Raw genomic sequence first — 115,343 nt, 5'->3', positions numbered from 1 at the left:
GGCCAGACGACCCGCTTGACCGCCTTGCCCTGCTCGTCCTTCTGCCACTGGATGTACACCATCTCGTGGCCGATCTGGCGGCCGTGCCGCTTCGCGCTGGTGTCGTATTTCGTGTGGCCGAAGAAGGTCAGCATGTCCGTGCCGTCGAGCGCCGCCTTGACCTTCGCCGTGTCCAGCGACCCGGCCCGCGCTATCGCCTCCTCCAGGATCAGCCCGGCGGCATAGCCCCCCGCGCCGTGGTAGGAAGGCGTCTCCCCGTAGCGCTCCCGGTAGCGAGCGACGAAATCGCTCACCGAGGGGCCGTGCCAGGGGAGGCCCGCCGCGCTGGCGGCCTCGGCGCTGTATTTGACGGTGGACTCCCATTGACTCGGGCCGATGACGCCGAGCGCCGCCGCGCCGAGCTCCCCGAACCGCGGCTCCGGCGGCGCGACGAGCAGCGCGATGAACTTGGCCTGGATGCCCTTCTCCGAGAGCTGCCTGGCGAAGGTGCTCGTGTCGGCGAAGTGGCCGCCGCCCATGATGACCTCCACGTCGGCTGGCATCCTGTTGATGAACGGCGCGAAGTCCGTGGTGCCGGTGGCATAGCCCTCGAAGAGGACGATCTCGTAGCCCTTGCCCTCGCCGTGGCTCTTGGCCGCCGTGGCCACGTCGGTGGAGAACTTGTCCCGCTCGTGGACGATCGCCACCCGCTTCACGGAGGGATCGAGGTGGGCCAGGAGATCGAAGGCGCCGGCCAGGTAGCGGCTCGCGGGCGTGTACGTCATGAAAGCGAGCGAGTAGCCCTTGTCGTGCGTCGAGTCGGACGACGCGCCCGCCGTGACCATGACGCGGCCATACTGCTCGGCGATGACGGCGGCCGCGTCCGTCAGGCCGCTGCTGTACGGGCTGATCAGGAAATCGGCCCTGTCCTCGTTGATCAGCCGGGTATAGAGCTGCTGGACGCGATCCTTGTTGCTCTCGTCATCATAGAACCTGATGTCGAGGGTGACGGCGCTGCCGTCGGCGAGGCGGATGCCGCCCGCCTTGTTGACGTCGTCCACCCACATCTTGATGCCGTTGGTCTGCCGGGTCGATTCGACGTTGACGTTGCCCGTCAGCGACGCCGTGAACCCGACGATGGCGGTCCGCGACGGGGGCGCCGCCGTCCCCTGCGGGCCGGGCGCGCCGGACTGCGCGCTTGCGGGGGAGGGCGCGCACCACGCGATCGCCACCAGCGTCAGGATGAACAGGGCCAGCTTTCGCATCGCGGCATCCTACACCCCGATGCCCGCCCGCGTCAGAACGCCGGCACGACCGCGCCGCCATAGGTGGACTCGATGAAGCGCCGCACCTCCTCGGACTGCAGCGCCTTGATCAGCGCCTGCACCTCGGGCCGCGCCTCGTCGCCCTTCCGCACCGCCAGCACGTTGGCGTACGGGTTCCCCTTCGCGGGCTCGCGGGCGAGCACCTTCGCGTCCAGCTTCAGGTTCTTCTGCGCCTCGAGGAAGTAGTTGCCGTTGATGACGGCGGCGTCCACGTCCGCCAGGGTGCGCGGCTGCTGCTCGGCGTCGATCTCCCGCAGCGCGAGCTTGCGCGGGTTGTCGACGACGTCCTTCGCGGTCGCGGCGACGCCGACCCCCTCGCGCAGGCGCAGGAGCCCGTGCTGGGCCAGGAGCTGGAGCGCCCGGCTGCCGTTGGTCGGGTCGGCCGGGATCGTCACCTGCGCGGCCTCGGGCAGGTCCTCCAGGCGAGCATGCTTGGTGGAATAAAGGGCCAGCGGCTCGAGGTGCACCGCCGCCGCGCTGCTCAGCGAGAGGTGGCGGTCGGCGCTGAAGCGCTCCAGATAAGGCACGTGCTGGAAGTAGTTCGCGCCGAGCTGCCCGTCGGAAAGCGCGATGTTCGGCTGGACGTAGTCGGTGAACTCGACGACCTCGATCTTCACGCCCTCCCGCTCCGCCAGCGGCGCGGCCGCCCGGAGGATCTCCGCGTGCGGGACGGGGGTGGCGCCGACCTTCAAGGTGCGGCCGCCGCCGGCGGCCTCGTCGGGCTTCTTGCAGCCGGCGAGGGCGAGCAGCGCCACCAGGGAGAGCAGGAGCGCAGAGAGCACGGTCGCATGGGTTCGCTTCATGGTCAGTCCTCCGGAGGGGTCGCGCGGCCCGACGGCGCGGGCCGCGCGCGTGGAACAGGGTCAATCGCGGGCGTCGGCGCCCCGGGAGCTCGCGCGGTCGAAGCGGGCGGCGAGCCTGTCCCCGAGCAGCTGGACGGCTTGCACCAGGACGAGCAGCACCACGAGACAGCCCAGCATCACGTCGGTGCGAAAGCGCATGTAACCGTACTTCACGGCCAGGTCGCCGAGGCCGCCGCCGCCCACGGCGCCCGCCATGGCGCTGTATCCGAGCAGGCTGATCACCATGAGCGCCGTGCCGCGCACGAGGGACGGCAGCGCCTCGGGCAGGAGCACCCGGAGGATCACCTGCCGGTGCGTGGAGCCCATCGCCACCGCCGCCTCGACGAGCCCGGGATCCACCTCGCGCAGGCCCTGCTCCACGACGCGCCCCATGAAGGGGATCGCCGCCACGACCAGCGGCACGATGGCGGCCGTGGTGCCGATGGTGGTGCCCACGATCAGCCGGGTGAGCGGCACGATGGCCACCATGAGGATGATGAACGGCACGGAGCGCCCCACGTTCACGAGCGTGCCCAGCGACCGGTTCAGCAGCGGCCGCTCCCAGAGCCCGCCCTTGTCGGTGATCACCAGCAGCACCCCGAGCGGGAGCCCCGCGAGCAGGACCAGGATCGCGGAGACCGACGCCATGTAGAGCGTCTCCACGGTGGCCACCCAGAGCGACCCCAGGAGCTCGCTAGGCATGCGCGACGAGCTCCGGCGAGTAGCCCTGCTCGCGCAGGTGGCCCAGCGCCTGCTCCAGCGCCTCGGGGGCGCCGGTGAGCTCGACCAGCAGACGTCCCACCGGGACGCCGCCCACCCGCTCCAGCGTGCCCTCGACGAGGGTCGCGTCCACGCCGAAGCGGCGCGCCAGCAGCGCGAGCACCGGCTGAGCGGCGCTGTCGCCGGCGAGCGACAGGCCCACGAGGCGGCCCCCGGGGCGGACGGGCCAGCCGGCCGCGGCGAACGGCGCGTAGCAAAGCGCGTTCAGGCGGGCGCCGGGGCGCGCGAGAAGGTCGATGACCTTGCCCTGCTCCACCACGCGGCCCCGCTCCAGCACGGCCGCCGAATGGCAGATCTCCTTGAGCACCTCCATCTGGTGCGTGATGAGCAGGATGGTGAGCCCCAGCTGCCGGTTGATGTCCCGCAGCAGCCCGAGCACCGAGCGCGTCGTCTCCGGGTCGAGGGCGGAGGTCGCCTCGTCGGACAGCAGCACGCGCGGCCGCGGCGCGAGCGCCCGGGCGATGCCCACGCGCTGCTTCTGGCCGCCGGAGAGCTGAGCCGGATACGCCTGCGCCTTGTCCGAGAGGCCGACCAGCGCGAGGAGCTCCTCCACCCGCTCGCGGACGCGGCCCGGGGGCCAGCCCGCGATCGCCAGCGGATAGGCGATGTTCCCCGCCACGGTCTGCGAGGAGAACAGGTTGAAGTGCTGGAAGATCATCCCGATGCCCTGGCGGGCGTGCCGGAGCTCCCGCGGGCCGAGCGCCAGCATGTCCCGGCCCTCCACCCGCACCTCGCCCGCGGTGGGCCGCTCGAGCAGGTTGACGCAGCGGATGAGCGTGGATTTGCCCGCGCCGCTATGGCCCAGCACCCCGAGCACCTCGCCCGGGGCCACGCGCAGGGAGACGCCGTCCAGCGCCCGCACCTCGCGCTTGCCCTGCCGGTACACCTTGCTGATGTCACGCAGCTCGATCACGGCCGACGACCACCTCCGCACCCGCCTCGCGGCGGGCTCCGGGGCTGGCCCGGCAGCGGAGCGCAGCGCCCGTGCCGCTCGCGCGGAAGCTGCGGGCGAGCTTATAGCGGCCAGGCCTCGCGGGAGCAACACGAGGGCACCCGATTGCTGCCCACGCAGCAGCGCGGTCACCGCGCCCCGCGGGATCCAGGTCGCGCGGCGCGGGCTGGTCGAGGCCTGCGCCCACCCGTCCTCGCGCCTGCGGCTCATTCTGGAACGATCATTCTGGAACGATCAGTCCAGAATGAGCCGAAGGCGCGAGGGCACGTGAGTCCGGCAGGGTGCCCCGCGCCGCGTACCGCTCGACCGCGCTCGACCCGCGCAGGCCGGTGCCGATCGGCGCCTGTGTGGGCGTTGCCATGACCTACCAGCGCTCCCCTCGTCGTTTTTCATCACGGAACCAGCGCGCTCCGGAAACACTCACGGACATGGAGCGCTCATCGTTTCTCGTGCAGGTTGCTCTCGTCCTCCTCGCGTGCGCCTGCGGTGACGGCGGCGACCTCGGAGGAGGGGGCGGCGGGGGAGGCCAGGCGAGCGGAGGTGGTCCATCCACGGTCACGACGGGCGCCGGCGAAGGCCCGTCCAGCAGCGCGACGGGCGCGGGCGGAGGCCCGTCCAGCAGCGCGACGGGCGCCGGCGGAGGCCCGTCCAGCAGCACGACGGGCGCCGGCGGAGGGCTCGGCCCCCACGTCCCCGAGCCGAGCACCCCGACGCGCGGCGGGACGATGACGTTCACGAACATCGGCGCGCCCGGCTGGTGGCCCCGCCGCATCGACCGCGAGCCCGGGGATCCGGCGTGCGACTACAAGGACGGCGACGACACCTGGGGCGGGCACTGCTGCATGACGGAGCATCACACGACGAGCGACAAGCTCGCTCCGTTCGACGAGGAGATGACCCTCATCATGAAGGCCATCCGTGTGAAGCAGCTCGCCGTCTACCAGCCCGGCGGCGACCCGGCCGCCTGGCAGATGGTCTCGTCGTGGGACGAGAGGCGCGGCGTGGGCTCGAACCTGCTCGTCACCGAAGGGCAGAATACGTCCGCCGACTTCACGGGCGACCTCACGAAGAAGGACTGCGTCACGTATTTCATGCAGGACAGGCCCTTCCAGTGCGGCGACGGCAAGGACTACTTCTGCCCCGACGATCCGGGCATCATGCACCTCGGCTGGGCGGGGTCGAAGCTCGTCGTCTTCCTCGCCTCGATGACGTTCGACGACGCGGACGTCGAGAGATGCGACGGCGGCGGGCAGGGCCACCCCGGCCCGTGGGTCGCGTTCGTCGCGTCCGAGCTGATTCGCGACGGCGGCCGCAAGTGGAACGGGCTCTGCAACTGCTACTCGAAGACGGGCACGGTCGGCGACGGCTGCGGCGAGATCAACGTGTTCGAGGTCGTGATGGACAACAACGAGCACAGCAACCGCGAATTCATGAGCACCGGTGTCCGCTCGTACCAGGAAGGGCACGTCGGCGGCAGCGTCTGCGGAGCCGGCTGTAATCGCGACGCGTTCGCCGAGGACGTGGAGGTCGTGGACGCGTGCGCTCAGAAGGCCTATGAGGTGGGGCCCGTCATCGAGGCTGGCGGACGCTCGGACGGCTGCCCGACGTGGCGTCGGCCGCGCGGCGATCGCTACTTCATGATCCTGCTCGACGAGGCGCAGCGCGCGATCCAGGTCGCGGTCATCCACCCCGAGAGGATCCCCGCCGCCGCCGCCGAGATGCTCCCCGATCTGCCCGGCAGGCTCTCGCGCGCCTCGATCGACGCCATGGTCTCGATGCGCCTGCCCGAGTGAGCCCCTGAGACCAGACAACGCCAGCGGCGTCTACATGAGCCCTGTCGACCCGCCGCGCGGCAGCAGCCACTGGGCCGCGCACTCCCGTGGAGATGACAAGTTCATCGACTGGGGAGCCACCTTCGGCGCGGCCGACCTGACACAGCTGTGGGGCATCGGTTTCAGCTTCGGAGAGGGGGAACCATTCGACGTCTGGATCGACGACGTCTCGTTCTTGAAATGACCGCTTCGCGTCTCCTGCCGCCCCGCTCGCGAGGGCCCGCCGCCTGCCCGCTCGGCGCGGAAGGCGAGCCTCGGGGCCGCCGCGCGCTCGCGCTCCGTCTCAGGGCGAGACCTCGAACAGACACCGCGTGATCGGGATGCCGACGTCTGCCCACACGTAAAGGTAGTATTTCGTGCCCGGGACGAGCTCCTCGGGGCTCCCGTCGGCAGGATAGCCCTGCTTCGTGTTCGGCGGGACCTCGCCGTAGGTGATCCCGCTCTGCACCGGCTCGGCGGTCCAGGGCACGTCGAGCCGCCAGATCGTCCCCTCGGGCAGGTCGAGGTTGGGCGGAGCGCCCGGGTTGCTGGCGTCCGCCGACAACACGTAGACGTAGCGGGCGTCGCCGCCGCTCCAGGTGACCTTGCCTGCGGCGTCCACGCCTTCTCCCGCCGCGCAATCGCTCGGCTCATAGAGGCTCTGCTGGTGGAGGGGCCCGCCGAACGGCTCCTGATCTGCGAAGTCCTCCCTCGTGAACCCGCGGCGCTCGAGCTCGCCCTCGAAGAACGCGACCATGCGCGCCGGGTCCGTGGTGGGCAGGCCGGCGACGTCGCGGGAGAAGCCGTTGTTCTGGTCCGGCGGATAGGCGCCGAGCGCCGCCGAGGAGACCCAGCCGGCGGCCAGCGCCAGGCCCGTCGGATAGAAGCTGTCGGTCCAGACCGGCCCGGCCTCGATGTACCAGTTCGAGGTGCCCGCGGCCGGCGCGGCCTTCTCCGAGTGACAGCACACGCACCCGCACGCCTCGGTCTGCTCCGTGACCCAGGCGAGCTCGCCGAGCCACTCCGGGTCGGAGAGGCGCGGATCGTCGCTCGGGGTCTTGAAGTCGGAGGGCGGCGCCGGCCAGTACGGGCGCTGCGTGAGGACCGGCTCGCACGACGCATAATCGGTGAACAGGCGGCCGGGCTCGGTGCAGGCCGAGATCGTGCCGAACGTGCAGACCTTGCCGTCGCTCTGCCCCGCCGGCTCGCCGGCCTTCGGGTCGACGCAGGTCTGCGTGGGCCACTGAAAGACGGCGCCGCCCGTGCCCACGCCGCCGCCGGGCTCCTCGTCCGCGCCCTCGCAGGCGTCGGGCTCGAACTTGCCGCCGCCGAACATCTCGCAGCCGCGCTGGGTCGAGGCGCACTGGCTCGCGTCGCCGCCGGGCAGGACGATGCTGTATTCGTCCTCGGTCCCGCCGTCGAGCACGCAGCGGCCGAGCGTCTCCGGATAGGCGCAGCGCTCGGCCCCGGTGAAGGTGGAGCCCTGGAGCGCCTTGCAGTCGGCCTCCGCAGCCTCCGCGGTCCAGCCTGTGCCGGTGTAGTCACGGCACTCCTCCGCCTGGGTGATGGGGCTCGTGTAGACGCAACGACCCGGCGCCACGAACGCCTCCGGGGCAGCCTCGTCCTCGCCCCCTTCACAGGCGCCCAGCCCTCCGAGGGCCGAAACGACGAGCGCAGCGCCCAGCGTCGCATGCGGTGAACCGAGGAGCTTTTGCATGACGGTCGAACCTCCTGAACCTGACCTTCGAACGGCGGTCGAATGTTGCTTGGCTCACTGTTTCGTCCAGCGAGCGTCCTCTTTAATATCGTTTGTTCATGGTTGTGCAACCTTCGTTTATTCTTTGCGCGTACATTGTGAGTAAAGGTGCGACCATGATCGTGACGCAGTGTGCGAGAGCCTGCCGGTGGCGTGGGAAGAGGGGTCGTCGGGGCGGGGCGATCGACCTCGGCCAGACGGTCGAGCACGCCGAGGTCCTCGCGCTCGGGAGAGCCGATCAGCGCGAGCGAACACTGCCAGACAGCAGCGGACAGGGCGTGCACGCGAACTCCAGCTCACGCCAGGGCTGGTGTCCCCCCGAGATCCCGGATCGGTCTGCCCATGACCGCTTCCAGCAGAGGAAGATGTTTGTCGTTGCACGCTTGCGGCAGGTTTGATAGCCATCCTCTGACGCCGCGAAACCGTCCCGTCCTCGACGGTCGTCCTCCCGGCCGCCGGTCGCGATCCATGGAAGGAGCATGAGCAGATGCCTCAACTGAACGGCAACACCTGTGAAATCGATGAGCTTCCGGACGGTGTGACCGTGACCATCAAGGTGACGACCAACTCAAGGCACACTCAGAAGGTGACCGTGACTCGCAATGATGAGGTGTTGAGCGTCTTCGCGGGCTCCGGTGAGCGCAACGCGATGACGGGCCAGTCGACCATCGTTGCCAGCTCGAGGGCGAAGCTGCAGGCGAAGTTCGAGTACCAGACGGACATCAACGCGGAATGGCGCAAGTCCACCGACCTGAAGTCCGGCGGTCCTTACGCGGTGGGCAACTACAATCTCCTGGTGGTCGTAGCCGAAAACGGAGACGACAGCGACTACAACGACAGCATCGTTGAATTCAGCTGGATCACGCCCAAGTAGCATCGTCACCGCAGCTTCGTCCCTGGGGGGACGCGGCGCTACGGCCCCGGCCGCGGCTCCTTGCAGCAGCGAAACCCGATCTCGTAGAACCGGAACATCGGTCCATGCGAGTCGTTGGTCCCGCGGCACCCGGCCCACGGCTTGGACCAGTAGCCGCCCTTCAGCGATGAAGGGTGCGGCCACTCGGGTCGCGAGGTCGACACCCACTCTTCCACGTTGCCGACGAGATCGACGACGCCGTACGGGCTGACGCACGCGGGGTACGAGCCCGACGGCTCGCCCTGCCAGAGCCGCTGCGTCTCGGCGGCCCGCACCGCCGGGTCGTCGGACGCGAGCCGCCGCTCGCTGATGCCCCGGTACGGCTTGCTCACGTTGCAGGCGGCCGGATCCTGCGCGTGGCCGTAAGGGAAGGGGAGCGCCGAGGGCCCCTCGCACGCGAGCTCCCACTCGAACTCGGTGCAGAGGCGCTTGCCGACGGCGGCGCACTCCCGCTCGGCCTCGACGTAGCGGAGCATCACGACCGGCAGCGCGCCGGCGCGGTTCGGCCACTCGTGGCGATCCATGCAGGTGCGCACCGGCGTGGAGCGCGGCTCGGCCGCGAACAGCCCGGGGAAGAAGCTGAAGCAGTGGCCGCCGCGGTAGCTCGTGCAGATCCGCTGCACGTTCTCGTGGTGCGTGCCCTCGACGAGCACCATGTCGGGCGGGCAGGCCGCCGCGGCCCCCGGCCGGGGCGGCGCGTCGGCCTGGGCGAGCAGCGGAGCGAGAAGGAGGTCGAGGAGCACGCGGCGGCTCTGTATCGCAAAGCCGCGCGGCGCACGAGGGGCTGCGCGGCCGCCCGCGCCAGCGTCGCGCCGGAGCGCACACCTGCGGTGGTCCCGGGCCCATGGATCCAGCGGGATGTTGCGGCGCCCCAGGGCGTTCGTGCTGCGCGCTCGCGCCGGAGCGAGCACCTGCGGTAGTCTGGCGGCATGGGAATGATGCGGCTCAGGACGCGAATCGCTGCGCTCGGCGCCCTGGCCTGGGGGAGCGCCTGCGGCGGCAACGTCGTCGTCGACGGGATGCCCGACGGATCAGGGGGTGCCGGCGCGACGAGCGCCAGCGCGAACAGCGCCAGCGCGAACAGCTCCGGCGTGACCAGCAGCAGCACGAGCTGGACGACCACCTCGGCGGTGACGAGCTCGTCCACCGGGGTGGGTGGCGGCGAGCCGAGGTCGCGGTGCGAGGCGTTTTGCGAGCTCTTCTCGGAGACGTGCGGGCCGGTGCCGCAGGGCTGTAGCAGCGCCTGCGATGATCAGCTGGGCATGGCGCCCCAGTGCAACGACCTGCTCGTGCCGTTCTTCGATTGCGCGATCGGCGACGTGGGGCAGTGCGACGTCGTCTCCGCCAGGTGCGAGCCGCTCCTGGACCAGTACGACAAGTGCGCGTCCGGCGACGCGTGCGGGACGCTCGAGTGCTCCCGCGGCGGCGACCGGACCTGCCACTGCAAGGGCTCGTGCCAGGGCATCGACTTCGCTGCCGAATGCCGCCCCGGGATGGAGGGGATTCTCTGCTCGTGCCTCGTCAACGGCATGGAGGTGGCCGGCTGCGAGGACCGCGGTCCGGCGTGCGACGTCGCCCTTGGCTGTTGCGGGCCGATCTTCGAAGAGTTCCGCTGAGGGGCACGAGCGGCGTTCGCCATGGAGGACGAGCAGGGGAGCGGGCGCGTTCATGACGCGCTCGCGGCGGAGCGCGCACCTGGGGTAGTCTCGCGTCCCATGGAGAACTCGCGGCGCGGGACACGCCTTGCTGCGCTCGCCGCCCTGGCCTGGGGGAGCGCCTGCGGTGGTAACGTCGTCGTCGACGGGATGCCCGACGGATCTGGAGGCGCCGGCGCGACGGGCACCAGCGGCGTCGGCGTCGGCGTGACCAGCACCAGCGCGAGCTGGACGACCACCTCGGCGGTCACGAGCTCGTCCACCGAGGTGGGCGGCGGCGAGGCCTGGTCCCTGTGCATGAGCTATTGCGAGCTCGTCCAGGAGAGCTGCCGGCCGGAGTCGCCAGTTGACTGCAGCGGCCATTGCGACTGGCAGCTCGCCAAGGCGCCCGAATGCATCAGCCTGCTCGTCCCCTTCTACGAGTGCGCGATGTCCGGCGCCGGCCGGTGCGAACCCTTCCCGGTCATGTGTGATTCGGACGTGGATCGGTATACGATGTGCGCGTACGGACCGGGCTCCGGCTCCGACTGCGGCTCCTTCACGTGCTCCGACATCGGCGACAGGACCTGCCACTGCAAGGGCTCTTGCTCGGGCGTGGACTTCGCTGCCGAGTGCCGCTCCATCGGGCCCAGCAGGGTCATCTGCTCCTGCTCCGTCGACGGCACGGAGGTGAGCGTCTGCGAGGACGTCGGCTCGGCGTGCGACCGCGCAGGCGGCTGCTGCGGGCCGATCTTCGAAGAGCTGCGCTGAAAGGGCACGGGCGGCGTTCGCCATGGACGACGAGCAGGGGGACGCGGGGCAGCGCGGGGCGCTCGCCGAGGCGCTCGCGGGCTGGGTGGGCGCGCGGATCGACGCGGCGCACGCGAACCGCGCGACGGGGCTCGTCGCGCTCGCGGTGTACGCCGGGGGGCGGCGCGTGCTCGGCGCCGGCATCGGGCCGCGCGTTGCCGGGGCAGGGGTCCTGCCGCGGGTGCCGCGGCTCCGCGCCGGCGCCGAGCACCCGCTGGTCGCCGCGATGCGGGCGCACCTCGTCGGCCGCAGCGTGCTGGCCATCGAGGTGCGGCGCGACGGGATCGCGGTGGTCGCGGGCGAACCGCTGCCGGGGAAAAAAGGTGGTGAGGATGAAATCGAGGCCGAGGCTGCGCACGGGCCGGGGCACGCGCCGGGGCCTCGGCCGGAGCTCGCGCCGGGGGCGCGCCTGGAGCTCGCGCCAGGGCGCCGGGGCGAGGCGCGGCTGCTCGACGCCGCCGGCGGCCTGATCCTCCGATGGCCCCCGCAGGGGAGCGACCCGCCGGCGGAGATCGCCTACCCGGCGGATCCGTTCGCCGCCGGCGCGGCGCTGGTCGAGGCGAGCGACGCCGCGGCCGCCGCGCAGGAGAAGGCGGCGCTCGCGCGCGCCGTGAGGGCGCGGCGCGCGGCGCTCGAGCGCAGGGCCGAGGCGGTGCGCGGCGATCTCGGGCGGCTCGGGAGCGTCGCGCGCCTGCAGAAGACGGGGCAGCTCCTGCTCGCGCAGGGCGGGCGGGTGCCGCGGGGCGCCGCGAAGGCGGTCCTCGACGACTGGGAGACGGGCGGCACCATCGAGGTCGCGCTCGACCCGGCGCGCCCCGCGAAGGCGCAGGCCGAGGCGTTCTTCGCGAAGGCGCGGCGCTACCAGCGCGGCGAGGCGGTGATGCGCGCGCGCCTCGCCGAGACCGAGCGCGCCCTCGCGGCGGTCGTCGCGCTCGAGGCGGACGTCGCGGCGGCCGAGGCGCGGCCGGAGGCGCTCGAGCCGCTGGCGCAGCGCGCGCGCTCCCTCGGCGTGTCGCGCGCGGAGCTCGCGGGGGTGGGCGCCGCTGGGGGCGGCGAGGCGGGAGCGGCGGCCAGCGCGGCGGGGGCCCGCGGCGCGCGGGCGGGGCGGGCCGCCTCGCGGCTGCCGTTTCACGCGTTCCGGAGCGCGTCCGGGGCCGCGATCCTCGTCGGCCGGGGCGCCGCGGACAACGACGCGCTGACGACGAAGCACGCGCGGCCGCACGACCTCTGGCTGCACGCGAAGGGCGTCTCGGGGTCGCACGTGGTGGTGCCGCTCCCGAAGGGCGCGAGCTGCCCCGCCGACGTGCTCGTGGACGCGGCGACCCTGGCGGCGCACTTCAGCGACGCGCGGGGCGAGGTGGTGTGCGAGGTGAGCTACGTCCAGCGCCGCCACGTGCGCAAGCCGCGCGGCGCGGCCCCGGGCGCGGTGACGTACGACCGGGAGAAGGTCATCGCCGTCCGCGTCGAGGCAGAGCGCCTGTCGCGGCTGCTCGCGACCAAGGAAGAGGGCTGACGCGCGCCGGGGCGGCGGCGCGGCGGCTGACCGCGCTCAGACGGCGAACGCCGCCCGCACCTGGTCGTTCAGGTGAGCGAGCCGGCGCGCGGGGAGGTCTGCCGCGCGGGCGAGCGACTCGATGACCGCGCGCTCCGCGTCGGAGACCCCCTCGCTCGCGTGGGCCACGGCCAGGGCGACGATGATGCCCTCCTCCACCGCGTCGCAGTCCATGAGGATCTCCGCGAGCAGGCGCACCCGGGGCTCGACGCCCGCCGCGGCGATCACCTTCAGGCTCGCCTCGATGAGGTACCGGACGAGCTCGGCGTTGAGCTGGGTGCCGAGCATCGGCTCGATGAGCTGCCGCAGGGCGTCGATCTCGTCGGCGTCCACCGTGCCGTCGGCGTTCGCCACGAGCGCGCCGAGGTCGACGATCGGGGTCGGGTTGTACTCGTTCAGGTCGAAGCGAGCGCGGAGCAAGCCGGCCGCTTGCTCGACCAGCGCGGGAGCCTTCATATCGTCTCCGGTCCGGCGATTCGCCTCATGACTGGCCACCTCTCGGCGCGCGGCGCCGCACCGTCTCGGCCTCGCTGAGGCCGAGGCAGAGCTGCGCCCGGAGCGCGCGCAGCCCCTCGAGCACCTCGGTCGAGGCCGACTGGGCCTCGGCCCGCTCGATGGCCGCGTCGAGCGTCGCGAGCCTCCCTGTCTGGAGCGCCTTGAGCGAGTAGGTCATCTGCACGAACGTGTCGAACAGGTCGCCGAGCTCATCGCCCTTGCGCAGCCCTTCCCCGATGGTGAGCCGCGTCGTCCCTACCTGGCGGCACAGGCGCTTCAGCTGGTGGACCGGCCCCACGATGCGCTGGGTGATGTAGATCCCGAGCACGCTGAGGACGACGAGGAGGAACGCGCCGCCCCCGAGGAGGATGTTGAGCAGCCGCTGGCGCAGCGCCTCGACCTCGGAGCGCCGCTTCGCGACCTCCGCCAGGTTGCGCTCGTGCTCGCGGTTCGTCTTCGCGAGCTCCTCGTCGAGCGTGCTGTCGAGGTCGGAGCCCTCGCCGCCCAGGGCGGCGGTGCTCATCTTGAGGATCTTGGCGCTGTTCGCCGCCTCTTTGAGCGCGAGCTCCGCCTGGGTGGCCGCGTACTGCGCCTGCTCGTTCGCGACGCTCGCGGTCTGCCAGATCACGAGTCCGAGCGCCACCATGACCCCGAGCACCACCGCGACCAGGAGCCCCGTGTACTTCAGCTGGAACCGCGGGTTCAGGAGCAGCTTGCGGCGTGCGGCCGGGCGGGCTGTGGCGCGATCCTGGGCGGGAGAGGTCATGAGGTCTCGTCAGCGGGCGGACGGCAGCACCGCCTGCACAGGACAGGGCACGAGCGGGGCGGGCCGCGCCGGTGCGACCCCCTGACAACGCACTGCGGTCTCACTGGTAACCCATTCCCTGCGCGGGTCGCAAGGGCCATTCAGAGGTCGAACAGCGTCCCCTGCCGGCTCGGCCGCCGGAAGGTCGAGCGCTCTTCTGCCTCGTCTGCCGCGTCGCCAGCGCGCGCGGCGTTCAGGCCGAGCCGCTGGCAGTGGACCTCGAAGAGCCGCTGGATCGCCGCCCAGCGCGGGCCTGCGCCCTGGAAGCGCGCGCCGAACGCGGCCTCGTTCATCTTGCCGCCGCGCATCTCCTGGATGCCGCGGCGCACCTTGCCGGCGCGGTCCGGGAAGGCCTCCTCGAGGCGCTCGTCGAAGACCGGGAGCACCTCGCGCGGCAGGCGCAGCGGCATCATGAAGGCGGTCTTCGCGCCGGCGTCCCGCGCGCGCTCGAGCAGCTCCGGGACGTCGCTGTCGTTCAGGCCGGGGATCATCGGCGACAGGGAGATCCCGGTCGGCACGCCCGCGTCCGAGAGGGCGCGCATCGCCTCGAAGCGCAGCGACGAGCGGCTCGCGTACGGCTCCATCTTGCGCGCCACCGCGTCGTCGGCGAACGGGATGCTGAAGTGGACGCGGGCGCGGGCGCGGCGCGCGAGCTCGCCGAGCAGGGCGGCGTCGCGCCGCACGAGCGCGCCCTTCGTGATGAGCCCGACGGGGTTGCGGAAGGCGAGGCAGACCTCGAGGCAGCGGCGCGTGAGCTCGTAGCTCGCCTCGAGCGGCTGGTAGCAGTCGACATTGCCGGAGAACACGATCGTGTCGCCCTGCCAGCCCGGGCGGGAGAGCTCCTTCTCGAGCAGCTCGGGCGCGTTCGCCTTGACCACGATCTTGCGATCGAAGTCCGTCCCGGCGCCCCAGCCGAGGTACTGGTGCGAGGGGCGCGCGTAGCAGTAGGCGCACGCGTGGATGCAGCCCCGGTACGGGTTGACGCTGAACCGGAAGGGCAGGTCGGGGCTGTCGTTCGCGGTGACGATGGAGCGGGCCTGCTCCTCGAAGATCTGCAGCGTCGCCGGGGGCGCCTCTTCGAGGTACTCGACCTGCGTCGACGACCACGGGTTCGGAGGGTTGTTCACGGGGCGCGGCATGGTGCGGGCGGCGCCGGGCGAGGGGACGCGGCGCCGAGCGCGGAGTGTAGCGCGTCCTGGCCGGGATGGGAGCGTTTGTTCAGTGGAGCCCGGTGAGCGCTGGCGCCCTCAGGCGTCGCGGGCTGGGCGGCGGCGCCGGTAGCGGCCGCGTCTCGGGGCGATGGTGGGCGCGCCGGGAGAGCGGATTGACAGGGCAGGGAGGTCCTGCTCGCATGAGCGCACTCAGCAGCATCAGCGCGCTCAGCAGCTCAGCGGCGTAATGAGGCACAAGATGGCCAATTCGAGACAGCCCGGGTTCGATCTCCGCAGCACTTACCTGCACCTCGCGGACGGCGGCGATGCGCTGCCCATCGAGGTGAGGCCGACGTTCTGGCAAGAGCTCATGTCCGGCGACTCGAAGGCCGAGGACATCCGGCGAGTCGAGCACGTGGGGGGCTGGCTGGTGACGACGTTCCACATGGACAAGGACATGCAGCAATGGGAGATGCACCCGGCCGGTGACGAGATCCTGTACCTCCTGTCGGGCGCGGGCGACGTCGTGCTGCAAGAGCAGGGCAGCGAGCGGGTCGTCGAGCTGCGCCCCGGGACCGCGTGCAAGGTGCCGCAAGGCGCGTGGCACCGGCTGATCGTCCGGGAGCCGGTGGAGATCCTGGCGATCACGTACGGGAAAGGGACGCAGCACCGGCCGCTGTAGCTGCGCTGCGGACGAGCCTTCGTCCGGCGCTCATGCCTGGCACCCGACCCGCCGTACCGGCCCGCCTGCAAACCTCGATGGCATGGGGGATGGCGGCACAGAAGGAATAGCCTGCGTGTGTCTGCGATTCAGAAGAAAATTTGAACCACAGAGGCACAGAGGCACAGAGGCGAGAGAAAAATGGACTATATATCGTTGATGACGCGCTTGATGCCGAGGCGTAGCGCGGGGACGTTGAACGTGACGAGCAGGCCATGCCGGATCTTCGTGGCCTTCAGGTAGGAGAGGAGCTGCGCCATGTGGATGGGGGCGAGGTGCTCCACAGCCTTGAGCTCGACGAGCAGGAGGTCGGCGACGAGCAGGTCCACTCTTCCCTCGCCAACGACTCGTCCCTTGTAGTCCACCTGTATTGCCACCTGCCGCCTGAACGAAACTCGTCGGAGCGAAAGCTCCACGCCGAGCGCTTCCTCATAGATCGATTCGAGGAACCCGGGGCCGAGCACGCGGTGCACCTCTATCGCGGCTCCGATCACCTGACGGGTAAGCCCTCTCAGCTCGACATCCCGCTCACTCTCCTCTCCCTCTGTGCCCTCTGTGCCTTGTATGTTCCGCGAGCGTACTCGATCCACGTCGTCGTCGTACCGAGGGGGGGCCCGGGGGGGAGACCGGCAACCTGTGGGTTTGTGGACAAGTTCGCGGGGAGCGGCCAAAAAGCTACGCGCGGTAGACCGTTTGTGTCTTGGTCTGGAGACCGTCACAGAGCATGGGTCGCCGCGCCGTAGGTCCTGGATGAGCCCGTACGGCTGCCTGAGGGAAAGCTCGCATATTTCGCAAGGATGGGCGACCGGGGCCGGGTTGTAACAGAGGGGAGAAAGGAAGGGACGGACGTGGGCGGGTTCGTAGGGATCGATGTCTCCAAGGAGCATCTGGACTGGGCCGTGCACGGAGAGGCCACGGACGCGCGCCTCGCGCATGACGAGGACGGCCTGCAAGAGCTGGTTCGCCGTCTGAACGAGCTGCGGCCAGCGCTGGTGGTGCTGGAGGCGACGGGGGGCCTGGAGATGGCCGTGTTGGCCGCGCTCAGCGTTGCCGGCCTGCCCGTGGCCGTGGTTAACCCGCTCCAGATCCGCAACTTTGCGCGCGCCACCGGCCGGCAGGCCAAGACGGATCGGCTCGACGCCCGATGCATCGCGCACTTCGCAGCCGCCGTGCAGCCGCCGCTGACGCCCATGCCCGAGGCAACGACCATCGAGCTGGAGCTGATGCTGGCGCGCCGGCGCCAGCTGACCGGCATGCTCGTGGCGGAGAAGAACCGCCTCTCTGGCCTCATCGGTCCGCGTAAGGTGGCGCGTGTCGTCGCCAGCATCGAGCGCGTGATCAAGACGATCGAGAAGGAGCTGGAGAAGCTCGACGACGAGCTGAAGACCAAGATCGAACAGAGCCCGGTATGGCGGGCGAAGGACGAGCTGCTCCGCTCGGTGCCCGGTGTCGGGCCTGGCACCTCGCGCACGCTGCTGCTCGACCTGCCTGAGCTGGGAACGCTCAGCCGCCAGCAGATCGCGGCGCTCGTTGGCGTCGCGCCGTTCAACCGCGACAGCGGCAAGGCCAAGGGACGGCGAGCGATTTGGGGTGGCCGCGCTTCGGTGCGCTCGATGCTCTACATGGCCAGCGTCACCGCCGTGCGATGCAACCCCGTCATTCGTGCCTTCTACGACCGGCTGCGAGCCGCGGGGAAGCCCTACAAGGTCGCCATGACGGCTTGCATGCACAAGCTGCTCACCATCCTCAACGCGATGGCGAAGGCAGCACGGCCTTGGCAGGCCGCTGCTTGACAAAGAACACGGCTGCTCTGTGGTTCATCACCATCTCATCGACGACGCCGGAAGCTCAGTTGCGTCGCTAGCACCGGGCTCTCAAGCCAACGTTGTCGACGTTCCAGCGCTCTTCAGGCCAGGAGCCAGCGCGCAGCGCGGTGCCCGGGTGGGGGCTCAGCCCCGCCCGGCGTAGCGGCGGTGGTCGACCATCAGGCAGCGGTCCTGCACGACCAGGATGCCGGCCTCGACCAGCCGCTCGGCCACCTGGTCGTTCCGGATGCCGCTCTGCAGCCAGACCGCGCGTGGCCGGGCGGCGAGCAGATCGTCGAGGTGCGCGGCGACGTCCTGGCTGCGCCGGAAGACGTCGACGATGTCGATGGGCCCCGGGACGTCCGCCACGCGGCGGTAGACCTGCTGGCCGAGGATCGTCTTCACGTCGGGGTAGTAGACAGGGACCGGGATCACCTCCACGCCCGCGCTCTTCAGGTAGCTCGGGACGTAGAAGGCGGGCTGATCCGGCTGCGCCTCGGTCTTGATGCCGAGCACGGCGATGCGCCGCGCCGCGCGGACCAGCTCCGCCAGCCGGGCCTCGTCGTTGCTGATGTCGCGAATGTCGTTCATGCGGTGGAGTGTACGCCCGCGGGGCCGATGCAGCACCCCGGGGGTCTCTGCCCGCGGTCTCCCCGGATCCATCACGATCGACGCGGCAGGGCGATCATGCGAGGGCCCCCGGCGCTGTTCGGCGTGAGCCCCCCGCCCGCCGCCTGTGGCAGACTCGGCCCCGTGAACCTCGACCGGCTCTCCGCGCTCTGGGCGGACCTCGTCCGCTCCCCCGCCTCGCTGCCCGTCGCGCTGGGCATGTCGCTGGCCGTCTTCGCGCTCGGGTTCGTCGCCTACCGCCTTTTCTTCGCCCTGCTCGCGCGCGTCGCGCGCGCCACGCAGACGTCGCTCGACGACCTCTTGATCCGCCGCATGCGGCTGCCGGCGCGCCTGCTCGTCGCGCTGCTCTCGCTGCACACGTACATCGCCCTGCGCGGGGGCGAGCTGCCCACGCTCCACAAGGGCGTGCTCCTCATGGAGCTCGCGCTCGCTTCGTACCTCGCCATCGAGATCGCCGAGACCATGGTGATCGACTACTGGCTCGCCGAGCGCCAGAAGGTGCAGATCCCGGCGCTGGTCCGGCACCTCCTGCTCGCGATCCTCTACCTGGTCGCCGGCCTCTCGATCGTCGGCGCGGTCACCGGGGTCGACCTCGTGCCGCTGCTCGCGACGTCGACCGTCATCACGGTGGTCCTCGGCCTCGCGCTGCAGGACACCCTGGGCAACCTCTTCGCCGGGCTCGCCCTGCACTCGGAGCGGTCGTTCGGCGTGGGCGACTGGATCCTCGTCGACGGCATCGAGGGGCAGGTGGTCTACGTCGGGTGGCGCTCGACGCGCCTCAGGACGTTCTCCGGGGACATCGTGATCCTGCCGAACTCGGTCATCGCCAAGGCGCGCGTGCAGAACTTCTGCGCGCCGGACCGGACGTGCGCGCGAAACATCGAGATGCTCGTCTCGCTCGGCGCCGCCCCCGAGGCCGTGGAGCGCGCCGCCCAGCGCGCCTGCGCAGAGGTGCCGGACATCCTCCGCGAGCCCCCGCCGCGGCTCTGGCTCGCGGCCGTCACGCCGCTCTTCCTGCGCTACGTCATCAAGTTCTGGATCGCCGACTTCGAGCGCCACGATCTGCTGGAGTCCGAGCTCATGAAGGCGTTCTTCCGCGCGTGCCGCGAGGAGGGCGTCGCGCTCAGCCCCGTCGCGGCGCAGCCGGGCGTCGCCATCGAGCTGCGCCCCGCCGCGCCCGGCGAGCCCGCCGCGGGCCCCGTGGCGCCGCCGGCGCTCGCCGCGGCGCCAGCCGTCGCGCTCGCCGCGGTGCCGGCCGTCGCGCCCGTCGCGGCGCCGGCCGCCGGGCCCGCCGCGGCGCCGGCCGCCGCGCCCGCCCCGGCGCCAGCCGCCGCGCTTGCCCCAGCAGCCCCGGCCCCAGCCGCCCCGGCGCCGGCCGTCGCGAGCCGCGAGGTCGACGCGTGAGCGCCGCCGCCAGGGGCGCTGCCCATGCCTCTCTCCGGGCGCTGAGCCCGCTTTGCTGGCGCGCGGCGGGCGCCAGTCCACCGGTCGAGTCCGCGCGCCCCGCCGCGGCCTGATTTGGCTTGGTCCGGTCGCGCCGCTGCGGTACCCGGAGCGCATGCCTGATCCCCAGTCCGTATCTCCCAGCAAGGTCGCGGTCGTGGGCGCTGGCAGCGTCGGCGCGACGATCGCCTATGCGTGCCTGCTCCGCGGCGTGGCGAAGCAGGTCGCGCTGTTCGACGTGAACCGGGCCAAGGTCGACGCCGAGGCGCTCGACCTGAACCACGGTTTGCAGTTCGTCCCGGCGGCCACGCTCGAGGGCAGCGATGACGCCGAGGTCTGCCGCGGGGCGCACGTGGTCGTCATCACCGCCGGCGCGAAGCAGAAGCCCGGGCAGAGCCGGATGGATCTCGCCACGGCGAACGTCGCGATATGCCGCGAGCTGTTGCCGCGGCTCCAGGCCGTCGCGCCCGACGCGCTCTATCTGCTCGTCACGAACCCGGTCGACGTGATCACGTATGTCACGCTCAAGCTGACCGGCCTCCCGCCGGCCAGGGTGATCGGCAGCGGCACGGTGCTCGACAGCAGCCGGTTCCGGTTCCTGATCGCCAGGCGGCTCAACGTGGCTGTGCAGAACGTCCACGCGTACATCGCCGGCGAGCACGGGGACAGCGAGGTGCCGCTGTGGAGCAGCGCGAGCGTCGCGAACATCCCGCTGGACGCGTGGTCCGTGCCCGGCCACGGCGAGCTCGGCGCCGGCGACAGAGAGGAGATCTTCCACGGCGTGAAGAACGCCGCTGCCCAGGTGATCTCCGGCAAGGGCGCGACCAACTATGCCATCGGCCTCGCGACCGCCAAGATCCTGGAGGCCCTGCTCCGCGACGAGAACCGCGTGCTGCCGGTCAGCACCCTGCTGAGCGGCTATCGCGGGATCGACGATGTTTGCCTGAGCGTGCCGTGCATCGTGAACCGGTCTGGCCTCGAGTCGCAGCTGCCGATCCCGATGAGCCCGGAGGAGGAGGCCGGCCTCCGGGCCAGCGCCGACACGATCCGCAAGGCGATCAGGTCGCTCGGGTTCTGACGCGACCTGGCGCGGCCTGCGTGGCGGAGCTCAGGGGATCCTGCAATAGGTCGGGAAGCTCGACGGGATACCCGACGCGTAGGGCCGCGGCGCGACCTTGTACGGGTGGTCCTTCAGGAACTGCCAGCTGGAGGGGGCGATGCCGGACGGGATGCGGTGTCCGCCGCCGCTGTCGCAGTCGATGGCGAAGCCGCCTTTCGCCTTGATGTCGCTCTCGAACGCCGCGCTGGCGCGCGCGAAGTCGATGCCGACGACGTCGGAGCCCTCCGCGCCGTGGACCCCCATGACGGCCGGCGCGTTGGTGGCGTCCTGGAGCGGCGGCGTGCCGAAGCCCGTCGTGCCGCCCGAGTAGGTGACGACGCTCGCGACGTAGCCGGAGCGCGCATAGGCCATGTACGCGGCCTGGAGGCCGCCCGCGCTGAACCCGAGCGAGTGGATGCGGCGCGTGTCGATGTTGCGCTGCTGGATGGCGCACGCGAGCGCTTCATCGCTCGTGTTGAAGTCGCCCACGTACCACACGTTGTTGCCCGTGGTCCGCGTGCCGTCCTCGCCGCCGTGGCCATCGTACGCGTTGGGCGCGAACACGACACCTCCGCGGCCCGTGATCTCATCGATGGCGGCCTGTCCGAGGCCGGTCACCGCCTCTTGCGGGCGGGAGCCCGTGGCGTGCCAGTAGATGACCACCGGAGCCGGCGTGGCGGACCGCGCGCCGGCCCACACGCGCACCTCGCGGCCGAGGAAGGTCATCGTCCCGGTGGCGATCGTCGGACACGCCTCCCGGGCCGCGGGCAGGGCGCTCGGCGCGCTGGCGCCCCCCGAGCCGCCGCTGCCGCCGGCGCCGCCGCTGCCACCGGCGCCGCCGCTGCCACCGGCGCCGCCGCTGCCGCCGGCGCCGCCACCGGAGCCGCCGGCGCCGCCAGCGCCCCCCGAGCCGCCGGTTCCCCCCGTACCACCGCTCCCGCCAGCGCCGCCAGCGGCGCCAGCGCCACCGGAGCCGCCGGTGCCGCCAGCGCCACCCGAGCCGCCGGTGCCGGTCGACGTCTCGCCTCCGGTCACGGACGAGATCGTCGGGCGCGTGGTGCCCGTCGCGCAGAAGTTGAATGTGACCGAGGCGCCGGGCGCGATGCGCGCGTTGCTCGCGGTCGGCGTGGCTGTCAGGAGCGTGCCGCTGCTCGAGAAAACGGCGCCCCAGGACCTTGTCACCGTCGCGCCCTTCACGTCGGTGACGACCCTCCACGACGTTGTCGCGCTCGCGCCGTCGTTGGACACGGTGACCGCGGCGCAGTAGCGGCCGCCCCAGAGCGGCTGGTAGCTCAGCTCGGCCGAGAGGCCGCTCTCGGCGGCCATCAGCGACTCGTCGCCGAGCTCGGCGTCGTCGGGCTCTCCGGCGACGCACGCGCCCAGCGCCGCGAGCAGCCCGGCCAGCGCGAGCCGCGCGGCGGGATGCGCGCCTGCGAGGCCGCCCTGGACCGGGCGCGGACCCGATGAGCTCACGAGCCGCTCGTCGTCCCTTTCCCGACGCTGCTCGTCGCTCCCGCTCCGGGACTGCCGACCTCGCTGCGACGAGAGCTTCTGCCAGGGTGCAAGATTCATAAGAATATCCTCCGTCCTTGTGAGGCTGAGAGCACGCGGCTGCGCCAGGCGTGGAGCGGCCCGCGCGCGTTCGACCGCGCGCGGCGCGAGCATGCCCTGGGTCAGCCGCGAGCTTCCTGAGAGATAAGCTGGCTCGACGGCCGCGATGAGCTCATCGTAACAGATATAGAATCATTCGTGAGAAGAACGTGTGTTTGCTGCGTCAGAATTGTCCGCAGCTTTATCAGAAGTTTCCGCGGCTCGTGCAAAGGGTTCGCACGGTGTGAGATGCGGACTCCAGCGGCAGCGTCGTTGTGCGCGCGGTGCTCTGTCGTCGTATGTCCCTCTGTCGTGCGAGCTGGCCCTGTGTCCTCGCCTTCATCTGGCGTGCTGCGCTTGCGCGTGGTGCTTGCGTCGACGTGCGTGGCTGTGGAAGTGTTCTTGCCGTCGCTTCGCTGTTCGGGAGTCTTACCATGCGAGTTTCTGTGCGTTTGCTGGTGACCATGGGGTTGGTTTGTCTCACCGCTTGTGGAGCGGGCGAGGCAGTCGACGGGAGCAGCCAGCAGTCGCCGCCGGCGGGCGACGGCGGCGGCCCTGCTGTCGTACCCCCTGCCGATGAGGCTGGGGCCGGAGGCGGTGCCGGGGCTGAGGCCGGAGGAGATGGTCTCGTCCGGGGCGAGGCTCCGAGCGAGGCGTCTGCGAGCGTGGGGGGGCCCTACGACGTGGCGAGCTACACGGACGGGTTTCGCGACGGCCCTGATTACGCGGATGCGACCATCTGGTACCCGACCAACGCGGCTCCGCCGTTCGCGGGGGTCGCGGTGGTGCCGGGGTTCGTGTCGCCCCAGTCGTCCATCGCGCCGTGGGGGCCTTTTCTGGCGTCGCACGGCATCGTGACCATCACCATCGGCACCAACTCTGGCCTCGACCAGCCGTCCGCGCGCTCGGAGGCGCTCCTGGATGCGCTCGAGACGCTCAAGTCCGAGGGCGATCGTGCCGGCGGCCCGCTCTCCGGGCGCATCGCCAGCGACCGCCTGGCGGTGATGGGATGGTCGATGGGCGGCGGCGGCACGCTGATCACGGCCAACGCCCATCCCGAGCTCAGGGCCGCGATCTCCCTCTGCGGCTGGAGCCCCGACGTCGAGCTCTCGACGAACAAGGTACCTTCGCTCCTGTTCGCGGCCACGAACGATCCGCTGGCGGGCACGCAGTCGCAAGGCTTTTACGAGAGCATCCCGGGTTCGACGCCGAAGATGCTGCTCGAGGTGGAGGGCGGCAGTCACGACATCGCCAACGACCCCGCGAGCATGAGCGGGCAAATCGGGCGTTATGGGCTGTCGTGGATGAAGGTCTTCCTCGAGGGGGACGAGCGCTATCGCCAGTTCCTCGAGGAGGTGCCTGCGGGGGTCGCCGACTTCGAGACCAACCTCTAGAGCACCGATCAGCTTGAAACGCCCGGGAATGAAGAGATTTGAACCACAGAGGCACAGAGGACACAGAGGAACAACAGAAAAACTCTGTGCCCTCTGTGCCCTCTGTGCCTCTGTGCCTCTGTGGTTTATTTTCTCGGGGTTTCCTGTTCACCCCTTCAGTAAACCCGCTGCGGCTCGCACCCCTTTTGGCAAGGCGGTAGGCCCGAGGAGAGGGGGCTCGTCGGGCCGGTCAGCTCGGCACGACCCTGGAGCCGCAGCTCACCCGCTGGCCGGCCCCGTCCCCTGGTCCGACTCCCCCCATGCCACCATGACCGAGCTCGTGTTGTGGAACCCCTCGACGCTCCCCCCGAACTTCGCGATCTGCCCGTAACAGGCCATCCCGAACATCGGGTGCGACCCCCCGTGAGGCGACAGGAACGCGCGCACCTCCTCGCGGTACCGCTCGCCCAGCAGCCGGTACCGCGACGCACAGTCGAACACCAGCGAGCCCGACACCGCCGGCAGCGGCCCGAGCACCTTCGTCGACAGGCTCTTTGCCGCCTGCAGCAGCGCGTCGGTCCCCGCGTTCACCACCCGGACGACCTGCCCCCGCGCCAGCCCCCCGGTCAGCACCACCGCCCCGTCCCCCCGGACCGCGATCGGCGACCTGATCTTCAGCGCCTCGCCAAAGGGCGTCTTCGCGCCGAGCGCGTGCTTCGCCATCGTCTGGAGCAGCCCCTCGCCGCTCGACCTGAACCCGAGCCGCGAGAGCTCCTCCTCATACACCCGCGCCGCCGGCTGCCCGTCGAGCGTCTTCAGCACGTTCCGCTCGATGTCGGTGATCGTGAAATCCCGCCCACCCTCGGCCGCGCGGAACCCGTGCACCACGTCGATGTTCATCCGGTGCCGGTGCGTCAGCCGCACGAGGATCGCCGCGTCCGTCAGCGCCTTGCGGCCCACGAACACCCGCGCCCCCTCGAACGTCCACCCGTCGCCCGCCGTCCCGCCGAAGACGCGCGTGTGCGGTGGCACACCCTGGCGGAGCGCCGCGACGAGCTCGTCGCCGTCGCACGCGAACGCGTCCGCCAGCACCAGGATCGAGCTCGGCGACCCGCTGCGCGGCCCGCTGCTCGAGACCGCCTCGTCCATGTCGCTCAGCGCCGCCCGGATGCTCTTCACGTGATCCGCGCGCAGCTCGCGCGCCGCCGCGCACGCCACCTCGACGTTCGCGCCGCCGAGGAACGCGCACGTCACCCCGCTCTTGCTGAAGCCGCGCTCCGTGAACGACGCCCCGCCGGTGGTGGCCCCGATCACCGGGATGCCCGTCGCGTCCTCGATCGCGGCGAGGTACTCCTCGTGCTTCATCCCGCTGGGCATGGCCACGATCGCGAGCCGCGCCGGCTCCTTCCACTCGGCGACCGTTCGCTCCACCTTCCGCCCGAGCAGCCACGCGTTCCCATCAAAGGGTCCGAGGGTCATCATCTTCATGCGCCGAAGCTCCTGCATACCCGGCGCCGGAGCGCGGGCTTCGAGTCCTGGCCATCGCTGACGATACGCGTCGCGGCACGGTGATAACACGCGCGAGGGACGTGCCTCCACTGCTCATGCAGGCAACTGTCCCGTGCGTCTGCCCGTCTGTGCGGAACGGGCGGCGCGCTGGCGGCTGAGCTCGGGCGCTGTGATCGCGTGGAGCACCTCCGCCTCTACGTGCGTCACGGACCCAGCAAGCGATCACACGCGAGCGCGGACAGGCTATCGCACGCGAGCGCCGGCAGCCGTGCGGTTGTGAACGTTGCCATCCTGGCGCACGCGCGCCATCACCCGGCCGCGCGCCTCACGCGCGGAGCAGCATCGGCTCACGCTGACGTACGAACCCCTCCACGAGCTCGCGCTGCTCGCCCGAGAGCCGCACGAAGCGCGCCCCGAACCCAGCCGGACCCTCGTCCTGCGCGTCGCGCGTCCATTCGACCACCGCCACCGCGTCGATCTCGCCGCCCTCCGCGAACGGGAGCTTGAGCGCGACCGTCGTCCCCCGCGCCGGCGGCTGCCGGAACGTCGGCACGAAGATGCCGCCGTGCTCCACCACGTCGGCCGCGGGCGCGGTCCGGTAGAAGTTGGCCGGCGACTCCGCCCCGAGCCGCGCCTCGAAGCGCGGCGGCGGCGGCTGGCTCTGCGGGCGCGCCGCCGCGCGGACCCGCTCGTCGAGCGACCGGAGCGCCTGCCCGAGCTCCGAGACCTGCGCCTCGATCGCCCGGATGCCGAACGCGCTCTGCGTCGTCGCCTTCGCGAGCGGCGCCACGAGCCGCTCCACCAGGGACAGGTGGTGGCCCACGAACTCCGACACCGACCGATCGGTCTCGACCTTCACCTCCACCCGGGGCTGCGCCACCCCCTTGAGCGCCCCGGAGAGCCGCTCGATCTCCGGCGCGAGCCACTGCTTCATCTCCCGCGCCCGCGCGTCGCCCGCCTGCGCCACCGCGGCCGCCTTCCCGATCGCCCCGCGGATGCCCTCGAGCTGCTCGCCCAGCATCGAGAGCGTGCCGGTCACGCGCACCACCGGGTCGTCCTCCTTGCCGCCCATGCGCTTGATGCGCACGAAGCCCCTCTTGATCTCGTCCCACCGCGCCTGCTGCTCTGGCGTCATCCGGCCGCGCAGCTCGGCCAGCTTGAGCAGGTTCTGCTCGGCGCCGGTCGTGAGCGTCTGCGACTCGCTCGTGTAGTGATCGTCGATGAGCCGGTCGATCTCCTCGGGCGTGTGCGCCGCGACGACCTTCTCGGCCAGCTTGTTCATGTTCCGGTAGCTGCCCTGCAGCTTGAACGGCGGCTCCGTCCGGAAGGCGTCGTCCTGCGACGCGCTGCGGATGTACTCGAGGTTCACCGAGAGCAGCACCCGCTGCACCTGGAAGAGCCGCTCGAACACGGCGACGATCTCCGCGACCTCGGCCGCGGAGTAGGCGTGCTCGAGCTCCGTCGCGGCCACCGCCTCGCCCTGCGCCATCCGGATGAGCCGGTGCGTGTCGCCCGCCGCGCGCCCCGAGAGGGGCGCGAGCGTCGGGTTCGACGTGAGCGCGTTCTCCAGGTAGCTCAGCGCGAAGAGCTCCTCCTTGCCGTCGAGGATGTCGCCGAGGTTGTACGTGTCGGCCCGGTTCGACAGCATGTCGGGGATCTGGAACCGCGCCCCCGACTCCGTGTACGGGTTGCCCGCCATCACCACGCAGAACTTCTTGCCGCGCAGGTCGTAGGTCCTCGTCCGGCCGCGCCACACGCCCTCGATCCGGCGCTGCCCGTCGCAGAGCGAGATGAACTTCTGCAGGAGCTCCGTGTTCGTGTGCTGGATGTCGTCGAGGTACAGCATCACGTTGTTGCCCATCTCGAACGCCAGGTTGATCTTCTCGACCTCCTGGCGCGCCGTCGCGTTCGGGGCCTCGGCCGGGTCGAGCGACGTCACCTGGTGGCCGAGCGACGGCCCGTTCACCTTCATGAACACGAGCCCGAGCTTGCTCGCGACGTACTCCATCAGCGTCGTCTTGCCGTAGCCCGGCGGCGAGATAAGCAGCAGCATGCCCATCAGGTCGGTGCGCTTCATGTCGCCCGCGGCGCCGAGCTGCTTCGCCAGGTTCGCGCCGACGAGCGGCAGGTACACCTCGTCGATCAGCCGGTTGCGCACGAACGACGTGAGCACCCGGGGCGCGAACTCCTCGAGCCGCAGCCGCCGCCGCTCGCGCTCCGCGATCTCGCTCCGCACCTTCCTGTAGGCGCGGTAGCGCGGCGCCCGCTCGTGCAGGAAGTCCTCGATCCTGCTCAGGAATTCGTCGAGCCGGAGCGCGAGCGCGCGGTCCCTGATCCGCGGGTGCTGGCCGAGCAGCCCCTCGACGCGGGCCTCGGTCACCGCCCCGCTGGGCTCCCGCTCCAGGTGCCGCTCGGTCACGATGACGACCGCCGCCTCTAGCGCGAGGTGGCTCAGGGGGGCGCGCGGGGGTTTGGGGGCAGAGCCCGGCTTGCCGGGCGAGCCCCCATCGTTGACCGCATCTCGGGAGACGAACCCCGTGAGCCACGCGAGCGCGAGCTGGAGCCGCTCGGCCGGGTGCTTCTCGAGCTGCCGGAGGTCCTCCTCGAACGCGGCGCGGCCCCCCGCGAGGTCGAGGTGGGACAGCAGCGCGTCGCGCAGCGCGAGCGCCGCGTCGCTCGTCACGAACCGGAGGCGCTCGGCCGCGAGCTCCTCCACGAGGTACCGCGCCGCGACGCGCACGTCCGCGACGCTTGCCGTGAGCCGGTGCGCCGCCGCCGTCGCGGAAACGCCCTCCGCGAGCTCGGCCGCGAGCGCCGCCCGCGCCTCGCTCTCGCCGAGCTGCGCCGCGAGCCGGCCCAGGCTCCGCGCCCGCCGGTGCGCGAGATCCCGGGCGCGCGGCTCGAGCCCCGCCCAGTACAGGCAGGCGAGGGCCCGCGGCGCGCTCGCGAAGCGGAGCAGCCCGGCCGTGACCCGCAGCGCGAGCAGCTTCTCCAGGATGAGCGCCGCGTCCGCGTCGTGGACGCCGCGCTCGTAGCCCTCGTCGTGCCGGCCCTCCGCGTACGCGCGCACCGCGGCGAGCAGCCCGCCCGGGCCGAGCGCCGCCTCGCGCAGCCGGTCGATGGAGAGCCCGCCCCGCCCCGCCTCCGCGTCCGCGAGCATCGCGCCCGCGAGGAGCTCGCCCCGGTACACGGCCGGCGTCTCGCTCGCGAGCTCCTGGCCCCAGAGGTCGCGCGCGCTCGCGAGCGCCGGGTCCTCGATCGGCTCGAAGAAGTCGGTCCCGGTGAGGTGCAGCGCGAGCCCCTCGCCGCGCGGGACCAGCGTGAGCTCCAGCGGCTGTGTGCTCACGTTGAAGCGGTGGCGGCCGAGCTTGATGACGTCGCCCCCGCCCTCGAACAGGTCCTCGCGGTCGCGCAGCGCCCGGAGCGCGTCCTGCCGCGCCGACTTGAGCCGCGCCTCGACCTCGTCCCCCTTCACGCTGTCGCCGAGCGCGTGGAGCTCCGCCGCGAGGTCGCGGACCTTGGCGACCATGGGGTCGGACGCGAAGTAGGTGTTGAGCTCGTCCGCGTTCGCGAACGAGCGCGCCCGCCGCGTCACCCCCTGGACGATCCGGTCCGCCGCGGCGACGAGGTTCGAGACGCGCCGCTGCCGCTCGTCGAGCAGCGCCTGCCGCCGCGCCGCGACGGCGTCGTTGACCTCCTCGCGCTTCGCCGCGAGCTCGCCGAGGAACTCGTCGAACTCGCCGAACTTGCCCTCGAGCTCCTCGAGCTGGACGAGGAGCTTCGAGAGCTCGCGGTCGCAGCGCTCGGGCGAGTCGCAGACGGCGAGCGCGCTCGAGACGCTCTGGCCGAACACCTTGAACTGCGCGCCGAACTCCGCGCGCCCCTCGGCGCCCCGGAGGTCCTTGCCGCGGGCGGTGAGGGTCGCGCGCGCGCGGTTGAGCTGCGCGTAGACCTCGCTGATCCCCTCCAGGATCCGCGTCCGCGACGTGGGGTCGTCGACCTTGAGGCTCGCCACGATCTCGGCGAGCACCGAGAGCCCCTCGTTCACCCCGTCGAGGTCGGCGGCGAACGGCGCGAGCTCGGGCGACTTCGCGACCGCCTCGATCTTCGCGATGAGCCCCGCGAGCCGGTCGGCCAGGGGGCGGAACGCCTGCTCGCCCAGCAGGAACGTCACGCACGCGCGGCTCACCTCGTCGGCCCGCGCGACGACCTCGGCCTCGAGCGCGTCGACGCGGCCGAGGTCCATGTACTTGAGCTCGCGGAGCGTGATGAGGTGCCCCCGCTGCCGCCGCAGGGCGGTCAGCGCCGTCAGGAAGGCGTCGACGCTCGCCGCGTCCTCGGGCCGCACCCCGCCGAGCAGCTGCCGCTGCGCGGCCTCGGTCTCGGCGAGCGCGCTCGCCGCGCGCGCCTTGATGGCCTCGACCTTCTCGAACTCGTCGACGATGCTCTCGGAGACGGCCCGGAGCTCGGTCACGGTCGACAGGAGGTCGCCCGCCTCGGCGTGGCCGAGCCAGTAGAAGGCGTCGGTCATCCGCCCGGCGGTCCGGATGAGGTCCTCGAAGGTCTGGCGGGTCGGCGACCCGTCCATCGCCGCGCGCCGCAGGCTGAGCGCGTCCGAGATGCCGCGCACGAGGTCGGCGTTGCCCACCTTCGCGAGGTACGAGCCGTCGGTCGGCGCCGACGCCGCGAACTCCGCGGTCATGAACGGCGTCTGCCAGATCTGCATCGGGTGGACGCGGGTCGCCTCGTCGCCCGACGCCCGGAAGATCACCATCTTGCCGTCGTCGAAGAGGCTGTACCCGTGGCACTGGATCGGGGTCGCGATCTCCTTGCGGATCAGGTTGTACGGGAAGAGCACGTAGCGCCCCTCCACGACCTGGTGGAACACGTAGAGCACGTCCTCCCCGTTGGGCGAGCGGATGACCCGCTCGAAGACAAGGCTCTCGGTGCTGCCCTCGAAGCGCTTCGTCTCTCCGGTGACGAGGTAGTAGCCGTTCGGGAACACGATGCCCTGGTCCTCGGGGAGGCTCAGGCAGGCGAGGCCGATCGCGTCGATGCGCACGACCTTGCGGGTGCGGCTGTTGTAGACGAGGTAGCGGTATGAAGGCTCGCGGAACGGCTTGATCTTGAGCAGGATGAGCGGCCCGAGGCGGGCGTACTGGATGTCGGCGTCGTCGAGCGCCTGGCCCGCGTCGTCGACCGGCTCGCGGTAGATGCCGAGCCCCGTCGTCGTGTTGTTCTCGACCTTGACGGTGAGGTCGCCGCCGACCGTCTCGACGAAGATCTCGCCGAGGATCGAGACGTGCGGGTGCTTGCCCTGCACGTGGTCGTCGCGGGTGGACTGCGTCCAGGCGAAGTCGTGGTGGCGCGGCCGGACGTTGTCCTCCTCGCCGCGCGCGTCGAGGTACCGGATGCGCCCTGTCGCGTCGATGCTCCAGCGGAACACCTTCGTGTCGCGCTCGGTCGCGCCGACCTGGAAGATGGCGAGCAGCCGCGTGTCGCTGCGCCGGAGCTGGAGCAGCCGGGGCTCCTTGACGTAGCGGTGGAGGTCCTTGAACTCCTTGACGAACCCGGGGTCGCCGAGGAACGCGTCGCCCTCGTCGAGCGGGACGGGCGACAGGTCGAAGGCGCCGCCCTCCTTCGCGAAGCGGTGGAGGCTGAAGACGTCGCCGACGTTCACCTCCTTCAGCCCCATGAACACGAGGTAGCCGACGAGCAGCTTGCCCCGGATGCTCACGATGTCGCGGGGCAGGCAGTTGTTCTCGGTCCTGACGCGCGCGTTCTCGAGGAGCGCGAGGTCGGCGCCGCCGAACACCTGCTTCCGCCGCGCGTTGAGCGCCTCGGCGCGGCGGCCGAGCTCCTCGGCGCGCTCGACGAGCCGCCGCCGGATGACCTCGTAGTTGCCGCCGTCCAGCGTCTCCGCCGGCTTCGGGGGCGGCGCCCCCGCCGTCCGGGCGGCGCCCTCCAGCGCCCCTGTCGACACCATGCCTGCTCCGTGTGCTCCGCCTGGTCCGCGTGGTCAGCTCCGCGCCGCCCCCGCGCCGGACCAGCGCGGGCCCGGCTTCCCCCGCGGCCAGGGTACAGCCGTTCCGCCAGAGCCGGGGGACGAGATGGCGCGGGCGCGGGGGTGTGAACGTGGAAGGAGATGTCAAGCCCGCGCGCCGCCCGCCCGCTGGCCCGCCCGCTGGCCCGCGCACCGGCGCGGATTCCGTGACCGCGCGGCGAGCGGGGCGTCGCAAACCCGCCACGGCGCGAAATCCGCTTGCAACATCGCGGTGTTTGCGTTGCGATCACCCTGGGGACGGCGCTTACCTACACGCGAGCGCGCGCAGGAGCCCTGTGCGACGCGCGCCCACGCCGTCCCCGGAAGCGCATCTCGTCGGCCGAGGCGCTCCGCGGCATTCCTTGGACAACGTGACGCTCTTCTGAAGCGGGTTGGGATGGTGGCATCAATGCGCTTGGCAAAGACTCTTTCTTCCGTGCTGCTCGTCCTGGTCGCCGGTCCGCTCGTCGCCTGCGGCGGCGACGACGGCGGCGAGGGCGGCGACGACGGCGCGGGCGGCGGCGTGGGCGGGGCGGGGGGCGCGGGCGGCGCCACGGGCTCCGGCGGCGACGACAGCTCCGGCGGCCTCGGCGGGTTCATCACGGTCGGCCCCGCCTCGGGGAGCGGCGGGGGCGATCCGTGCGACTTGCCGGATGCTCCGCCGGAGTGCGACGCCGTGGAGCCGGCGTGCGGCGACGGCGAGATGAACCGCGAGGGCGAGGCGTGCGACGACGGGAACAGCCTCCCCGGCGACTGCTGTTCCGGCGCCTGCAAGATCGAGCCGTACTGCGCCTGCGATCCGGAAGACGGGTGCCACACGACGATCGCCTGTGGCAACGGCGACGTGGAGCCCGGCGAGACGTGCGAGGACGGCAACACGGCCGCGGACGACGGCTGCGACGACCGCTGCCAGCGCGAGCCGGGCGACTGGGTCTGCCCGAGGCCGGGCGTGCCGTGCTACCGGCTCCACACGTGCGGCGACGCGCGGGTCTCGGCCGGCGAGGGCTGCGACGACGGCAACACGGCCCCCGGCGACGGGTGCTCCGACGTGTGCGCCCTCGAGGACCCCGGCAACATCACGTGCCCTGTCCCGGGGCAGCCGTGCCGGCCCGTCGAGCGCTGCGGCGACGGCAAGCTGCGGCCGAGCGAGCGGTGCGACGACGCGAACACGGAGTCGGGCGACGGCTGCTCGCCGACCTGCCTCGTCGAGGCGGGGTGGGTGTGCCCGGACGGCATCCACTGCACGTTCACGGTCGTCTGCGGCGACGGTCAGATCGGCGTGGGCGAGGGGTGCGACGACCGCAACACGGCCTCCGGCGACGGCTGCTCCGCCGCCTGCGAGGTCGAGGCCGGGTTCGACTGCGCGCGCGCGGGGAGCCGCTGCACGGCGGTCTGCGGCGACGGGAGGGTCGTCGCCAGGGAGGACTGCGACGACGGCGGCACCGAGGACGGCGACGGGTGCAGCGCCGAGTGCCGGTGGGAGCCGGGCCTCGTGTGCGAGCCCGCGGCCGGCGGCTACATCTGCCGCGACACGGTCTGCAACGACGGCGAGCGGGAGGGCTCCGAGCCGTGCGACGACGGCAACGCGAACATGGGCGACGGCTGCACGCCGTTCTGCCAGGTCGAGCCGGACTGCGGCGACACGGGCTGCACCTCCGCCTGCGGCGACGGGCTGCGCCTCGGCGGCGAGGCCTGCGACGACGGCAACACGACGGACGGGGACGGCTGCTCGTCCGCGTGCGCCGTCGAGCCGGGCTACAGCTGCACGAACGACGCGGTCCTCGGCGACGAGCTCCAGGTGCCGATCGTGCTCCGCGACTTCAAGGAGAACGCGCCGAACTTCGAGCCTGACCGCAACCCGGAGAATGTCCTCCTGAGGGGGCTCGTGCAGGCGACGCTCGGCGCCGACGGCAAGCCGCGGCTCGCCGCGTCCCCGCCGGCGGACGCCTTCCTCACGAACGCGACGGATTTCAACCGCTGGTACAACGACTCGACCCTGTCGAAGACGGTCGTGGACCTGCTCACGCTCACGCGCGCCGGGGCCACGGACGTGTTCGTGTTCGAGGATCACGGGTTCTTCCCGCTCGACGGCAGGGGGTGGCAGGACCCGTCGGTGCCGGCGGCGCAGCGCGAGGCGAACCGCCAGGCGCTCGACCCGTGGAACGACTGGGCCGACGCGGGCAACCACAACTTCTACTTCACGAGCGAGGTCCGCTACTGGTTCGAGTACCACGGCGGCGAGCGGCTCGACTTCTACGGCGACGACGACGTCTGGGTGTTCATCAACAACCGGCTCCGCATCGATCTCGGCGGCATCCACACCCCGATGGGGACCGGCGAGGTCGCCGGCGTGGAGGACGATCGCGGGACCGTGCTGATGGATGATCTCGGCCTCACGGAGGGGCGCGTCTACGAGGTCGTCGTGTTCCAGGCGGAGCGCCACACCACGGCGTCCAGCTACAAGCTGACGCTCGGCGGCTTCAACGCGGCCCCGTCCGTCTGCGAGCCCGTGTGCGGCGACGGCATCGTCACGCCCGACGAGCAGTGCGACGACGCGGAGGAGAACGGCCCGGGTTACGGGAACTGCTCGACGCGCTGCACGCTGGGGCTCTACTGCGGCGACGGCGTCCGGACCAACGCGTACGAGATCTGCGACGACGGCACCAACCTGGGCGGCTACGGCTCCGACGCGTGCGCGCCGGGCTGCGTGGCGGCTCCTCGCTGCGGCGACGAGAACATCGACAGCCAGTTCGGCGAGGAGTGCGACGACGGCGTGAACGACGGGCGCTACGGCGGGTGCTCGCCGGAGTGCCTGATCGGGCCGCGGTGCGGCGACACGGTGGTCCAGGCGCCGGACGAGACGTGCGACGACGGCGTGAACGACGGTCGCTACGGCGGCTGCACGCCGGAGTGCGGCGACGCGCCGCGGTGCGGCGACGAGGCGATCCAGGCCGAGTGGGGCGAGGAGTGCGACGACGGCGTGAACGACGGCAGCATGGGCTGCCTCGGCTGCCGGATCGGCGCCGTCTGCGGCGACGGGAGCGTGCAGCGGGAGCTCGGCGAGGAGTGCGACGACGGCGTGAACGACGGCGGCTACGGCGAGTGCGCGCCCGGCTGCGTGATCGGCCCGCGCTGCGGCGACAGCGTGACCCAGACGCCGCCCGAGCAGTGCGACGACGGCGTGAACGACGGCGGCTACGGCGAGTGCGCGCCCGGCTGCGTGTTCGGCCCGCACTGCGGCGACGGGACGCGGCAGCTGCCGTACGAGGAGTGCGACGACGGCAACACCTCGAGCGGGGACGACTGCAGCGCCACGTGCCAGAACGAGGTCAACTGACCCCGGTCGACCCGTGAAGGCGTGAAGAGCGCGGCGGCCCGCCCGGGCCGCCGCGCAGCTCGCCAATTTTCCGGAAGATCCGCCGCGCCATCGACGCTCGGGGCGCCGCCCGCGCGGCGGCGAGAGAGGAGATGGAATGACCCTTCAACGGTGGTGGGCTGCTCTGTTGCTCGCGTTGCTCGTGCTCCTGCCCTCGTGCGCCGGCAGCGCGCCCGCGCCGCAGCCAGGGCCGGAGGCCCCCACGGAGGTCCGCTTCTACGCGCTCGACTGCGGCCGCGCCGAGATCCCGGACATGGCGGCCTTCGGGGACGAGGGGGGCCCGAGGGAGCTGGTCGCGGCGTGCTATGTCATCCGGCATCCGCGCGGCACCCTGCTGTGGGACACCGGGATCAGCGACGAGAACGCCCGGACCAAGGGCGGCGTCGTGCACGCTCGCACGGGGATACGGTTCCGCGTCGACACGCCGCTGCGCGAGCAGCTGCGCGCGCTGCAGCTCGAGCCCGCCGACGTGCAGTACGTGGCCTTCTCGCACCTGCACGTCGACCACGCGGGCAACGCCAACCTGTTCCCCGCGTCGACGTGGATCCTGAGCCGGCGCGAGCTCGAGTGGGCGACCGCGACGCCGGCGCCGCCGACCGTCGAGCCGGAGCTCATCTCGGCCTACCGCACCGCGACGCTCCGGCTCCTCGACGGCGAGGCGGACGTCTTCGGCGACGGCACGGTGCGCATCGTGCCGTCGCCAGGGCACACGCCGGGGCACCAGAGCCTCATCGTCCGCCTCCGGCGCGCCGGGACGATCGTCATCTCGGGGGACCTCTGCCACACCCACGCGAACTGCGCGAACCGCCGCGTGCCCCCCTTCAACACCGATCGCGAGGAGTCCATCCGCTCGATGGAGCGCATCCTCGCGCTGGCGAACGCAACCCACGCCCGCTTCGTGGTGCAGCACGAGCCCGACGCGCTCGCGGCGTTCCCCAGGTTCCCCGCCTTCCTCGATTGACCTGACCGCCGCGCCCTCCTCGCGGCGCGCTCCGGCGCTGGCGCGCTCCGGCGCCCGGCGAGCTCCGGCGCCGGCGAGCCCGCGCACCTCACGCGAGCTCGCCGCGCCCCCTCAGAACACGTTGCCCGTGGCGCCCGCCGCGCCCGCGTTGCCGCTGGAGGTGCCGCCCGCGCCGCCGACGCCGTGCGTGACGACGTTGCCCGTGGTCGATATCGTGGTGCTGACCCGGTAGACGCCGTACGAGACGCCGCCCGCGCCGCCGCCGCCGTGCCCGCCGCGGCCGCCGGTCCCGCCGCGGCCGCCGGTCCCGCCGGCGCCTACCTCGCTGGTGCACACGGTGCCGCCGTTGCCGCCGTTGCCGCCGCCGCCGCCGTTGCCGCCGTTGCCGCCGCGCCCGCCGGCGCCGCCGTCGCCGCTTGCGACCTGGCTGGCGATGAGCTGGAACCCCGTCGAGCTCACGAGGAACAGGCCGAACGAGCCGCCCCCCGCGCTGCCCCCGACGCCGCCGTTGCCGCCGCAGCCGCCGGCGCCGCCGCCGCCGCCGCCGTTGCCGGCGCCGTTGTTCGCGACGATGCCGCCCTGCCCGCCGCCGCCGCCGCCGCCGCCGGCCCCGTTCCCGGGGAGGCCCGTGACGCCGGCGTTCCCCGACCTGCCCTGCCAGACGTTGCTGCTGACCGTCCCGCCGGTGCCGCCGGTCCCGTTCAGCCCGGCCGTCCCGCTGGCGCCGTTCTGGCCGTTGGTGCCCGGCTGCCCCGCGGAGTCGCTCCCCGGTGAGCCCCCGACGCCGCCCGGCGTCCCGCCGGTGCCGACGGAGCCGCCGCTGCCCGCCCTCTCCCCCTCGGGGCCGCCGTTGCCCCCGTTGCCGCCGGCGCGCCCGCACGTCGACGTGCCGCCCAGGCCGCCGAGGCGCGTGCCCGCGCCGTCGCAGCTGCCCGCCCCGCCGGTCGCGCCGTTGCCGCCCGCCGCCCCGGTCCCGCCGTTGCTGCCCGCCGCGCCCGGCCCCGCCGCGCCGGCCTCCAGCCGGCTGTTCCTCAGCGTCACCGCCGTGCAGCTCACGCAGCGCATCGCGTAGTTCGACGCGCCGGCCAGCGTCGTGTCCGAGGTCTGGATCGTCAGCCGGTCGAGCGTCGTGGGCGTGTTGATGTTCTGGCCCTCGACCGCCGCGACGTAGCCGCCGCTCGTGCTCCCCGAGCGGATGACGGCGGACGAGGCGGCCGACCGCGCCCAGCCGGCCGCCGCGTTGTAGCCGCCGTAGAGCGACACGCCGCTCGCGAGGCTGACGCGCCCGATGTACGTCCCCTGCGAGATGTAGACCTGCGTCTTGCCGGTCAGCACCGCCTCGTTGACGCCGCCCACGACCGAGACCTTCGGCGCGCGCTGCGTGCCCGGGTTGGCGTCGCTCCCCGTCACCGCCACGAAGATCGCGAGGCGCGCATCGCCGTCGATCCCGTCGCAGTTCGCGTCGACGAAGCCGTCGTCGGGCCGGTCGTCGTCGCTCACGAACGTGCACGCGTACTCGCAGCCGTTCGCGAGCGACCCGTCGATGTCGTAGAAGCCCGGCAGGCAGCCGCCGAACGTGCACGCCCCGGCGCTGCACCCGACCGCCGCGTTCGGCAGCGCCTCGGCGCAGGCCGCGCCGCAGCCGCCGCAGTTGGCCGGATCCGACGCGGTGTTGACCTCGCACCCGTCGGCCTCGTCGCCGTTGCAGCTCGCGAACCCCGCGTTGCAGGCGACGAGGTCGCACGCCCCGGAGACGCACGCCTCGGAGGCGTTGGCGAGGTCGCACGCCGCGCCGCAGGCGCCGCAGTTCGCGACGCTGGTGCGCGTGTCGATCTCGCAGCCGTTCGCCGGGGCCTCGTCGCAGTTCGCGAAGCCGGCCTCGCAGCCGGTGAGCACGCAGGTGCTGCCGAGGCACGCCTCGGACGCGTTCGCGAGGGCGCACGCGAGGTTGCAGCCGCCGCAGTTCGCCGGATCGCTCACCGTGTTGACCTCGCAGCCGTCGAGCGCGCTCGCGTTGCAGTTCGCGAACCCCGGGTCGCACGCGCCCATCACGCACGTCCCGCCGAGGCACGACTCGGCGGCGTTCGCGACGGCGCACGTCGCGCCGCAGGCGCCGCAGTTGGCGAGGCTCGTGCCCGTGTTGACCTCGCAGCCGTTGGCCGCGTCGCCGTCGCAGTTGGCGTGGCCGGCCTCGCAGGCGCCGAGCACGCAGGCGCCGTCGACGCACGACTCGGACGCGTTCGCGAAAGCGCACATCGCGCCGCAGGCGCCGCAGCTGGCGACGCTGGTGCGCGTGTCGACCTCGCAGCCGTTGGCCGCGTCGCCGTCGCAGTTGGCGTGGCCGGCCTCGCAGGCGCCGAGCACGCACGTGCCGCCGAGGCACGACTCGGCGGCGTTCGGGAGCGAGCAGGCGATGTTGCAGCCGCCGCAGTTGGCGAGGCTCGTGCCCGTGTTGACCTCGCAGCCGTTCGCCGCCTCGCCGTCGCAGTTGGCGAGCCCGGCGTCGCAGGCGCCCATGACGCAGACGCCCGCCAGGCAGGCCTCGGCCGCGCCCGGGTAGCTGCACGCCGCGCCGCAGGCGCCGCAATGGGCGAGGCTCGCCCCGAGGTTCGCCTCGCAGCCGTTCGTCAGGTCGCCGTCGCAGTCGGCGTGACCGGCGTCGCACGCCCCGAATTCGCACTCGCCCGCCGTGCACGTCTCGCTCGCGTGGGCGAAGTCGCAGGCGACGTTGCAGCCGCCGCAGTGGGCCGCGCTGGTTAGCAGGTCGGTCTCGCAGCCGGTCAGCGGGTCGAGGTCGCAGTCGGCGTGGTCCGTCGCGCAGCCGATGATGTTGCAGTTGCCCCCGTTGCAGAACGACTCGGTGTGCTCCTTGAGACAGCTCGTCCCGCAGGCGCCGCACGCCTCCACGTCGGTCAGCAGGTTGGTCTCGCACCCGTTCGTGGCGTTCCCGTCGCAGTCGGCGTGGTTGTCGGTGCACGAGGAGACCGTGCAGATCCCGTCGATGCAGCCGGTGGTCCCGTTCGGCGAGACGCAGAGCTGGCTGCACGCGCCGCAGTGGGCGGCGCTGGCCAGGAGGTCGGTCTCGCAGCCGTTGTCCGGCTCGTCGTCGCAGGCCCCGGTCCCCACGGGACAGCTGTTCGAGCGGCCGATGACGGGCACCACGACGTCGGGCGCGTGGGCGTCGCCGACGTCGGCCTCCACGGTCACCCGGTCGGCGGGCAGCGGCCCCGCGGTGCCGTCGGAGGTGAACGTCACCTCGAAGTAGAGCGCGCCGCCCGGCTCGCTCTGGGCGGGCAGCGGCGCGACGGCGCGCGTCCACGCGCCCGGGCTCGATGGATCGGGCTCGTAGCGCACCGCCTCGACGGCGAAAGCGGCGCTGGCGATGCTCGTCTCGGTGAACGTGACCTCCTCCGCGGTCTGGTTCTCGACGCGGAACAGGCGTGTCCGCTGTCTACCCGGGGGCACCGACTCGAAGTCGAGGACCTCGGGGCTCGCGCACGCGTCCGTCGGCCCTCCGTCGTTGAGCACGCAGAGCTCGAGCTTCCCGCTCGGCGCGCCGCCGCCGGTGCCGCCCGCGCCGCCCGCGCCGCCGCTGCCGCCCGCGCCGCCGCTGCCGCCCGCGCCGCCGGCCCCGGACAACGTCGTGGTCGGGACCTCCGAGCCATCCGCGCAGCCGATCGCTGTGAGCGAGGCGAGCAAGGCAAGCAGGGGGACCAGGGGCGCCATCCTGCGGGCGGTCAGCGAGGCAAATTCGAATCGCGGACGCAGAAAATTCCTGTTGCGCGCCATAAGACGAGTGGACCCGATGCGCCCTGGCGTGTCCACAGCTGTCGCGCGCGTCGGACGACTGGATGTGCCCGCGCACGGCGCCTCGTCTCCTCTCGAGATGCAGCGCGCCGAGAGCGCAGTTCGCGGCGCGCTGCGCAGCGTCACGCTGGCGGGCGCGAGCCGCCGTGACGCGCGCGCGGCGCTCTTCGGGCCTCGGCGTCCTCGGCCGCTCGCGCCCAATCGCGGCCACCCGCGTGACGCCGCCGGGACCGTGATTCTGTCCTGGATCTACGGGCGTCCCTCAGGGGCTCTCTCTGCCCTCGGGAGGCTGCATGGGACGATGGTGAGCTGTCCCACGATTCGAGGTCGATGCGCCGATGGATCCGGCGATCTGCCTCGCGATGAGGCATGAATGGCCGCGACGGAGCGCCTGCGCGGCGGGCGCGTTTGACAAGGAGATCCATGCGACATTCGACATCTGGCGTGCTCATGCTGCTCGCGCTCGCGCCGGCGCTCTTCCTGGGCTGTTCAGGCGAGGAGGAGCCGGGCTCGACGGCGGCGTCACCGACGTTCCATCGCGACGTCGAGCCGCTGTTGCAGGAGCACTGCATGGGCTGCCATTCTCCCGGGAACATCGCCCCGTTCAGCCTGACGACGTACGAGGCGGCGCGCACGGTGGCCGGCCTGCTCGCGCTCACGACGCGGCAGGGCACGATGCCGCCGTGGGGCGCGCTCGAGACCGACGCGTGCCAGCCGCCTCATGGCTGGAAGGACGACCTCCGGCTCACCGAGGAGGAGATAGCCACCTTCGAAGCGTGGGCCGCCGCGGGCAGCCCGGAGGGGGATCCCGCGCAAGCGCCGCCTCCGTTCGTCCCCGGGACCGGCGGGCTCGCCGGCGCCGAGCTGGAGGTCGCGCCGGCGGAGCCGTTCGTCGCGAGCGGCGAGGCCGACCAGTTCCGGTGCTTCGTGATGGACCCTGGGCTGACGGAGACGCGTTACATGAACGGCGTGCACCTCATCCCGGGCAATGGCAAGGTCGTGCACCACGCGCTCGTCTTCCTCGACGAGGCGGGCGAGTCCGCGGCGCTCGCCGACGAGCACGGCGGCTACGATTGCTTCGGTGGCCCCGGGTTCTCGGGCCAGCTCATCGCCGCCTGGGCGCCCGGGGGTGTGCCGCTGGAGCTCGAGCCGAACATCGGCGCGGCGATGCCCGCGGGCTCGCGGCTGGTGATGCAGGTGCATTACCACCCGGCGGGGGCGACCGCCGAGCCCGACTCGACGCGCGTCCAGCTGCGCTTCACGCAGGGCGCTCCGGAGTACCTCATGGGGGTTGCGCTGATCGGCAACTTCGAGTCGCCCCTGGCCGAGGGGGGCGGGCTCCTGCCCGGACCGGACGACGCCGAGGGCGTCGAGTTCCTGATCCCCGCGGGCGCAAAGGATCATGTCGAGATGATGCAGTTCCGGATGCCTGAGTCGGTGTCGTCCTCGGATGTCCGCCTCTACGGCGCCGGGACGCACATGCATTACGTCGGCAAGGACATGAAGGCCACGCTCGCGCGCGAGGCGCCCGCCGCCGGCGAGCCTGAGGAGCTGTGCCTTGTGCACACGCCGAGGTGGGATTTCTCGTGGCAGCGCGGTTACTACTACGACGCACCCGTCGAGGAGCTCCCGCGGCTCCGGGGCGGCGATCTGCTCACGATGCGCTGCACGTACGACAACTCCACGAGCAACCCTTTCCTCGCGAAGGCGCTCAAGGAGCGGCACCTCCCGGCGCCGGTGGACGTGCACCTCGGCGAGGAGACGCTCGACGAGATGTGCCTCGTCGCCCTGACCTACGTGAGCAAGAACCGGTAGCGCTCGCGGACGCGGTCCGCCGGCTCGTTGCCCCGGCCGCTGCGAGCCCAGAGGAAAACTCCAGCGGTAGGTGTCAACCGTGACTGCCAACCGGGAGTTGACGGGTGCCCCTCGGCGACGCGCGCGTCCTCGCGGCGAAGGCCTGGAACAGGCTTTGCTGCAGGTGGGGACGGGGACGATTCGGACGATGCCGTCTCCCGCAGACGAAAGGTCGGGCCATGTCTTCGATTCGCAAGCGCAGTAACCTCCGGTCTCTCCACGCCGCGCTCGTCGCGTCAACCCTCTCCGCCTGCGGCGGCTCCGGCGCGCAGGATGCCACGACAGGGGGCGGCGGCGCGGGCGCCATGGCTTCGAACGGCACCACCGCCGGCTCCGGCGGCGGCGCGAGCACCAGCAGCAGCAGCACGGCGAGCGGCGTCGGTGGGTCGAGCGCGCCCACCGGGAGCGGTGGTGCCGGCGGCTCCGGCGGCTCGCCGAACGGCGGGCCAGCGGACGGCGAGCCCTCCGGATGGGCGGCCTCCACCGCCTGCGGGCCCAAGGGCACCACCGGCGGCGGCGATGGCCAGAGGGTCAAGGCCACGACGATCGCCGAGCTCGAGACCTACCTCAAAGCCGAGGAGCCCCTGGTCATCGAGCTGTCGGGGACCTTCGCAGGGGATCCGATCCACGTCAGGAGCGACAACAAGACGCTCGTCGGAGACGGACATGCTCTGATTACAGGGACACTGACCCTCAAGGAGCGCAAGAACATCATCATCCAGAACCTCGAGATCAACGCGAACGACGGAAGCGGAAACGCGCTCGACGGCATCGAGATCTCCGGCTCCGAGTGCGTGTGGGTCGATCACGTCGAGATATTCGACGCGGCGGACGGCAATCTCGACGTGGTCCGGCAATCCAGCTACGTCACGGTCTCCTGGTCGAAGTTCCACTACACGGCGAACGCCGGCGACGCCGCGCACAAGTTCTCGAGCCTGGTCGGCAGCGGCGACGGGGTCGCGGCGGACGCGGGGCGGCTGAAGGTCACGTTCCACCACAACTGGTGGGGTGACGGCGTGACGGAGCGAATGCCGCGGACGCGCTACGGGGACATCCACGTCTACAACAACTACTACAACGCGCCGGGGAACAACTACTGCGTCGGCGCCGGGTTCAACGCGCGCCTGCTGATCGAGAACAATCACTTCGAGAACGTGAAGGACCCGCACCTCTTCTACAACGCCGAGCCGACCGCGCAGATCGTCGCGACAGGCAACAAGTACGTGAACACCACGGGCAAGATGGACGCGGGGCAGGGGGCTTCGTTCGTGCCCGAGTACAGCTACGGGCTCGACGCGGCGGAGGACGTGAAGCGGATCGTGATGGAGGGCGCGGGGCCGCATTGAACTGGCGGGTAGGAAAGCCAAGCGCTCCTGTGGATGTCGATGAAATCAGCTCCTCCAGCGTCTGGGCCCCCCCGGGCCCCTCGCCAGCCTGTGGTCGTCGACGCGCAGGAGGAGCCGCGCGCCGGCCGATCAGTTGATGATCGGCGGCGGCTCCGGCGGCCGATCGTTGTCCGTCACGCAGGAGGAGAGGTCGAACAGCAAGAACTCCATCGCCTTCTCCTGCGCAGACAGCGGCGCGCTGACGCAGATCCCAGGGAAGGGGTCCGTCCCTTCCTCCATGTTCACCTTCGCCACGTGGATGCCCGTGTGGACGAGGCGGCCGCACTGCTCGCCGGACGCGGCCTCGACGGGCGTGTTCACGCTGAAGTACGGGACGCTGGGCTTCGATGCGTCGGTCCCGTACACCCAGCGCTGCGACACCGGCAGCACGTCGACGGCCGGGTGCTTCACGTCGAGCAGGGTGATGGTGCCGCTCGTCTGCGACGCCCCGACGGCGAGGAGCCAGTCGGCGAAATCGCGGCCCTTCGGGAACGAGGTGTCGATGGTGTAGCTCGTGGGGTTCTCGTTGCCGTTGTCCGCGCTCGGCTTTTCGGCCGTCGCCCAGACCGCGACGGGTGGAAACGGGGTCATCGGATACTTGCGCGCGTTGTCGACCTCGGGCGGCTCGTTCCCGCCGCGGAGCCAGGCGTAATGGTAGTGCTCGAGGAACACACGGCCGCCCTGGTCGGCGTATTGCTTCAGCGCCGCCTTCTGCTCCGGCGTCTTGTCTCGGCCTGCCGATTGGCTGCCGTTGCACGACAGGAGCACGATGTCGTATTTCTTCAGGCTCTCGACGCTGTTCCACAGCGAGGCCGGCGCCTCCGGGAACGTGCCCCCGCTCTCATAGGAAGACACCGCCGGGTCGCAGCTCGACGACACGCATGTATCGGTGAACAGGTTCACGCGCCCTGGCGCGTCGGGGTTCGTGAACTCGGAGTCGTCGAGGCCGATGCGCCGGAGGAGGCACTCGAGGCTGTCGGCCTCGCCGGTGGTGAGCGCGATCCTCGGCAAGTGCCCTTCCCTGGAGCTCCGGGGCAGGCGAAAGAGCTGGGGATCGTCGAACACGTTCTCCTGGCAGGCCTTCACCTCCGGCAGCTTGATCTCGCGGCGCCATTTGCCGATCTGGATCACCATGGGGACGTCGACGCCGACAGGCACGTTCTCCATCACGAACTCGCCCTGCGCGTTCGTGAGCGCGGAGGCGATGGGGTACCCGGAGACGGGCGTCGCGCACGTCTCGCAGCTCGGCCCGTCCTGGATCGGCTCGACGGGCCGGTTGTTCACGTACACGGCGACGTTGTAGAGGGGGACGGTCCCCGCAGGGTCGTACACCCTGGCGCGGACCGTCGTCTTCGACGGTTGCCCGTCGCACTTGTCGATGCGACAGAACCACCCGCTCCCGTCTTCACACGGCCCTACCCCGGTGACCGGCCCCGTCCCGCCGCCGGCATCGCTCCCGATGTCGCCGAAGTCGTCGCTTCCGGTCCCCCCGTAGCTCCCCCCGTGGCCGGAGCTCGACGTCTCTCCAGCGGAGGGGGCCTTGTCGGGGCCGCCGGCAGCCGCGCAGGCCGCTCCCAGGCTGGCGGCCACGGCGATGAGCGCCCTGCGACCCAGCCAGTTGACAGAATCGAAACGCGCACCCATTTCCCACCTCGTCTTCGCTTCAGCCCATGCCGCCGTCGTTCTCGGCGTCGCGATCTGGACATCGCGCCGCACGGCACGCAGATCGCCTCCCCGGACGCAGAGGTGCTCCGGACCGGCGTCCGGCTGCACGGTGGCTCCATCGCGTAGGTGCAAGCGTCGTTCCAGTGCGCCGGGCGAGCCGCATCCGCAGGATGAGCGAGCCCCTCATGGCAGTCCTGTCGTGTCGCCTGTCAACTTCGGGTTGACGGAAGTGACAGTCGCCAGTCCACCGCTTGCGTCGCAAGCGGTGGCCGCCGCGTCCAGCTCACGCGACCAGCTGCTCGCTCAGCTTCCACAGCCCTCTCGCGAGCGCGTCGTCCTGCGCCACCTTCGAGACGGGAGCGACCTTGAGGTCGTAGAAATACTCGCCGTTGAACGTCGCGGATTCGGGGCTCGTCGCGAGCCACACGAGGGTCTCCGCCCCCTTCTCCGGGGAGCGCGCGAGCAGCCTGCCGGCGCGCTCGACGAGCCACGTCGTCACCGGGCCTCGATCACCGAGGAAGCCGCGGGCGAAGCCCGTGTGCACGAACCCGGGATGATAGCAGTTCGCGGTGGCGCCCGAGCCGGCGAGGCGGCGGGCGAGCTCGCGCGTGAACAGGACGTTCGCGAGCTTCGAGTCGCTGTACGCGCGCATGCCCGCGCGCCCGTCGCGCTTCGCGATCGTGGCGAGGTCCACCTTCCCCATCCGGTGCCCGGCGCTCGAGGTGCTGACCACCCGCGCGCCGGGCGTCTTCTGCAAGAGGTCCAGGAGCCGCGTCGTCAGCAGGAAATAAGCAACGTGGTTCAGCGCGAACGTCATCTCGATGCCGTCGGCGCTGAGCTTGCACTCGTTGAAGAAGGCACCCGCGTTGTTCACCAGCGCGTCCAGCCGGTCGTGCTTCGCGCGGAACGCATCGGCGACCGCGCGGACGTCGGCGAGGCTCGACAGGTCGCCGAGCAGGAGCTCGATCCGGTCGTTGCCGCTCGCCGCCGCGAGCTCGGAAACGACGCGCTCGCTCTTCTCCTTGCTCCGCCCGACGAGCACGAGCGTCGCGCCCCGCCTCGCGAACTCCATCGCTGCCGCCTTGCCGATGCCCTCCGTCGCGCCCGTCACCAGAAAGACCTTACCCTCGAGATCCTTCGCCATCGCCTCTGCTCCTCCTCCACCCTCGCCCGACGCGCCGTCCGCGCGATCGCGTGAGGCCCGCGGAGAGCAATGCATCACTTCGCCCCCAGAGAGTCAATCCTCGCGGCGCGGGGCAGGCCCGCTCCGCCTCGCGCGACGGGCAGCCTTGCGAGATCGGAGCTCCCGCTGGCTCGACGGGCAGCAGATATCGGATCTCGTCGCCGCGAGCGCACAGGATTCAAGGCGGCGAGAAAGGACCGAAGAACCCTGCGATCAGCGTCAGAGCGCCCGCTCCGTCGATGAAGCCCACATCCATCCCGTCGAGCGGGGGCATGCCAGCGCCCTCGACGCGCCAGAGAAAGTGCACGAGGCCATGAGCCTCGAGCGCCCCGCTGGCCGGCACGAGGGTCGCCCCCGGCAGAGTCGACTGGAACGCTGCGATGGTCCCGTCGAGGCCGGGCCGCCCCGTGACGTCGGCGGTTGGGTCGACGTAGCGCGCGCTGTCCGCCCAGCACTGCTCGATCAGCGCCGCGCGCCCCTCCTCCCCTTCCATCCACGCCTGCTGGTACGCACGGATCACCGGCGAGGTCGACGCCGGATCGGAGGGCGGCGGAGCGGCGAGCGCGAGCCAAGAGGCCAGCCCCTCCTCCCCGACGGCGCCGAAGAGCACGCTCAGCTCGTCGTTTCGCCGCACCTGCACGCGGAACACGTCGTGGTGTGAGTCGACCTTGGATTCGATGATCCAGGGCCCGCCGTCGGACAGCGCTCGGGGCGCGTCGGCCGCATCGCTCCGCCCCCGCGCGTCGACGTAGAACGCGTTCGGCCCGAGGTGCGCGGCCAGCGTCGCTTCGTCGCCGTCGGACAGCGCTCGCGTCAGCGAGTCGACCAGCGGCGCCGCCAAGGGGTTCGCCCCTGAGGCGGGAACGCCACCCCCCTGTCCTGCCGACCCGCCTGGACCGCTTGAGCCGTCTGGCGCTCCGCCGCCACCCGCCGTGCCGACGCTGGTGCCGCTCGCCGCGCCTGCGCCGCTCGCGCTGCCGTCGTCGCCGCAGGCGGACTGCAAACCGAGAAGGGTGAGCGCGCCGATCGCGGCAGCGCGCGAGCGTCCTGTCCAGAACCCGAGACTCATCTGCTTGTTCTTCACGACGTGCATCTCCATGCCCCTCGCCGCGGGCGCTCCGTGCGCGCCGCCGTAGGGGGCGACGCCCGATCCGTGACATCGGCGCGCGGCGCGCGCTCTCGCCATCGGCCGGGCGGGGCGATCGCCGCGACGAACGGTAGGTACAGCGGCGTGAGCGGCAGCGCGATCGAAACGGAGCATCGACCCGGACGACGAGCGCCGAGGCTCCCTGGAGCGCGCCGGGATGCTCGGAAAAAATATACAATCGCCGGCGCGCGCGAGGACCCATGATACGCGCATGACCCGACACGACAGCCACGCTTTTCATCTCTCCGACACCTACGTGCAGCTCCTCGACGGCGGCGCCGCGAAGCTGATCCCCGTGGACGCCGAGTTCTGGGCGAAGATCGGCGAGCGCGAGGAGCTGCACGCCGGCCGCATGGTGGGCCTCTTTCACATGGACGAGAGCCCCGATCACCGCGAGGCTCACCCCTCTGGCGACGAGGTCCTGATCCTGCTCTCCGGCTCGGTCGACGTCGTGCTGGAAGACGAGCGCGGCGAGCGCTTGATCGAGCTGCGCGACCAGGGCACGTGCGTCGTCCCGCGCGGCGTCTGGCACCGGCAGATCGTGCGCGCGCCGAGCGTGATGATCTTCATCACGCCCGGCGACGGTACCCAGCACCGCGCCTGCTGATCCCACGCGATGAGCGGCTGCGGGCTCCCGCAGACCAGCCCGGGATGGCGTCCCCATGGAGTCGGTCGCGGTCATGCGGCACAAGGCGCTGAGCGTGGGCTGCCGATCCGCGAAGTCGCTCGCGGGCTCGGCCTGGCCTGGCGCCGGGTCCGCCGTTGCGTTCAAGCAGAGGGGCCGATCGCTGCCTACGCTCGGACGTATGACGATGCAGCCGCTCCAGACGCTGGTCACTCACGCTGCGTGGGCCAACCGACAGCTCTTCGCCGCCCTTCGCGACGTCGATTCTTTCGAGTCGCAGAAGGGCGCAGACCTGATCGTGCGGGTCCTCGACCACATCCACGTGGTCAGCCGCATTTTTCAGGCCCACCTCCAGGGTGTTTCGCACGGTTACGAGTCCACACAGAGCGCGGTCCTCCCCGCGCTCGAGGAGCTCGATCGCGGATCCGAGGCCATCGACCGCTGGTACGTGGATACCACGGCGTCGCTCCCGCCGGAGGAGCTCGCACGACCTCGCGATGTGCGCTTCACCGACGGGAAGGTCGTGCCGATGGCCGCCGCCACGATGATCCTCCACGTGGTCACACACACGATCCATCATCGCGGGAACGTGGACGCCCTCATGTACCAATGCGGGATGCCGCGCCGGAGGGATGGACTCCCCGAGTTCCTCGTCAGTCGAGCGTCCGCCACGTGATCGAGCTCAGCCCCTGCGTCGGCGTCATGCCGAACTGCTCCCGGAAGACGCGGCTCAGGTGGGCGCTGTCCGCGAACCCGGCGGCGGCCGCGGCGGCGCTCAGGCTCGCTCCCCCCTCCACCGCGGCGATGGCGCGGCGCAGGCGCTTCCACCGCAGATACGCGCGCATCGGGAGCCCGACGTCACGCGCGAAGGCGTGACGCATCTGCCGCGGCGAGAGCCCGGCCTCGTGCGCAAGGCGCGCGAGGTCGACCTCGTCGGAGCGGTCGAGATAGGCGCACATCCGACGTGCCGCCGGGTGTCGCGGCTCCGGCGGCTGACGCAGAGCGAGGGCGGAGAAGATCGAGGCCATGAGAGCGCGCGCCATCTCCGGCGTGGGGTCGCGAGGGACGCTCACGTCGAGCGTGTCGCGGCCCCACGTCTCGCACCGGGGCTCTGCGTCACGAGAGAGCACTCGACTCGCCAGGTCGTCCCCGTCGAGGAACAGGAGCGCAGCGTGTGCACACGCGCCGTGTCGATGAGGTAGGCGTGGGGGAATGACGGCGGCGCTGGCGTGAATGCGCCCGCTGGCACCGTCCTCGATGTACAGCCCCTCTGGCGCCATGACGATCTGGGCCGCGTGATGGGCGTGGCGCCTCGTGGCAACGAGGGGGCCCACGTAGAGGATCCGCGTCTCCGAGACGAACAGCGTACCGTTCAACCGGGCCGGCGTGCTCAACGGTCGCTGGCTCCCTCGATGGATGTCGACGTTGGCTGGTCCATCAGCTCCCCATCCTAGCTCAGGCGCTCCGGGGGACCAGGGAATCCAGACGTGATCCGAAAGCCAGGCTCCTCGAAGCGGCCGTTCCGCCGTACAGCCACGCTGCACGCGCTGGTTGGCATGGAACACCTGACGTTACGGCTCGTGGATTCCCCTGGATTGATGGCGGATGAAAACGCTGTTGTCGACCGACGTCACGTCGGGCGGCGCGGGCGCGTCACCCCAGAGCCGCGGATCCTCGCGGAGCGCCGGCGCACGCGCAGGGCAGCGAGCCCCCCGACGAGGACGAGCCATGTGGGTGTACCCTGGATTCCGGACGCCATCTGGCACTGCCAATCGCCGATGATTCCGCCTGGCAGGCCGCCGCCAGCGCCGCTCTGCGCGCCGGTTTCACCGGCGCTACCCCCTTCGCCCGTCCCGCTGCCATGGCCTGCGCTCGTGCTCGTGGTGCCGCCGCCGCCAGCTGTGCTGGCATCGCCCCCGCTGCCGCCAGCACCGCTGGCAGCATCTCCGCTGCCTCCGCTGCCGCTCACGCCACCGCCGCTGGCAGCATCGCCGCTGCCGCCGGCGCCGCTCGCGTCACCGCCGCTGCCGGTCGCGCCACTTCCGCTTATATCGCCCCCGCTGCCGCCAGCACCGCTGGTAGCATCGCCGCTGCCGCCAGTGCTGCTGGCATCACCGCCGCTGCTGCTTGCATCACCGCTGCCGCCGGCGCCGCTGGCATCACCGCCGCTGCCGCCGCTGGCATCACCGCCGCTGCCGCCGGCGCCGCTGGCATCACCGCCGCTGCCGCCGGCGCCACCCTCTCCACCTGCGCTCGGCAAGCATACGCCAGCCTGGCACACCCCTGTGCCCGGACCCTGCCCAGGAACATAGAGGTGCACGAGGGGGGACGGGTAGGACACACTGTTGAGCGTGCCGCCCGCCATCAGAACGCGTCCATCATCCAGCCGCACCGCCACGCGATAGGTGAGCGGGATGTCCAAGGCTGGCCCCGGCGACCAGACGTCCGTCGCCGGATCGTAAAGCTCAGCCGTATAATCGAGCGGGTACTGACCGTCCAGATTGCCCGCCACGAGCACCCTGCCGTCGGCGAGGAGCACGGCCCCAGTCACATACCGCCGCCGGGCGGCCATCTCCGCCGCTGGCGTCCATGTGTCGCTCGCCGGATCGTAGAGCTCGGCTGTCGCGAGGGCCATGCCCTCGGAGCTGCCCCCCGCGACGAGCACCCTGCCGTCCTCGAGCAGCGTGGCCGTATGCCCCGAGCGTACCGAGGTCATCGAAGCCACAGGCGTCCAGACGTCGGCCGCCGGGTCATACACCTCCGCGATCATCACGTGGTCGTCGTTGCCCGTGACGAGCACTCTGCCGTCCTGAAGCAGCGTCGCCCTGGGACTCCATAGCCCCGCAGTCCCGGGCGCGACCAGGGTCCAGGCGTCCGCGGCGGGATCGTACACCTCCGCCTCTCCGGCGCTGCCCCCCGTGACGAGCACCCTCCCGTCCTGGAGCAGCGTCACCGTGCCCGTCGAGTGACTCCGGAGCATGGGCGCGGCCGCTTGCCATGCGCCCGTGGCCGGGTTGAACCGGTCCACGCGGCCGCGACTGGCCACAAGGACCGTGCCGTCCTGCAGCAGCGTGGCGTACGTGATCGACCGCACCACCGGCAGAACCCCCCCGATGAGCTGCCATTGGTCGAGGCTCGGGTCGTAGCGCATCGCCCTCCAGCGGCTGCCAGAGCTATCCTCCGTCCCCAGGACCAGCACCGTGCCGTCCTGCAGCAACGTGGCCGTGTGCGCGTGCTTCATCTCGTTCGGCATCCGCGCCGCGGCCTGCCAGGCGTCCGACGTCCCCTCGACATCGCAGCGCGCGCCGTCCGGCTTCTCGGGCGCGGGCCCCGAGCACCCGAGCGCAGGGTCGCACGCGGGAGGCTCGTGACAGCCGTCCGGCGGCTCGCAGCTCGCCGGACTCGCCGCGACGCAGGCGCCGCCCTCGCACGTGCTCGTCGCGGAGCACACCTCGCCGTCGTGGCACGGGGTTCCGTCGGGCGCCGGGGTGCCGCCAGCGCAGGTGCCCGCCTCGCAGACGCCTCCCTCGAGGCACGCGTCGGCGTCGTCACAGGGCGTGCCCGAGAGCGGCGTGCAGGCGCCGTCCTTCGTGGCCCCCGCGGCGGCCGCGCACGCGTCGCACGCACCAGCACAGGCCGCATCGCAGCAGACCGAATCCGCGCAGAAGCCGCTGGCGCAGTCGCCGCCGGCCTCGCAGGCCGCGCCGAGCGGCGCGCGCTCGTGGAAGAGAAGGGCGGAGGCCGTCGGCACCGGCGCGCCGGCGGGCACGTCGGACGCGACCAGCCCGCCGGCGATCAGCACGCTGCCGTCGTGGAGGAGCGTCGCCGTGTGCTCCGCGCGCGCCATCGTCTCCGGCGGCTCCACGTCGAGGGGCACCCAGGCAGCCCTCGCCGGATCATAGACCTCCTGCTCGGCGCTGAACTCGCTGTAGCGCGACCAGATCACGAACTGGCCATTTTCGTCCTCGTATCCGCATTTGTACGACACCATGCCTCCTGTCAGGAGGATGCGTCCGCTGGGGAGCAGCGAGACGCCCAGGCCGCTGTCGAAGCCCCCCCCGACCGGCAAGCAGTCAGGATACGGGTCATAGAAGGGGGCATGCCCCGGGATCGCCAGCCAGAGATCGGCCTCGTGGAGGTAAAGCTGCGAGGGCATCTGGCCCGAGATCTCGTATCCGCCCACGAAGAGGACGTCGCCGCTGGCGAGCCGCGTCGCGCGGTACGTCGGGGACCACAGGGTGGCCCTGGAGGAGGACGGTGTCCAGGAATCGGTCTCCGGATCGTAGATGTTGCCGCGGCCGTAGCCCACCGCGAGCACGCGGCCGTCCTGGAGCAACGTCGCGGTCGTGGCGGCCGCGCCGCTCAGCGATCGGATGGGAGTCCATGTGCCCGCGACGTCATCATAGATACTGCCCGCGAGGGAGCCCGACGCGCCGCCGAGCATCATCAGCTTGCCGCCCGGGAGGAGCACGGCCTTGGGCTCCGTGAGCGCCGGAGTCAGGGGCGCCGCCGCGCTCCACAGATCGAGATCCGGGGAATAGACCTCGACATGCTCGCCGTCCGTCGAGAGCGCCAGTCCGTCCGGCAGCACGGCCGTCGCGGCGACCTCGCGGAGCGGGCTGGGGAGCGGCGCTGCGGGCGCCCACGTCTTGCTCGCCGGGTCGTAGAGCTCGGCCTCCCGGAGGAGCACGGTCCCGTCGCTGCCGTGGCCCCCCGCCACGAGCACCCGGCCATCCTGGAGCAACGTGGCCGTGTGCCCGCCGCGCGGGGTGATCATCGAGGGCAAGCTCTCCCAGGACGGCGCTCCGGCCGCCCAGACCTCTCCCGCTGGCAGCGCCACCGCCGCGCAGGCCAGGCCAACGCCCAGTAACCAGCTCGATTGCATTCACATCCTCCTTCGCCGCCGTCTGGTGCCTCCCGGTCGCTGGACGTTCAGCTCCTGGAGCACCGTCGGGGCCAAGGCGCGCGAGGACCCGGCCAGACGGCGGGCCCCGATCGCGGCGTTTTCGGCGAACAGGCGCGCTTCTACTCCGGCGCGCCGAGCACGGAAACGTCGAGAGGGGCCCGTATCCGAGGCGGGTGAGCGCCGCTCAGGCGCGCGGGCTTCGCTGGGCGAGGTCGTCGAGGCCGAGCTCCCGCGCCTTTTCGGCGAGCGCCTGGAGCTTCTTCTTGCCGTCGTCGTCGGTGCCGGGCAGGAGCGACGTGAGCATCCCGGACAGCGTGCCGTCCTTGGGCCGCGCGAGGGGCGCGGGGTGGGTGACGAGCTGCTTCAGGTCCTCGGGGAGGCTCGCGTTGCCGTTCAGGTAGTCGCCGACCAGCGCGCGCACCGTGGCGCTCTGGTCGACCATGCCGTCGACCGACTGGCCCAGGGTGACCGCCTTGACGAAGCGGTCGAAGAACGCGCCGTCGCCGCCCACGATGTTGATCTTCGCCTGCTCGAACGCGCCCCGCAGGATCTCGGCCTGCGCCCGCGCGATCTCGGCCCGGATGCGCAGCGACTCGAGCTCCACCGCCCGCTCCTTCTCGAGCCGGAGACGGAACTCCTCGTGCTCGCGCCCGACGCCGTCGAGCGCCTTCATGGCCGCCGCCTTCTCCGCCGTGCCCGCGGCCTCGGCCAGGAGCCGCTGCTTGATCGCGGTCGCCTCGGCGAGCCCCGTCTTCTCCATGGCCAGCGCCTCGGCCTCGCGCGTCCTCGCGGCCGCGAGCCCCTTCTGCTCGATGCCGGCGGCCTCGGCGAGGAGCCGCTCCCGGGTGACGAGCGCCTCGGCGCGCCCCTGCTTCTCGATCGCCTGCGCCTCCGCCTCCTTCACGAGCACCCGCGCGAGGCCCTGCTTCTCCTCGCCGACGGCGGCGGCGTTCATCTTCTCGAGCGCCACGCGCGCCTCGGCGAAGCCCTGCTTCTCGATCGCCTGCGCGTCGGCCTCCTTCACGCGGATGCGCGCCAGCCCCTCGGCCGCGGACTCGGCCTGCACGCCCTCGGCGATCCGGATCTTCGCGCGCGCTGCCTTGTCGCTCGCCTCGAGCTCGGCGTCGGCCGTGATGAGCTTCTCGCGCGCCCGGAACTTCGCCGCCTCCTCGCTCGCCTCGGCGCCCTTGATGTGCTTGACGAGCTGCTCCTGCGCCTCGGCCTCGGCGTTGATGCGCGTCACGTCCTTGAGGCGCGTCGCCTCGGCCACGGCGCGCACGTCCTTGATCCGCTCCTCCTCCTCGGCCACCGTCTTCTCGACCGCGATCCGCGCCCGGACCACGTCGGCGATGTCCTTGCGCTGGATCTCCAGCTCCTTCTCGCGGGCGATCTGCTGGAGCGACACGTCGCGCTCGCGGCTCACGATCTCGAGCTGCCGCGCCTTCTCGACGCGCTCGGTCTCGACGGCGACCTCCCGCTCCTTGTTCTTCTGGGCGACGGAGACGCCGCGCTCCTTCGCCTCGCGGGCGATGAAGGCCTCCTCGTCGTTCTTCTCCTGGAGGAGCACCGTCTTCTTGCGCTCCTCGCTCGTGATGCGCGCGGCCTCGTTCTGCTCGCGCGCCTGCGCCACCGCGATCTCCTTCGCCTTCTTCGCCTCGGCCTCGGCCCGGCGCTGCTCGAAGCGGAAGACGGCCTCGTCGGAGTTCAGGTTCTGGCTGCCGATCTCCATCCGCTCCTTCTGGCGGAGCTCGTTCGTGAGCACGTTCTGCGCGACGGTGAGCTCGGTGATCTTCCGGATGCCCTCGGCATCCATGATGTTGTCCTTGTCGAGCAGCTCGACGGGCGTCTGCTCCAGGTAGTCGATCGCCGCGTCGGCGAGCACGAACCCGCTCAGGTCCTTGCCGATGACGTCGAGGATGTCGTCCTTGAACTTCTGCCGTTCCTTGTAGAGGTCCTCGAAGTTCAGGCGCTTGCCCACGGTCTTCAGCGCCTCGGAGAACTTCGCGGCGAAGAGCTGCTCGAGCGTCTCCGGGTTCGACGCGCGGACGCAGCCGATGGTCCGGGCGACCGTGCGGACGTCGTCCTGGGTCTTGTTCACCTGCACGAAGAAGGTGACCTTGATGTCCGCGCGGATGTTGTCCTTGCAGATGAGGCCCTCCTTGCCGCGCCGGTCGATCTCGATCGTCTTGACCGAGATATCCATGTACTCGGCGCGGTGGATGATCGGGATCACCAGCGTCCCGGTGAAGGTGACGATGGGATCTTCGCCTCTCGTGTTGATGATCAGCGCCTTGCCCTGATCTACCTGGCGGTAGAACTTGGCGTACATGACCAGCATCCCGAGGGCGACGAAGGCGAGGACACCGACGAGGGCGATGATGAGGGGGACGGTCAGAGTGGGCACGCGGAGCTCCTTCGCGTTGTCCGGTGAGGGGAGGGCGCTGGCCCCCGCGCCCGCTTCCGCGTGAGCGAGGGTCAGGCGCCCATACCTGAGCCGGATAGGGGGCCGCACGATGCCCCCTCGGGCAAGAGCGTACACGAAACGGCCAGCGCGACGGCGGCGTTCAGCTGCGGCGCTGACGTGCTTCCCCGGCGTCCGCCGTGGGGGCGTCGTCGGCGTCGGCGTCGCGCGGCGAGGCGTCCACGTGGGACGCAACGCGCTCGGCGAGGGGCGGCGGCGGGCCCAGCAGGGCGTCGAGCGGCTCGACGCTGAAGACCTCGCCGCCCGGGTCCCAGCTCACCAGCAGCGCGCGGTCGCCGCGGCGGAGGGCGCCGGGCGTGTCGCTGCGCACGTCGAGGATGTGGCTCGCGCCGCCCTCGTCGACGACCGCCTGGCCGAAGCGCTCGTCGACGCGCCCGGTGGAGATGACGCACACGCGGCCGACGAGGTCCTTCTTCGACGTCGCGTGCCGGGTCACGAACAGCGGGCCGAGCGGCCGCACCGCCAGCGAGGTCATCAGGACGCCGGCGGTGAGCGACCCCGCGAGCACCGCGAGGCCGAGCGCCCAGCGCGGCAGCCCGGCGCCGACCCAGGCCGGCTCGGCGAGCATCGTCGACAGGACGCTGGCGAACCAGCCGAACGCCGCGACGAGCGTGAGCGTCACGGTGGCGGGCACGCGGTGGAGCTCCAGCGCGACGAGCACCGAGCCGACGCCGTGCGCGCCGTCGCCCCCGTCGGCGAGGCCCTCCGCGGCGCCCTTGGCGGCGCCTTCGAGGGCGCCCTTGGCGGCGCCCTCGAGCGCGCCCTTGGCGGCGCCCGGCAGCGCGCCGAGGTCGGGCGCGGCGTCGCCGTGGGCGCCGCCGAGCAGGTCGAGGTCGAGCGCGCCGAGGACCACGAACAGCCAGTAGATGAGCGCGAGCGCGAGCACGACCGTGAAGAGCACGGCGGGGAACACCAGCGATGCGGCGAGCACCTCGGCCATGGGCAGACGCGAGCAGGGGCGGGCGCAGGGGGGTGACGCGCGATCGGCGCCCGCGACCGGCGTGTCCGATTGGATCACAGGGAGGGGAGGCGTGGGGTCAAATTCGGCCGGCCGGTGCGCCGCCGAAAAGGCTTGACATGCCCGGACAGGCGTTCGCGGTGAGCTGCGCGGATCCGGGGTCGATCAGCCTGTCGGCGGAGCGCCAAGGCGCGAGCTCGCAGCGCGGCCAGGCCGCGGCGGGTGCTGGCGGCGCCGCGCGCGTCGATTGCTCGGCTAGTCTACCCGCGCGCGCGGCTCTACCCGCGCGCGGCGCGTTCAGCGCCCCGCCGGCGTGGGGGGCGGCATTGGCTCGCGCCGCGGCCCTCGGCCGTGCGTCGGCGGTTCAGGGCGGTCATCACTCGTCCTCGTCCTCACCCGATGGGACGTCTTCCGGCGCCTCCACTTCCTCATCACCCTCGTCCGGCGCGCCGCCCTCCGCTTCGCCCTCGTCCAGCGCGCCGTCGTCCTCGGTGCCGGCCTCGCCTTCCTCTTCTCCTCCGGTGGACGCGGCGACGCGGGAGACGGGGAAAGACGCGTAGTCTTTCATCTTGTCCGTGCCGGCGTACCAGTACTCCGCGGCGGCGCGCAGCCTTCGCTCGGCGTTCACGACGAGCGTGTACGCGGCGTCGCGGAGCTTGCGCGAGCGCAGCGCCTCGGGGGAGAGCGTCTTGTCGGCGAGCATGCGCGCGAGCAGCGGTGAGAGCTCGCGGAGGCGGGCCACGGAGGCGGCCTCGCCGCGAGGCGCCTTATCGAGAGCCTCGGCGTGCTCGGAGCAGAGCAAGAGGAGGTCGGAGACGTCCTGGACCAGATCCGCGTCGCCGTTGCCCGCGCGGATGGCCATGAGCCGCTTCTGGCCCTCCGGGCTCCTCCTGAAGCGAAGGTCGAAGAAGCGGAGGAGCGTTTGCCGGTGCAGGGCGGCCTCGGCGGCCGGCTTTGCGAACGTCGCGGCGGCCCGCTCCTGGCGCTGCTGCGCGGCTTGCCAGCGCGATTGCATGATGCGCAGGAGCTCGATCTTGTCGCGGAGCCCGTGGATCTCCTCGCGGGTGAGCGCCGGCTCGTCGTCAGGGAAGGGGGTGCGGACGAGATCCGCCGCGTCGCGCTCGGCGGCGAGCTGGATGCGGCTCGCCCAGATGACGCGCCGGGCGAGCTTGCCGGGAAAATACAGCGTGTCATTGCCGAGCGACTCGGCCTCTCGGAGGAGCTCGGCCTCCCGGGCGGCGCTGAGCGTGTACGCTGCTTCTCTGGGGGAGGAGCGAGGCGCGCCCTGCGCGTCGTGCGAAGAGCGCTTCTTTGAAGCCCTGTTGATCCCGGATGACGTGGTGGTGGGTGCCTTCGTTGCCATGGGAAAAATACGCCTCCTTGTCGGGGCCAGCGCCCCTCGGATTGAGGAGCCGGAAGATCGGCGAGGGTATTGGCGGGTGAAGGCATGAGCCAGGGGAGAGCATATTTCGTTCACGTCGCGAGTGCAGTACCACGCTTGAGGGTTGAGATAGGCGGTGTGCCGCGGAGTCGATCGGGGCGGCGTGCCCGGCGTCGCGCAGCGAACAGCGGGCCATGGGATCGCGGTGATGCGCAGGAGGGGGAAAGTGTTGCGCAGGACACAGAAAGTGTCGCGCAGGAGGGCGGCGGGGCTGTGCAGGAGGGGGGCGGGGCTGCGCAGGAGGGCGGCGCGGCTGCGCAGGCGTCGCAGCACGGTTGCGAAGGACACCGGGAGGGGGTGCGCAGGAGGGCGGCGGGGCTGCGCAGGAGGCGCACGACTATAGTGCAATTCACCAAACGGGACGCGCAGGAGGGTGGCGGAGCTGCGCAGGAGAGGCGGCCGGTCTGCGCAGGAGGGGTGGCGAGGCTCCGCAGGAGGGGCGCCGAGGTTACGCAGGCGGACGGCGAGGCTGCGCAGGCGGGCGGCGAGGGGAGGGCGCTCCTTGACCGCTCGGTCCCTCTCGCTCGGGCAGAGCCCCGTCGCCACTCGGCGCCTCACGTCGAGCGCGGTGACGGGCAGCGCCGTCGCCGCGGTGGGCTGGGCTGCGGAGCACGCTGGCGTCGTCGGCGGCGGAAGTTCTCGGGGTCATGCTACAGAGGTGCTCCCGAGGTACATGTGCTGCACACGGTCCACAGTGTTCGTTCGACGGGCGCAGATACTACTCACGAAAGCGAAGCGTCTCGACGACGACGCCGTCCTCCCCTGTCACCATGCTGCCGTCGTGATTCCAGCTGATGCCGCCCTTGCCCGGCGGCCCCAGCTCGTAGGTGACGCCCTCGAGCGTGAGCTGGTCCTCGTCGAGGTAGGCGATGCCGATCGAGTCGCCGCCACGCCCGGGACCGCCGTTTCCGCCGGGGCCCCCGTCGCCCCCGCTGCCACCGGCGCAGGACCACGTGCCGTCGCCTAAGGCGCCTCCTGGAGCGCCCAGGCCGCCTTGGCCGCCGTCCTCGGGGGGGCCGCCGTTGCCGCCGAGACCGCCCTCGCCCGTCAAGATCAAGGTGTCGCGCACAGTCAGCTTGGCGTGAAGCGCGACAATGCCGATCGTGGGGTGTCCGTTGCCGCCACCTCCGCCCCCTCGACCGCCGCAGCCACCGGTACCCCCGGAGCCGCCGCCGGCGCCTCCCTTGGACGCCACACCGCAGAGAGCGAGACCGCCCCGACGGCCGCCACCCCCGCCGCCGCCTTGGCCCGGCATGCCCCTGCCTCCGCCACCGGCTCTGTCCCCCTCCCACCCTCTCGCAGTGATGCGCCCGATGCCCTTGCCGGCGGCACCCACGCCACCGGGCTCGCCCTGGAGCCCAGCCTCGCCGTCTTCGCAATGGGTGCCTGTCACGTCCCCACCTCCGCCCCGTCCGAAAGTGGTGTTGGACGCCACGACCGGTTGCCCGTCCTCGCCGTCGCCAGCTCCGTCGGGAAGCCCATCCCCTCCTTTCCCACCGATGGTCGGAATTCCTCCGTCGATGGTCGGGACTCCCCAGTTGCATGCGTTCACCGCCGTAGCGCCGCCAGGAACGGTGGCTGCCGAGCACGCGTCGCCCCCATCCTGCCCATCAGGTCCTTGCTCTCCCCGATTTGGCGAGGGCCATCCGGTGCCATCGCGGCCCGCCCGCCCGGTGACGGCGCGAATCCCGCTCCGGATGAGCTCCACGGCCGCGTTGGATTGGACAAGGATCCCGAGCGGGCCTTCCGACCTGATCTGCATGTCGACGATCGTCGATACCCCGTCCGAGGCGCCAGTATCTCCGATGAGCGGCGGTGCGACGGTCAGCATCACGTATGCGTCACCGATCATCGCAAGCAACGGGAGCTCGTCGGTCTCACGCTCCCAGGTCAAGCAGTTGAATCCGCCGATGAGGTCCACGCCGGATGGCAGCACAAGGGGAACGGGAGACAAGAAGAATTGGTTGCATACGAAGACGCGTCCTCGTCCGGTACTCGCGAGCTCGACGCCGCGGCGCAGCGTCTCGACCGGCCTATCCCTCGTGCCGGGGTTTGCGTCGTCGTTGCTGCGGTAGTAGCTACCGACGAACACCCCGCAGCCATCCTCCGGCACACCGGCGGCGAGACGCTCGAGACAGACCGACTCCGACGGCACGTCGGGTTGCGGTGTGGTGCCGCAGCCGGCTGTGATGACCAACAGCGCAGGGGACAGGCACATCGCTCTTGTGATTCGCATGGTTCTCCCTCGATGCTACGCGGTCTGTACAGGGGCGTTCAACGGAGCGGTCCGGGGGCGGGGGCGTCAAACGGAACGCAGGGGCATGCTGTCCGCGTGCTCGAGCCGCGCGCGAAGGTCGCGACAGCGACGACGAGCGCGGCCACGCTCCGGCCTTTTCGCGAACGTACCGCCTTCGCTCCTGAGGCGCTCATCACAGCCCCTCGGCAAAGCGAAGCGTCTCGACGGTGTTTCCGTCCTGCCCCGTGATCGTCTCACCCGACCAGTCCCAGCTGGTGCCGCCCTTGCCCGGAAGTCCGAGCTCGTAGGTGACGCCCTCGAGCGTGAGTTCGTCCTCGTCAAGGTAGCCGATGCCGATCGAATCGCCGCCACGCCCGGGGCCACCGTAGCCGCCGTCGCCCCCTCGGCCGCCGTTGCCCCCTTCACAGGACCACGTGCCGTCCCCCACGGCGCCTCCCGGCGCGCCCCGGCCGCCTTTGCCTCCTTGCTCGGGCTGCCCACCGTCGCCGCCTGGTCCCGCGGCCAGCGTCTCGATCACGGTGTCGCGCACCGTCAGCTTCGCATGGAGCGCGACGATGCCGATCGTCGGGTGGCCGTGTGCCTCGGTCCACCGCCCCTGATCGCGCGCTCTCCGACCACGGCGAACAAGGTCCTTCACCATGGATGAACCGTTGCTCGGTGTTGCCTTCGGATGGACATCCTCGGCGCTGGCCGCGCTCGTGGAGCCCGTGACGGCCCCCAGCGAGAGAAGAAGTGAGAGCGCATGCGCAACGTAACGCATGCATCGACGGTACTTACGCCCGTCGCATGGCGTCAACATCCACGATGTGGCCGTTGAATGACGTTCATGGCGAGAAAAGATAGGCCGACACCGTAAAGCAATCGTCGCTGCCCAGCGTCAGGCGTCCCGAAGGTGTCTCATGTGGGTACAAGGAATACATTATCCCGCCAAACTTGGCGACCGATGCATTTTCCTGAAGCGTTTCGGGCCCCTCAGGTGTGCTGCCTACCGTGGGCAAGAAGCCAGCGACCAGCTTCGATCTCTACCGGCGCCTGGCCAGGCGCCTCGGTGTCCCGGCGCGAAGCGCCGAGGACATCGCCCAGAATGCGCTCCTGCGGGGGCTGGAAGCGGACCAGCGGATCGAGCTGAGTGGGGATCCGGCGGCGTACCGCGCCACGATCGCCCTCAACCAGGCGCGCAACCACATCCGGGACGCGCGCCGGTGGGGAGAGGTGCTGACGCCGTTTGACGAGCACGAGCTCCGGGACGAGTGCCCCACCCCGGAAGAATTGCTCCGCTTGCGGCAGCGGGAAGAGGTGCTGCGCGACCTGATCGGCCAGGTCGACCCCAGATACCGGGATCTGCTGATCAAGCACGAGCTGGAGGAGACGCCGCTCTCCGAGATCGCCGCCCAGCTGGAGCTCCCCTTGGCGACAGTGAGGACGCAGCACCGCCGAGGCTGGGAACAGCTGGAGAGGCCCACGCGCGGGAGTTCCCGCTAGGACATCAAACAGGTTGAAATCCCGAGAAAATCAACCATAGAGGGCACAGAGGGCACAGAGTTTTTGTTGTTCCTCTGTGTCCTCTGTGCCTCTGTGGTTCAAATCTCTTCATTCCCGGGCGTTTCAAGCTGATCGATGCTCTAGGGCAGCTCGCCGCGGAACGCGAAGAGATGCTCAGGCAGCTTCGCTGAACCGTCGACCGCCCATCGAATCGGCGCGCTGCGCGACGTCTTCAGGCGTCAGGGAGGCTGGGAGAGCTCCGCAAGGGATCACTGGAGCACGGAACCCGGTAGGCCGCGAGGTGGACGCCGGGGTGCGGAGCGGAGCCCCGAGGAGAGGCGAAGTAATGTCCGCCCGGCGCGAGGCCGCCGTCCAACGGCGCAGAAGTCCGGCCAATATACCTGGCCGGACTTCCGCGGGGCCGGAGCTACGAGGCGTTCCGGCGCGACGACTCGTTGTTCTTCGTCTCCGACGACGACGTGGCGCCGGCAGAGGTCGCAGTGCCGGAAGCGCCCCCGGTGGAGCCGGAGAGGCCCCCGGTGGAGCCGGACGCGGTGGAGCGCTCGCCAGACGAGAGCCCGGAGCCCGTCTTCGCCTCGCCGTGCTGCTGCTGCTCGCGGTACATCCGGATCTCGTTCCGCACGTCGGTCACGCCCGAGATCCGCTCCGCGAGCGACTCGAGCTGGTGCTTGAAGCGGCGCTCGCGGACGGTCCCGGAGAGGACGACCTCGCCGTTCTGGACCTTCACCTCGACGTCGCTCGCGTCGAGGTCCGGGTGCTCGGCGATCTGGTCGCAGATGTCCTCGCGAATCCGGTCGTCCGAGCGCTTGTAGCCCTTGGGAGCGCGACCGCGCGAACCGCTGACTCCTCCACCCTGTCCAACGGTATCGAGGAAGCTCCGCCCGCCGGACTGGTGGCCCTGACCGCCGTAGCCTTGCCCACCCGACTGGGGGTAAGAGCCCTGATCGCCGCGGAATCGAGGCTCCTGTCCCTCGTAGCCGCGCTGCTGCCCGGACCGCTCGGTCCAGCCGCGCTCGTCGTCGGCCCACTGCCGGAGGCCGCCACGGGCGCCGTAGCCCTGGTGCTGGCCTCCGCCGAAGCCTCCCTGGCCACCGAAGCCGCCCTGGCTGCCACCAGAACCACCCTGGCCACCGAATCCACCCTGGCCGCCGAAGCTACCCTGGCCGCCGCCATAGCCGCCCTGGCTGCCGCCGAATCCACCCTGACCGCCGAAGCTGCTCTGGCCGCCGCCGTAGCCGCCCTGGCTGCCGCCGAATCCACCCTGGCCGCCGAAGCTGCTCTGGCCGCCGCCGTAGCCGCCCTGGCTGCCGCCGAATCCACCCTGGCCACCCCGGCCGCCGCCGAGCTCATGCTCGCTGCCGAAATAGCCCTGGCCGCCCTGGCCGCCATGGCCGCCGCCGAAGCCGCCCTGGCCGCCGGCGAATCCGCTCTGGCCGCCGAAGTGACCCTGGCCTCCGTAGCCGCCCTGGCTGCCGTATCCACCCTGACCACCAAAGCTGCCCTGGCCGCCACCGAAGCTGCCCTGGCCGCCGCCGAATCCGCCCTGGCCGCCGCCGTAACCGCCTTGGCCGCCGCCGAAGCTGCCTTGGCCGCCGTGGCTGCCCTGGCCGCCGCCGAAGTGACCTTGGCCGCCGTGACCGCCCTGGCCGCCGCCGAAGCCGCCCTGGCCGCCGCCGAAGCCGCCCTGGCCGCCGCCGTAGCCGCGCCTGGAGCCAAGATCGTCGCGACCTCCTCGCTGGAAGTCATCGCGCTGGCCACCCGAAGCCTGATGCTGGCCTCCGAAGTCCTCGCGCTGTCCCCAGCCGCGCTCCTGCCGGCCCTCCCAGCCGCGCTCGCCACCGTGACCGCGCTCGCCGCCGTGGCTGCGCCAGCCCTGGTCGCGCTCGTGGCCGCGTCCGCCGAACTCACCCTCGTAGCCGCGTCCGCCGGACTCCCGCTGATCCGACCCACGGAGCTCGTCTTGACCGCTTCGGGCATGGCGATGGTCGTCTCGCTGGAGTACTTGCTCGTAATTGCCACGATGTCCGTAGCTAGCATCGCCGGCGGCCCCGCGCTCGCCGCGATATCCCTCATCCCCTCGCTGGCCCTGTCGCCCAGACCTCTCCTCGTCGCGTCCACGCCCGCCGCTGTACTCCTCGTCGATCCATCCCTGACGATTCGGCATGACTCCTCCGCCTTTCTCTGCGAAACGCACGACACATCGGGGAAACCGTGTCGCGCCTGTGTCGTGATCCAGTCGACGCTCGAGGGCACGAGGGACAGCAGTGATCGGGCCGCCTGTTACGCGCCTGTCCGGTGCCGCGTCAGCTGAAAATAACCGGGGCCCCGATGCCCCGACGCGCCCGGACATCGCAAGGGGTGTTCCAGGACGAGAAGAACAATGTTTCACCCCCTTTTCAGGAAGGTTGCTCCGCTCCGCGCACGTCCAGAGGTGCAAAGTGCCCCACGCGAGGGCGACAATGCGTCCCATCGAGACGTTATGCCACAGCAAAAGGACGTTGATTCGGGCTCTCCCTGAAAGCCTTGCAGGGAACTGGAGTACGCGCTCTGGCGTCAGCGGAGCGTGCGAACGTGCTCTGGCTCAGGCCATGTCGGCTCCGAAGGTGGAGGCGCGTGGGTCTGTCATGGACATCGCTGTACTGCCGAGCTCGGCATGGATGCCGTGCCGCTCGGGTCCGGTTGCACGCCTCTCAGCGCGATCCGTGCCAACGCCCGCGCCCCGCGTCGGGGCTGCGGATGGAGCCCTGGCTCACCGCGGCGCGCGCAGCGCCTCGAGGATCCCGTCGAGCCGCTCGAGGATCGCCCGGCCCTGCTCCTGCGTCCCTTGGGGCGCCGATGCGCCGGCGGGCGCGCCGAGCGCGGACGTCGCCAGCGTCGGGCCGAACGTCGTCACGAACGAGGCGATCGCCTTGCCCGCGGGGGTGCGCGCGAACAGGTCGGTGTAGCCGCCGGACAGGCACGTCGAGATGAACAGGAGCGCGTCGACGTAGCCCGCGCACCGCGGGTTCTCGGCGTGCTCGGCCTGGTAGAACAGGTACGAGCACCCGAGGACCATCACCGCGAGCGAGTCGACGGGATCGCGCGTCATCGCGCTCCGGAAGCGCTGCTTGAGCTGCTCGTACGAGAGCTCGCCCGCGCCCCCCGCGGCGAGCCCCACCGCGAGCAGGGCGATCGCGCCGCGCAGCCGCTCGTCCCGGCCGCGGGCCGCAACGTCTCCCAGGGTGTTCCTCGCGGCGAGCGGTGACGGATCTCCCACGGCGTGCCCTCCCGGCCGCCCGCCTCGCGCCTCGTTGAAGCCGGGCCGCGGCGCGGCCTCCATTGTCTCGCACGGGAGCGGCCGGAAGGGAACCGGCCGCCCGCCTCGCCGGAACCGAAAAGTCATGCGCGCGCCGCGCACCCGCGGCTACCCTCGCGCCTTCCTCGGAGCTCCGATGCCAGCCCAGAGAAGCGTGACGAGATGGCTCGAGCGGGCGCCCGCGCCGGTGTTCACGGCCTTCGCCGTGCTCGCGGCGTTCGCGACCTACTTCTGCATGTACGCCTTCCGCAAGCCGTTCGCGGTCGGCACCTTCAAGGGCGCTGTCGCGCTGCCGCTGCTCCCCGCGCTGGACCTGAAGAGCCTCTACATCATCGCCCAGGTGCTCGGGTACTGCGCTTCGAAGTTCCTCGGCATCAAGGTCGTCTCCGAGATGCGCCCCGAGCGGCGCGCGCTCGCCATCCTCGCGTGCGTCGGGGTGAGCGAGGCCGCCCTCGTGCTGTTCGGGCTCACGCCCGCGCCCTACGCCGCGCTCTTCCTGGTGCTGAACGGCCTGCCGCTCGGGATGGTCTGGGGGCTCGTCTTCGGCTTCCTCGAGGGGCGCCGCGTGAGCGACCTGCTCGGCGCCGGCCTGTGCGCCAGCTTCATCCTCGCGAGCGGCTTCGTGAAGACGGTCGGCAAGCTGACGCTCGGCTGGGGCGTGCCGGAGGTCTGGATGCCCGCGCTGACCGGGGCGCTGTTCTTCCCGCCGTTGCTCCTCGCGGTGTGGATGCTCGCGCAGATCCCGCCCCCGTCGGCGGCCGACGAGGCGCTCCGGACCCGGCGCGCGCCGATGGACCGCGCCGCGCGGCGCGCGTTCGTCCGGGCGAACGCCGGCGGGCTCGCGACCCTGGTCCTCGGCTACATCGTGCTCACCGCCTACCGCGACTTCCGCGACAACTTCGCCCGCGAGATCTGGGACGCCCTGGACTTCGCCGATCAGCCGGCGATCCTGACGACCGCCGAGATCCCGGTGGCCATCGGCGCGCTCCTCTCGGTCGCGGTGATGATGGGGATCCGGAACAACCGAACGGCGCTCCTCGCGATCCACGGCATCATGCTCGCCGGGGCGGCGCTCGCCGGGGTGAGCACGGTTCTCTACCAGGCGGGCGTCATCGGCCCCGTCGCGTGGATGGTCAGCGTCGGGCTCGGGCTCTACGTGGGGTATGTCCCGTTCAACTGCGTGCTCTTCGACCGGCTCATCGCGGCGGTGGGCTCGGTGGCGACGGCGGGCTTCCTGATCACCGCGGCCGACGCGTTCGGCTACCTCGGCAGCGTGGGGCTGCTGCTCTACAAGAGCTTCGGCCAGGCCAGGCGCTCGTGGCTCGAGTTCTTCCTCGGCTTCAGCTACGCGACCGCCTTCCTCTGCGCGGCGCTCTTCGCCGCGTCGGCGGGCTACTTCTGGCTGCGCACGCGCTCCCCGCTCCCCGCCGCGCGCTCCGCGTTCGACGCGTGAGGCGATCCCCGGGAGCCGTTCAGCGCACGTACCGGACCCAGCACTCCTTCAGCCCTCGCAACAGCAAGGAGCGGTTCCACTCCGGCGCTCTCCCTGTCCGCTCGAACCGCCCCGGGAGGGACGTCAGCACCTCGATTCCGATCTTCGCCTCGGCGCGCGCGAGCGCCGCGCCGATGCAGAAGTGGACGCCGTGGCCGAACGACAGCCCCACCTGCCGCTCGCGATCGATATCGAACCGATCCGGGTCCGGGAAGACCTGCTCGTCGCGGTTGGCCGAGCCGATGAGCGCCGCAACGAACGCGCCCGCCGGCACCGTGACACCCCTGATCTCCACATCGGTCTTCGCCTGCCGCAAAGCGATCTGGGCTGGCGGCTCGAACCGCAGCACCTCCTCGAGGAAGGCCGGGATCCGCGCCGGGTCCGCGCGGATCCGCGCGTATACCTCGGGGTGATCCATGAGGAGCACCAGCGCGGCGTTGAGCAGGTGGGTCGTCGTCTCGAACCCGGCGGCCAGCAGCAAGAAGAGGAAGCTCACGAGCTCGGGCTCGGTGAGCGCGACGCCGTCGATCCGGGCCGCCAGGAGCTCGGTCACGAGATCGTCCCGCGGCGCGGCGCGGCGCGCCGCGATGACCTCCAGGAGGTATCGCTCGAGGTCGACGATGGTGGCGCGGATGGCCGGCCTCATTTCCGGCGTGGCCGCGGCGGTGGCGACGAAGTTCGCGGTCCAGCGCTGGAAATGGGCGCGCAGCGCCGGGTCGAGGCCGAGGAGATCGGCGATGGCCGCCGCCGGGATGGGCATCGCGAGCTCGGCGTAGAAGTCGAGCTCGCGCCCGGGGGTCAGCCGCTCGACGAACTCCCGGGCCACCGCGCGCAGCGCGGGCTCGATCCGCGGGATCACGCGCGTGCTGAACGCGCGGGTCACGAGGGCCCGGGTCTTCGTGTGCTCCGGCGGATCCATGAGCAGCAGCGAGTCGGCCATCGGATTGCGATCGAGCCAGGGCGGGAGCACCCCCACCCGGCCGCCCTGCGCGGAGAACAGGTCGGTGTTCTTGAGGGCGAAGGCGACGTCCTCGTAGCGGCTGAGCGCCCACAGACCCCCCGGATCGACCTGGCACACCGGATGGGAGCGGCGCAGCTCTGCATAATAAGGATACGGGTTCGCGCGCAGCTCCGGAGAGAGCAGATCCAGGCGATGGCTCATGTGTCCTCCCTGATATCGGGCAGCTGAAGGAAGTCCCCCATGGTCCGCGAACGCGCGGGCGACGTCAATGGACGTGGGCCTCCGGGGCGACGGCCATCGCGGTCGCCCGCGGACGACCGCGATAGCCGTCGTACTCGGGCCGGGGGTGACGATTCCGTGATTCGTCGATATCGCAGCGGCGTAATCCGGCGGTGTCTCTCGGCGGGTCGAACGAACCTGGTATGGAGACCGACGAGCGGCGGTGCCTTCAATCGAGCAATTCGGTTCAGGACGCGCGGGGACGACCTGGACCATGGAGGCGGGGGTGACTTCTGCGCCCCCAGAAACGAACCTGGCCGACTCGGCTCTAGTTCCCGTTACAGCGCTCGAGGCCCTCGGCCTCCGGCTCGGGCGTCATCGGCCCGTCGCCGCCGTGGGCCGCCCGCAGCGCGCTCGTGAGCGCGCGCCCGCGGGCGATCTCGCCGAGGACCTCGGCGCCCTTCGTCGCCGTGCGCTCGTAGGAGCCGTAGTCGACGGTGTAGAGCCCGAAGCGCGGCGCGAACCCCTCGGCCCACTCGAAGTTGTCGTAGAGGCTCCAGTGGTAGTAGCCGCGCACGTCGACGCCGTCGCCCCGCGCGCGCTCGATCTGCTCGAGGGCCCGCACGACGACCTCGGCCCGCCGCTCGCCCACCCGGGTGGCGATCCCCGACTCGGTGACGACGAGGGGCAGCTCGGGGAAGCGCGCGCCGAGGTCCTTGAGCACGGTGTACAGGCCGGGCGCATGATGCTCGTAGCGCATCGCCGGCACGCAGAACGTCGGGTCGACCGGGGGCACGCACGCGCCGAAGTCGAGCCCGTTCACGCAGGGCGTGAGGTTCAGCACCGGCACGATGCCACCGTCCCCCGTCACGCCGGCGCGGAAGTAGTACTGGACCCCGAGCCAGTCGAGGGTGCCCCGGAGGCCGGGGAGCTCCAGGTCGGGCTCGCCGTCGAGATCGCTGTCCAGCCTGCCGCTCAGGACGGCGTCGACCACGAGGTGGTTGTAGACGTAGGCCATGCGATCGCGCGCCTCGACGTCCTCGGGGTCGTCGCTCGGCCGGTGGTTGCGCGCCGCGACCCAGTCGCCGACCGAGAGCGTCAGCCCGACGTCCGCCGCCTCGCCGTCCCCGTCCGCGTCCACCGTGTCGGCCTCCGCGAGCGCCCGGTACGCCGCCGCGTGCGCGAGCAGGGTGTCGCGCAGCACCGGCACGAACTCGCCGAGGAGGTCGCCGAGGAGGGCGGATTTCCCGGGGGGGAACGCGCCCACGCCGTAGGCGGCGAGCAGGTAGTTGAACGGCTCGTTCAGCGTCCCCCAGTCATCCACCCGGTCGCCGAAGCGCGCGGCGAGCAGGGCCGCGTGCTCGGCCATCTCCTCGATCACGAGCGGCCCGCCCTCGGGGTGCCCGAAGCCGCAGAGGTTGTCGTCGCCGGGGCCTGAGGCGCAGCCTGTGTGCCGCGGGTCGTCCAGCCAGACCGGGTTGGAGAAGTGGTGCAGGGTGACCACGGGGCGGATCCCCGCCGCGACGAGCGCGTCGAGGAGCCGGTCGTAGTGGGCGAGCGCCTCCTCGTCGATGACGTCTCGCCGCGGCTCGATCCGGGCCCACTCCATGCTGAACCGGTACGAGTCGAGCCCCATCTCCCGGAGCAGCGCGACGTCCTCGAGCGCCTTCGAGAAGCCGCGCGAGGCGTCGCCCACGAACTCCGCGCCCCTGCCCATGCCGCCCTCGGCCTTCGGGCGCGTGAACACGTACCAGTCCGTTGCCGGGTTGCTGTCCTCGATCTGGGTCGCGGCGCTGGCGGCGCCGAGGCGGAAGCTGCCCTTGCCGGGCGGCGCCGAGAGCGAGCCCGGCGCGCCGTAGGCGATGTCGGGCAGCGGCAGCCGCGCCGGCGCCACGGCCTCCTCGGAGGCGCAGGCCGCGGCGGCGAGGGGGAGGGCGGCGAGCGTGGCGAGGGCGCGCCCGCGTCGCGCGGCCGGACCTCGCCTGCGGTGGGCGGGCATGGGGGAGGGGCTCAGTTGATCGGGGGGATCTCGGTCTTGCAGCCGACGCGGAGCTCGACCTGCCCGCCCTCGCGGAACTGGGTGCAGGTCGCGGGGCACATCACGATCTTCGTCGGCGCGCTGCCTGTCGCGGGGTCGACGTCGTAGTACCAGCCGCCCGCCGTCGCGTCACAGCGCGCCTCGTCGCCCACGTAGAAGATGGTCGACGAGCCGTTGCCGCCGGGCGGCGTGTGCTCGACGTTGAGCGTCCCGTAGTCGAGCGTCTGCCCGGAGGACGGCGCCGGGACCTGGTACTCGCACGCGAGGCTCTTCCCGCGGATCTCGGTGAGCGCGTCGAGGAAGGCCTGCGTCACGTCGGTGCTCGTGTCGATGAAGAACGCCGACGTCGTCCCGCCGCCCTCGGCGATGCGGTCCATCGTCTCCTGCGCGCCGTCGTCGTTGCCGTCGAAGACGCCGATCACGAAGGTGGAGATGCTCGGCGTGCCGCTCACCGCCGCGCTGGCGATCTCGGCGATGCCGTCGGCGCTCAGGGGATCGCACTCGGTGGGCATGCCGTCGGTGGCGAGCACGGTGACGACGCGGTGGGTCGAGTTCGCCTCGGCGTGGGCGCGGGCCTGCGCGAGCGCGCCGGAGAGGGCGCCGGCGGTCGGCGTCGCGCCGAGCGGCTCCTTCGCGGCGATCGAGGCGACGAGCTCCTGGGCCGAGGCGGTGTCGAGCGGCGCGATCGGCACGTCGGGCTCCGCGTAGACCTCCGCGTTGCACGAATCCGGGTGCGCGCACTCGCTCTCGGTCAGCCGCTGGCACGACCCCGCGCCGCGGCCGCAGCTCACGCCCACGGGCGCGCACAGGTCGCCGGTCCCGGAGCACTCGCCGAGGTCGATGCAGGTGTCGCGCGCCCCGCAGTCGGCGTTCGTCTCGCAGATCGTGATCGGCGTCGCGCTGCGGCAGATCCGGAGGGCGCACGGGCCGCCGGGGCCGCACTGGGAGCTCTCCGTGCACGTCTCGGGCACGTCGGGGTCGCGCAGCGGGAAGTACTGGAGCCCGACGCCGAGGCCCGCCGACTGTGGGTCGGTGAAGAACGCCTCGAGCGCCTCGGTCACGGCGTCCCACTTGCTCACGAGCGGCGAGATCTGCTCCTTCATCGACCCGGACGCGTCGAGCATGATGTACAGATCGAGCGGCACGAGCTCCGCGGTGGTCGTCTCGCCGGCGCAGGAAGCGGCGCCCCCGGCGCCCTCGCCCGAGCCGCTGCTGGATGCGGCGTTGACGCCCCCGATGTCATCGCCGCTGGAGCTCGAGCCGGAGCCCGTCACCGACCCTGTCGGCGCGCCGGTGCCCGCGCCCGAGCCAGCGTCCGACCCCGCGCCCGAGCCGGCCCCACCCCCGCCGGATCCATCGCCGACCGAGCCGCTGGACCCACCACATGCCGCGAAGAACACGCCGAGCGCTGTCGCAGCGAGTGCCACCTTCGTTGATCGGTTCTCCATGATCAGAATCGAAACACCCTGGGAAGCCTTTGTCGAGTGTGCGTTTCCCTGGGATCCATCCAGGTTCGGATCTGGTGTGGTGCGGGGTGAGACTCCACGGGAAAGGTGAGAATGACACCCGGATGTCATGTGTGCTTCAGGGCACAGGAGCGCACTGGATCTCAGGATGTCTCGGCGCACAGGGCTCCTCCGGAGCGCGATGGGGATCGGCTCTGAGCACGGAGCTGAGAGGCAGGAATGAGGCAGGAAGAGGCAGGAAGGCGAGCTCGAGGCGTTCCCGCATGAGGGCTTCTCGCCCTCTCACGTTCATGGGAGCTCGCTGCGGGCCGCGCGGGCGGCGCGACCGCCGCCGGCGGCGCTCAGGGCTACTTCTTCGGGCCGACGAGGCTGCGGAGGGTGGCGCGGGCGACCTCGGTGCCTGTCGCGTCTCGCAGGCTCACGGGGATCTGGTATTCCCTGCGTTCGCTGGTGTCTGGGACAGGGCACTCGCAGACGGCGCGGATCGTGCCGCGGGCCTTCTTCAGGTACTCGATCGAGAGGCCCGCGACGATGAACCGGGCGTCGTCGGGCAGCGAGTAGGACAGCGCCGTGTTGCCGGTGAGCTCGGCGAGGTTGACGAGCGCCACGGCGTGCACGGAGCGGAGGTGGTTGCGCAGTCCGGGCCGGTCGCGCATCGTCACCTCCGCGCGGCCGCGCTCGAGGACCTCGATATGGGCCCGGATCGTGCTCGTGTAGGGGGCCATGACGCCGAGGGTGCTGCTGAACAGGCGCTTGCCGCCCGGCACGTGACGCAGCTTGTCCCAGAGGTCGCGAAGGACGTTGCGGCGCGAGCTCGCCGTGAGCGAAGCGAGGGAGAAGTCGGAGAGGTTCATGCGATGGATCCGCGTGGCGGCGCAGCGTGCCTCAAGTCGCCCGCGAGCGCACCCGGAATGAGGCATCGAGGCGCGCGTGCGTGAACGACGGAGGCCAGGGCGCGGTCGCCGTCGCCGTCGTCGCCGCCGTCGTTCAGCGCTGCTGCGCGCGTCGCCGGGGCCGGACCGCGCCGGCGACGGCCGGGAGATCTCGTTGTCGCGGCCGCCCGCCGCGACCACTCCGGCTCTCGGCCCCGGCGCGGACTCCGGCCGCCTTCGCCTGGCCACTTTCTGGGTGGCTCCTTACATTCAAATTACGTCCAAGGGGTTCTTCTGCGGCGGGCAAGACGGCCGAAAATAACCATTCGCCGCGAGAATTGTACCGGCTCTGCTCATTGAATAGTTGGATGGGTCCAGGAGCCCGCCGGCACCCTCTTTCGTGCCGATTTCGCGGTGTTCTCGGCGTGCTGGCACAGGCAAGCGACCGTCCGGCGCCAGCGCGCGCGCCGGGTGACCTGCCCCGGGCGGTAAACGCCCGTCTACGGCCGGAATTTGGCATATGTATGACACGACCTCGTCGCCCGGGCCAAGGTGGTCCACCCGAGAAAGAGCGCGCTTTCGAGCTGCTCTTTCGTGAGAAGACGTTCGCGCTCGTATGGCGCTGGTTGACGCGCCTGGGAGTCCCGCTGCGCGACCGTGGAGATCTCGCGCAGGACGTCTTGCTCTCCGCGTACCTGAGCTTCGACAACTACAAGCCTGAGATCTCCCGGCCTGAGCGGTGGCTGAACAGGATCGCCGTCCACACCGCCGCGCACTACCGGGAGCGGGCCCAGTATCGCTATGAAGAGCTGGTGTCCGAAGAGGAGTTCCCGGTCCTCGTCGATCAGTCCAAGACCCCGGACGAGCTGATGATCTCGGACCAGGAGCGGCTCATGGTGCTCGAGCTCCTGCACCACCTCGACGTCGACGCGCACTCGATCCTCGTCGCGCACGACCTCGACGGTGTCCCGATGGCGGACCTCGCGCAGCAGCGCGGAATCCCGCTGTCCACGGCGTACAAGTGGCGCGCGCGCGCGCTCGCCCTGTTCCACGATATCGTGGCGAAGCGCCGCCGCGAGGACCGCAAGAAGGAGGGCCCGCGCTTCGTGGTGCCCGTGGATCTCGCGGCGCTCTTCGCCACCGCCCGCGTCGCGCCGCGCGTGCCCGAGGACGTCCGGCTCTCGATCATTCGCGGCGTGCAGGAGTCGGCGCGGGCGATCGAGGAGGGCGGCACCGGGAAGGCGGCCGCTGGCCTCGACAAGGCGCTGAGCGACGTCACGACGTGGGTGAAGGGGCTCTGGAAGCTCCTCCAGCAGCTGCTGCCGAGCGCGGGCGTGGGGCCCCTCGTCGCCGCGCCTGTCGCGGTGACGGTGGTCGCAGGGGCGCTCTGGCTCGCGCTCCGCGCGCCCGATCCGCCGCCCGCGCCGGCGGTGATGCACGTCGGCCCCGCCATCACCGCCGCGGCGTCGCCCCCCGTCGAGCCCGAGCCGCCGGAGCCGCTCCCTCCGCCGGCCGTCGCGGAGCCGGTCGAGCCGCCGCCGAGGAGCGCCCCGGAGCCGCGGCGCCAGCGGCTCCCGGAGCCGGCGAGGGGCGAGCGCGCGCCGGAGGCCGCGGAGCCCGCGGAGACCGCGGGCGAGCTCACGACGCCCGGCGGCGACAGGGACATGGAGCTGTTCGAGGCGTGCAGCGAGGCGCTGGACCAGCGCGATCCGAGCCGGGCGATCAGAGAGCTCGAGCGGTACGAGCGCGAGATGCCGAAGAGCGCCTTCGGGTCGGAGAGGACTGTGCTCTGGATCCGGGCGCTCCGGCTCGCGGGGCGCCACAGCGAGGCGCGCGCCCTGCTCGCGCAGGCCCGGCGCGACTCGTCAATCAAGCAGGGCTTGCTCGACGAGCTCGACGAGAACGTGTCCGGACCGTGAGCGAGCCTCGCGCGGCGCACCGCGGGCCCTCGAGGGCCCAGCGGTATCGTCGCCCGGGAGGAGAGGGCCACAGGCTCATGCCCCGCTTACGTTGTTCGTCTTAGCCTCCCGTCGTTCGTCTTCCCTCTCCCATCTTCCCTCTCCCGTCTTTCGTGCGCGTGCGCGTGCGCGTGCGCGTGCGCGTGCGCGTGCGCGTGCGCGTGCGCGGCGGTGCGTCTTTCGGGCGCGTGCGCGGCGGTGCGTCTTTCGGGCGCGTGCGCGGCGGTGCGTCTTTCGTGCACGTGCGCGTAATCCGTGCGCGTAATCGGAAGGATATGTGTCGCGCACGCGCACGCGCACGAAAGACGCGCACGGGGGACGAGGACGGGAGAGGGAAGACGGGAGAGGGAAGATGGGAGAGGGAAGACGAACGATGGAAGAGGGGGGACGGGCGATGGAGAAGGGGAGCCCAGAGACTCGAGCGGCCTGAGTGCTGATCTCGCGGGCGCTCAGTCGCCCGCGTACGTGCCGAAGCTCGCGCTCCGGCTCGTCGAGACCTGAGGGGCGGCCTGGCCGACCTGCACGACCGCGGAGAGGAACGCGGCCGGCTTCAGCCCCTCGTCCGGCCCCGCCTCGTTGGTGATGTACTCCAGCCCGATCCCCGCCAGGAAGCCGAACGACGTGGTGTTGCCGCCCGAGCCGAGGATCGGGACCGTCGGCGCGATGCCGACATAGCCGAGCAGGCCGACCCTGCCCTCGCCGAGCGTCTGCACGAAGCCGCCGAGCTGCGCCGCGACAGGGAAGGCCCGGCGCTCCACCGGATCGTAGCGGTCGATCGCGAGCGCCACGCCGACGGCGCTGAGCACGCTCCGCGTGACGAGCGGCTTCTCCACCCACGGCGCGCGGGTGATCTGCAGCGTCGCGAGCATCGCCGGGACGGTCAGGTAGGTGCGGAAGCAGCTCCCCGCGGCCTCGAGCGTCTCGAAGTTATCCTCCCCGCACAGCGGGACCGAGTGGATCGCCACCGAGCCGACGAGCCGCCGGGCGCGCTCCGGCTCGCCGGGATCGCTCGAGCGCAGCGAGCTCGCGACGCGCCCCGCGTCGGACAGGAGCACCACCTTGCCCTGCGGGCTCAGCGGGTCGCTGTAGACGGCCAGCCGGAGCCGCGCGTCGCCGTCGAAGTCCTCGGCGAGCGGCGGGAGAGGGAACTCCGCGCTGCTCGGCGTGACGATCCAGGTGCCGTCCTGCAGGAGCTCGATCGGCGCGCCGCCCCGCAGCTGGTCGGTGCGCGTCAGCGAGACGTGGAGCGCGAGCGGCGCGACGAGCCGGTGCTTCGTCTGGCCCGTGAGCCGGATCCGGCAGTTGCCCAGCCTGAGCGGCGCCGGCGAGATGACGACCGCCCCGTGCGCGAGCGGCTGCGGCCCAGGGCGCGACGGGTCGGCGCCGGGCGCCAGGCCGGCCTGGGGCGGGGGCCTCGGGCCGCCCGGCGCCGCCGCCGGCGCCGCCGCGGTCGGCCCCTGGCGGGCGCCTGCGGGGGGCGTGCCGGCGCCGCCCCGGGGCTGCCCTGTCGCGGCGCGAGGCGGCGCGCGCCCCCCTGGCGGGGCCGCGGCAGGCCCCGTGGGCCCGGGCGGGCGCGCGCTCCCCGGCGGCGGGGCGCTCCCGGGGTCCGCGCGGGGCGCGATCGGCGTGGGGCCGCAGTCGACCTTCAAGTCGTCCGCGAGCGGATCGGGGAAGAGGAGCCGCGCGGGGTTCGACTCGACCAGGTTCTCGAGCGGCGGGATCGTGACCCGGTACGTCGCGTTGACCACGTTGCCGGCCGCGGGCTCGTGGAGGTTGAACGCGGTGACGCGGAGCCAGCCGCCGCCCGGGAAGACGCGCAGCACCTTGCCGTCGGGGCGCCCGCAGCCGCCCGAGGCGACCTCGAGGACGGGCACGGTGAACGTGCGCTGGAACGGCTGCACCCGGGCGTTGCCGCAGCTGTCGACGATGGCGAGGTAGTGGAAGTCGGCCATCTCGGACTGCTTCGGCCACTGCATGCCCAGCGTGAGCTCGCCCGCGTCGGGCGGCGGCGGCTCGGGCCGGCCGTCGCGGCACACGTCCGCGCGGTCCGCGTGGTCGCGCGGCGACGCGGCCGCGACGCCCGGCGCGCCGGCGGGGAACCTCGCGGCGTCAGCGACCGGCGCGACAGGCCGGTACGCGCAGACGTGGCGGTACGAGCGGCGGCCGAGGAGCACCGGATCGAAGTCGAGCAGGCGCTGGCCGTCCTCGCTGAGCCGCCCCCAGACCGTGAGCGGGAGGGGCAGCGTCGGCGTCTGGAGCTTGATCGAGCGCAGGATCTGGTCGCCGATCGGGCTCTGCCCGGGATCGCCGGTCTGCGCGGCGCAGCCGCCGCCGCTGCACAGCCAGCGGCCGCCCCGGCGCGCGGCCTCGATCGGGACCGGATCGGTGTCGCGGACGCTCATCCAGACGCGGCGCGCGTCCGGGAAGATCTCCGGGCCCCCGCCCGACGCCGCCGCGGCGCCCGCCGTGCCCGCCGGGGCGCGCACGACCTGCAAGCTGCCGCCGAAGTCGGCGGGGACGGCCATCGGCGGCGCGCCGGTCGCGCTCCGCGCCCCGGCCGGCGCCGCCGCGGGCGCGGCCTCCTCGTCCGCCTCGGCGTCCGTCTCGGGCTCGTCCTGCGCCGGCGCCGCCGCGGGCGCCGCGAGCGCGGCCGCCAGCGCGACGGCCGACAGGAACATCGCGGACCTGCGCGCGCTCACGGCGAGCCCTCCTCGCGCGACGCCGGCGCTGGCTCTGGTCCCGGCTCCGGCTCCGGCTCCTCCGGCTCCGGCTCCTCCGGCTCCGGCTCCTCCGGCTCCGGCTCCGGCGCCACCACGACGGTGATGGGCTCGGAGGTGCATTCCGGGCTCGCGAGCAGGCGCGGCGTCACCCGGAGCTCCGTCGTCCCCGGCGCGATCGCGACGCCCTGGATGATCGTCGCCTCGCTGTCCTCGCCGCGCAGGGTCACGGACGCCTCGCCGAGCGCGATCACCTGATCGTCGCCGACGGCGAGGTCGACCGGGACGGCGATGCGCACGCGCTCGGCGTTGTAAGCGCTCACCTCGAAGAGGTCTCCCGGCGTCCCCGCGGTCACGACGCTCCGGAGGGCGCGCACGCGGAGCAGGCGCGGCTCGGGGTCGACCGTGAGCGACGGGCCCGGCTCGATCGCCTTCTGCCCCGAGCTCACCGCGAGCGTCACCTCGCCGCCGAGATCGCTGAAGCACAGCGTGAAGGGCGGGCTCTCCCCGGTCGCGCCGAGCAGCACGCGCAGGCGCGTGGCCCGCTCGCGGCAGTCGGGGGTGATCGACAGGGCGGCCTCGCTGTGCAGCGACTCGATGATCACCGGGGCGTGCTCCACCACGCCCGGCGCGTTCTGGGGGGGCGACGCGCGGACGCGGGCCTCGCGCGCCCGGATCGCGCCCGGCCGCCAGGTGGCGCCGAGGTCGTCGGGGAGGGGGCCGATCGTGCACGTGAGCGGCAGGTACGTCGCGAGCACCCGAGCGCTCTCGCCGAGGCCCCCCGCGATGAGCGCGAAGTTGGTGGCGTCCTCCGGCAGGCCCGCGGGGAGCACCGTGATCGGGAGCTCCTCGGTGCGGTCGGCCCAGGCGACGACGAGCCGCGCCTCGCCGGACCAGTCGCCCTCGGAGGCGGCGGTGAGGCGGGCGTAGCCCTGCGTGCCCGCCGTGCAGCGGAACGCGCCGTCCTTCACCGCGCACGAGGCCCCGTCGCCCGGCTCGCCTTCGGCCGGGCGCAGCGCGAGCGCCTCGCTCGGGACCACGCGGACCTCGACGTAGGCGCCGTAGGCCGGCTCGTTCGCCTCGGTGAGCTTGAGCGAGACGTCGGTGCGCCAGGGGCTCTGGCGGGGCAGCACCGGCCTGCCCGCCTCGTCGAGCGTGTCGGCCGCGAACAGCGGCCCTGCGACGTCGGCGCGCAGGTCGACCTGCCCGCTCGCGGCGAGCGGGTACCCGCGCTCGATGCAGGCGGCGGCGAGCGGGAGCGCGCCGACGAGGAGCGCCGCCGCGGCGGCCTCCGCTCCGGGTCGGCGGCGGAGGCGAGGCGCGCGCGGCGCGTGAAGCGCGCGCGGGGCCGGATGCACGGCCGGTCGAGGGGCGCTCACTTCTGGTAGATCTCGGTGTACTCGGTCCCGAGCGGGTGGCGGTGCCACGCGTAGGCGCGCTGGGGAAACCCGCTCTCGTCCGTGTAGTCGCACGGGCCGAGCTCCCACTCGGTGTGCCAGACGCTCGCGCCCGTCGCCGGGTCGACGGACACCGAGTGCGCGGTCACGTCGCCCTCCGGCTCGTCCGGGTCGTGCGCGACGCGCGTCGCCTCGTCGAGGTAGCGCTCGAGGACAGCGATGGGGACGCGCGCCACGCGCTTGCCGGGCATCGGGATGAGGAACACGTCGCTCTCGTCAACGGTGCGGGTCATGGAGCTCTCTTCCGGCGAGCAGCGAGGGCGGCCCTGGAGGCCGCGATCGCCGCCTCCAGGGCCGCACGCCACGCTGGAGCGCGATCCCGGAGCCGGCGCTCGGCGCTGTCCCTCCGCGCTTCACGCTTCCTCGAGCATACCCGTATCGGTCGCCGCGCGGGAGCGCCTCGAGCGGCGCGGGCGCGCGAGGCGCTCCCGCGCGCGCGGCGCTCCCGCCGGGGTCGCGACCGCGGCGCGACCTCCCGCCGCCTGCGCTCGCGTCACGCGGCGCCCGCGTCACGCCGCGCTCGCCGGCGGCGCGAGCTCGCCGCACGCCGGGGTAACGACGCCACGACGACCGTGCTACTAGCTTGAGCTCAAACAACGGCCCAACGAGGGCCACACTGGCTTGCGCGGCCGAGGTTCGCCGGACGGTCACACGACAGGGAGAACCACCTCGATGAGCATTCCGACCGAGCCCATCGGCAGCATCCCCAGGCCCGAGGCACTGATCGAGGCGACCTCCACGCGAGACCACATGGAGCCGGCCCTGGACGCGCTCTACGATGAGGCCATCAAGGACACCGTCGAGCGCTTCGAGGCCACGGGCTCGCCGGTGATCACCGACGGCGAGCAGCGGAAATATCATAATTTCTGGACTTACTGTGTCCACGGGCTGCCGAACATGGCGCCTGACGGCTTCAAGATCCCCTTCACGGCGGGGCACGTCCGCCGGATGCCGCGGCTCATCAGGGGGCCCTTCAGGTACCGGGTGCGCGCGAGCTGCTACCTCGAGATCGCCCAGCGGTACGCGCGCGTCCCGCTCAAGCAGGCGGTCATCTCTCCCTCGGCGCTGAGCCTGCTCTACCCCGCCGAGGGCATCCAGGGCTACTCGCGCGACCAGTTCATCGACGACCTGCTCACCGAGCACGAGGCCGAGGTCCGCGGCTGCCTGGAGAGGGGCGCCCACAAGGTCCAGATCGACTTCACCGAGGGGCGCCTGGCGATCAAGGTCGATCCGACCGGCGACCTCCTGACCAGCTTCATCGACCTCAACAACCTCGCCCTGTCGCGCTTCTCCGTCGCGGAGCGCGCGCGCCTCGGCGTCCACACCTGCCCCGGGGGCGACCGCGACTCGACGCACAGCGCCGACGTCGATTATGCCGAGCTCCTGCCCAGCTTGTTCCAGCTGAACGTCGGGAGCTTCTACATCGCGCTGGCGGGAGAGCGGGATAGGCCCCGGATCTTGAAGGTCATCCGCGAGCACCTCAGGCCGGACTGCCGGGTCTTCGTCGGGGTCGTCTCGCCGATCGATCCGCGCATCGAGACGCCCGAGGAGGTGCGGGATCGCGTCCTGGAGGCCGCCGCCTATATCCCTGTCGCCCAGCTCGGCACCACCGACGACTGTGGCTTCTCGCCCTTCAGCGACGACACCTCCACCAGCCGGGACACGGCCTTCGCGAAGATCCGATCGCGCGTAATCGGCACCGGCCTCGCGGCGCAGATCCTCGGAGTCGATGATGGCTGATCAGGAACACGAAGAAGAACAGCTCCTGCGCTCTGTCGCCCTGCAGAACGCGCAGAGCATCCTCGCCGCCCGCCAGCGCGCCGAGCAGGAGCTCCTTCGCACCAAGGAGGCGCTCGAGGCGAGGACCGCGGAGCTCGCCCGGTCCCTCGCGATGATGCGCGCCACGCTCGAGTCCACCACCGACGGGATCCTCGTCGTCGACCGGGCCGGCAACGTGGCGGACTTCAACGAGAAGCTCGTGCTGCTCTGGCGGCTGCCCCGGGAGGCGCTCGAGTCGCGGCAGCACCAGCCCGTCCTCGAGCTGATCTCGCGGCATTTCAAGGACCCGGGGCGCTTCCTCGCGCGCGTGGACGAGATCCAGCGGACGGGGCCCCGGGAGAGCTACGACCTCCTGGAGCTCGCGGACGGGCGGGTGCTCGAGCGGTTCTCCAAGGTCCAGACGGTCGACGAGCGCGACGTCGGCCGCGTCTGGATCCTGCGCGACATCACCGAGCGACGGCGCGCCGAGGAGGCGCTGGAGGACGAGACGCGGGTCCTCGAGCTGCTGAACCGGACCGGGGACGCCATCGCCTCGACGCTGGACGTGCAGGCGTTGCTGCAGTCGATCACCGACGCCACGACGCAGCTCAGCGGCGCGGAGTTCGGCGCCTTCTTCTACAGCGTGCGGGACGCGAAGGGCGACGCCTTCGAGCTCTACACCCTGTCGGGGGCCCCGCGGGAGGCGTTCGAGCGCTTCGGGTACCCGCGCGCGACCGAGCTGTTCGGCCCCACGTTCCGCGGCGAGGGGCCGATCCGCTGCGATGACGTCCTCTTCGACCCGCGCTACGGGAAGATGGCGCCCCATCACGGGATGCCGCCGGGGCACCTGCCGGTCAGGAGCTACCTCGCGGTCCCGGTCGCCTCGCGCGCCGGCGAGCCGATCGGCGGGCTGTTCTTCGGCCACAGCCAGACCGCCGTCTTCACCGAGCGGACCGAGCGCCTGATCCTGGGGGTCGCCGCGCAGGCCTCGGTGGCGATCGACAACGCGCGGCTGTACGAGCACGTGAAGCGCGCCGCCGACGAGCGGGCGCGGCTGCTCGAGACAGAGCGGGCTTCCCGCGCCGAGCTGGAGCGCGTCAGCGTCATGAAGGACGAGTTCCTCGCGACCCTGTCCCACGAGCTGAGGACCCCGCTCAACGCCATCCTCGGCTGGTCCGAGCTCCTGCTCGAGCAGAGCAGCGACGAGGCGGAGCTGCGGCAGGGCCTCGAGACGATCGCCCGCAACGCCCGCGCGCAGGCGCAGCTCATCGAGGATCTGCTCGACATGAACCGGATCATCTCGGGCAAGGTCCGGCTCGACGTGCAGCGCGCCGACCTCGCGGCGGTCGTGGACGCCGCGGTGGACTCGGTGCGCCCGTCCGTGGAGGCGAAGGGCATCCGCCTCCGCAAGATCATCGACCCGCTGGCCGGGCCCGTGTCCGGGGACCCGAACCGGCTGCAGCAGGTGGTCTGGAACCTCCTCTCGAACGCCGTGAAGTTCACGCCGAGGGGCGGCAAGATCGACGTGCTGCTCGAGCGGGTGAGCTCCCACATCGAGATCACGGTGCACGACTCGGGGGTGGGCATCGCCCCCGAGTTTCTGTCGCAGATCTTCGAGCGCTTCCGGCAGGCCGACTCGTCGACCACGCGGAGGTTCGGCGGCCTCGGCCTCGGGCTGTCGATCGTGAAGCAGCTGGTCGAGCTCCACGGCGGGACCGTCCACGCCGAGAGCTCGGGGGCGGGGCAGGGCTCCACGTTCGTCGTGTGCCTGCCGCTGCAGGTCGTCCGCGAGGCGCCCGAGCGCGAGCACCCGACCAGCGCGAAGGCCGTCCCGCCGCGGCAAGGCGAGATCGCCCTCGCGGGGATCAAGGTCCTCGTGGTCGAGGACGAGCCGGACGCGCGAGAGCTGTTGAAATGGGTGCTCGCCCGGAGCAAGGCGGACGTCGTCACGGCGTCGTCGGCGACCGAGGGGTTCGAGCTCGTGAGGACCACGCACCCCGACGTGGTGGTGAGCGACATCGGGATGCCCGGGAAGGATGGCTATCAGTTCATGCGCGAGGTCCGCAGCCTGCCGCCGTCCGAGGGCGGCAAGGTCCCGGCGATCGCGCTCACGGCCTTCGCGCGCTCCGAGGATCGGACCAAGGCGATGCTCGCGGGCTATCAGGTGCACCTCGCCAAGCCGATCGAGCCGCGGGAGCTGGCGGCCACCATCCGCAGCCTGGCGGGGCGCACCGGTGACGCGCGCGACGGCAAGGGCTGACCGGCGACGCGCCGCGCCCGGGCTACCGCGCCAGCTGCCCGCCGTCGACCGGTAGGGAGTGCCCGTTCACGAACGACGCGTCGTCCGAGCAGAGCCAGGCGATCACCCGCGCGACCTCGTCGACCCGGGCCGGGCGGCCCACCGGGATGGCTGCGATGTAGGGGTCCATCAGCCCCGGATGGTTCGCCATCACGTGGTCGACCATGGGCGTGCCCGCGACGACCGTGGGCGCGACGGCGTTCACGCGGATCCCCTGCGCCGCGTAGCAGAGCGCGGCCGACTTCGTGAGCCCCTCGATCGCGTGCTTCGTGGCCACGTAGATCGAGCCGGTCGGCGTGCCGGTGTGGCCCAGCACCGAGGACAGGTTGACCACGCTCCCGCCGCCGCCCTGCCGCAGCATCTGCCGGATCTCGTGCTTCATGCAGAGGAACGTGCCCTTGCAGTTCACGCCCATCATCCGGTCGAACACGGCGTCGTCGGCGTCGGTGATCGGCACGAAATCCTCGCTGATGCCCGCCGAGTTGACCGCGCAGTCGAGCCGGCCCCAGCGCTCCACGGTCGCCGCGACGAGGGCCTGCACCTCGTCGGCGCTCGTGACGTCGACGCGCGCGGACGTGGCCTCGCCGCCGAGGTCCGTCGCCTCGCTGGCGACCGCGCGGCACTCCGCCTCGCGCCGCGCGGCGACGACCACCTTCGCGCCCGCCGCCGCGAGCGCGAGCGCCGCCGCGCGCCCGATCCCCGAGCTGCCGCCCACGACGAGCGCGACCTTGTTCTTCAGTGTCACGGACATGACCTCTCCTCCTTCAGCTGCCAGCGGCGCCGATCAATCGCGACGCCAGCTGGTAGACGTGGGACCCGATGGATTGGGGCCATCGGTCCCCACCAGGATCGAGCGCGCTTGCGCGGCGGATCGCGTCGAGGACGGCAGAACGGGGAAAATGGTCCATGTCCAGGTTGGACTTGTTGTATCGGCCGAGCTGCATTCGCAGCGCCCGCGAGCAGTCAGCGCACGTGCTTATCGAGGACACGTCGTCGCTCACATGCAGCAACAGCCAGAGCTCGAAGCATGGCCGGCTCACCGCCACGAAGAAGCCTTTCTGAAAAGCTTCCCGAGTCACCTGCGGCAGGTGTCGCTCCCAGACGCGGTCCGCGTCGATGATCAGCCACAGTTCGTCGTCCGCGATCAGGTTGTACTGCGAGGCGATCTCCGACAGCCGCTCGAGGACGTGGCGCGGCGCGGAAGTGCCTGCATCGAGAGGTGTCGGGATGACCTCTATCTTGACCCGGAGCCGATCGACGACGCCCCGCTCCTGCAGGCCCCTGAAATACTGCGGCTCGGTGACCGCTCCCTCCGTGGCCAGGATGAAGAGCCGCGCGTCGCGCTGCTGCACGCTCCTGTCGAGCAAGCCGGTGCGGGAATACCTCTGGCCCACCATCAATCGGTCTCGACCTTCATCCAGCCGAGCCGGCGAGGATCACCGAAGAACGGGATGGCCCCGAAGCGGCCCTGGAGATATCCCTGCTCCAGATGGCCGGCGAGCTGCTCCAGCTGCGCGCCCTTGAACTCCGAGAGCGCATAGAGGCTCGATGCGCCCGCGGCGTCTTTCTGGACGAACCAGATCGAGTCTCGGCTGAGCAGGCGTACGTCGAGCAGGTTCGTGTCGTGGGTGGTGAAGATCAGCTGCCCGAACCCCGCCGCCGGAGCGACCGAAAGAAAGGACTGGATGAAGGCACGGGTGAGCAGCGGGTGAAGGCTGCGGTCCAGCTCGTCGATCGCGTAGACTCGCGCCGCGGCGCCGCGCTGCTGCCCTATCTCATACACGAACGGTGCGATATGGAGAAGCCGCCTCGTCCCATCGGATTCCTCTTCGAGGGGGAAGGCGACCCGCCGGCCGGCGGCGCCGGGGTGCACCAGGTGAATCCTGTGCTCGACGGCGCCCGTCGACGAGGCGACCGGCTCGACGTCGAGGCTCGCGACACCTGTATCTGCTCCGCTCAAGAAGCTCTCGATGAACGCCTTGAATGAAGGTTCCTGCGCGACGCGCGTCGCGAGATCCGCGAAGGTGGAGTCGGGGAGGACGACATGGATCCCGGTCCGGAACCACCGCGTGACGTGAGCGAGCTCGAGGACGTTTCGCTCGCTCGCCTCCGTCAAGAAGAGCTGGTTGTCGCGAGTCCCCTCGGCCACGAACCCGAGAAACTGACGGCGCCCGGAGTCGTTCAGGAGCGCGTCGCCGAGCTCGATCCGTGGCCGCCCCGAGCGGGATTCATCGTAAGAGCGCTCGAAAACCCGCCGCTCTTGCGCGCCGTCGTGCTCGAACAACCACTCGGACAAGATGGCCCGAGGGGAAGCGACGAACCCGTAGGAGTAGCGCCGGCCGGCCATCCCGAGCTCGAACTCGAAGCGGCTCGGCGCGTTCGCCTGCTCGCCCAGCTTGAACGGCGTGACGCCGGTCGGCTCACCGCTCTTCGTGCCCTTGACGACGAGGTGCTGGGCGAACTGGAGCGCCTTGACCAAGTTCGACTTCCCCGAGGCGTTGGCGCCGTAGATCGCCGCGCACTTGAGGACGCGCTGACCTGCGTCCAGACGTGCGACCTGGTTCTCGGCGTGGGGTACTCCGTCCACCGCGACCAAGCTGAGCACCGCCTTGCCCCGGAAGGAGAGGAAGTTCTCGACGACGAACTGCAGAAGCAGCATCTCGCTCGCCGCCGGGCTGTCCGGCGTCGGTCTCACGTTACCGAGCGGCTCCTGCTCAGGTAGATGTTTTACGGCCTCCGTGAGCGCCTCGAGCAAGGTGGACTTGTCCGGCGGGGTACGGTCCTCCTGGGCCGTACCCGCGAGCTCGTCCGGGAGGGTGCCGTGCTTCGCGAGCCAGCGGCGCGCCGCCTCGTGGGCTTGCGCTTCGTCCGCGGCGGTCAGATCGTCCCGCAGAAGAAGCGTATAAACGACCGTGATGGCCCATCGCTGGTCCGCAAACACGGAGAGCCAGGAGAGCGCGTGTCGGACGATGAGCGCGGCGTCTTCCGGCCCCGCCGCTTCATACACGCTGCCTGGACGCAAGAGCGGGAAGAGCAGCCTCCGCGCATCCGCGCTCTGCCCATGCTGAGAGAGCCACCCCACGGCCCTCGCAACGCTGGCCGCGAGCCTCCCTGGGTCGGGATCGGCGCGCCCCAGGAGCGGAGCGAGCACGCGCCACGCCGTCGGGCCGCTGCCGTGCTCCTCAAGCCAGGACAAGGAGAGGTCGATCGCCTCGGCGGCGCTGGTCGCGTCGAGATCGGGACGCGCCAGCAAGGGGGCGAGGACCTGCCAGGCGGAAGGTTCCTGGAGGTAACTACGCGCCCACTGCAAACCACTTCGTGTGGCCAGCGGTGCACTCTCGGCATCCAGGTCACGTCTGGCCAGCAAGGGTGCCAGGATGGCGCGCCAGGCCGCATCAGCAGAGCTATGGCGGGTGAGCGCGGCGAGCGCCAACGTGACCGCACGGGTGGCGTCTCTCGGCGCAAGATCCTGGCGTGTAAGCACCCAGCCGAGGAGCACGTGGTCCGCGGGAGAAGCGCCGCCGTGACGGGATAACCAGGAAAAGGCCAGCTCGACCCCCCTTGCGGCGCGAGCAGGCGAGATGTCTGGCCGTTCGAGGAGCGCGGAGAGGAGACGCGAGGTCGAACGCTCCACCGCCTGATGTGAAAGGGCGGACAGCGCTGCCTCGACCGCCTGGTCGACGGCGTGAGGGGAGAGGTCGCGACGCTTGAGGAGCGCCTCCAGGAGCGGGCGACAGGAAGGCTTCGCCGTGCGGTTGACAAGCCACGACAATGCGGCTTCCACGGCGTGTTGTCTCCGCGCGGGGTCAAGGTTCTCGGCGGAGACGAGAAATTGCAGGAGAAGGCGCGCCTCGTCTGCGCTGCCGTGACGTTCGATCGCCGTGAAGGCGAGCTCGAGCGCGCGCTCCCTGGACTCGGTCTCGAGGTCGTTTCGCCGAAGGAGCGCGTTCAGAACCAGGAGCGCTTGCGGGGTATCTGACCGCTGGCCCAGCCAGGTGAACGCCGTCTCGACTGCTCGTGCGGCGTCTCCGGCCGAGAGATCGGAGCGCTGCAGGAGGGCCGACAGGATGTCGCCCGCCTGTGCCACCCCCAGCTGCCCGTCGAGCCACCCCAGTGCGACGTCCGTTGCCCGTCTGGCGCTCTCCGCGTCGAGATCGGGGCGGCCGACGAGCGTCGCCACCATCGCGGCGGCGTCCTCTGCAGCGCCATGACGAGCCAGCCAGGCGAACGCCGCCTCCGCCGTGCGCGCGGCGATGTCAGCGGGCAGATCACGTCGGGCGAGCAAGACCTCGATGACGGGGCGGGCTTCCGAGGCGTCGTGTTGATCCAGCCAGCTCAACGCGGCTTGGGAGAGATATTCGACAGTTTGCCGGTCCAGGTCCTTGCGCGACAGCGTCCCCCGGAAAAGCCACGCGGCCTCGTCGATCCATCCGTTGTCGTCCAGCCAGAGCCGCGCGAGATCGAGCAGCTTGTCGTCCAGCTCCTCTGCCTGTTCGAGCCTTCTCAAGAGCGGTACCAGCGCCAGCGGCCGCGTGGCGTACAGCGATAGCCACGGCAGTGCCAGGCGGTCCCAGCTGGCGCTCGAGCTGTGCTCCCACAGCGGATCGGTGAAGAGAGCCACCAATGCGTCTTCCGCCTGCTCGGGCTCGGCCCCCCTGAGCATGGCTCCGATCGCCGGCGCCATCGCCGTGAGCCATCGCTCCGTCGCCTGGATCAGACCGGCTTCAAACCTGCCTGCCTGCGAGCGGACCAGTCGCGTCAGCGCTCGGCTCAGGCCTCGCAGCGATCGCGGCGAGCGCCTGGCTGGGGTGAGAACGCTGGTGAGTACCGCCTCGCGCAGCGCCCCCTCGGGGGTCCGGAGGACCTGCACCAGGAGCTCCTCGGCGAGCACATCGAGCGCGGGCTCAGGCTCCTCGTCGTGCTCGGCGGTGAGCCAGCCGAGCTGCTGCAGCGCATGCACGACGCGGCGTCCGATGAGCCCTACCTGCGGCGAGCTCATCCGAGCGCCCGGCCAGGCGGTGATCACCTCACGCGCGACCTCGATCAGCTCCTCTTCGCCCAACGGCGCCGAAGCCAGCAGTGCAGCCGCGGCGACCACGCCGGGCGTGATCGCTCCGTTGTCGAGCGCCGCGAGCGAGCCGGGCGCGAGATCGGCCTCGGCGAGCTGGTCCCGGAGGAGGGCCCGCAGGTCGCCGGGCACGGTAGCGCCCGGCGTGTGCTCGGCCAGCGTCCCCGCGAGGGCTCGCTGCTCGAGCGCATGCAGGACGGCGAGCGCGACGGCTGGCTCTTCTCCAGCGAGCTGCAGGACCGCCGCTTCGCCGAGCTGCTCCGTCGCACGCGGCGCGACCTTTGCCGGCATGCTCGCGGTCAGCTGCCGCTCCTGTACGTCACCTCGGTGCAGCGTGATTACATCGAAGATCGGCGGGACGCCGGCTCCGCGATCGACCGCATCCGGCGCGCGTGCCGATGCGAGGAACACGATGCGCCTGCCGCGCCGCGCGGCGAGCGCGGCGAGCCAGGGCACCAGCGCCGGGAGGTCGTTCGGCAAGCGCTCCAGGTCATCGAAGATGAGCAGCGTGTCGCTGTCGTGCCCCAGCACCGCCTCGGCGAGCGCGTCATCCGGGATGCCCGGAGGGACGAAGCGCTCGGCCACGCCGCCGATCTTCGCGCGACGTGCGACCTCGATCAGCGTTCGCGTCTTGCCGATCCCTGCGGGCCCGACGAGCAGCAGCACGGCGGCCTTCCCCCTGCTCAAGCTCTCCGCGAGGAGGCGCTCTGGATGCGTCTCGCTGTCCGACGGCGGAGCGACGAACGGCAACGCGTCGGGCAGAAGGAAGCGCCGCAAACCGGTGAGCCGCCGCTCCAGGTCCTCCAGGGGCATGAGAAGCGGCAGATCGGGAGAGCGGTTCTGTGTCGTCATTCCTTCGGCTTCAACATGCCGCTGCGCGTACGCCGGGAGTACTTTGTTTTGCCGACCACGGCGAGCGTGGCCGTCCCGGCGAGCCTCCCGCATCGGATGTTGCGAACCTTTCCATGTCCTCCAGGGAAAGGGGAAGAAATTGCCGTGAAAGGAGCCACCCTGGAACGAGCGCGTCGCGCTGGATCACGGCGACCGGGGGATGGCCTCGCCGCCGAGGTCCGTCGCCTCGCTGGCGACCGCGCGGCACTCCGCCTCGCGCCGCGCGGCGACGACCACCTTCGCGCCCGCCGCCGCGAGCGCGAGCGCCGCCGCGCGCCCGATCCCCGAGCTGCCGCCCACGACGAGCGCGACCTTGTTCTTCAGTGTCACGGACATGACCTCTCCTCCGGCGAACACATCACCACAGAACGCGAGCGGCCGAGGGCGGCGCGTGGGCGCCCTGTGGTAAGCTGCTGAGGCCGCGGCTCCTCCCGAGGTCGTCCCGAACGCGATCGCCCCATGCTTCCCCAAGATCGCCCGATCGTCCTCGGTGGCCGCTACCGTCTCGCCAGCGAGATCGGCCGGGGCGGGGCGGGCGTGGTCTACATGGCCGACGACCTCGACGGCGGCGGCCCTGTCGCCGTGAAGGTGCTGCTCCGGGCGCACCGGGGCGGCGCGACGGCCGCCCGCTTCGAACGGGAGATCCGGGCGATGAGGCGCCTCGACGCGCCCGGGTTCGTGCGCATGCTCGACGCCGGCGTCGCGCGCGAGCTCGACGACTCCCCCTTCCTGGTGATGGAGCTGCTCCGGGGCCACGACCTCGAGCACCTCGTCACCACGCAGGGCAAGCGCTCGCCCGGCGAGGTGCAGCGCTGGCTCGGCGAGGTCGCCGAGGCGCTCGAGGTGGCGCACGCGCAGAGCCTGTTCCACCGCGATCTCAAGCCCGCGAACCTCTTCCTCGCGACCGGCGACGACGGGCGGGAGCGCGTGAAGATCCTCGACCTCGGGCTGGTGAAGGAGCTCGACCCCGGCACGCTCGGCAGCTCGGGCGGGCTCACCGCGACCGGCACGGCCGTGGGCACGCCCATCTACATGGCCCCCGAGCAGGCGCGCGGGCGCTCGGACCAGATCGGCCCGCCGGTGGACGTGTGGGCGATCGGGCTCATCGCCGTGCGGCTCCTGACCGGCGACATCTACTGGACCGCGAACAGCATGGCCGAGCTGATGGCGGCGCTCCTGGTCATGCGGCTCTACCCGCCGTCGACGCGCTGGCGGTGGCTCCCGCCCGCGTTCGACGCGTGGTTCCTGCGGTCGTGCGACCGCGATCCGGCCCGGCGCTTCCCCTCGGTGCACCAGCAGAGCCTCGCGCTGCGGGCGGCGCTCGAGGGGTACTGCGCGCCCGCCGAGCTGCCCGGCGCCGAGGGGCCGGGGTCGAGCCGAGGCCGCCTGCAGGCGGACATGCTCAGCACCGACACCATCGAGCTCGCGGGCACGGTCGAGGCCCCCTCGCAGCGATCGCCGCAGGCGCACCATGCGGCCCTCGGCGGCGACCTCCGCGATCCCGGCGCCCGCTCGACCGACCCCGGCGCCCGCTCTACGGACCCCGGCGCCCGCTCTACGGACCCCGGCGTCCGCTCTACGGACCCCGGCGCCTGGCCGCCGCTCGATCTGAACGCCTCGCCGCCGCTCGGCCTGAACGCCTCGCCGGAGCCCGAGCGGCCGCGCCACAACCTGCCGGTCCAGCGCACGGCGTTCGTGGGCCGCGCCCGCGAGCGCGCCGAGGTCGCCGCGCTCCTGCTCGACCCGAGGGCCGGCCTGCTCACGCTCACCGGCGTCGGCGGCACCGGCAAGACCCGGCTCGCGCTCCAGGTCGCGGAGGATCTCGTCCCGGTGTTCTCCGGCGGCGTCTGCTTCGTGCCCCTCGCGTCGCTGCGCGAGCCGGCGCTCGTGCCCTCGGCGATCGCGCAGGCGCTCTGCCTGGGCGAGGGCGGCGCGCGGCCGGATCTGGAGCGCGTGGCTCAGTTCCTCCGCGAGCGCCGCCTCTTGCTCGTGCTGGACAACCTCGAGCACCTGACCGCCGCGGCGCCGGTCGTCGCGCACCTCGCCGCGAGCTGCCCGCGCCTGTCGCTGCTCGTCACGAGCCGCGCGGCCCTGAACCTCTCGGGCGAGCGGCGCTACGTCGTGCCGCCCCTGGAGCTGCCGGAGCCGCGCGAGGTGACGGTCGAGGCCGCGCTGGCGAGCTCGGCGGTGAGCCTGTTCTGCCGCCGGGCCTCGGCGATCAAGCCCGGCTTCCAGCTCGGCCCGGCCAACGTCGCCGACGTCGTGGAAATCTGCGCGCGCCTCGATGGCCTGCCGCTCGCGATCGAGCTCGCCGCTTCGCGCCTGCGGGTGCTCACCCCCGCGGCGCTGCTCGCGCGCTTCGGCGACCGCAGCGCGGCCGGGCGCGCCTCGGCGCCCGCGGGCTCGTTCCGCCTGCTCACGGGCGGCGCGCGCGATCTGCCCGAGCGGCAGCAGACCATGCGCGCCGCCATCGACTGGAGCTACGGCCTGCTCGAGCCGGAGGAGCAGCTCGTGTTCCGCACGCTCGCGGTGTTCCCGGGCGGCTTCTCGCTGGCCACGGCGGACCGGATGTGCGCCTTCCGCGACCCGGCGCTCGACACGCTCGGGATCCTCGAGTCGCTGGTCGACAAGAGCCTGCTGCTCCCGGTCGCGGGCGAGGAGCCCCGGTTCCAGATGCTCGCGATCCTGCGCGAGTACGGCCTCGAGCGGCTCGAGGAGGAGGGCGCCGCCGCGGCGTGCAACCGGCGCTTCGTGGAGCTGTCGCTGGAGCTCGCCGAGCGCGCGGCCGAGGCGCTGCGCGGGCCCGAGCAGGCCGCGTGGCTCGCGGAGCTCGACCTGGAGCACGCGAACCTCCGCCTCGCCCTCGAGCTCGCGCTCTCGGGCGGCGAGGCCGACGCGGGCGTCGCGGTCCGCCTCGCCGCCGCGCTGGCGTGGTTCTGGTACATCCACGGCCATTACCAGGAGGGCCGCGCGTGGCTCGCGCGCGCGCTCGCGGGGGCCGGCGGCGTGGCGCCCGAGCACGTGGCCGCGGCGCTCCGGGGCGCCGGCAAGCTCGCGCTGCTCCAGTGCGACTACCGCGAGGCGCGCGCGCTGCTCGAGCGGGGCGCGGCGCTCTACCGCGGGCTCGGCGACGAGCGCGGGCTCGCCTCGGTGATCCAGATCCTCGGCAGCGTCGCGCGCGAGCAGGGCGACTACGAGCGCGCGCTCTCGCTGCACGGCGAGAGCCTCGCGCTGGCCACGCGCCGCGGCGACACGCTCGAGGCGGCGCACGCGCTCGGCTACACGGGCTTCGCGGCGTGGCTGTCGGGCGACGTCGCCCGCGCGGAGACCGCGTGCCGCCTCGCGCTCGCGGAGCTCGGCCGCGCCGGCGATCGCGAGGGGACCGCGACGGCGCTGCTCAACCTCGGCTGCGCCGCGTTCTACCGGGGCGAGCTCGACGAGGCCGCCCGCCTCTGCGAGGAGAGCGAGGGCCTGTCGCAGCAGGTGAAGTTCAAGGAGGGGATCGCCTGGACGAGCAACATCCTCGGGCTCGTCGCGATCGAGCGCGGCGATCTGGCGCTGGCGGGGCGGCGCCTCCGCGCGAGCCTCCGGCTGCACCGGGAGCTCGGCGATCTCTGGCGGTCGGCGAGCGTCCTCGAGGCGCTCGCGCGCGCCGCGGTGTGGGCGGGGAAGCCGGCGCGGGGCGCCCGCCTGCTCGGCGGCGCGGCGGCGCTCCGCGAGGCCATCGGCACGCCGGTGCCGCCGATCGAGCGGCCGGCGCTCGCCGCGTGCCTCGAGGCCGCGCGCTCGGCGCTGGGGGACGCCGCGCACGAGGCGCGCCTCGTCGAGGGCCGGGGCGCCGGGCTCGACGCGACGATGGCGACGGCGCTCTCCGAGTGAGCGGGCGCCCGCGCCGCGGGTGAGCGGGGTTTCGCGTCCTGCGTGAACGGGAGTTCATCCTGTCGAGTGAACGCGAGCTCGCTTCACGGCTGAATGTGACGTCGTGTCGCGGGTGAGCTCGCTTGGTAGAGACAATTTGCCTCATGGAGTGAACGGGGGTTCATCCTGTCGAGTGAACGCGAGTTCGTGTGGCGGAGCGCGATCTCGCCTCATGTGGTGAATGTGAGTTGTTTCGTGGGGTGAACGCGATTTCGCATCTGGCGAGAGAGCAGGATTCTGCGCTGCGCGTGATCGAGATCCGCTTTGCGGGTCAGAGCGGGATGTGGTTCATCACGGTCCATGAAGACAACACGATGGTTGTTTGCAGGATTGATGGGAATGATGTTGGCCTTGCCTGCGTGCTCGGATGACGACGCGCAGGGAGGCAGCAGCACCAGCAGCAGCAGCGTTACGGGCGGCAGCACCGGCGACGGCGGCGGCACCGGCGACGGCGGCAGCACCGGCGATGGCGGCAGCACCGGCGATGGCGGAAGCGGCGGCGGGACAGAGGGATTCTCGGTCACGGGACCGATCTCCGGAGACGCCGTTCCGGACGACGCCGAGGTGATCGTCGCCTGGGTGGTGAGCTCAGGCAGCCCCGACTATGCTTTCAGCTTCGGCGAGGGGAGCGTCTCCGGCGTGAAGTTCACCGTCGGCTTCGGGTCGGCGCCGCCGAGCGAGGCGATCAACAGCTACGGTGTCGGCGTCGGCGTCGTCTTCCTCCTCGAGCCCGGCTCCGGCGTGACCGAGGGCGTGCTCGACGAGGAGGTCATCGAGGCCGCCGTCCTCGGCGCGAGCTCGCAACACGCGATCATCTGGCGCGACCCCTCCAGGCCGGGCCTCGGCTGGTCCGGGAGCTTCCCGGACGGGTTCGGCTGCGGCAAGTGCGTCCCCGCGGCGGAAGGGTTCGACTCGTACGAGCCGGTGGACTGCTCGGAAGTCGAAGTCCAGGCCGCCTCGGACTTTGACTCGCTCGAGTTCTGCAACTGGACCTGACGCCGCGACCTGCTCACGGGCGCTGACGCCCCGGCGCGCGCCGCGCGCCGCCGGGGCGGTCGAGCCGGGCGCCCCGGCGGCGCGCGGCGCCGGGGGCACGCTGCGCGGAAGACCGCAGGAGGCGCGCTCAGACCTCCGCCGCGCGCTTGTCTGGCGAGCCGGATCTGCCCGGGATCGTGAAATAAAACGTGCTGCCCTCGCCCATCCGGCTCTCGACCCAGATCCTGCCGCCGTGCGCCTCGACGATGCTCTTGCAGATGTAGAGACCGAGCCCCAAACCCCTCCGATCTTTCTTGCCGACCTGCCAGAACCGCTCGAAGACGAGCTCCAGCATGTCCACCGGTATGCCAGGGCCCGTATCGCTCACCGAGACGAGGAGCTCGCCCTCGGCGCGCTCGCCGCGGACGCGGATCCTCCCTCCCGATGAGGTGAACTTGATCGAGTTCATGAGGAGGTTGGAGAGCACCTGGAGCACCCGCTCGGCGTCGAAGTCCGTCGGCAGGGGGCGCTCGGCGACGTTGAGCTCCATGGTGATTCCCCGGTCGGACGCCATGGGCTGGAACATGTCCACCGCGTCGGCGAGCAGCGCGCTCGCGTCGCCTCGGCCCAGGTTGGTGGCGAGCTTGCCGGACTCGATGCTCGCGACGTCCACCAGGTCGTCGATGAGCCTGCTCATCCGGGCGGCGTAGCGTCGGATCCGCTTCGCTGCCACCGCGGCCTCGCTCTCCTCATCCTGCGCCGGGGTATCCGGGGAGAGCAGATCCAGGCTCAGGACGATGCCGCTGAGCAGGTTTCTCAGGTCGTGGCTGACGATGCCCAGGAAGTCGTCCCGATGCGAGACGGCGTCGTCGGAGCGGGCGCGCTCGGTCAGCAGGTGCCTGTCGGTCTTGTCCCTCTCCAGCGGCAACAGCCTCGAGAGGACACGGGCGTGCGCGGCGCGCTCGCGGCGGAGGTTCTCGTCCGCGAGGGCCCGCTCGTCGCGGACGCGGACGTCCTCGAGCGATCGTTCCTCGGCCACGGCCTCGCTCGCCTGACCGGGGCGGTGGGGCTCCTGCGCTCGCTGGTCCGCGTTCTCGCGCGCGGCGCTCAGCGCCGCGTCGGCGTCCTCCCGGGCGCGGGTGACCGCCGCGTCGGACTTCGCCTCGATGAGCGCCCGCCGCTCAGCCAGCGCTCGGTCGGTGGCGTCCCGTTCGAGGCGCAGGCTCTCGTCCGTCTCCTCGCGCTCCGGCCGCGGCTTGGTGACTTCCACCGTCATTCCTGAACGCTAGCATGAACTCGTCGCGGCCCGCCGAGGCGGTCGGCCAGGCGGCCGAGGAGCTCGATGAGCTGCCTCACGGGTCCGGTCGCCGCGGCGCGCAGCCCCACGGCGACCGCGCCCGCCTCGTCGTCATCGAGATCGAGCGGCAGCGGCGGCAGCTCCTTCCCGGCGCCGAGCTGGTACCCGCGCCGACGTGGCCGCGTGCACCGGGTACCCGAGGCGGCTCTCCTTGCGGACCGAATCTGTCCGCAATCCAGTGTAGCTTCCTCTCATCACGCGGGCGAGGCGCCGGAAGGCATCCCGCCCCCCACCGACCCTGGAGATACCCCCCCATGAGCAACCCCTCTTCCGCGCAACCGACGACGATCGCTGGCCACGGCACCTACCGGGGCAGCTGCCCCTGCGGCGCCGTTCGCTTCGAGGCCGACTTCGATCCGAGCGCCGGGACGACCCGGTGTAATTGCACGGTCTGCACGAAGATCGGGTGGTGGGGCATCACGATGAAGCCGAGCGCCTTCCGGCTCCTCTCGGGCGAGGACGGGCTCGGCGACTACACGCGATCCGAGTACGGCCACGCCCGCTTCTGCAAGACGTGCGGGGTCCGCGTCTTCGGGCACGGGAACATCCCGGAGCTCGGCGGAGAGTACTGCTCGGTGAACCTCAATTGCCTCGACGGCGCGGATCTCTCCGGGGTCCCTGTCATGCACCTCGACGGGCGCCACGACACCTGGGAGCAGCTCGCGATCGCGCCGTACGTGGATCCGGTCACGGCCGCGAAGAGGGCCTGAGCCGGGGCACCGGAGGTCGCGTGTCCCGCGCGGGGCGATGCGAGGCCACGCACCGGCGGCGCCGGGGGCGAGCTGTTACGGAGAGGTGCCCTTGGCGATGTCGCCGAGGATCGCGTCCAGGTTCACCGCGTTCGCCATCGCCTGGTACCCGGCGTCGTTCGGGTGCAGCTTGTCAGCGTCGTAGGCCGGGAGCAGGCGGCTCGGATCGGACGGGTCTCGCAGCGCCTTGTCGAAGTCGATCACGCCGTCGAAGGCGCCGCTCGTGCGGATCCATGTATTCAGCTTCTGCCGCTCCTGCTCGCCCTTGGCGGTGCCATAATCGCCCTTGTAGGTCCCGGTCGAGCCGGCGAAGGGCACCAGGGTGCCACCGTAGATCTTCAGCCCGGCAGCACGCGCGGCCTGGATGATCTGCTGGTACACCGGGATCAGATCCGTCGCCTTGGCGGAGCGGTCGCCTATATCGTTGATGCCCGCCAGGAGGATGACCGCGCGCGCGCCGGGCTGGGTCAGCACATCGCGCGCGAGGCGGGCCGGGACGGGATAGCCGAACTGCAGCTGGGGACGGACGGTGAGCAGCTCGTTCCCGATGATCCCGGCGTTGACCACCGAGAGCGTCGTGCCCTTCCGGGTGGCCAGGCGCTGCGCGAGGAAGTCGGGGTAGCGCTGGTTGTTGTTCTTGGTCGAGAGGTATCCATCCGTGATCGAGTCGCCGAGCGCGATGAGCGTGCCGGCGACGTTCGGCGTGGCCTTGACGTCGACGCCCGACGCGAACATCCAGCACGAGATCTTCCGCGTGAACTGCTTGTCTGCGCCGGCCCCGGTCTGGTTGCCCGCGGCGAGGAAGTTGTCCTGCGAGGCGAAGTAGTGTTGCGTGGCCGGCCCGGTCTTGGCCGGGAGGTAGACGCTCACCGCCAGGGTCTGCAGGGGCTGCACCTTCAGCGCCACCGGGTCGCTCACCGCCTCGCCGCCCGCGGCGATGACGATCGAGGTCTGACCGGCGAAGCGCAGCGGCTGCGAGGTCCCGGCGACCGTGGCCGCGCCGCCCGCCGAGAGCGCGATCGACGCCGAGCCCACCTTGAGCGGCTCGGTGCCGCCGGCGTTGGAGATCCGCGCGCGGACCGCGGTGCCGCCGGCGCTCAGGCGGACGATGTTCCGGACCGTCTGGCCGGAGAGACCGACGTCCGAGGGACAATCCTGCGAGTTGAACGTGCCGCCCGGCGTCGGGCTGCCGTGCCACGCGGCGACCCAGCGCCCTTCCGCCGCCTGATCCGCGGCGAGGGCGGGGCGCCCCAGCGCGACGGTGAGCAGCGCGATCACCGCGGCGGTGAGGGATACCCGCGGTGAGCGACCGAGCTTCGGCCCTGGCAGCTCGAGCGAGAAGCGCGAGGCGTTCCGGCGCTCCGAGGTGACTCCGTGAGGTCTTTGTCTATTTGCCATCGGTTCTCTCCCGATTGTTCTGTTGGGGCGCGGGAATTTTCCCCGGCTCCTCGGGGGTTGCACGCTCAATTTGTCGGAGCTCATCCTCGAGTCTGCACGAGCTGAGTCGAGGCTGGCGCCATGAGCGCGCCGAGGGGGCAGGATGCCAGCGTGGGGAGCAGGAGATGCAAACGTCTCGGAGACGTCAAGCCCTAGCTGCGCCGGCTGTCCCGAGCTGGCAGCACATCGCCAGTCCAAGGCCCGACTCCTCCTGTAAAAATGGCGCGATGTCAAACTTGGCCCATGCATCGGAGGGGCCGCTGTCAGCTCGGGCGAAGGGCTTCACGCGAGCGCCGTCCACCACCCTCAGCGCGCCGGCGCCGTCACCGCCGGGGCGTGGAGCTCTGGCGATCGCGCCAGCGCCTTCACTGGCGGCCGATGGCTTCGCGCAGCCTGTCGAGCGATACCTGGAACGCCTCGTCGCTCACGTCGATGCCTGTCGCCGCGGGCAAGATATCGGCGAACATCAGCCCGGCTTTCCTCATGTCGCACACCTGGTGCGGGTATCGTTGACGGGCAACGAGAGAGAGTCCTGTCACGACGCTGCGCACCGCCGCTGCCCGGAAGCCTGCTCCCTCGACGACGACCGCCGAGCACCTGATGAATGCGCTCGCCCCCGCGAGGAAATCGGCGAGCTCCTTGCGCACGGCCGCTGGCGGCAACGGCGCCCCGCTCTCGATGACGGTGAGCAGCCCGATGCCGCGCGGATGTTGCTTTGCGAAGTCCCTGCACGCGTCGCAAAGGCGGCGCACGCCTTCGTTGGTCGTCTCCCGGCGCCAGATGATGCAGAGGATCTGGCGCCAGCTCGCGAGGATGTAGTCCGGGTGTTTGGCGACCAGGTGCCAGGGCTCGATGGGTACGGTCGTGCTGGAGCCGAAGCGGGGCGCCTCCGCGACGGTCGTCGCCTCATCGTTGCCGAGCTCCCCTTGCACGGCGAGGCTCGCGAGCGGCCGGCTCGCGTCGTCCGCCGTCTGGACCGTCGGGAGCGTGGCCGCCGCCGCGGCGCGGGTCGCCGGGCTGACGGGGACCAGGAGCTCGTCCCGGAGGGCAAAGCCGTCGGGCAGCAGCGGTCGGATCGCGTCGAGCATCGCCGCGGCGGTGGGGAACCTCTCGCCGGTGTCGAGCCGGAGCGCGCCGTGCACCACGGCAGCCGCCTCCGTCCGAACCCAGGGCGCGAGCGCCTGGATGGAGAGCGGCGGGTGCGAGCAGATCGCGATGATCAGATCACCGAAGCCAGCGACGTGCTCGTACGGGAGCCTCCCCGAGAGGGCGCGGTAGAGCACCATGCCGAGCGACCAAAGGTCGGTGCGGTAGTCAATATCGCTGAGCCCCCGGGCCTGCTCGGGCGACATGTAGAGCGGCGAGCCGAGGATCCCTCCGGTGCGGGTGAGGCTCGTCGGGCCGCCCTGATTCGGCTCACGCTTGAACTTGGCGATCCCGAAGTCGAGGATCTTGACGACGATCTCGCCGTCGCTGCGCCGGGCGAGGAAGAGGTTGGCGGGCTTGATGTCCCGGTGCACGACGCGCGCCTCGTGAGCCCTCTGAAGGCCGAGGCAGACCTGCGCAGCGATCCGGAGGGCGGTGTCTGGCTCGAGGCTCCCGACCTTATCGAGCAGCTGCTGGAGGTCCTCTCCTTCCAGGAGCTCCATCGCGAGATAGGGCGCCTTGGTCTCCGGATCCGTCCCTGAGTCGAGCACCCGGACCCTGTGCTCGGAGTCGATCGCGCCCATCGCCTTCGCCTCGCGGTGGAAGCGCTCCGCGTTGCTCTTGCCCGGGACCAGGAGGGTTCCATCCATGCACTTCAGCGCGACGTGCTCACCCGTCTCGACGTGCTCGGCCTCGTAGACCGCGCCCATCCCCCCTTGCCCGAGCAAGCGGATGACGCGGTACTTGCCATCGTAGAGCTGTCCGATCAAGGCACTCGGCAGCGTAGAGGAGGTGGACGTCCCGGCGCAACAGCCCTCCGCTCATGCCCCGGCGCCACCTCCTGACCGAGCCACCAGCGACCTCGGCGGTTCAGGTACCTCCGCGCCCCGGGGCCCTCGGTCACCGCGATTACCTCGATGCGCTCAGGCATGCCCTGAGTCAGGATCCCGAGCACCATGGGCCGTTTCGAGCACGGCCGTTTGGACCGCGCGATCCTGTCTCGACGGCGATGCTACCCGTCTCGGCGGCGACGCTGCTTGAGATCCGCTCTACAGCAGCCATCCATCCTTCGCGACACCCACGTTCGCGCGGGCCGACAGCGCGTCTGCGGCGCACAGGCGCCGCGGAGGGCTCCCTGGAGACGGCGTCGAGATCGCGTTTGCCTCCTGGGGCAGGGCGGTTGCCGCGGCCTGCGTCCTGCCGAGGCGGCGCCGCGACGGTCGGGAGCGCGCGGGCGAGCGCGCGAGGGGGTGGACGCCGCGCGCGGCGCTCGAGGAATGCGCTGCGGCGCAGCTGCGTTGAAATTTGCGTTGAATTTGCCGAGGCGCGGTGCGGTAATCGCCCGAGGAGCCCGCCGGGCGCTCGGGCGGCGCGGCACGTAGCGTCGCGGCTCGCGGCTCGCGGCCACGCCGCGCCACGACAATGTACGCGAACTCCGTCCGAATGCGTCGACCGGAGTCGAGCTCGGTTCGCCCGGCGCGCTCGGAACACGCTACCGTGGCCGCCCCGACACACGCCGCGGCCGGTCCTTGAGCCCCGCAACGGCAGTTCGCTGTGGCTCCGAGCTGGTACGGAGGGTGCTCAAGCAGGAGGTCGCGAACATGAAGACGTTGAGCGCTTGTTTTCTGCTGGGGATTCTCGTCGGCTGTCAGAAATCGGAGGAGGCCGGCCTGCCGGCGGCGAGCTCGGGACCGGGCTCCGACTCGAGCGCACCGCCAGCGGTCGCCGCGGAGGCAGCTCCATCGGCCGCCGCGCCCGATTCATCGGTCGTCGCGGAGGCAGCTTCATCGGCCGCCGCGCCCGATTCATCGGCCGCTGCGCCCGCGGCTCCGGCGCCCGCCGAGCCGGTTCCGTCATCGACCGCGCCGGCGTCTTTCAAGGGCGGCCGGAACGAGTCGATCGCAGGTGCCGTCGGCCTCGGTTGCGAAGCGAAGGGCCTCGACGGTTGGCTCGAGCTCCTTTGCCGGAAGAAGAACGGAACCGGTGGGCACCCGGTTCGCGCGGTGATTCACGATCCGAGCGCGGAGGCCACGGCCGAAGAGCCGAGCGAGCCTGTGGCGGCGGCCGACGCCGGCGAGGAGCCCGACGCGGGGCCGTCGAACGAGGTCCTCGCCGACGGGCGCGGCGAGCTCCGGCTCGTCGTACCGCTCCGGGACGGAGCCAAGCAAAGCGTCACGCTGGAGTGGACCGATACGCGCTACGAGCTCCAGATCGACGGGACGAGCGCGAAGCTCGAATGGGCCGGCTCCGTCGTGTCGCACCGGCGCGCTTGCCAGGCGTTGCTCGAACAGAACCGAGCGCGCATCTCCGACGCGCAGAAGCTCGAAGGGCCCGCGAAGGTCTCGGCGGCCGAGGCGACGCGCCTGCCGAAGCTCGGGGTCTGCCAGCCGGCGGGGCTCGGTTCGTGGGCGCTGTCGCTGACGCGCCTCGCGGCGGCCGGCGAAGGCGCGGCGCGGGCGCTCGCCTTCGACCTGGAGATCGTGCGGATTGACCTCGAAGGAAAGCGTGTTGCGGCTCCGTTCGGAACGATCGAGGTCGCGCCCGGTGGACTCGCGATCTCCTCGCTGACTGTCTATGACTTCGACGATGATGGCAACGACGAGCTCATCGTCCCCTACGAGGTCAACGCGCTTGCCGCGGGCGCGAAGCCGGCTGCGCTGAGCCCGGTCTGGACGTTCTCGAACGGAGCGGTGTCCGCCTATTCGAAGGCCCCGAGCCTGTCCGGCGGGCTCGGCGTCGAGCACCTCGACTTCGACATGCGGCCGGACATCGGGAGCTACGGTCCCTTCGTCGCGTGGCTCGGCGCGGACTGCGGCGCGAAGAGCTGCCCGTCGCGCGTGACCGGGCCGAAGTTTTACTTCCACTCGGAGCAGGACGGTTCGTTCTCGGCGACCGACGCGGGCGCGAAAGCGGCGCTCGGCCGCGCGTGCAGCCAGAAGCCCGCAGCGATCGTCGCGACGACCGGGAGCGGCGTGAACGTCGCGCAAACGGCGAAGAACCTCGTTTGCGCGCGCGTGCTCGGGGCCGCTCGAGACGCGCTCGCGAGCGAGCTTGCGGCGAAACGCGCGGACCTCTGCGGCGGCGCGGCGACCTGCGCGCTCTCGAGCACGTTCGAGGCCTGGCTCGACGCGGAGCTGCCGGCTGAGGTCGGGAGCGCCGCGAAGCCCTGACGGTTCGCGCGGGCTTCATATTTGCGTTGAATTTGCCGAGGCGCAGTGCGGTAATCGTCCGAGGAGCCCGCCGGGCGCTCGGGCGGCGCGGCTCGCGGGCATCACCATGGACAGGCACGCGTGACGGGCGCACGAGACAGCGGCGGAGATCTTCCGGCGAGCGAGAGCATCCCGCCCACCGAGAGCATCCCGCCCGCCGAGGGCAGCGCCGCCGAGGGCGCGCCCGGGGCTGAGCTGCGCTCGGTCACCGTGGGCGGCGCCACGCTGTGGCTCACGCAGTCGCCCGGGTTCTCGCTGTGGCGCGGCGAGGTGGCCGCGCCCGATCGGCTGCGGATCGAGGGGCGCGACGGGTACCTCCACGAGCTCCGGCTCGAGCCGGTGGGCGTGCTGCGGCTCGGCCGCGCGGAGCGCGTCGGCGAGGAGCGCAACGAGCTCGTCTACGCCGACGTGGCGTCGCGGCTCGCGGCCACGCTGCGCCATGACGGCGTGCGCTGGTGGCTGCGCCGCCGCGAGGAGTGCAGCGTGCCCGTGCAGGTCGGCGCGCGGCACCTCGCGCGCGGGGAGGAGTCGCCGCTCGTGCACGGCACCTTCGTCTGCGTCGGCGGGATGCGCGCGACGTTCTTCGACCGCCGCTACGCCGCGCTGTCGGTCCCCGCCGGGGCGGTGGATCCGTCGACCGGCCTGCTCGCGCGCGCCGGCCTGGAGCAGGAGTGCGCGTCGCTCCTCTCGCGCAAGGGCCAGGGAGCGCTGGTCCTGCTCCGGCCGCTCGAGGCGGCGCCCCCGGTCTCGGGCGCCGCGAGCGGCAGGGGCGGGGAGGGAGCGGCGAGCGGCCGCGGAGGGGAGGCAGCGGCGAGCGGCAGGGGCGCGGCGTCGCGCGCGGCCGCCGCGCTGGTCGCGGTGCACCGGCTGTGGCCGGACCTGCCGGTCGGCGACGCGGACGGCACGGCGGTGGTGCTCGTGCGGGGCGGCGCCGCGGAGGCGGCCGCCGCGGCCCGCCGCGCCCTGGAGGCCGCGGAGGCGGCTGGGGCCGGGGCGTTCGCGTGCGGCTACTTCATGCTCGCCGGGGACGCGGACGTCGCCGGCCGCGAGGTCGAGCTCGCCCTGCACGCCATCGCCTCGCTCGCGGCGGAGCGCGAGCGGGGGGCCCTCGGCGCCCCGGCGGCCTCTGCCGTGGTGGAGCTGCGCGACGGCGCGGCGAGCGCGCGCCTCGCGGCGCCGCTCGAGGTGATCGGGGCGTCGCAGAGCGGGCGCCGGGCGACGGTCCTGTTCGGCATCGAGGAGCAGAGCGCGCTCGGCGGCGTCGGGCCGCATGTGATCGGCGCGCTCGCGCAGGAGCTCGCGGCGGTCGTCGCGAGCCACGCGGGGACCGGCGCGCTGATCGCGCCGCTCGCGCCGGGCGTCGTCGCCGCGTGCGTGCCGCGCAAGGCGGACCCGGCGGTGATGGCGAGCGCGGTGCAGTGCGACTGGCACGCCCGGCCGCCGATCCTGGACGGCCGGGTCGAGCACGCGCGGACCCTCTCGTGGGAGCTCCTGCACGACGTCGGCGCGGGCGCGCGGGCGGCGGAGATCTCGCGCGAGTGCAGCGATCCGCACGGCGTGCTCTCGGCGCTGAGCGGCGGCCTGCCGTATCCCATCGCGGGGCGCGTGCGGGCCGCGATCGGGGCCTCGAGCGCGATCGAGCGGGTGAAGATGCTCTTCGACGTGCTCGAGGGCACGTGGCGCTTCATCGCGACGGTGCTCGTCTCGGCCTTCTTCAGCGGCGGCAGCGCGCCGCCGTCCCCGGCGCGCAGCGGCGCGGGCGTCGCTGGCGCGGGCGCTTCCGGCGCAGGCGCTTCCGGCGCGGGCGCTTCCGGCGCGGGCGGGCCTCCTCCCGGGTGGGGCGCGGTGCTCGACTTCCACGGTCGCACGCGCACGCGCGACGGCCTGGCGCTCGGCGCCTGGCGCGAGCTCGCGCGCACGGCAGCGCGCGCGTTCGGCGACCGCGACGACCCGATCGGCTCGATGGCGAGGGAGGTGCTCGACGTCAAGCTGTCGCACAACCAGACGTTCGAGACGCTCTCGAACCTGATGCAGGCCGAGCGCAACCAGTTCGCGCACGGCCACTACACCGAGGCGCGCGCGGCCGCGGATCTCCCCGACTTCGAGCAGATGACCCGCGCGCTCCTGCGGGCGCAGCGGCCGCTCTGCGCGTGGACGCTGGTGACGGTCGAGAAGACGGAGCCAGATCTGTATGGCGATCTCCAGACCGTGGAGTTCATCGATCACACTGGCCCTTTCGCGTCGGGGACGCGGCGCCGGATCGGCCTGAACTCGCCGGTTCGCCTGTCGAACGTGGTCTATCTGGCGCGCTTCCGCGAGGGCTTGATGCTGCCGCTCGAGCCGATGGTGCGGCGGCTCGCGCAGGACGACCGGCTCGACCTCTACTGGATGGATCACCTGCCGCGGGCGGGGACGTGCCACATGAGCGCGGTCGTCGCGGGCCGGGCGGTGAGGGCGCCGTGCGACGCGCGGAGGATGCCGCCGCTCCTGCGGGCGATGCTCGACGCGGCGGGCGGGTGAGGGCGGAGAGGAGCGGGCGGGGCGCAGCGGCGCGGGAGGGCTCGCTCTCGTGGCTGTTCTGGTTTCTGGCGGCCGAGGCAGGGGAGCATCGCCCGGTTCTCGAGGTCGAAAAAGATCGCAATCACCGCCCATCAGGTAGACTTCGGCTGCGAGCACGCTGGAGGGCAGATGGCGCAGTTGGTCCTGGACAACCTGGAGCCGGAGATCGTGGAGACGCTGGAGCTCAGGGCGAAGCGGCTGGGCACGACGCCGGAGAAGGAAGCGTCGCGGCTGCTTCGCGAGAGGCTCCGAGCCGAGCCGGAGCTGATGCTCGCAGACGAGAGCGGCGTGCCAGCGGACGAGGTCGGCACGGATCCGCGGTTCGTGCGGAGACACGGGTTCCTGGTGTTCACCGCGGAGCTCGCGGCCGAGGACATCGCTGATCACCGCGCCGACCGCGAGGCGCGCATCGATTCGCTGCTGAAGGGGACCGGTGAGGGTCGCCTTTGATACGTCGGTGCTCATCGCCGCGCTGGTGTCCTCGCACCGGGACCACCCGCGCGCGATCGTGTGGCTGAGCGCAGTATCTGAGGGCGCGATCGATGGCCTGGTGAGCGTACACGCCCTCGGCGAGCTGTGGTCGGTCCTGACGAAGCTGCCCGTATCTCCGCCCATCTCATCCAGAGCCGCACGGGAAGCGATCGGCGATATCTTGGCCCAGTTCGAGGTGGTGTCGCTGACCCTGGAGATCTACATGGCGGCGGTCGCTCGTTGTGCGTCCAGAGGGCTCCGGTCCGGCGCCATATACGACGCGCTTCATATGGCGACCGCCGAAGCGGCCGGTGTCGAGGTGTTGCTCACCTTCAACGAGCGGGATTTCTCGCGTCTGTCAGAGTCCGCCGGTCCGCGAATCGTCGTTCCTGCCGATCCTCCCGCGGTCGCTTTCTGACGTCTGCAAGACATGGGCGTGCTGCGCGCGGCGGAGGGCGCTGTCCTCGCGACCCCGATGCCCTGCTGCGAGGACGATCGAGCCTCCCGCGCCTTGTCAATTACAGGCGATGACAGCTCGTCGAGCGTGGGCTGACTCCGGCGGAGCCGCCGCCCTGCTGTGCTGGCGCATGGACTCCTTGCGCCGAGAGCGCCTGTTGCTCTAGCCTTGTCCGTCGCGCAGTAAATGCAGCAATCGAGGGAAAGGGACCCCGACATGGCTCGTTCTTTCACGTCACAGGACCTGATCGCGCTCCCGCGCCTGAGCGCCGCCGAGGCTGTCGTCCTCGCGACGCAGCTCATCACGACGGCGGACGCCAGGCAGAAGGAGCTCAGGCTGAAGGAGCTCCCGATGACGATCGGGCGCTCGAAGGGGCGCCTCGCCGCCGCCCGCAACGCGCTCGAGGCGGTGACTCGCCCGCAGGGCGTCACGGCGAGCGCGCAGAGCAAGCCGAAGGCGGATCGCGCCATCGACAACGCCTGGAGCGCGGCGTACGACTGGCTCTCTGGCTGGTGCAGGCTGCCGCCGGAGCGGAACCCGCACCGTGAAGAGGCGATGAGCCTCCACGACCTCGTCTTCAAGGGCGGGCTCGGCTTCATCAAGCTGCCGTACAAGGTCGAGTGGAAGGAGTCGAAGGACCGCCTCGACGCCATCACCGCGGGCCGGCACGAGAGGACGTTCAAGAAGCTCGGCGGCGAGGCGTTCCTCGCGCACATCCAGGAGGCGCACGACGCGTACGGCCGCGCCCTGCACATCACGGCGCCGAAGCCGGAAGCGGCGCCGGCCGCGGACGTGCGCGGCGCGCTCCTGGCGTTGCTCGCCGCCCTCCGCGACTATGCGACGCGGGTCGCCGCGTATGCGGATCCGGATGAGCCGGGGAGCGAGGCGCTGAGCGCGGCCTTGCTCGATCCGCTCGCCACATGGGAGTCACGGCCGGTGGCGTCCGGCGGCGGCGGCGAGGACGAGGCGACGCCGCAGGCGCCCGTGGCGCCGGGAGCGGTGGCGCCGGCCCCCGTGGAGGAGCCGGAGGAGCCCGCGGCGGACCCGGCCTGAGCGACGAGACTGCCCGTGAGATGGCTCACGTTGGCCCGGGAAAGCTGAATGAAATTGAGGTATTCGATCCTGAGGCAACCAGGACGCGTTGAGGTGGCGGGCGTCCCGGGACGCCGGGATACCAGGACGCGTTGAGGTGGCGGTCGTCCCGGGACACCGGGATACCAGGACGCGTTGAGGTGGCGGTCGTCCCGAGACACCGGGATACCAGGACGCGTTGAGGTCGCGGGCGTCCCGGGACACCGGGGTACCAGGACGCGTTGAGGTGGCGGGCATCCCGGGACACCGGGATACCAGGACGCGTTGAGGTGGCGGACGTCCCGGGACGCGGGGATACCAGGGCGCGTTGAGGTGGCGGACGTCCCGGGACGCGGGGATACCAGGGCGCGTTGAGGTGGCGGGCGTCCCGGGACGCCGGGATACCGGAGCGCGTTGAGGTCGCCGTCCGCTCCCAGCTCTTGCGCGGGCACCTCGGCCGGCTCCGGCGCCCGGCGGACTTCGTTTCATCGCAACATCGCCCCCGGCCAAGGACACCACGGCCGAGCAGGGTTGCGGCGGCGAGGCAGCGCGCCACTCACGGCGCCTGTCTGCCGTGCAACGTTTTGCGGGATCCGGCAAAAACATGATGTCGGAAAATGCGCATGGCGCCGCCGAGGCCGCGGATGGGCGCTGGACATCTCGTGGCACACATGGTGCTTGAAGCGGGAGCCGGGCGTCGCGGCAGCGATGAGGAAGCCCCGAGTCTCGCGAGGCCCGGTGGAGGGCTGCAGTCACACGGCAGCTCTCGGGCTGCCTCGATAGGGAGAGATGCGATGATGGTTCGTCATGCCCTGAAGTCGTTCGGCCTTTCCGCCCTGTTTCTCGCCGGGCTCATGTCGCTCGCGGCGCTCCCTGGCTGCGTCGCGTCGAGCGAGGAGAGCCCTTGCGAGCTCGGCGAGCCTGGACCGAGCGGCGCCTCCGAGGGCGCGTGCGATGAGGAAGAGAGCGCGGACGAGAGCGCCGAGGAGGCCCCGCCCGAGCAGGAGGCCCCGACCGTGAAAGCGCCCTCGAGCACGCCGCAAGCGATGTGTTCTCCGATCTGCGACCGGATCTGAGGGGGAAGGAGATGCGGGCGTGCCGCCGTGCGCAGAAGGGCAGCCCCGCTTGCAGCCACGCCGCACAGGCCAGATCCCGCCCGCCCGGGCCTCCCGCGCCTGGGGCGGCGGTCGAAGGCCCGCCCAGGCGGCTCGAGAGCCGGAACTGAGCGCCCCCGTGGCGCCAGCTCGGCATGGACCTCCGGATCAGCTCGCCGTTGATGATCTCATGGAATCGCTCCGCCTCGAGGAGAGCAAGGAGATCGTCGACGCGAAGATTCCCCGGCGCGTGGCGGTGCGCTCACGAGGCCTGTCGAGCGCGAGGCGGCCTCAGCGTCCCGTACTGGTGGCCTCGAGCACGCCCCGGTACACCTCGTCCACGACGATGTCGCATCCCACCGACGACAGCGCAGCGCGGTCGCCGGGGCCATAGACCCGGAGCACCCAGCTCCCGTCGTCCTGGCGTGCGAAGACCTCGATCCGAGGCGCCTTCTGCGACGCCAGGACGACCTCTCGGATCGACGCCACGGTCTGGTAATGCGCAAGCTCGTCGCCGCGATCGTACGCCTCGCTCGAGTCGGAGAGCACCTCGAGCACGAGGGTCGGGTTCAGGAGCGTGTCGCGCCGCTCATCCTCGAACTCGGGGCGGCCGCAGACGACCGAGCCGTCCGGGTAGACGTAGCGATCCGCGGAGGGGATCTTGATGCGCATGTCGGAGCTCAGCGCCATGCACCCGCGCTCGCCCAGCGCGTTGCCGAGCAGCCGGCCGAGGTTCGCGGCGATGGCGCTGTGCTCGAACGTGCCGCCGGACATCGCGAAGAGCTCGCCGCCGGCATACTCGTGCCTCACCTCCGATGCGCGCTCGAGCTCGAGATACTCGCCTGGCGAGAGCTTCCGTCGCGGTGCCGCCACGCCCATGCGCGACAGTGTCGCGTGCCGGGCTGAGATGTCCACGCGCAGGCGAGCCGCCGCGGGGGCGCGTGGGGCGCGACGTGCTCGAGCGCGAGGCCGCTGCGTGGGGCGAGCCCGGCGACCACCGCATCGCCTCGCGGAGCGTCGGCGAGCCGTGGCCGTTTCGCCGAGGGAGCTTTCGCACACGGGAGAACGCGCACGCGAGTAATGCGCACCCGAGGGGGGGAGAGATGCGACCGGGCAAGCCTGCCGCCGTCTCGGCCGGTCGATGCCGCACGACAGCGGCGCGTGGTATCTTCCGCAGCAGGCCATGTCCGCCATCGAGCCCACGGTCCGCCCGCCGGCCGCACCTCGCCGACCGATGCGGGCCCACGTCTACAGCCGCCCGCCCGAGCCGGTGTACTTCCCCGAGGCCGAAGAAGCGCTCGAGACGAACCGCCACCTGGAGCTCCGCACCGCGCTGTACCTGATCCTCAAGCGCGAGCTCGCGCACACGGCGACCCTCGGCTCCGATCAGTTCGTCTACTGGGACCCGCGGACCTCGAAGAAGCGCCTCACCCCCGACGCCTTCGTCCGTCTGGGCGTGCCGCACCGGACCTTCCGCACGTGGAAGACCTGGCTGCACGGCGCGCCCGACCTCGGGGTCGAGATCGTGAGCGACTCGGACGAGGGGGAGCCCGACTGGGACGAGAAGCTCGAGCGCTACCGTGCCGCGGGCATCCGCGAGATCGTGCGCTTTCATCCCGAGGATCGCGAGCGCCCGATCCACATCTGGGACGCCCTGGATGGCGATCTCGTCGAGCGGGCGCCCGACGACCCGGATCTCCGCGCGTGCGAGACGCTCGGCCTCTGGTGGACCGTCGTCGAAGACCGGTCGCTCGGCCCGATGCTCCGGCTGGCGCGCGACCGCGAGGGCCACGATCTGCTGCCGACGCCGGACGAGGCCGAGGCTCAGGCGCGCGAGGCCGAGGCCAGGGCGCGCGAATCCGAGGCCAAGGTGCGCGAGGCGAACGAGAAGCTGCAGGCCGAGGTGCAGGCGCTGCGGGCGGAGCTGGCGCAGGCCAAAGGGAAGCGGCGGACGCGGCGACGATCACCGGGGTGAGGCGCCGTGCGCGCGTCGGGGCGGCAGGGGGGATCAACCGCCTCCCCCCGGCGCCCTCGGTCTCCCCTCGACGAGCGTGTGCACGGCGAGCTCCACCGCACCAAACGGCTCGGCCCTGACTCGCTCTTCCCCCCTGGCGACCACGACGAGGAGGAACCCGTCGGGCGTCCATCGATACACCGCCAGCGTCTCGGCGACCGGGGCCGTCGCGCAAACTCGCTCCCACGCCTCGGCCGACCCCTCAGCGCCGGCGGCACCTCGCGCGGCCGGGCGCTGGTGTCCCCGGGACGCTCCGGGCGATACTGTCTCTCGTGCCGCGCACCGCCCCCGTTCCCAACATCCCGGCGATCCCTGGCATGAACCCAGGCGTCTTCATCCTGGGCGGCGGCGGCGCCGGCGGCGGCGGCAACGGGCGCGGCGGCAACGGCAGCGGCGCCGGCCAGGGCGGCAACGGGACGACCGGGGGCAACGGCGCAAACGGCGGCGGACCGGGCGCGAACGGTTGCGGGCCGGGGAGCGGCGGCGGCTGCATGAACCCGGCACATGGAGGCAACGGCGGCACGCACGCCGGCGACCCGGTCGACCCGGCGACGGGGCGGGTCTACACGCTCCCGCAGACCGATCTGGTGCTGACGGGGCCGATGGTCTTCGAGCTGCGCCGCAGCTACTCGTCCTTCGCCCGCGAGCGCGACGTCGGGCTCGGCGCGGGGTGGACCCATTCACTCGCCTGGGAGATCGAGCTCCGGCGGCGCACCCTGATCGTCCACGCTCCGAGCGGCGCCGCGTCCCTTCGCGACATCCCGCCGCCGGGCGGCGAGGTCGCGCTCAACAGCGGCGGCCGTCTCCGCCGCGACGAGGAAGGGTTCTTGATCACCGGCGACGACGGTCTGGTCTACCTCTTCGAGCCTTTCGCCGCGTCCCGCGAGCGCCACCGGCTGGCCGCGGTCGTCGACCGGGCCGGCAACCGGATCGACCTCGCCTACCAGGGCGATCTGCTGGAGGCGCTGCGCGACAGCGCCGGCCGCGCCGTGCGCGTCCGCCGCCATCCGGGAGGGCGCATCGAGGCTTTCGAGCTCGTCACCGCGCGCGGTCGCGCCGTGCGTTGCCGGACCTACGCCTACGACGACCAGGGCGACCTCGTCGCGGCCACGGAAGCCGCCGGCCAGAGCGTCCGCTATGCCTACGAAGAGCACCGCCTCGTCCAGCAGGCCTCCCCGTCGGGGCTGCGCGTCTTCTACCGCTACGACGCGCAGGGCCGCTGCACCGAGACCTGGTGCGCGCACCCCGGCGCGCGCGACCCGGCCCTGGCCGAGGGGAGCCCGACCGTGCTCGCCGACGGGCAGACGCCCGCGCGGGGCGTGCTCCACTGCCGCCTCGAGTACGCCGGCGACTTCACCATGGTGTACGACTCCCGGCAGGCGCGGCGCTTCGACAGGAACGCCTTCGGCAAGATCGACCTCGCCGCCGGCGTCTGGGTCGAGGGCGCCGCGTACGATGGTCGCGGCGATCTCGTCGCGTACAGCGACCCGACCGGCGCGCGCACGCTCTACGAGCGCGACGCGGCGGGCCGGATCGTCGCGATCGTCGACCCCGCGGGAACGCGAATCGAGCACCGCCACGACGCGCAGGGCAACGTGGTCGAGGCCACCGACGCGCTGGGCGTCACCTGCCACTACAGCTACGACGGCGCCGCGAACCTGCTCGGGGTCCGGGACGCGCTCGGTGAGCTCCTGCGCTTCACCTACGATGAGCGGGGGCTGCGCGTGAGCGCCGTGCTGCCGGACGGAGGGGTCACCCTCTTCCGCCATGACGCCGAGGGGAACCTCGTCGGGCTCGTGGAGCCGCACGGCAAGCCGCGCCGCATGGAGCACGACGATGTGGGCCGGGTGCTCGCCGTCACGGATGAGGAGGGACACAGGACCAGCTTCCACTACGACGAGCGCGGCGCGCTCCGAGGGCTGCGCTTCCCGGGAGGCGCCGAGGTCGCGATCGACCGCGACGAGGACGGGCGGATCACGCGCTACCGCGGCCCGGACGGCGGCGCGTACGAGCTCGCGTGGGGCGGGTACAACCTGGTGCACGAGCTGCGCAAGCCGAACGGCGAGCTCACCCGCTTCCGCTACGACCGGGAGTGCCAGCTCGTCGAGGTGGTGAACGAGCGCGGCGAGGTGCACCGCATCGAGCGCGACGCGGCCGGACGGGTCGTGGCCGAGCGCTTCTTCGACGGGCGCGAGCGCCGCTACCGCCTCGACCCCGCGGGGCGCCTCCAGCTCATCCAGAGCGCGGCCGGCGAGGCGACCGAGATCGAGCGGGATCCGTGCGGCAGGGTCGTCCGGCGCGCCTACGCCGACGACACCTTCGACGCCTTCGGCTACGACCCGGTGGGCCGGCTGGTCAGCGCGGAGACCGAGGTCACCCTCTGCGAGTTCACGTACGACCAGCGCGGCAACCTCGTCCGCGAGGCGCAGACCTGCGCGGGCAGGATGGTGGTGATCGAGAGCGCGTACGACGCGGCCGGACGGCGCACGGCGCTCCGGACCTCGACGGGGTACGAGGCGCGCTACGAGCGCGACCTGATGGGCCGCGCCCGGCGCGTCGTCGCCTCCGGCGCCGCCATCGAGCGCACGCACGATGCGTTCGGGCGGGAGCTGCTGCGCGAGCTGCCGGGCGGGGGCCGCGTGCTCTGCCGGTACGATGGCGTCGGCGCGCTGGTCGAGCGCCGCGTGCTCGGGTCGGCGGCTGCGCGCGGGCCGGAGCCGGCCTGGGTCGGGCCGCTGCCGCCGGGCACCACGTACGCCGAGGGCTTCGCGCACTCGTCGGGCGGCGACCTCGTGGAGCACGTGGCGACGGACGGCGAGCGGACGCGCTTCGAGCACGACGCAGCGGGGCGCGTCCTCGCGCGGCTCTCGACGCACGCCCCGGCCGAGCGGTTCGCGCACGGCGGCGGCGGGCGCCTGCTCGACGCAGGGGACGGCGCGCCGGCCCGCCGCTACGGCCCGGGCGGGGTGCTGCTCTCGCGTGGCGACGTCGCGTACGACCACGACGCGGAGGCGCGCCGAACGGCGCGCGTCGACGCGGCCACGGGCGAGCGCGTCCGGTATGCGTGGAGCGGTCGAGGGCTGCTCGACGCGGTGGTGCTGCCGGACGGGACCCGGGTCGAGAACGTCTACGACACCTCCGCGCGCCGCCTGCTCAAGCGCGTGCGCCGCGCCGACGGCGCCCTGCTGGAGACCCGCTTCGTCTGGAGCGGGGACGACCTGCTCCAGGAGATCACGGACGAGATCGCCGGCGGGCAGCGGCGCGCCGTGCGCGTGCGCGACCACCTCTGGGGCGAGCAGGGCGAGGGGCCGCTCGCGCACCGGGAGCGGCCGGGGGGCGCGGCGGAGGGCGGCCGGTGGGTGCATTACGCGCTCGGTGCCGGCGGCGCGCCGTCGCTCCTGCTCTCGGACACGGGCGAGGTGCTCGCGCGCCTCCGGCCGAGCGTGTGGGGCGCGCTCGACGCTCCGCCCGGCGCGCCGCCCCCGACCCCGTGGCGGTACCCCGGCCAGTACCACGACGACGAGACCGGCCTCGCCTACAACTGCTACCGCTTCTACGACGCCGCGGTCGGCCTGTACCTGAGCCCCGACCCGCTGGGGATCACCGGCGGGCTGAACGGGTTCGAGTACGCCCGGGGCCAGCCCCTCCGCGTCGTCGATCCGGAGGGGCTCACCCCGGTGCTGTGCAACGTCTCCGGGCACGGCGTCCGAGGCCGAGGGGCCAGCGCGGCGGGCCGGAGCAGCGACCCGGCGCTGCACCCCGTCGTGGCCGCGGCGATGCCGCCGCCGGTCGACCTCCGCGGCGAGCCCTTCTACCCGGCCGAGCGGCGGAGCCCGGAGACCTGCGCGGAGCCGGGCGCGCTGAGCGAGTACATCCGCAACTGGGAGCGCCAGAACAACAACGGCCGCCCGCTCGATCCGAACAACCCGCGCGACCGCCGGCGCATCCAGCGCTGCCTCGGCGACATCACCTCGATCCAGGCGCAGCACCCCGACGGGACGGCGCGCGCCCCGTGTCCGAACTGCTCCCAGCTGCTCCAGAACATGCGCGATCGCTGGGGCGCGCCGCGGGAGCGCGTGGTGCAGCCGGGCGCGAGCAGCGAGACCGGGACGGACTCGCTGCGCAGCACGCCGCCCGACCCACGCTGGGCGCAGGGCATGCGGCAGCAGCGCCGGAGGGAGCGACGGAGATGAGCAAGGCACGCGGGAGCAGCGGCCGTCCGATCCGGGTCGCGGACAGCGCGCGCAAGCGGCTGAGCCGGCACGCGGTCGAGGTCTTCCAGGAGCTCGACCTCCGGCGCGACCCCGAGCACACCACGACCCCCGAGGCGCTTCGGGCCCTGCTGGAGTCTCGCGGGCTGCCCCCGTACGAGGGCGCGCTCGAGCTCGAGGGCCTCGCCGGGGGGGCGCCGATCCCGCCGGACAAGCGGCTCGGCGTGTTCGCCGCGCTGAAGGCGCTCGAAGGCGGACGGCCGATCGGGCCGGAGAAGCTGCCGCGCGCGGGCGGGGAGGTGCTGCTCCCGGTCGTGGCGAAGGGGTATCCCTCGGTCTGGATCGGCGAGGGCGGCACGGTCTACCTGGTCGACACGGAGGCCGCGGGCGTGGCGCCGGCGTTCGACGGGCCGGCGCAGTACCTCGAGGCGCTCGCGATCGAGCTGGAGACCGAGCCCTGGCCGCCCGAGCCGGAGCGCCTGCAGTGGCACCACATCAGCGTGGCCGGCCTGGTCGGCGCGGCGATCGCCGAGGTGCTCTACGCGCCGCCGTTCCCGCCCGCGTCGGGGGCGCACGGGGCCGCGTGGCTGCGCGAGCACCTCCACATCGTGGAGCAGGACGTCCCCGGCTTCTTCGTGGGCACCCGGGTCACGACCACCGACGCGGACGAGGCAGTCGCAGCCCTGGAGGCGGCGCTCGCCACGAACCTCGAGGTGCGCTGGTCGGGGCCGCAGCGGCGGCCGCGCGCGGGGCAGCGGCCCGTCCTGTCATTCACGTTCGCCCTGGGGCGCAACGCGCCCGACCGGGAGGCCGCGGTGTGGGGCGAGCCCGGCGACTACCGCATCGCCTCGCGGAGCGTCGGCGACCCGTGGCCGTTCCGGTGAGGGAGCTTCCGGGCACGGTAGATCGCGCACGAGAGCACGAGAGAGGGAAGGCGGGGACGGAGGACCGGACGGACCGTCCACCTCGCCGCGCGCTGGTGATACCGTCGTCCTGCGATGGACCGCACGCTCGTCGATGAGGGCAACTCCTCCCGCGATCCGGGCGCCGTGCCGTTGCCCCCGGGCGGGCTCGGGCACGCGCCCGGCGACGTGCTCGACCGCCGGTATCGCCTGCGCGTGCGCCTCGGCCGCGGCGGCTTCGGCGACGTGTGGCGCGCCGAGGAGCTCCTGCCCGACGGGGCCCCGTTCCGCGAGGTCGCCCTCAAGCTCCTCGTCTCGGACTTCGCCGACGCCGCCGACTGGTCCGACGAGGCCAAGCTCCTCGCCTCGTTCCGCCACCCCTCGCTCGTCACCATCTACGCCGCGGGCATCCTCCACGGCGCCCCGAGGACGCCGTTCGTCTCGATGGAGCTCCTCGAGGGCAGGAACCTCGCCGACCTGATCCGCTACCGGCGCCGCATCCCCTGGCGCCGCGTCGTGGCCTGGGCCCGCGACGTCGCCGGCGCGCTCGACGTCATCCACGCGCGCGGCGTCGTCCACCTCGACCTCAAGCCCGCCAACCTGTTCCTCACCCAGGACGGCACCCTCAAGGTCCTCGACTTCGGCATCTCGCGGCGCGCAGGCGCCCCGCCGGGCGGCCCCACCTCGCGCGCCCCCGCGCCCCCGGCCGTCAGCATCGGCGGCGGCAGCGGCAGCGGCGGCAGCGCTGGCAGCGGCGGCAGCGGCAGCGGCAGCGGCGGCAGCGGCAGCGGCGGCAGCGGCGGCAGCGGCAGCGGCGGCGCCGGCGCCGGCAGCAGCGGCAGCGGCGGCGGCGCCGGCGGCGGCAGCGGCGATCTCGGCACCGCCGCCTTCCTCGCCGAGCGCGACGTCTACGCCTCCACCCGCCGCGCCGTCGCCGGCGCGGAGAGCCCCGCCGCCGCGCGCAATGTCATCGGCACGCCCGGCTTCATGGCCCCCGAGGTGCTCGAGATGGCCGAGCCCACCGCCGCCACCGACGCCTACGCCCTCGCCGTCTGCATCGCGCAGCTCACGACCGGGCGCCTCCCGCACGACGTCCCCGACGAGCCCGAGGACTGCTCCGATCCGTCGAGCGTCACCGCGTGGTGGACCGAGCTCCGCAACGCCACCCTGCGCGGCGCCATGCGCGACCTCGGGCGCGACCCCGCGCAGCTGCCGCGCGGCCTCGTCGCGCTCCTCGAGCGCCTGCTCTCCGTCGACCCCGCGCACCGGCGCGTCGCGCCAGGGCGGCTGAAGCAGCTGCTCGACGAGGTCTGGGAGCGACCCCACGGCGTCCCCGACCGGCCCTACCGGGGCCTCTCCCCCCTCTCGTCCGCCGACGAGGGGCTCCTCTTCGGGCGCGACGACGACATCGCGCGCCTCGGGCGCGAGCTCGAGTTCGAGCCGTGCGTCATCCTCCAGGGGCCGCGCGGCTCCGGCAAGACCTCGCTCGCCTCCGCCGGCCTCGTGCCCCACCTCGCGCGCCGCCACGCCGACCACAAGGACGACTGGATCGAGGCGCGCCTCACCCCCGGCGCCGATCCGGACGGCGCCCTCGCCCTCGCCCTCGCCGCCGTCTCGCCGGAGCTCGAGGCCGCCGACCTCGCCGAGCTCACCCGGTTCTGCATGGCGTCCGCCGTCGGGGTCGCGCTCGTCGTCGACCCGATCGCGCCCCTCGGCGAGGGGCGGCTCGCCGCGCTCGTCGGCGCGCTCGCGACAGGCGAGGCGCGCCGCGGGCTCCGCCTCATCGGCGTGCTCGACGAGGCCGACGAGCGCGCCGCCGCGCTGCTCGCGTCGCCCGCGGGCGAGGGCCTCCGGGCGGCGCTGCGCTACGTGGGGCCGCCCGCCGCCGCCGCCGTGAAGGACCTCGTCGCGGGCCCCGCCAGGCTCGCCGGCGTCGAGGTGCGCGGCCTGACCCAGGTCGCGGCCGAGGTGCAGCGCGAGCTCCGGAGCGGCGGCGCCGCGCTCTCCTTCGTGTCGCTCGCCCTCGCCGAATGGTGGGAGAGCGCGATCGGCGCGCGCGATCGACGTGACGCGCGCGATCGACGTGACGCGCGCGGCCCGCTGCGCGGCGAGGCCTGGCAGGAGCTCGGCGGCGTGCCCGGCGCCGTCGCGCGGCACGCCGACGCCGCCCTCGCGGCCCTCGCCCCGGAGGACCGCGCCATCGCCGACGAGGCGATGCTCCGCCTCGGCGCCATGGACGGCTCGCGCGTGCGCTGGGCCGAGGCGGAGCTCGTCGAGGCCATCGCCGCCCCGCCCGCCGAGGTCGACAGGGTCCTCGGCGCCCTCGAGCGAGCGCGCCTCCTGAGCCGCCGCGACCGCGCCGTCGAGCTCGCCCACGGCGCGCTCGTCTCGAGCTGGCCCCACATCGCGTCCACCCGCGCGCTGCACATGGACCGGCTCATCCTGCTCGAGCGGCTCCGCGAGGCCGCCGAGGTGTGGGACCGCTCGGGCGAGCACCCCGACTTCCTCCTGCGGAGCGACCTGCTCGACCAGGTGACCCGGGGCGCGGCCGACGTGGCGCGGCTGCCGCGGCGCGAGCAGACGCTCGTGCGCGAGAGCCTCCGGCGCGCCCGCGCCCGGCGCGCCAGGAAGATCGGCGCCGTCGCGGCGCTCGGGCTCGCCGTCGGGGCGGCGCTCGCGGGGGAGCGGTGGGTCGCCGCGCGCCAGGCGAGCGC

Annotated in this window: 77 protein-coding genes and 2 pseudogenes (2 of these 79 cut by a window edge); 37 read left to right on the top strand and 42 right to left on the bottom strand. The window is 72.0% G+C overall.

Going from position 1 to position 115,343, the window contains the following annotated elements:
* The 4 genes in view from WME89_RS34430 to WME89_RS34415 are tightly spaced (at most 60 nt apart) and all read right to left on the bottom strand, a layout consistent with a single transcriptional unit that may run on beyond the window.
* Positions 1-1,244, bottom strand: the 5' portion of a protein-coding gene (locus WME89_RS34430) for an ABC transporter substrate-binding protein (RefSeq protein WP_438003882.1). It extends 919 nt beyond the left edge of the window; only the first 1,244 of its 2,163 coding nucleotides appear in the window; it begins with the start codon at positions 1,242-1,244; its stop codon lies beyond the left edge, outside the window.
* A 32-nt stretch (positions 1,245-1,276) separates the two neighbouring features.
* Entirely contained in the window at positions 1,277-2,107 is an 831-nt protein-coding gene (locus tag WME89_RS34425) for a MetQ/NlpA family ABC transporter substrate-binding protein (protein WP_438003881.1), read from the bottom strand.
* A 60-nt stretch (positions 2,108-2,167) separates the two neighbouring features.
* Entirely contained in the window at positions 2,168-2,848 is a 681-nt protein-coding gene (locus WME89_RS34420) for a methionine ABC transporter permease (RefSeq protein ID WP_437661182.1), read from the bottom strand.
* A complete protein-coding gene (locus tag WME89_RS34415) occupies positions 2,841-3,839 on the bottom strand; it encodes a methionine ABC transporter ATP-binding protein (RefSeq protein ID WP_438003880.1) in 999 nt (332 codons plus the stop codon). The genes WME89_RS34420 and WME89_RS34415 overlap by 8 nt, the downstream gene beginning before the upstream one ends.
* A gap of 467 nt (positions 3,840-4,306) precedes the next feature.
* Between WME89_RS34415 and WME89_RS34410 the strand changes: the two genes are divergently transcribed.
* The gene (locus WME89_RS34410; RefSeq protein WP_438003879.1) at positions 4,307-5,671 is read left to right on the top strand and encodes a DUF2403 domain-containing lipoprotein; all 1,365 of its coding nucleotides are present in this window, start codon (positions 4,307-4,309) and stop codon (positions 5,669-5,671) included.
* 34 nt (positions 5,672-5,705) lie between these two features.
* On the top strand, positions 5,706-5,894 hold the full coding sequence (locus tag WME89_RS34405; RefSeq protein ID WP_438003878.1) for a hypothetical protein: 189 nt from the start codon (positions 5,706-5,708) through the stop codon (positions 5,892-5,894).
* A 99-nt stretch (positions 5,895-5,993) separates the two neighbouring features.
* Here WME89_RS34405 and WME89_RS34400 read toward each other — a convergent pair whose 3' ends face one another.
* Complete coding sequence (locus tag WME89_RS34400; RefSeq protein WP_438003877.1) at positions 5,994-7,406, bottom strand: proteinase inhibitor; 1,413 nt, start codon at positions 7,404-7,406, stop codon at positions 5,994-5,996.
* Between the two features lie 526 nt (positions 7,407-7,932).
* On the opposite strand from WME89_RS34400, the gene WME89_RS34395 reads away from it, so the two are divergent.
* Complete coding sequence (locus WME89_RS34395; protein ID WP_438003876.1) at positions 7,933-8,319, top strand: fucose-binding lectin II; 387 nt, start codon at positions 7,933-7,935, stop codon at positions 8,317-8,319.
* Between the two features lie 38 nt (positions 8,320-8,357).
* Here the strand turns inward: WME89_RS34395 and WME89_RS34390 are convergent, their stop codons facing one another.
* Positions 8,358-9,101, bottom strand: coding sequence for a formylglycine-generating enzyme family protein (locus WME89_RS34390; RefSeq protein WP_438003875.1), 744 nt, complete (start codon positions 9,099-9,101; stop codon positions 8,358-8,360).
* 186 nt (positions 9,102-9,287) lie between these two features.
* On the opposite strand from WME89_RS34390, the gene WME89_RS34385 reads away from it, so the two are divergent.
* The 3 genes from WME89_RS34385 to WME89_RS34375 all read left to right on the top strand — a co-directional run bounded on the left by WME89_RS34385 (position 9,288) and on the right by WME89_RS34375 (position 12,315).
* On the top strand, positions 9,288-9,974 hold the full coding sequence (locus tag WME89_RS34385; RefSeq protein ID WP_438003874.1) for a hypothetical protein: 687 nt from the start codon (positions 9,288-9,290) through the stop codon (positions 9,972-9,974).
* 99 nt (positions 9,975-10,073) lie between these two features.
* Positions 10,074-10,763, top strand: coding sequence for a hypothetical protein (locus WME89_RS34380; RefSeq protein ID WP_438003873.1), 690 nt, complete (start codon positions 10,074-10,076; stop codon positions 10,761-10,763).
* 22 nt (positions 10,764-10,785) lie between these two features.
* Entirely contained in the window at positions 10,786-12,315 is a 1,530-nt protein-coding gene (locus tag WME89_RS34375; RefSeq protein ID WP_438003872.1) for an NFACT RNA binding domain-containing protein, read from the top strand.
* 36 nt (positions 12,316-12,351) lie between these two features.
* Here WME89_RS34375 and WME89_RS34370 read toward each other — a convergent pair whose 3' ends face one another.
* The 3 genes from WME89_RS34370 to WME89_RS34360 form a co-directional block, all read right to left on the bottom strand.
* A complete protein-coding gene (locus WME89_RS34370; RefSeq protein ID WP_437618806.1) occupies positions 12,352-12,810 on the bottom strand; it encodes a tellurite resistance TerB family protein in 459 nt (152 codons plus the stop codon).
* Between the two features lie 25 nt (positions 12,811-12,835).
* The gene (locus tag WME89_RS34365) at positions 12,836-13,615 is read right to left on the bottom strand and encodes a HAMP domain-containing protein (protein ID WP_437661198.1); all 780 of its coding nucleotides are present in this window, start codon (positions 13,613-13,615) and stop codon (positions 12,836-12,838) included.
* 140 nt (positions 13,616-13,755) lie between these two features.
* On the bottom strand, positions 13,756-14,793 hold the full coding sequence (locus WME89_RS34360) for a PA0069 family radical SAM protein (protein ID WP_438003871.1): 1,038 nt from the start codon (positions 14,791-14,793) through the stop codon (positions 13,756-13,758).
* 271 nt (positions 14,794-15,064) lie between these two features.
* Here WME89_RS34360 and WME89_RS34355 point away from each other — a divergent pair, with 271 nt between their 5' ends.
* On the top strand, positions 15,065-15,487 hold the full coding sequence (locus WME89_RS34355; RefSeq protein WP_438003870.1) for a cupin domain-containing protein: 423 nt from the start codon (positions 15,065-15,067) through the stop codon (positions 15,485-15,487).
* A 185-nt stretch (positions 15,488-15,672) separates the two neighbouring features.
* On the opposite strand, the gene WME89_RS34350 is transcribed toward WME89_RS34355, so the two are convergent.
* On the bottom strand, positions 15,673-16,116 hold the full coding sequence (locus WME89_RS34350; protein ID WP_438003869.1) for a GxxExxY protein: 444 nt from the start codon (positions 16,114-16,116) through the stop codon (positions 15,673-15,675).
* A 207-nt stretch (positions 16,117-16,323) separates the two neighbouring features.
* Between WME89_RS34350 and WME89_RS34345 the strand changes: the two genes are divergently transcribed.
* Positions 16,324-17,319: an IS110 family transposase gene (locus WME89_RS34345; protein ID WP_438003868.1), complete on the top strand. Its 996-nt coding sequence runs from the start codon at positions 16,324-16,326 to the stop codon at positions 17,317-17,319.
* A gap of 156 nt (positions 17,320-17,475) precedes the next feature.
* On the opposite strand, the gene WME89_RS34340 is transcribed toward WME89_RS34345, so the two are convergent.
* The gene (locus WME89_RS34340; protein ID WP_438003867.1) at positions 17,476-17,922 is read right to left on the bottom strand and encodes a CoA-binding protein; all 447 of its coding nucleotides are present in this window, start codon (positions 17,920-17,922) and stop codon (positions 17,476-17,478) included.
* A 162-nt stretch (positions 17,923-18,084) separates the two neighbouring features.
* On the opposite strand from WME89_RS34340, the gene WME89_RS34335 reads away from it, so the two are divergent.
* Positions 18,085-19,365: a mechanosensitive ion channel family protein gene (locus WME89_RS34335; protein ID WP_438003866.1), complete on the top strand. Its 1,281-nt coding sequence runs from the start codon at positions 18,085-18,087 to the stop codon at positions 19,363-19,365.
* Between the two features lie 154 nt (positions 19,366-19,519).
* Positions 19,520-20,482 carry an L-lactate dehydrogenase gene (locus tag WME89_RS34330; protein WP_438003865.1) on the top strand — a complete coding sequence of 321 codons (963 nt, stop codon included), beginning with the start codon at positions 19,520-19,522 and terminating at the stop codon, positions 20,480-20,482.
* A gap of 30 nt (positions 20,483-20,512) precedes the next feature.
* Here the strand turns inward: WME89_RS34330 and WME89_RS34325 are convergent, their stop codons facing one another.
* A complete protein-coding gene (locus WME89_RS34325; RefSeq protein ID WP_438003864.1) occupies positions 20,513-22,075 on the bottom strand; it encodes a cellulose binding domain-containing protein in 1,563 nt (520 codons plus the stop codon).
* A gap of 317 nt (positions 22,076-22,392) precedes the next feature.
* Here WME89_RS34325 and WME89_RS34320 point away from each other — a divergent pair, with 317 nt between their 5' ends.
* Positions 22,393-23,487 carry a dienelactone hydrolase family protein gene (locus tag WME89_RS34320; protein WP_438003863.1) on the top strand — a complete coding sequence of 365 codons (1,095 nt, stop codon included), beginning with the start codon at positions 22,393-22,395 and terminating at the stop codon, positions 23,485-23,487.
* Positions 23,488-23,745: 258 nt separating this feature from the next.
* Here WME89_RS34320 and WME89_RS34315 read toward each other — a convergent pair whose 3' ends face one another.
* Both WME89_RS34315 and WME89_RS34310 read right to left on the bottom strand, forming a co-directional pair.
* The gene (locus WME89_RS34315; protein ID WP_438003862.1) at positions 23,746-24,954 is read right to left on the bottom strand and encodes an FIST signal transduction protein; all 1,209 of its coding nucleotides are present in this window, start codon (positions 24,952-24,954) and stop codon (positions 23,746-23,748) included.
* A 346-nt stretch (positions 24,955-25,300) separates the two neighbouring features.
* Complete coding sequence (locus WME89_RS34310) at positions 25,301-30,961, bottom strand: DNA repair ATPase (RefSeq protein WP_438003861.1); 5,661 nt, start codon at positions 30,959-30,961, stop codon at positions 25,301-25,303.
* Between the two features lie 466 nt (positions 30,962-31,427).
* Here WME89_RS34310 and WME89_RS34305 point away from each other — a divergent pair, with 466 nt between their 5' ends.
* Positions 31,428-34,355 (top strand): DUF4215 domain-containing protein, encoded by a 2,928-nt coding sequence (locus tag WME89_RS34305; protein WP_438003860.1) that lies wholly within the window; start codon positions 31,428-31,430, stop codon positions 34,353-34,355.
* Positions 34,356-34,491: 136 nt separating this feature from the next.
* Positions 34,492-35,355 (top strand): N-acyl homoserine lactonase family protein, encoded by an 864-nt coding sequence (locus WME89_RS34300; RefSeq protein ID WP_438003859.1) that lies wholly within the window; start codon positions 34,492-34,494, stop codon positions 35,353-35,355.
* A 111-nt stretch (positions 35,356-35,466) separates the two neighbouring features.
* Here WME89_RS34300 and WME89_RS34295 read toward each other — a convergent pair whose 3' ends face one another.
* Complete coding sequence (locus tag WME89_RS34295) at positions 35,467-39,081, bottom strand: hypothetical protein (RefSeq protein WP_438003858.1); 3,615 nt, start codon at positions 39,079-39,081, stop codon at positions 35,467-35,469.
* Positions 39,082-39,585: 504 nt separating this feature from the next.
* On the opposite strand from WME89_RS34295, the gene WME89_RS34290 reads away from it, so the two are divergent.
* Together WME89_RS34290 and WME89_RS34285 are read left to right on the top strand one after the other, a co-directional pair.
* Complete coding sequence (locus WME89_RS34290; RefSeq protein ID WP_438003857.1) at positions 39,586-40,977, top strand: hypothetical protein; 1,392 nt, start codon at positions 39,586-39,588, stop codon at positions 40,975-40,977.
* A 218-nt stretch (positions 40,978-41,195) separates the two neighbouring features.
* Positions 41,196-42,362 carry a pectate lyase family protein gene (locus WME89_RS34285; protein WP_438003856.1) on the top strand — a complete coding sequence of 389 codons (1,167 nt, stop codon included), beginning with the start codon at positions 41,196-41,198 and terminating at the stop codon, positions 42,360-42,362.
* Positions 42,363-42,491: 129 nt separating this feature from the next.
* On the opposite strand, the gene WME89_RS34280 is transcribed toward WME89_RS34285, so the two are convergent.
* From WME89_RS34280 to WME89_RS34270, 3 genes are all read right to left on the bottom strand, one after another.
* The gene (locus WME89_RS34280; protein WP_438003855.1) at positions 42,492-44,045 is read right to left on the bottom strand and encodes a carboxypeptidase regulatory-like domain-containing protein; all 1,554 of its coding nucleotides are present in this window, start codon (positions 44,043-44,045) and stop codon (positions 42,492-42,494) included.
* A 304-nt stretch (positions 44,046-44,349) separates the two neighbouring features.
* Positions 44,350-45,210 carry an SDR family oxidoreductase gene (locus tag WME89_RS34275; RefSeq protein WP_438003854.1) on the bottom strand — a complete coding sequence of 287 codons (861 nt, stop codon included), beginning with the start codon at positions 45,208-45,210 and terminating at the stop codon, positions 44,350-44,352.
* A gap of 217 nt (positions 45,211-45,427) precedes the next feature.
* On the bottom strand, positions 45,428-46,090 hold the full coding sequence (locus WME89_RS34270) for a hypothetical protein (RefSeq protein ID WP_438003853.1): 663 nt from the start codon (positions 46,088-46,090) through the stop codon (positions 45,428-45,430).
* A 517-nt stretch (positions 46,091-46,607) separates the two neighbouring features.
* On the opposite strand from WME89_RS34270, the gene WME89_RS34265 reads away from it, so the two are divergent.
* Entirely contained in the window at positions 46,608-47,003 is a 396-nt protein-coding gene (locus WME89_RS34265; RefSeq protein ID WP_438003852.1) for a cupin domain-containing protein, read from the top strand.
* A gap of 199 nt (positions 47,004-47,202) precedes the next feature.
* Positions 47,203-47,697 carry a DinB family protein gene (locus tag WME89_RS34260; RefSeq protein WP_438003851.1) on the top strand — a complete coding sequence of 165 codons (495 nt, stop codon included), beginning with the start codon at positions 47,203-47,205 and terminating at the stop codon, positions 47,695-47,697.
* On the opposite strand, the gene WME89_RS34255 is transcribed toward WME89_RS34260, so the two are convergent.
* From WME89_RS34255 to WME89_RS34225, 7 genes and pseudogenes are all read right to left on the bottom strand, one after another.
* The gene (locus WME89_RS34255) at positions 47,675-47,980 is read right to left on the bottom strand and encodes a helix-turn-helix domain-containing protein (RefSeq protein WP_438003850.1); all 306 of its coding nucleotides are present in this window, start codon (positions 47,978-47,980) and stop codon (positions 47,675-47,677) included. The two genes, WME89_RS34260 and WME89_RS34255, sit on opposite strands and share 23 nt — an antisense overlap.
* Before the next feature lie 671 nt (positions 47,981-48,651).
* Positions 48,652-51,906: a Kelch repeat-containing protein gene (locus WME89_RS34250; protein WP_438003849.1), complete on the bottom strand. Its 3,255-nt coding sequence runs from the start codon at positions 51,904-51,906 to the stop codon at positions 48,652-48,654.
* A 205-nt stretch (positions 51,907-52,111) separates the two neighbouring features.
* Positions 52,112-54,331 carry a hypothetical protein gene (locus WME89_RS34245; protein ID WP_438003848.1) on the bottom strand — a complete coding sequence of 740 codons (2,220 nt, stop codon included), beginning with the start codon at positions 54,329-54,331 and terminating at the stop codon, positions 52,112-52,114.
* 160 nt (positions 54,332-54,491) lie between these two features.
* Positions 54,492-55,349, bottom strand: a complete 858-nt coding sequence (locus WME89_RS34240) for a glycine zipper family protein (protein WP_438003847.1) — start codon at positions 55,347-55,349, stop codon at positions 54,492-54,494.
* A 394-nt stretch (positions 55,350-55,743) separates the two neighbouring features.
* Positions 55,744-56,730 carry an ATPase gene (locus WME89_RS34235; protein WP_438003846.1) on the bottom strand — a complete coding sequence of 329 codons (987 nt, stop codon included), beginning with the start codon at positions 56,728-56,730 and terminating at the stop codon, positions 55,744-55,746.
* Positions 56,731-57,526: 796 nt separating this feature from the next.
* The gene (locus WME89_RS34230; protein ID WP_438003845.1) at positions 57,527-57,877 is read right to left on the bottom strand and encodes a hypothetical protein; all 351 of its coding nucleotides are present in this window, start codon (positions 57,875-57,877) and stop codon (positions 57,527-57,529) included.
* Between the two features lie 1,360 nt (positions 57,878-59,237).
* A pseudogene (locus WME89_RS34225) lies at positions 59,238-59,642 on the bottom strand (hypothetical protein); the annotation flags it as partial.
* 401 nt (positions 59,643-60,043) lie between these two features.
* On the opposite strand from WME89_RS34225, the pseudogene WME89_RS34220 reads away from it, so the two are divergent.
* A pseudogene (locus WME89_RS34220) lies at positions 60,044-60,520 on the top strand (RNA polymerase sigma factor); the annotation flags it as partial.
* A gap of 454 nt (positions 60,521-60,974) precedes the next feature.
* Here WME89_RS34220 and WME89_RS34215 read toward each other — a convergent pair.
* A complete protein-coding gene (locus WME89_RS34215) occupies positions 60,975-61,334 on the bottom strand; it encodes a BON domain-containing protein (protein WP_438012008.1) in 360 nt (119 codons plus the stop codon).
* Between WME89_RS34215 and WME89_RS34210 the strand changes: the two genes are divergently transcribed.
* Positions 61,323-62,879: a hypothetical protein gene (locus WME89_RS34210; protein ID WP_438012091.1), complete on the top strand. Its 1,557-nt coding sequence runs from the start codon at positions 61,323-61,325 to the stop codon at positions 62,877-62,879. The genes WME89_RS34215 and WME89_RS34210 overlap by 12 nt on opposite strands.
* A gap of 438 nt (positions 62,880-63,317) precedes the next feature.
* On the opposite strand, the gene WME89_RS34205 is transcribed toward WME89_RS34210, so the two are convergent.
* Positions 63,318-63,824 (bottom strand): hypothetical protein, encoded by a 507-nt coding sequence (locus WME89_RS34205; protein ID WP_438003844.1) that lies wholly within the window; start codon positions 63,822-63,824, stop codon positions 63,318-63,320.
* Between the two features lie 175 nt (positions 63,825-63,999).
* Here WME89_RS34205 and WME89_RS34200 point away from each other — a divergent pair, with 175 nt between their 5' ends.
* A complete protein-coding gene (locus WME89_RS34200; protein ID WP_438003843.1) occupies positions 64,000-65,316 on the top strand; it encodes a DUF5690 family protein in 1,317 nt (438 codons plus the stop codon).
* Between the two features lie 19 nt (positions 65,317-65,335).
* Here the strand turns inward: WME89_RS34200 and WME89_RS34195 are convergent, their stop codons facing one another.
* The 4 genes from WME89_RS34195 to WME89_RS34180 form a co-directional block, all read right to left on the bottom strand.
* Entirely contained in the window at positions 65,336-66,517 is a 1,182-nt protein-coding gene (locus tag WME89_RS34195) for a cytochrome P450 (RefSeq protein WP_438003842.1), read from the bottom strand.
* Positions 66,518-66,863: 346 nt separating this feature from the next.
* The gene (locus WME89_RS34190; RefSeq protein ID WP_438003841.1) at positions 66,864-68,534 is read right to left on the bottom strand and encodes a glycoside hydrolase family 1 protein; all 1,671 of its coding nucleotides are present in this window, start codon (positions 68,532-68,534) and stop codon (positions 66,864-66,866) included.
* A gap of 11 nt (positions 68,535-68,545) precedes the next feature.
* The gene (locus tag WME89_RS34185; RefSeq protein ID WP_438003840.1) at positions 68,546-70,021 is read right to left on the bottom strand and encodes a hypothetical protein; all 1,476 of its coding nucleotides are present in this window, start codon (positions 70,019-70,021) and stop codon (positions 68,546-68,548) included.
* A 365-nt stretch (positions 70,022-70,386) separates the two neighbouring features.
* On the bottom strand, positions 70,387-70,893 hold the full coding sequence (locus WME89_RS34180; protein WP_438003839.1) for a hotdog fold domain-containing protein: 507 nt from the start codon (positions 70,891-70,893) through the stop codon (positions 70,387-70,389).
* Positions 70,894-71,435: 542 nt separating this feature from the next.
* On the opposite strand from WME89_RS34180, the gene WME89_RS34175 reads away from it, so the two are divergent.
* Positions 71,436-72,830, top strand: a complete 1,395-nt coding sequence (locus WME89_RS34175) for an RNA polymerase sigma factor (protein WP_438003838.1) — start codon at positions 71,436-71,438, stop codon at positions 72,828-72,830.
* Between the two features lie 488 nt (positions 72,831-73,318).
* Here the strand turns inward: WME89_RS34175 and WME89_RS34170 are convergent, their stop codons facing one another.
* The 3 genes from WME89_RS34170 to WME89_RS34160 are packed head-to-tail and all read right to left on the bottom strand — an operon-like array spanning position 73,319 to position 77,276.
* Positions 73,319-75,568, bottom strand: coding sequence for a hypothetical protein (locus WME89_RS34170; protein ID WP_438003837.1), 2,250 nt, complete (start codon positions 75,566-75,568; stop codon positions 73,319-73,321).
* A complete protein-coding gene (locus tag WME89_RS34165; RefSeq protein ID WP_438003836.1) occupies positions 75,565-76,965 on the bottom strand; it encodes a hypothetical protein in 1,401 nt (466 codons plus the stop codon). The genes WME89_RS34170 and WME89_RS34165 overlap by 4 nt, the downstream gene beginning before the upstream one ends.
* Positions 76,962-77,276 (bottom strand): hypothetical protein, encoded by a 315-nt coding sequence (locus WME89_RS34160; protein WP_437661250.1) that lies wholly within the window; start codon positions 77,274-77,276, stop codon positions 76,962-76,964. Before WME89_RS34160 ends, WME89_RS34165 begins: the two co-directional genes overlap by 4 nt.
* A gap of 439 nt (positions 77,277-77,715) precedes the next feature.
* Between WME89_RS34160 and WME89_RS34155 the strand changes: the two genes are divergently transcribed.
* Together WME89_RS34155 and WME89_RS34150 are read left to right on the top strand one after the other, a co-directional pair.
* A complete protein-coding gene (locus tag WME89_RS34155; RefSeq protein ID WP_438003835.1) occupies positions 77,716-78,783 on the top strand; it encodes a cobalamin-independent methionine synthase II family protein in 1,068 nt (355 codons plus the stop codon).
* The gene (locus tag WME89_RS34150) at positions 78,776-81,061 is read left to right on the top strand and encodes an ATP-binding protein (RefSeq protein ID WP_438003834.1); all 2,286 of its coding nucleotides are present in this window, start codon (positions 78,776-78,778) and stop codon (positions 81,059-81,061) included. Before WME89_RS34155 ends, WME89_RS34150 begins: the two co-directional genes overlap by 8 nt.
* 22 nt (positions 81,062-81,083) lie before the next feature.
* Here WME89_RS34150 and WME89_RS34145 read toward each other — a convergent pair whose 3' ends face one another.
* The 4 genes from WME89_RS34145 to WME89_RS34130 all read right to left on the bottom strand — a co-directional run bounded on the left by WME89_RS34145 (position 81,084) and on the right by WME89_RS34130 (position 87,395).
* Positions 81,084-81,851: a glucose 1-dehydrogenase gene (locus WME89_RS34145; protein ID WP_438003833.1), complete on the bottom strand. Its 768-nt coding sequence runs from the start codon at positions 81,849-81,851 to the stop codon at positions 81,084-81,086.
* 13 nt (positions 81,852-81,864) lie between these two features.
* Positions 81,865-82,467, bottom strand: coding sequence for an RloB family protein (locus WME89_RS34140; protein ID WP_438003832.1), 603 nt, complete (start codon positions 82,465-82,467; stop codon positions 81,865-81,867).
* A gap of 29 nt (positions 82,468-82,496) precedes the next feature.
* Positions 82,497-87,020: an AAA family ATPase gene (locus WME89_RS34135; protein WP_438003831.1), complete on the bottom strand. Its 4,524-nt coding sequence runs from the start codon at positions 87,018-87,020 to the stop codon at positions 82,497-82,499.
* A gap of 183 nt (positions 87,021-87,203) precedes the next feature.
* Positions 87,204-87,395 (bottom strand): SDR family NAD(P)-dependent oxidoreductase, encoded by a 192-nt coding sequence (locus WME89_RS34130; RefSeq protein WP_438003830.1) that lies wholly within the window; start codon positions 87,393-87,395, stop codon positions 87,204-87,206.
* Positions 87,396-87,518: 123 nt separating this feature from the next.
* Here WME89_RS34130 and WME89_RS34125 point away from each other — a divergent pair, with 123 nt between their 5' ends.
* From WME89_RS34125 to WME89_RS34115, 3 genes are all read left to right on the top strand, one after another.
* Complete coding sequence (locus WME89_RS34125) at positions 87,519-90,938, top strand: protein kinase domain-containing protein (protein WP_438003829.1); 3,420 nt, start codon at positions 87,519-87,521, stop codon at positions 90,936-90,938.
* A 188-nt stretch (positions 90,939-91,126) separates the two neighbouring features.
* The gene (locus WME89_RS34120) at positions 91,127-91,348 is read left to right on the top strand and encodes a hypothetical protein (RefSeq protein ID WP_438003828.1); all 222 of its coding nucleotides are present in this window, start codon (positions 91,127-91,129) and stop codon (positions 91,346-91,348) included.
* Positions 91,311-91,973, top strand: coding sequence for a hypothetical protein (locus WME89_RS34115; RefSeq protein WP_438003827.1), 663 nt, complete (start codon positions 91,311-91,313; stop codon positions 91,971-91,973). Before WME89_RS34120 ends, WME89_RS34115 begins: the two co-directional genes overlap by 38 nt.
* A gap of 127 nt (positions 91,974-92,100) precedes the next feature.
* Here the strand turns inward: WME89_RS34115 and WME89_RS34110 are convergent, their stop codons facing one another.
* Positions 92,101-93,222 carry an ATP-binding protein gene (locus WME89_RS34110; RefSeq protein WP_438003826.1) on the bottom strand — a complete coding sequence of 374 codons (1,122 nt, stop codon included), beginning with the start codon at positions 93,220-93,222 and terminating at the stop codon, positions 92,101-92,103.
* A 341-nt stretch (positions 93,223-93,563) separates the two neighbouring features.
* On the opposite strand from WME89_RS34110, the gene WME89_RS34105 reads away from it, so the two are divergent.
* Positions 93,564-94,019, top strand: a complete 456-nt coding sequence (locus tag WME89_RS34105) for a GFA family protein (protein WP_438003825.1) — start codon at positions 93,564-93,566, stop codon at positions 94,017-94,019.
* Positions 94,020-94,094: 75 nt separating this feature from the next.
* On the opposite strand, the gene WME89_RS34100 is transcribed toward WME89_RS34105, so the two are convergent.
* Entirely contained in the window at positions 94,095-95,456 is a 1,362-nt protein-coding gene (locus tag WME89_RS34100) for an SGNH/GDSL hydrolase family protein (protein WP_438003824.1), read from the bottom strand.
* 404 nt (positions 95,457-95,860) lie between these two features.
* A complete protein-coding gene (locus WME89_RS34095) occupies positions 95,861-97,411 on the bottom strand; it encodes a serine/threonine protein kinase (RefSeq protein WP_438003823.1) in 1,551 nt (516 codons plus the stop codon).
* 831 nt (positions 97,412-98,242) lie between these two features.
* Between WME89_RS34095 and WME89_RS34090 the strand changes: the two genes are divergently transcribed.
* The 6 genes from WME89_RS34090 to WME89_RS34065 all read left to right on the top strand — a co-directional run bounded on the left by WME89_RS34090 (position 98,243) and on the right by WME89_RS34065 (position 105,484).
* Positions 98,243-99,811 carry a hypothetical protein gene (locus WME89_RS34090; protein ID WP_438003822.1) on the top strand — a complete coding sequence of 523 codons (1,569 nt, stop codon included), beginning with the start codon at positions 98,243-98,245 and terminating at the stop codon, positions 99,809-99,811.
* A gap of 120 nt (positions 99,812-99,931) precedes the next feature.
* A complete protein-coding gene (locus WME89_RS34085; protein WP_438003821.1) occupies positions 99,932-102,370 on the top strand; it encodes a hypothetical protein in 2,439 nt (812 codons plus the stop codon).
* A 168-nt stretch (positions 102,371-102,538) separates the two neighbouring features.
* Positions 102,539-102,859, top strand: coding sequence for a hypothetical protein (locus tag WME89_RS34080; RefSeq protein ID WP_438003820.1), 321 nt, complete (start codon positions 102,539-102,541; stop codon positions 102,857-102,859).
* Between the two features lie 7 nt (positions 102,860-102,866).
* Positions 102,867-103,298 (top strand): type II toxin-antitoxin system VapC family toxin, encoded by a 432-nt coding sequence (locus tag WME89_RS34075; protein WP_438003819.1) that lies wholly within the window; start codon positions 102,867-102,869, stop codon positions 103,296-103,298.
* 255 nt (positions 103,299-103,553) lie between these two features.
* Complete coding sequence (locus WME89_RS34070; RefSeq protein WP_438003818.1) at positions 103,554-104,390, top strand: hypothetical protein; 837 nt, start codon at positions 103,554-103,556, stop codon at positions 104,388-104,390.
* Positions 104,391-105,202: 812 nt separating this feature from the next.
* Entirely contained in the window at positions 105,203-105,484 is a 282-nt protein-coding gene (locus tag WME89_RS34065; RefSeq protein WP_438003817.1) for a hypothetical protein, read from the top strand.
* A 309-nt stretch (positions 105,485-105,793) separates the two neighbouring features.
* Here the strand turns inward: WME89_RS34065 and WME89_RS34060 are convergent, their stop codons facing one another.
* Positions 105,794-106,381 (bottom strand): Uma2 family endonuclease, encoded by a 588-nt coding sequence (locus WME89_RS34060; protein WP_438003816.1) that lies wholly within the window; start codon positions 106,379-106,381, stop codon positions 105,794-105,796.
* A 304-nt stretch (positions 106,382-106,685) separates the two neighbouring features.
* Between WME89_RS34060 and WME89_RS34055 the strand changes: the two genes are divergently transcribed.
* From WME89_RS34055 to WME89_RS34040, 4 genes are all read left to right on the top strand, one after another.
* Positions 106,686-107,477 (top strand): Uma2 family endonuclease, encoded by a 792-nt coding sequence (locus tag WME89_RS34055; protein ID WP_438003815.1) that lies wholly within the window; start codon positions 106,686-106,688, stop codon positions 107,475-107,477.
* A gap of 356 nt (positions 107,478-107,833) precedes the next feature.
* Positions 107,834-111,709 carry an RHS repeat-associated core domain-containing protein gene (locus WME89_RS34050; protein WP_438003814.1) on the top strand — a complete coding sequence of 1,292 codons (3,876 nt, stop codon included), beginning with the start codon at positions 107,834-107,836 and terminating at the stop codon, positions 111,707-111,709.
* Entirely contained in the window at positions 111,706-112,611 is a 906-nt protein-coding gene (locus WME89_RS34045) for a hypothetical protein (protein WP_438003813.1), read from the top strand. Before WME89_RS34050 ends, WME89_RS34045 begins: the two co-directional genes overlap by 4 nt.
* Before the next feature lie 114 nt (positions 112,612-112,725).
* Positions 112,726-115,343 carry the 5' portion of an nSTAND1 domain-containing NTPase gene (locus tag WME89_RS34040; RefSeq protein WP_438003812.1) on the top strand. It continues 2,149 nt past the right edge of the window, so 2,618 of the gene's 4,767 nt are visible here — the first part of the coding sequence; its start codon is at positions 112,726-112,728; the stop codon falls past the right edge of the window.

The sequence above is a fragment of the Sorangium sp. So ce321 genome, from assembly GCF_051530195.1.
In the GTDB taxonomy this organism is placed as follows: domain Bacteria; phylum Myxococcota_A; class Polyangia; order Polyangiales; family Polyangiaceae; genus Sorangium.
Note: the sequence above shows the minus strand (reverse complement) of the source record. Positions and strands in the feature narration are given on the sequence as shown.

Coding starts and splice junctions, on each gene's coding strand:
- WME89_RS34405 (WP_438003878.1), top strand. CDS start 5,706: ATGAGCCCTGTCGACCCGCCGCGCGGCAGCAGCCACTGGGCCGCGCAC.
- WME89_RS34290 (WP_438003857.1), top strand. CDS start 39,586: ATGCGACATTCGACATCTGGCGTGCTCATGCTGCTCGCGCTCGCGCCG.
- WME89_RS34130 (WP_438003830.1), bottom strand. CDS start 87,395: ATGTCCGTGACACTGAAGAACAAGGTCGCGCTCGTCGTGGGCGGCAGC.
- WME89_RS34300 (WP_438003859.1), top strand. CDS start 34,492: ATGACCCTTCAACGGTGGTGGGCTGCTCTGTTGCTCGCGTTGCTCGTG.
- WME89_RS34360 (WP_438003871.1), bottom strand. CDS start 14,793: ATGCCGCGCCCCGTGAACAACCCTCCGAACCCGTGGTCGTCGACGCAG.
- WME89_RS34185 (WP_438003840.1), bottom strand. CDS start 70,021: ATGGAGAACCGATCAACGAAGGTGGCACTCGCTGCGACAGCGCTCGGC.
- WME89_RS34180 (WP_438003839.1), bottom strand. CDS start 70,893: ATGAACCTCTCCGACTTCTCCCTCGCTTCGCTCACGGCGAGCTCGCGC.
- WME89_RS34410 (WP_438003879.1), top strand. CDS start 4,307: ATGGAGCGCTCATCGTTTCTCGTGCAGGTTGCTCTCGTCCTCCTCGCG.
- WME89_RS34065 (WP_438003817.1), top strand. CDS start 105,203: ATGATGGTTCGTCATGCCCTGAAGTCGTTCGGCCTTTCCGCCCTGTTT.
- WME89_RS34265 (WP_438003852.1), top strand. CDS start 46,608: ATGACCCGACACGACAGCCACGCTTTTCATCTCTCCGACACCTACGTG.
- WME89_RS34280 (WP_438003855.1), bottom strand. CDS start 44,045: ATGGGTGCGCGTTTCGATTCTGTCAACTGGCTGGGTCGCAGGGCGCTC.
- WME89_RS34315 (WP_438003862.1), bottom strand. CDS start 24,954: ATGAAGATGATGACCCTCGGACCCTTTGATGGGAACGCGTGGCTGCTC.
- WME89_RS34345 (WP_438003868.1), top strand. CDS start 16,324: ATGGGCGACCGGGGCCGGGTTGTAACAGAGGGGAGAAAGGAAGGGACG.
- WME89_RS34340 (WP_438003867.1), bottom strand. CDS start 17,922: ATGAACGACATTCGCGACATCAGCAACGACGAGGCCCGGCTGGCGGAG.
- WME89_RS34385 (WP_438003874.1), top strand. CDS start 9,288: ATGGGAATGATGCGGCTCAGGACGCGAATCGCTGCGCTCGGCGCCCTG.
- WME89_RS34235 (WP_438003846.1), bottom strand. CDS start 56,730: ATGGCAACGAAGGCACCCACCACCACGTCATCCGGGATCAACAGGGCT.
- WME89_RS34145 (WP_438003833.1), bottom strand. CDS start 81,851: ATGTCCGTGACACTGAAGAACAAGGTCGCGCTCGTCGTGGGCGGCAGC.
- WME89_RS34420 (WP_437661182.1), bottom strand. CDS start 2,848: ATGCCTAGCGAGCTCCTGGGGTCGCTCTGGGTGGCCACCGTGGAGACG.
- WME89_RS34395 (WP_438003876.1), top strand. CDS start 7,933: ATGCCTCAACTGAACGGCAACACCTGTGAAATCGATGAGCTTCCGGAC.
- WME89_RS34275 (WP_438003854.1), bottom strand. CDS start 45,210: ATGGCGAAGGATCTCGAGGGTAAGGTCTTTCTGGTGACGGGCGCGACG.
- WME89_RS34425 (WP_438003881.1), bottom strand. CDS start 2,107: ATGAAGCGAACCCATGCGACCGTGCTCTCTGCGCTCCTGCTCTCCCTG.
- WME89_RS34125 (WP_438003829.1), top strand. CDS start 87,519: ATGCTTCCCCAAGATCGCCCGATCGTCCTCGGTGGCCGCTACCGTCTC.
- WME89_RS34060 (WP_438003816.1), bottom strand. CDS start 106,381: ATGGGCGTGGCGGCACCGCGACGGAAGCTCTCGCCAGGCGAGTATCTC.
- WME89_RS34090 (WP_438003822.1), top strand. CDS start 98,243: ATGAAGACGTTGAGCGCTTGTTTTCTGCTGGGGATTCTCGTCGGCTGT.
- WME89_RS34295 (WP_438003858.1), bottom strand. CDS start 39,081: ATGGCGCCCCTGGTCCCCCTGCTTGCCTTGCTCGCCTCGCTCACAGCG.
- WME89_RS34355 (WP_438003870.1), top strand. CDS start 15,065: ATGGCCAATTCGAGACAGCCCGGGTTCGATCTCCGCAGCACTTACCTG.
- WME89_RS34310 (WP_438003861.1), bottom strand. CDS start 30,961: ATGGTGTCGACAGGGGCGCTGGAGGGCGCCGCCCGGACGGCGGGGGCG.
- WME89_RS34260 (WP_438003851.1), top strand. CDS start 47,203: ATGACGATGCAGCCGCTCCAGACGCTGGTCACTCACGCTGCGTGGGCC.
- WME89_RS34240 (WP_438003847.1), bottom strand. CDS start 55,349: ATGGCCGAGGTGCTCGCCGCATCGCTGGTGTTCCCCGCCGTGCTCTTC.
- WME89_RS34305 (WP_438003860.1), top strand. CDS start 31,428: ATGCGCTTGGCAAAGACTCTTTCTTCCGTGCTGCTCGTCCTGGTCGCC.
- WME89_RS34365 (WP_437661198.1), bottom strand. CDS start 13,615: ATGACCTCTCCCGCCCAGGATCGCGCCACAGCCCGCCCGGCCGCACGC.
- WME89_RS34370 (WP_437618806.1), bottom strand. CDS start 12,810: ATGAAGGCTCCCGCGCTGGTCGAGCAAGCGGCCGGCTTGCTCCGCGCT.
- WME89_RS34200 (WP_438003843.1), top strand. CDS start 64,000: ATGCCAGCCCAGAGAAGCGTGACGAGATGGCTCGAGCGGGCGCCCGCG.
- WME89_RS34380 (WP_438003873.1), top strand. CDS start 10,074: ATGGAGAACTCGCGGCGCGGGACACGCCTTGCTGCGCTCGCCGCCCTG.
- WME89_RS34250 (WP_438003849.1), bottom strand. CDS start 51,906: ATGCAATCGAGCTGGTTACTGGGCGTTGGCCTGGCCTGCGCGGCGGTG.
- WME89_RS34320 (WP_438003863.1), top strand. CDS start 22,393: ATGTCCCTCTGTCGTGCGAGCTGGCCCTGTGTCCTCGCCTTCATCTGG.
- WME89_RS34190 (WP_438003841.1), bottom strand. CDS start 68,534: ATGCCCGCCCACCGCAGGCGAGGTCCGGCCGCGCGACGCGGGCGCGCC.
- WME89_RS34115 (WP_438003827.1), top strand. CDS start 91,311: ATGGGAATGATGTTGGCCTTGCCTGCGTGCTCGGATGACGACGCGCAG.
- WME89_RS34080 (WP_438003820.1), top strand. CDS start 102,539: ATGGCGCAGTTGGTCCTGGACAACCTGGAGCCGGAGATCGTGGAGACG.
- WME89_RS34150 (WP_438003834.1), top strand. CDS start 78,776: ATGGCTGATCAGGAACACGAAGAAGAACAGCTCCTGCGCTCTGTCGCC.
- WME89_RS34330 (WP_438003865.1), top strand. CDS start 19,520: ATGCCTGATCCCCAGTCCGTATCTCCCAGCAAGGTCGCGGTCGTGGGC.
- WME89_RS34400 (WP_438003877.1), bottom strand. CDS start 7,406: ATGCAAAAGCTCCTCGGTTCACCGCATGCGACGCTGGGCGCTGCGCTC.
- WME89_RS34100 (WP_438003824.1), bottom strand. CDS start 95,456: ATGGCAAATAGACAAAGACCTCACGGAGTCACCTCGGAGCGCCGGAAC.
- WME89_RS34375 (WP_438003872.1), top strand. CDS start 10,786: ATGGACGACGAGCAGGGGGACGCGGGGCAGCGCGGGGCGCTCGCCGAG.
- WME89_RS34105 (WP_438003825.1), top strand. CDS start 93,564: ATGAGCAACCCCTCTTCCGCGCAACCGACGACGATCGCTGGCCACGGC.
- WME89_RS34070 (WP_438003818.1), top strand. CDS start 103,554: ATGGCTCGTTCTTTCACGTCACAGGACCTGATCGCGCTCCCGCGCCTG.
- WME89_RS34135 (WP_438003831.1), bottom strand. CDS start 87,020: ATGACGACACAGAACCGCTCTCCCGATCTGCCGCTTCTCATGCCCCTG.
- WME89_RS34045 (WP_438003813.1), top strand. CDS start 111,706: ATGAGCAAGGCACGCGGGAGCAGCGGCCGTCCGATCCGGGTCGCGGAC.
- WME89_RS34175 (WP_438003838.1), top strand. CDS start 71,436: ATGACACGACCTCGTCGCCCGGGCCAAGGTGGTCCACCCGAGAAAGAG.
- WME89_RS34285 (WP_438003856.1), top strand. CDS start 41,196: ATGTCTTCGATTCGCAAGCGCAGTAACCTCCGGTCTCTCCACGCCGCG.
- WME89_RS34160 (WP_437661250.1), bottom strand. CDS start 77,276: ATGACCCGCACCGTTGACGAGAGCGACGTGTTCCTCATCCCGATGCCC.
- WME89_RS34195 (WP_438003842.1), bottom strand. CDS start 66,517: ATGAGCCATCGCCTGGATCTGCTCTCTCCGGAGCTGCGCGCGAACCCG.
- WME89_RS34050 (WP_438003814.1), top strand. CDS start 107,834: ATGAACCCAGGCGTCTTCATCCTGGGCGGCGGCGGCGCCGGCGGCGGC.
- WME89_RS34325 (WP_438003864.1), bottom strand. CDS start 22,075: ATGAATCTTGCACCCTGGCAGAAGCTCTCGTCGCAGCGAGGTCGGCAG.
- WME89_RS34255 (WP_438003850.1), bottom strand. CDS start 47,980: ATGTGCGCCTATCTCGACCGCTCCGACGAGGTCGACCTCGCGCGCCTT.
- WME89_RS34155 (WP_438003835.1), top strand. CDS start 77,716: ATGAGCATTCCGACCGAGCCCATCGGCAGCATCCCCAGGCCCGAGGCA.
- WME89_RS34055 (WP_438003815.1), top strand. CDS start 106,686: ATGTCCGCCATCGAGCCCACGGTCCGCCCGCCGGCCGCACCTCGCCGA.